Annotated in this window: 108 protein-coding genes and 5 pseudogenes (2 of these 113 only partly in view); 71 read left to right on the forward strand and 42 right to left on the reverse strand. The window is 63.9% G+C overall.

All coding sequences use genetic code 11. From position 1 onward, the window contains the following. Positions 1-558 carry the 5' portion of a nuclear transport factor 2 family protein gene (locus NG698_RS08840; protein ID WP_252609285.1) on the reverse strand. Its footprint begins 54 nt before the window's first position, so 558 of the gene's 612 nt are visible here — the first part of the coding sequence; it begins with the start codon at positions 556-558; its stop codon lies off the left edge, out of view. Between the two features lie 80 nt (positions 559-638). On the opposite strand from NG698_RS08840, the gene NG698_RS08845 reads away from it, so the two are divergent. Next, positions 639-1523, forward strand: coding sequence for a LysR substrate-binding domain-containing protein (locus tag NG698_RS08845; protein WP_252609287.1), 885 nt, complete (start codon positions 639-641; stop codon positions 1521-1523). A 132-nt stretch (positions 1524-1655) separates the two neighbouring features. Here the strand turns inward: NG698_RS08845 and NG698_RS08850 are convergent, their stop codons facing one another. Together NG698_RS08850 and NG698_RS08855 are read right to left on the reverse strand one after the other, a co-directional pair. Next, a complete protein-coding gene (locus NG698_RS08850) occupies positions 1656-1916 on the reverse strand; it encodes a hypothetical protein (RefSeq protein ID WP_252609289.1) in 261 nt (86 codons plus the stop codon). Between the two features lie 605 nt (positions 1917-2521). Then, positions 2522-3361: a FadR/GntR family transcriptional regulator gene (locus tag NG698_RS08855; RefSeq protein ID WP_252609291.1), complete on the reverse strand. Its 840-nt coding sequence runs from the start codon at positions 3359-3361 to the stop codon at positions 2522-2524. Between the two features lie 127 nt (positions 3362-3488). Here NG698_RS08855 and NG698_RS08860 point away from each other — a divergent pair, with 127 nt between their 5' ends. From NG698_RS08860 to NG698_RS08910, 11 genes are all read left to right on the forward strand, one after another. Further along, on the forward strand, positions 3489-4010 hold the full coding sequence (locus NG698_RS08860; protein ID WP_252609293.1) for a flavin reductase family protein: 522 nt from the start codon (positions 3489-3491) through the stop codon (positions 4008-4010). Positions 4011-4046: 36 nt separating this feature from the next. Next, complete coding sequence (locus tag NG698_RS08865; protein ID WP_252609295.1) at positions 4047-5255, forward strand: acyl-CoA dehydrogenase family protein; 1209 nt, start codon at positions 4047-4049, stop codon at positions 5253-5255. Positions 5256-5292: 37 nt separating this feature from the next. Next, a complete protein-coding gene (locus NG698_RS08870) occupies positions 5293-6150 on the forward strand; it encodes a fumarylacetoacetate hydrolase family protein (protein ID WP_252609296.1) in 858 nt (285 codons plus the stop codon). Positions 6151-6249: 99 nt separating this feature from the next. Continuing rightward, on the forward strand, positions 6250-7197 hold the full coding sequence (locus NG698_RS08875; RefSeq protein WP_252609298.1) for a VOC family protein: 948 nt from the start codon (positions 6250-6252) through the stop codon (positions 7195-7197). A gap of 11 nt (positions 7198-7208) precedes the next feature. After that, entirely contained in the window at positions 7209-7472 is a 264-nt protein-coding gene (locus NG698_RS08880) for a YciI family protein (protein ID WP_252609299.1), read from the forward strand. A gap of 31 nt (positions 7473-7503) precedes the next feature. Continuing rightward, positions 7504-8850 (forward strand): MFS transporter, encoded by a 1347-nt coding sequence (locus tag NG698_RS08885; protein WP_252609301.1) that lies wholly within the window; start codon positions 7504-7506, stop codon positions 8848-8850. Beyond that, complete coding sequence (locus tag NG698_RS08890; RefSeq protein WP_256470926.1) at positions 8850-9971, forward strand: amidohydrolase family protein; 1122 nt, start codon at positions 8850-8852, stop codon at positions 9969-9971. Before NG698_RS08885 ends, NG698_RS08890 begins: the two co-directional genes overlap by 1 nt. Next, positions 9968-11461 (forward strand): aldehyde dehydrogenase family protein, encoded by a 1494-nt coding sequence (locus tag NG698_RS08895; RefSeq protein WP_252609303.1) that lies wholly within the window; start codon positions 9968-9970, stop codon positions 11459-11461. The genes NG698_RS08890 and NG698_RS08895 overlap by 4 nt, the downstream gene beginning before the upstream one ends. A 131-nt stretch (positions 11462-11592) precedes the next feature. Further along, complete coding sequence (locus tag NG698_RS08900) at positions 11593-12390, forward strand: SDR family NAD(P)-dependent oxidoreductase (RefSeq protein ID WP_252609305.1); 798 nt, start codon at positions 11593-11595, stop codon at positions 12388-12390. 602 nt (positions 12391-12992) lie between these two features. Continuing rightward, positions 12993-13985, forward strand: coding sequence for an amidohydrolase family protein (locus tag NG698_RS08905; protein ID WP_252609307.1), 993 nt, complete (start codon positions 12993-12995; stop codon positions 13983-13985). 237 nt (positions 13986-14222) lie between these two features. After that, positions 14223-14735 (forward strand): MaoC/PaaZ C-terminal domain-containing protein, encoded by a 513-nt coding sequence (locus NG698_RS08910; protein WP_252609309.1) that lies wholly within the window; start codon positions 14223-14225, stop codon positions 14733-14735. A gap of 44 nt (positions 14736-14779) precedes the next feature. Here NG698_RS08910 and NG698_RS08915 read toward each other — a convergent pair whose 3' ends face one another. The 3 genes from NG698_RS08915 to NG698_RS08925 are packed head-to-tail and all read right to left on the reverse strand — an operon-like array spanning position 14780 to position 18769. Next, positions 14780-15499: a TetR/AcrR family transcriptional regulator gene (locus NG698_RS08915; protein WP_252609311.1), complete on the reverse strand. Its 720-nt coding sequence runs from the start codon at positions 15497-15499 to the stop codon at positions 14780-14782. A 13-nt stretch (positions 15500-15512) separates the two neighbouring features. Then, positions 15513-17195 (reverse strand): AMP-binding protein, encoded by a 1683-nt coding sequence (locus tag NG698_RS08920; RefSeq protein WP_252609313.1) that lies wholly within the window; start codon positions 17193-17195, stop codon positions 15513-15515. Positions 17196-17203: 8 nt separating this feature from the next. Next, positions 17204-18769, reverse strand: coding sequence for an FAD-dependent monooxygenase (locus NG698_RS08925; RefSeq protein WP_252609315.1), 1566 nt, complete (start codon positions 18767-18769; stop codon positions 17204-17206). A 171-nt stretch (positions 18770-18940) separates the two neighbouring features. Between NG698_RS08925 and NG698_RS08930 the strand changes: the two genes are divergently transcribed. The 16 genes and pseudogenes from NG698_RS08930 (at position 18941) to NG698_RS09005 (ending at position 32060) form a co-directional block, all read left to right on the forward strand. After that, positions 18941-19534, forward strand: a complete 594-nt coding sequence (locus NG698_RS08930) for a VOC family protein (RefSeq protein ID WP_252609317.1) — start codon at positions 18941-18943, stop codon at positions 19532-19534. Further along, positions 19531-19818 (forward strand): hypothetical protein, encoded by a 288-nt coding sequence (locus NG698_RS08935; RefSeq protein WP_252609319.1) that lies wholly within the window; start codon positions 19531-19533, stop codon positions 19816-19818. The genes NG698_RS08930 and NG698_RS08935 overlap by 4 nt, the downstream gene beginning before the upstream one ends. Beyond that, on the forward strand, positions 19808-21064 hold the full coding sequence (locus NG698_RS08940) for a hypothetical protein (protein WP_252609321.1): 1257 nt from the start codon (positions 19808-19810) through the stop codon (positions 21062-21064). Before NG698_RS08935 ends, NG698_RS08940 begins: the two co-directional genes overlap by 11 nt. A 760-nt stretch (positions 21065-21824) precedes the next feature. Further along, positions 21825-22823 (forward strand): ABC transporter substrate-binding protein, encoded by a 999-nt coding sequence (locus NG698_RS08945; RefSeq protein WP_252609323.1) that lies wholly within the window; start codon positions 21825-21827, stop codon positions 22821-22823. A 14-nt stretch (positions 22824-22837) separates the two neighbouring features. Continuing rightward, positions 22838-23707: an ABC transporter permease gene (locus NG698_RS08950; protein ID WP_252609325.1), complete on the forward strand. Its 870-nt coding sequence runs from the start codon at positions 22838-22840 to the stop codon at positions 23705-23707. Next, positions 23704-24471 (forward strand): ABC transporter permease, encoded by a 768-nt coding sequence (locus NG698_RS08955; protein WP_252609327.1) that lies wholly within the window; start codon positions 23704-23706, stop codon positions 24469-24471. Before NG698_RS08950 ends, NG698_RS08955 begins: the two co-directional genes overlap by 4 nt. Continuing rightward, positions 24471-25283, forward strand: coding sequence for an ABC transporter ATP-binding protein (locus tag NG698_RS08960; RefSeq protein ID WP_252609329.1), 813 nt, complete (start codon positions 24471-24473; stop codon positions 25281-25283). Before NG698_RS08955 ends, NG698_RS08960 begins: the two co-directional genes overlap by 1 nt. Continuing rightward, positions 25280-26245: an amidohydrolase family protein gene (locus NG698_RS08965; RefSeq protein WP_252609330.1), complete on the forward strand. Its 966-nt coding sequence runs from the start codon at positions 25280-25282 to the stop codon at positions 26243-26245. The genes NG698_RS08960 and NG698_RS08965 overlap by 4 nt, the downstream gene beginning before the upstream one ends. 190 nt (positions 26246-26435) lie before the next feature. Then, positions 26436-26720: a hypothetical protein gene (locus NG698_RS08970; protein WP_252609332.1), complete on the forward strand. Its 285-nt coding sequence runs from the start codon at positions 26436-26438 to the stop codon at positions 26718-26720. A gap of 187 nt (positions 26721-26907) precedes the next feature. Next, positions 26908-27096 carry a hypothetical protein gene (locus NG698_RS08975; protein ID WP_252609334.1) on the forward strand — a complete coding sequence of 63 codons (189 nt, stop codon included), beginning with the start codon at positions 26908-26910 and terminating at the stop codon, positions 27094-27096. Further along, the gene (locus tag NG698_RS08980) at positions 27093-28262 is read left to right on the forward strand and encodes an acetyl-CoA C-acyltransferase (protein WP_252609335.1); all 1170 of its coding nucleotides are present in this window, start codon (positions 27093-27095) and stop codon (positions 28260-28262) included. Before NG698_RS08975 ends, NG698_RS08980 begins: the two co-directional genes overlap by 4 nt. Positions 28263-28858: 596 nt before the next feature. Beyond that, a pseudogene (gene leuC / locus NG698_RS08985) lies at positions 28859-30277 on the forward strand (3-isopropylmalate dehydratase large subunit). A gap of 1 nt (position 30278) precedes the next feature. Beyond that, positions 30279-30866, forward strand: a complete 588-nt coding sequence (gene leuD / locus NG698_RS08990) for a 3-isopropylmalate dehydratase small subunit (protein ID WP_252609336.1) — start codon at positions 30279-30281, stop codon at positions 30864-30866. A 67-nt stretch (positions 30867-30933) separates the two neighbouring features. Then, positions 30934-31143 (forward strand): hypothetical protein, encoded by a 210-nt coding sequence (locus NG698_RS08995; protein ID WP_252609337.1) that lies wholly within the window; start codon positions 30934-30936, stop codon positions 31141-31143. Between the two features lie 165 nt (positions 31144-31308). Then, positions 31309-31713 (forward strand): hypothetical protein, encoded by a 405-nt coding sequence (locus NG698_RS09000; RefSeq protein ID WP_252609338.1) that lies wholly within the window; start codon positions 31309-31311, stop codon positions 31711-31713. 8 nt (positions 31714-31721) lie between these two features. Continuing rightward, positions 31722-32060, forward strand: a complete 339-nt coding sequence (locus NG698_RS09005; RefSeq protein ID WP_252609339.1) for a DUF8462 domain-containing protein — start codon at positions 31722-31724, stop codon at positions 32058-32060. A gap of 273 nt (positions 32061-32333) precedes the next feature. On the opposite strand, the gene NG698_RS09010 is transcribed toward NG698_RS09005, so the two are convergent. Beyond that, a complete protein-coding gene (locus NG698_RS09010) occupies positions 32334-33695 on the reverse strand; it encodes an MFS transporter (protein WP_252609341.1) in 1362 nt (453 codons plus the stop codon). A 230-nt stretch (positions 33696-33925) separates the two neighbouring features. Between NG698_RS09010 and NG698_RS09015 the strand changes: the two genes are divergently transcribed. The 10 genes from NG698_RS09015 to NG698_RS09060 all read left to right on the forward strand — a co-directional run bounded on the left by NG698_RS09015 (position 33926) and on the right by NG698_RS09060 (position 45222). After that, positions 33926-34774 (forward strand): PaaX family transcriptional regulator, encoded by an 849-nt coding sequence (locus tag NG698_RS09015; protein WP_252609343.1) that lies wholly within the window; start codon positions 33926-33928, stop codon positions 34772-34774. 94 nt (positions 34775-34868) lie between these two features. Further along, positions 34869-36443 carry an FAD-dependent monooxygenase gene (locus tag NG698_RS09020; protein ID WP_252609345.1) on the forward strand — a complete coding sequence of 525 codons (1575 nt, stop codon included), beginning with the start codon at positions 34869-34871 and terminating at the stop codon, positions 36441-36443. Then, on the forward strand, positions 36436-38472 hold the full coding sequence (locus NG698_RS09025; protein WP_252609348.1) for an acetate--CoA ligase family protein: 2037 nt from the start codon (positions 36436-36438) through the stop codon (positions 38470-38472). The genes NG698_RS09020 and NG698_RS09025 overlap by 8 nt, the downstream gene beginning before the upstream one ends. Then, positions 38469-40139 carry a (2,3-dihydroxybenzoyl)adenylate synthase gene (locus NG698_RS09030; protein WP_252609350.1) on the forward strand — a complete coding sequence of 557 codons (1671 nt, stop codon included), beginning with the start codon at positions 38469-38471 and terminating at the stop codon, positions 40137-40139. The genes NG698_RS09025 and NG698_RS09030 overlap by 4 nt, the downstream gene beginning before the upstream one ends. Before the next feature lie 10 nt (positions 40140-40149). Further along, a complete protein-coding gene (locus NG698_RS09035) occupies positions 40150-41271 on the forward strand; it encodes a cupin domain-containing protein (RefSeq protein ID WP_252609352.1) in 1122 nt (373 codons plus the stop codon). Further along, positions 41271-42110, forward strand: coding sequence for a fumarylacetoacetate hydrolase family protein (locus tag NG698_RS09040; RefSeq protein ID WP_252609354.1), 840 nt, complete (start codon positions 41271-41273; stop codon positions 42108-42110). Before NG698_RS09035 ends, NG698_RS09040 begins: the two co-directional genes overlap by 1 nt. Beyond that, positions 42110-42865 (forward strand): maleylpyruvate isomerase family mycothiol-dependent enzyme, encoded by a 756-nt coding sequence (locus NG698_RS09045; RefSeq protein ID WP_252609356.1) that lies wholly within the window; start codon positions 42110-42112, stop codon positions 42863-42865. The genes NG698_RS09040 and NG698_RS09045 overlap by 1 nt, the downstream gene beginning before the upstream one ends. Positions 42866-42893: 28 nt before the next feature. Then, positions 42894-43463 (forward strand): adenylate kinase, encoded by a 570-nt coding sequence (locus tag NG698_RS09050; RefSeq protein WP_252609447.1) that lies wholly within the window; start codon positions 42894-42896, stop codon positions 43461-43463. A 314-nt stretch (positions 43464-43777) separates the two neighbouring features. Further along, positions 43778-44344 (forward strand): recombinase family protein, encoded by a 567-nt coding sequence (locus NG698_RS09055; RefSeq protein WP_252564120.1) that lies wholly within the window; start codon positions 43778-43780, stop codon positions 44342-44344. 497 nt (positions 44345-44841) lie between these two features. Continuing rightward, positions 44842-45222 (forward strand): VOC family protein, encoded by a 381-nt coding sequence (locus tag NG698_RS09060; protein WP_252575075.1) that lies wholly within the window; start codon positions 44842-44844, stop codon positions 45220-45222. A gap of 230 nt (positions 45223-45452) precedes the next feature. Here the strand turns inward: NG698_RS09060 and NG698_RS21650 are convergent, their stop codons facing one another. The 5 genes from NG698_RS21650 to NG698_RS09080 form a co-directional block, all read right to left on the reverse strand. After that, entirely contained in the window at positions 45453-45581 is a 129-nt protein-coding gene (locus NG698_RS21650) for a hypothetical protein (protein WP_256470929.1), read from the reverse strand. Between the two features lie 53 nt (positions 45582-45634). Continuing rightward, positions 45635-45784, reverse strand: a complete 150-nt coding sequence (locus NG698_RS09065; protein WP_252609358.1) for a hypothetical protein — start codon at positions 45782-45784, stop codon at positions 45635-45637. Positions 45785-45975: 191 nt separating this feature from the next. After that, positions 45976-46359 (reverse strand): PIN domain-containing protein, encoded by a 384-nt coding sequence (locus NG698_RS09070; RefSeq protein ID WP_252567690.1) that lies wholly within the window; start codon positions 46357-46359, stop codon positions 45976-45978. Further along, on the reverse strand, positions 46356-46625 hold the full coding sequence (locus NG698_RS09075) for a type II toxin-antitoxin system Phd/YefM family antitoxin (protein ID WP_252567692.1): 270 nt from the start codon (positions 46623-46625) through the stop codon (positions 46356-46358). The genes NG698_RS09070 and NG698_RS09075 overlap by 4 nt, the downstream gene beginning before the upstream one ends. Before the next feature lie 143 nt (positions 46626-46768). Next, complete coding sequence (locus NG698_RS09080) at positions 46769-47173, reverse strand: DUF5997 family protein (protein WP_252609360.1); 405 nt, start codon at positions 47171-47173, stop codon at positions 46769-46771. Between the two features lie 112 nt (positions 47174-47285). On the opposite strand from NG698_RS09080, the gene NG698_RS09085 reads away from it, so the two are divergent. Next, on the forward strand, positions 47286-48035 hold the full coding sequence (locus tag NG698_RS09085; protein ID WP_252609361.1) for a LysR family transcriptional regulator substrate-binding protein: 750 nt from the start codon (positions 47286-47288) through the stop codon (positions 48033-48035). A gap of 38 nt (positions 48036-48073) precedes the next feature. On the opposite strand, the gene NG698_RS09090 is transcribed toward NG698_RS09085, so the two are convergent. Both NG698_RS09090 and NG698_RS09095 read right to left on the reverse strand, forming a co-directional pair. Next, positions 48074-48409, reverse strand: a complete 336-nt coding sequence (locus NG698_RS09090) for a hypothetical protein (RefSeq protein WP_252603372.1) — start codon at positions 48407-48409, stop codon at positions 48074-48076. A 17-nt stretch (positions 48410-48426) separates the two neighbouring features. Next, on the reverse strand, positions 48427-49167 hold the full coding sequence (locus NG698_RS09095; protein WP_252603369.1) for a GntR family transcriptional regulator: 741 nt from the start codon (positions 49165-49167) through the stop codon (positions 48427-48429). Between the two features lie 106 nt (positions 49168-49273). On the opposite strand from NG698_RS09095, the pseudogene NG698_RS09100 reads away from it, so the two are divergent. The 4 genes and pseudogenes from NG698_RS09100 (at position 49274) to NG698_RS09115 (ending at position 54973) form a co-directional block, all read left to right on the forward strand. After that, positions 49274-50031, forward strand: a pseudogene (locus NG698_RS09100) (LamB/YcsF family protein). Between the two features lie 59 nt (positions 50032-50090). Continuing rightward, a complete protein-coding gene (locus tag NG698_RS09105; RefSeq protein WP_252609363.1) occupies positions 50091-51443 on the forward strand; it encodes an MFS transporter in 1353 nt (450 codons plus the stop codon). Positions 51444-51462: 19 nt separating this feature from the next. Next, complete coding sequence (locus NG698_RS09110) at positions 51463-53190, forward strand: 5-oxoprolinase subunit B/C family protein (RefSeq protein WP_252609365.1); 1728 nt, start codon at positions 51463-51465, stop codon at positions 53188-53190. A gap of 7 nt (positions 53191-53197) precedes the next feature. Then, a complete protein-coding gene (locus NG698_RS09115) occupies positions 53198-54973 on the forward strand; it encodes an ATP-binding protein (RefSeq protein WP_252609373.1) in 1776 nt (591 codons plus the stop codon). An 83-nt stretch (positions 54974-55056) separates the two neighbouring features. Here the strand turns inward: NG698_RS09115 and NG698_RS09120 are convergent, their stop codons facing one another. Further along, a complete protein-coding gene (locus tag NG698_RS09120) occupies positions 55057-55278 on the reverse strand; it encodes a hypothetical protein (RefSeq protein ID WP_252609375.1) in 222 nt (73 codons plus the stop codon). Between the two features lie 176 nt (positions 55279-55454). Between NG698_RS09120 and NG698_RS09125 the strand changes: the two genes are divergently transcribed. From NG698_RS09125 to NG698_RS09165, 9 genes are all read left to right on the forward strand, one after another. Beyond that, positions 55455-55841 (forward strand): DUF1801 domain-containing protein, encoded by a 387-nt coding sequence (locus NG698_RS09125; RefSeq protein WP_252609377.1) that lies wholly within the window; start codon positions 55455-55457, stop codon positions 55839-55841. Between the two features lie 180 nt (positions 55842-56021). Further along, the gene (locus tag NG698_RS09130; protein ID WP_252567738.1) at positions 56022-56324 is read left to right on the forward strand and encodes an urease subunit gamma; all 303 of its coding nucleotides are present in this window, start codon (positions 56022-56024) and stop codon (positions 56322-56324) included. Between the two features lie 14 nt (positions 56325-56338). After that, a complete protein-coding gene (locus NG698_RS09135) occupies positions 56339-56686 on the forward strand; it encodes an urease subunit beta (protein WP_252567740.1) in 348 nt (115 codons plus the stop codon). Continuing rightward, entirely contained in the window at positions 56683-58395 is a 1713-nt protein-coding gene (gene ureC / locus NG698_RS09140; RefSeq protein ID WP_252609379.1) for an urease subunit alpha, read from the forward strand. The genes NG698_RS09135 and ureC overlap by 4 nt, the downstream gene beginning before the upstream one ends. A gap of 24 nt (positions 58396-58419) precedes the next feature. Continuing rightward, a complete protein-coding gene (gene ureE / locus NG698_RS09145; RefSeq protein WP_252609381.1) occupies positions 58420-58905 on the forward strand; it encodes an urease accessory protein UreE in 486 nt (161 codons plus the stop codon). Next, positions 58886-59596: an urease accessory protein UreF gene (locus tag NG698_RS09150; RefSeq protein ID WP_252609382.1), complete on the forward strand. Its 711-nt coding sequence runs from the start codon at positions 58886-58888 to the stop codon at positions 59594-59596. The genes ureE and NG698_RS09150 overlap by 20 nt, the downstream gene beginning before the upstream one ends. Before the next feature lie 42 nt (positions 59597-59638). Continuing rightward, positions 59639-60253 (forward strand): urease accessory protein UreG, encoded by a 615-nt coding sequence (gene ureG / locus NG698_RS09155; protein WP_056347453.1) that lies wholly within the window; start codon positions 59639-59641, stop codon positions 60251-60253. Continuing rightward, the gene (locus tag NG698_RS09160; protein WP_252609384.1) at positions 60250-61119 is read left to right on the forward strand and encodes an urease accessory protein UreD; all 870 of its coding nucleotides are present in this window, start codon (positions 60250-60252) and stop codon (positions 61117-61119) included. Before ureG ends, NG698_RS09160 begins: the two co-directional genes overlap by 4 nt. Continuing rightward, positions 61120-62181 (forward strand): HoxN/HupN/NixA family nickel/cobalt transporter, encoded by a 1062-nt coding sequence (locus NG698_RS09165; protein WP_252609386.1) that lies wholly within the window; start codon positions 61120-61122, stop codon positions 62179-62181. 52 nt (positions 62182-62233) lie between these two features. On the opposite strand, the gene arfB is transcribed toward NG698_RS09165, so the two are convergent. Continuing rightward, the gene (gene arfB / locus NG698_RS09170; RefSeq protein WP_252609388.1) at positions 62234-62656 is read right to left on the reverse strand and encodes an alternative ribosome rescue aminoacyl-tRNA hydrolase ArfB; all 423 of its coding nucleotides are present in this window, start codon (positions 62654-62656) and stop codon (positions 62234-62236) included. Between the two features lie 163 nt (positions 62657-62819). Here arfB and NG698_RS09175 point away from each other — a divergent pair, with 163 nt between their 5' ends. Continuing rightward, a complete protein-coding gene (locus NG698_RS09175; RefSeq protein WP_308293023.1) occupies positions 62820-64046 on the forward strand; it encodes a multidrug effflux MFS transporter in 1227 nt (408 codons plus the stop codon). A 36-nt stretch (positions 64047-64082) separates the two neighbouring features. Here NG698_RS09175 and NG698_RS09180 read toward each other — a convergent pair whose 3' ends face one another. The 4 genes and pseudogenes from NG698_RS09180 to NG698_RS09195 form a co-directional block, all read right to left on the reverse strand. Then, positions 64083-64376, reverse strand: coding sequence for a type II toxin-antitoxin system RelE family toxin (locus NG698_RS09180; protein ID WP_252609390.1), 294 nt, complete (start codon positions 64374-64376; stop codon positions 64083-64085). Continuing rightward, entirely contained in the window at positions 64373-64648 is a 276-nt protein-coding gene (locus NG698_RS09185) for a type II toxin-antitoxin system Phd/YefM family antitoxin (RefSeq protein ID WP_056347465.1), read from the reverse strand. The genes NG698_RS09180 and NG698_RS09185 overlap by 4 nt, the downstream gene beginning before the upstream one ends. Before the next feature lie 102 nt (positions 64649-64750). After that, positions 64751-65455 carry an alpha/beta fold hydrolase gene (locus tag NG698_RS09190; protein ID WP_252603339.1) on the reverse strand — a complete coding sequence of 235 codons (705 nt, stop codon included), beginning with the start codon at positions 65453-65455 and terminating at the stop codon, positions 64751-64753. Positions 65456-65464: 9 nt separating this feature from the next. Beyond that, positions 65465-66100 (reverse strand): annotated as a pseudogene (locus NG698_RS09195) (ABC transporter ATP-binding protein); the annotation flags it as partial. A gap of 140 nt (positions 66101-66240) precedes the next feature. Here NG698_RS09195 and NG698_RS09200 point away from each other — a divergent pair. After that, positions 66241-67392, forward strand: a complete 1152-nt coding sequence (locus tag NG698_RS09200; RefSeq protein ID WP_252603829.1) for a GGDEF domain-containing protein — start codon at positions 66241-66243, stop codon at positions 67390-67392. Between the two features lie 87 nt (positions 67393-67479). On the opposite strand, the pseudogene NG698_RS09205 reads toward NG698_RS09200, so the two are convergent. Beyond that, positions 67480-67647: pseudogene (locus NG698_RS09205) on the reverse strand (SulP family inorganic anion transporter); the annotation flags it as partial. A 213-nt stretch (positions 67648-67860) separates the two neighbouring features. Between NG698_RS09205 and mptB the strand changes: the two are divergent. Further along, positions 67861-69480 carry a polyprenol phosphomannose-dependent alpha 1,6 mannosyltransferase MptB gene (gene mptB, locus NG698_RS09210; protein ID WP_252603832.1) on the forward strand — a complete coding sequence of 540 codons (1620 nt, stop codon included), beginning with the start codon at positions 67861-67863 and terminating at the stop codon, positions 69478-69480. A gap of 42 nt (positions 69481-69522) precedes the next feature. On the opposite strand, the gene NG698_RS09215 is transcribed toward mptB, so the two are convergent. The 6 genes from NG698_RS09215 to NG698_RS09240 all read right to left on the reverse strand — a co-directional run bounded on the left by NG698_RS09215 (position 69523) and on the right by NG698_RS09240 (position 75985). Continuing rightward, on the reverse strand, positions 69523-69819 hold the full coding sequence (locus tag NG698_RS09215) for a hypothetical protein (protein WP_252603835.1): 297 nt from the start codon (positions 69817-69819) through the stop codon (positions 69523-69525). A 38-nt stretch (positions 69820-69857) separates the two neighbouring features. Next, on the reverse strand, positions 69858-71078 hold the full coding sequence (locus tag NG698_RS09220) for a glycosyltransferase 87 family protein (RefSeq protein ID WP_252603837.1): 1221 nt from the start codon (positions 71076-71078) through the stop codon (positions 69858-69860). A 61-nt stretch (positions 71079-71139) separates the two neighbouring features. After that, the gene (locus NG698_RS09225) at positions 71140-72465 is read right to left on the reverse strand and encodes a glycosyltransferase family 87 protein (RefSeq protein ID WP_374210062.1); all 1326 of its coding nucleotides are present in this window, start codon (positions 72463-72465) and stop codon (positions 71140-71142) included. Between the two features lie 156 nt (positions 72466-72621). Beyond that, positions 72622-73731 (reverse strand): GTP pyrophosphokinase, encoded by a 1110-nt coding sequence (locus tag NG698_RS09230; protein ID WP_252609392.1) that lies wholly within the window; start codon positions 73729-73731, stop codon positions 72622-72624. A gap of 113 nt (positions 73732-73844) precedes the next feature. Further along, complete coding sequence (locus NG698_RS09235; RefSeq protein ID WP_252609393.1) at positions 73845-74894, reverse strand: LacI family DNA-binding transcriptional regulator; 1050 nt, start codon at positions 74892-74894, stop codon at positions 73845-73847. A gap of 47 nt (positions 74895-74941) precedes the next feature. Further along, positions 74942-75985 (reverse strand): NAD(P)-dependent alcohol dehydrogenase, encoded by a 1044-nt coding sequence (locus tag NG698_RS09240; protein WP_252609394.1) that lies wholly within the window; start codon positions 75983-75985, stop codon positions 74942-74944. 127 nt (positions 75986-76112) lie between these two features. Between NG698_RS09240 and NG698_RS09245 the strand changes: the two genes are divergently transcribed. From NG698_RS09245 to NG698_RS09265, 5 genes are all read left to right on the forward strand, one after another. Further along, positions 76113-77009: a helix-turn-helix domain-containing protein gene (locus NG698_RS09245; protein WP_252609395.1), complete on the forward strand. Its 897-nt coding sequence runs from the start codon at positions 76113-76115 to the stop codon at positions 77007-77009. A gap of 36 nt (positions 77010-77045) precedes the next feature. Further along, the gene (locus NG698_RS09250) at positions 77046-77615 is read left to right on the forward strand and encodes a DapH/DapD/GlmU-related protein (RefSeq protein ID WP_252609396.1); all 570 of its coding nucleotides are present in this window, start codon (positions 77046-77048) and stop codon (positions 77613-77615) included. 133 nt (positions 77616-77748) lie between these two features. After that, positions 77749-78795, forward strand: coding sequence for a uridine-preferring nucleoside hydrolase UriH (uriH, locus tag NG698_RS09255; protein ID WP_374209950.1), 1047 nt, complete (start codon positions 77749-77751; stop codon positions 78793-78795). Then, positions 78796-80223 (forward strand): uridine transporter UriT, encoded by a 1428-nt coding sequence (gene uriT / locus NG698_RS09260; RefSeq protein WP_252609397.1) that lies wholly within the window; start codon positions 78796-78798, stop codon positions 80221-80223. Further along, entirely contained in the window at positions 80220-81197 is a 978-nt protein-coding gene (locus NG698_RS09265) for a ribokinase (protein WP_252609398.1), read from the forward strand. Before uriT ends, NG698_RS09265 begins: the two co-directional genes overlap by 4 nt. 92 nt (positions 81198-81289) lie before the next feature. On the opposite strand, the gene NG698_RS09270 is transcribed toward NG698_RS09265, so the two are convergent. Together NG698_RS09270 and NG698_RS09275 are read right to left on the reverse strand one after the other, a co-directional pair. Then, positions 81290-82249, reverse strand: a complete 960-nt coding sequence (locus tag NG698_RS09270) for a polysaccharide deacetylase family protein (RefSeq protein WP_252609399.1) — start codon at positions 82247-82249, stop codon at positions 81290-81292. Between the two features lie 52 nt (positions 82250-82301). Further along, the gene (locus NG698_RS09275; RefSeq protein WP_252609400.1) at positions 82302-83831 is read right to left on the reverse strand and encodes a purine-cytosine permease family protein; all 1530 of its coding nucleotides are present in this window, start codon (positions 83829-83831) and stop codon (positions 82302-82304) included. A gap of 107 nt (positions 83832-83938) precedes the next feature. On the opposite strand from NG698_RS09275, the gene NG698_RS09280 reads away from it, so the two are divergent. Both NG698_RS09280 and NG698_RS09285 read left to right on the forward strand, forming a co-directional pair. Then, positions 83939-85495: a helix-turn-helix domain-containing protein gene (locus NG698_RS09280; RefSeq protein ID WP_252609402.1), complete on the forward strand. Its 1557-nt coding sequence runs from the start codon at positions 83939-83941 to the stop codon at positions 85493-85495. A gap of 264 nt (positions 85496-85759) precedes the next feature. After that, positions 85760-85957: a hypothetical protein gene (locus NG698_RS09285; RefSeq protein ID WP_252609404.1), complete on the forward strand. Its 198-nt coding sequence runs from the start codon at positions 85760-85762 to the stop codon at positions 85955-85957. A 187-nt stretch (positions 85958-86144) separates the two neighbouring features. On the opposite strand, the gene purU (NG698_RS09290) is transcribed toward NG698_RS09285, so the two are convergent. The 7 genes from purU (NG698_RS09290) to glyA are packed head-to-tail and all read right to left on the reverse strand — an operon-like array spanning position 86145 to position 95036. Continuing rightward, the gene (gene purU / locus NG698_RS09290; RefSeq protein WP_252609405.1) at positions 86145-87041 is read right to left on the reverse strand and encodes a formyltetrahydrofolate deformylase; all 897 of its coding nucleotides are present in this window, start codon (positions 87039-87041) and stop codon (positions 86145-86147) included. A 2-nt stretch (positions 87042-87043) separates the two neighbouring features. After that, positions 87044-88417 carry an L-serine ammonia-lyase gene (locus NG698_RS09295; protein ID WP_252609407.1) on the reverse strand — a complete coding sequence of 458 codons (1374 nt, stop codon included), beginning with the start codon at positions 88415-88417 and terminating at the stop codon, positions 87044-87046. Then, complete coding sequence (locus NG698_RS09300; RefSeq protein WP_252609409.1) at positions 88417-89052, reverse strand: sarcosine oxidase subunit gamma; 636 nt, start codon at positions 89050-89052, stop codon at positions 88417-88419. Before NG698_RS09300 ends, NG698_RS09295 begins: the two co-directional genes overlap by 1 nt. Further along, positions 89045-91987 (reverse strand): sarcosine oxidase subunit alpha family protein, encoded by a 2943-nt coding sequence (locus NG698_RS09305; protein WP_252609411.1) that lies wholly within the window; start codon positions 91985-91987, stop codon positions 89045-89047. Before NG698_RS09305 ends, NG698_RS09300 begins: the two co-directional genes overlap by 8 nt. Then, positions 91984-92394 carry a sarcosine oxidase subunit delta gene (locus NG698_RS09310; protein ID WP_252602953.1) on the reverse strand — a complete coding sequence of 137 codons (411 nt, stop codon included), beginning with the start codon at positions 92392-92394 and terminating at the stop codon, positions 91984-91986. The genes NG698_RS09305 and NG698_RS09310 overlap by 4 nt, the downstream gene beginning before the upstream one ends. 27 nt (positions 92395-92421) lie before the next feature. Next, positions 92422-93642 carry a sarcosine oxidase subunit beta family protein gene (locus NG698_RS09315; protein ID WP_252609413.1) on the reverse strand — a complete coding sequence of 407 codons (1221 nt, stop codon included), beginning with the start codon at positions 93640-93642 and terminating at the stop codon, positions 92422-92424. After that, positions 93639-95036: a serine hydroxymethyltransferase gene (gene glyA / locus NG698_RS09320; protein WP_308293024.1), complete on the reverse strand. Its 1398-nt coding sequence runs from the start codon at positions 95034-95036 to the stop codon at positions 93639-93641. Before glyA ends, NG698_RS09315 begins: the two co-directional genes overlap by 4 nt. A 158-nt stretch (positions 95037-95194) precedes the next feature. Between glyA and NG698_RS09325 the strand changes: the two genes are divergently transcribed. Beyond that, the gene (locus NG698_RS09325; protein WP_252602951.1) at positions 95195-95866 is read left to right on the forward strand and encodes a GntR family transcriptional regulator; all 672 of its coding nucleotides are present in this window, start codon (positions 95195-95197) and stop codon (positions 95864-95866) included. 111 nt (positions 95867-95977) lie between these two features. On the opposite strand, the gene hxlA is transcribed toward NG698_RS09325, so the two are convergent. Together hxlA and hxlB are read right to left on the reverse strand one after the other, a co-directional pair. Continuing rightward, complete coding sequence (gene hxlA, locus NG698_RS09330) at positions 95978-96601, reverse strand: 3-hexulose-6-phosphate synthase (protein ID WP_252602949.1); 624 nt, start codon at positions 96599-96601, stop codon at positions 95978-95980. Between the two features lie 58 nt (positions 96602-96659). Then, the gene (gene hxlB / locus NG698_RS09335; RefSeq protein ID WP_252602946.1) at positions 96660-97262 is read right to left on the reverse strand and encodes a 6-phospho-3-hexuloisomerase; all 603 of its coding nucleotides are present in this window, start codon (positions 97260-97262) and stop codon (positions 96660-96662) included. A gap of 130 nt (positions 97263-97392) precedes the next feature. Between hxlB and NG698_RS09340 the strand changes: the two genes are divergently transcribed. Together NG698_RS09340 and NG698_RS09345 are read left to right on the forward strand one after the other, a co-directional pair. After that, positions 97393-98667 carry a helix-turn-helix transcriptional regulator gene (locus NG698_RS09340; protein ID WP_252602944.1) on the forward strand — a complete coding sequence of 425 codons (1275 nt, stop codon included), beginning with the start codon at positions 97393-97395 and terminating at the stop codon, positions 98665-98667. A 36-nt stretch (positions 98668-98703) separates the two neighbouring features. After that, positions 98704-99516 carry an IclR family transcriptional regulator gene (locus NG698_RS09345; RefSeq protein WP_252602942.1) on the forward strand — a complete coding sequence of 271 codons (813 nt, stop codon included), beginning with the start codon at positions 98704-98706 and terminating at the stop codon, positions 99514-99516. Positions 99517-99585: 69 nt separating this feature from the next. Here NG698_RS09345 and NG698_RS09350 read toward each other — a convergent pair whose 3' ends face one another. Continuing rightward, positions 99586-100722 carry an aromatic ring-hydroxylating oxygenase subunit alpha gene (locus NG698_RS09350; RefSeq protein ID WP_252602940.1) on the reverse strand — a complete coding sequence of 379 codons (1137 nt, stop codon included), beginning with the start codon at positions 100720-100722 and terminating at the stop codon, positions 99586-99588. Between the two features lie 83 nt (positions 100723-100805). After that, on the reverse strand, positions 100806-102035 hold the full coding sequence (locus NG698_RS09355) for an NAD(P)/FAD-dependent oxidoreductase (protein WP_252602938.1): 1230 nt from the start codon (positions 102033-102035) through the stop codon (positions 100806-100808). 248 nt (positions 102036-102283) lie between these two features. Between NG698_RS09355 and NG698_RS09360 the strand changes: the two genes are divergently transcribed. From NG698_RS09360 to NG698_RS09385, 6 genes and pseudogenes are all read left to right on the forward strand, one after another. Then, positions 102284-102634, forward strand: a complete 351-nt coding sequence (locus NG698_RS09360) for a bifunctional 3-phenylpropionate/cinnamic acid dioxygenase ferredoxin subunit (RefSeq protein ID WP_104060247.1) — start codon at positions 102284-102286, stop codon at positions 102632-102634. 146 nt (positions 102635-102780) lie between these two features. Then, positions 102781-104634, forward strand: a complete 1854-nt coding sequence (locus tag NG698_RS09365; RefSeq protein ID WP_252609451.1) for a BCCT family transporter — start codon at positions 102781-102783, stop codon at positions 104632-104634. Positions 104635-104643: 9 nt separating this feature from the next. Next, a complete protein-coding gene (gene purU / locus NG698_RS09370) occupies positions 104644-105627 on the forward strand; it encodes a formyltetrahydrofolate deformylase (protein WP_252609415.1) in 984 nt (327 codons plus the stop codon). 36 nt (positions 105628-105663) lie between these two features. Then, positions 105664-108171 (forward strand): GcvT family protein, encoded by a 2508-nt coding sequence (locus NG698_RS09375; RefSeq protein ID WP_252609417.1) that lies wholly within the window; start codon positions 105664-105666, stop codon positions 108169-108171. Positions 108172-108278: 107 nt separating this feature from the next. Next, a pseudogene (locus tag NG698_RS09380) lies at positions 108279-109387 on the forward strand (HNH endonuclease signature motif containing protein); the annotation flags it as partial. A gap of 297 nt (positions 109388-109684) precedes the next feature. Beyond that, positions 109685-111406, forward strand: coding sequence for an alkaline phosphatase D family protein (locus NG698_RS09385; RefSeq protein ID WP_252609419.1), 1722 nt, complete (start codon positions 109685-109687; stop codon positions 111404-111406). Here NG698_RS09385 and NG698_RS09390 read toward each other — a convergent pair. Continuing rightward, entirely contained in the window at positions 111403-112227 is an 825-nt protein-coding gene (locus tag NG698_RS09390; RefSeq protein ID WP_252602928.1) for a PhzF family phenazine biosynthesis protein, read from the reverse strand. The two genes, NG698_RS09385 and NG698_RS09390, sit on opposite strands and share 4 nt — an antisense overlap. 92 nt (positions 112228-112319) lie before the next feature. After that, positions 112320-113968 carry the 3' portion of an FdhF/YdeP family oxidoreductase gene (locus NG698_RS09395; RefSeq protein WP_252602926.1) on the reverse strand. The gene runs 673 nt beyond the window's last position, so only the last 1649 of its 2322 coding nucleotides appear in the window; its start codon lies off the right edge, out of view; it ends in the stop codon at positions 112320-112322.

Here is a 113968-nt window from a genome sequence, read left to right on the forward strand (position 1 = left end):
GTCGGCCTTGATGCGGTGTTCTAAGTCGCTGCCTTTCGTCGCGAAGACCTTCGCGACCGGGAACCCGCTTTTGTCCAGCAGATATGCCAACGCCGCGTACTCGCGCGGATATGTCCGGGCGAGGTCGACGTCGATGTCGACCAGTCCCAGGGGGAATGTGAACGTGGCCGCGTCGTAGATGCTTTTGCGGTCGACGATCTTCCAGAGCCCGTCTCGTTTCTCGATCCGGTCGATGAACCGGTTGTGGCCCATGCAGCCGAGGCCCAGAGAAATGTTCTCCCCGATGATGATCGCGTTGGTCTCCGCCACCGCCCGATCCCGGGACTCGTTGAAGGCCATGACCGGGGAAGCGATCACGTGCTTGGTTCGGAACTGCGAGGCGCCCATCCGTTCGGACGCGTCCACGAAGTCCGTGAACAGGCCCTCGAACCAGGTGATCTCAATCACCCCGTCAGGATGGAACAACTCCCGAAGCGCCGCCCATTCACCAAGGTCACGGTGAATCCATCCCATCTCAAGGTCTGCGATCGCCAAGCGGTCTTCCACATAAGTCGACATGGAACCAGCTTGACCCCTGCGAGCTCCTAACGCCATTAGATTGATCTGACCGATTGATCATTTCAACTGATGGGTCACGCATGGAACTACGGCATCTGAGGTACTTCGTCGCCGTCGCGGAAGAGCGGCACTTCGGCCGCGCCGCCGCGCGGCTCCATATCGTGCAGCCGACCCTGAGCATGCAGATCCAGAGCCTCGAACGCGAACTCGGCGGGCCGCTCTTCGTGCGCACGAGCCGCCGAGTCGATCTCACGGAAGCAGGAGAGGTCCTCCTCGTCGAGGCCCGACGGACGCTCGCTCAAGCGGAACGGTCAGTCACCGTGGTCCATCAATCTCTCAGCGGTCAGACCGGCACTGTGCGTGTTGGTTTCTCCGGAGTGGCCATGCTCAGCGGGAACCTCATCGGCACCCTCCGTCGACACCACAACATCTACCCGGACGTCGAAGTCACCGTCCAAGAACTGGCGCCCCTCCGACAGACGGAACTGATCGGCGAGGGCTCACTGGACGTCGGCTTTGGCCCACGGGGGAAGTTCGACCCGGACATCCATTGTCGAACCGAGAAGATCGCCCGAATCCGGCTCATCGCAGCCATCCCGGTCGAACACCCGTTGGCTGACCGCCCCGCCATCAGATACTCGGACCTGGATCAGGAACGTGTCATCGTGTACTCCCACGACGATGGTGAAGACCTGTCCCTGGAACACCTCCGCAGCCAAGGACAGGAACCGATCGTCGCGCACCGCGCTCCAACGACGCTCGGGGTCCTTGCCCTCGTCGCGGCCGGCCTCGGAATCGCTGTCGTCCCGGACGCAACAGAGCAGATCAGAATTCCTGAAATCACTTTCCGCCCTCTGGTCGACCCCGAGGTCTCGGTCGACCTACTACTCCTCAGTCGCTCGCCAGAAACATCAGGCGCGGTCAACGCCTTTCTAGCGATCGCCCGCGCGGGCATCCCGCTGTAGTAAAGGCTGCCAAGAAGACATCATGGAAGCATCCTCCTGACGTTATTCCGTGCGGCGTTCGTCGCCACTCAACGACCGGCGGTAAATCGCAGTCTCATTGGGACCCATGTTAAACGGGGTCCGGTGAGACGGTCAGAAGAGCTCTTCACCGCGAAGGACTCTTTCCAGATCTGTGCGGCTAAGGCTGGCCGCGTCCAGAATCCAGTTCGTGCCGTAGCCAGCTTCTCCTGAGGTGCGGACAGCGGCACCGAGATCGAGTGCAGCTCGCCGGCAAGCGTCCATTGCCTCGCGCAGTCTGGTCGCAGCTTCCTGCACAGGAAGCCTCACTTCATCGGGCGGCAAAATCAGGCGCGCAATCTCGTCATCAATGTTGAAACTCCAGTCTGCGTTCACTTTCTTCCCCAATATTGGGCGGTCAGAACAAGCACAGGATATGGGAGAACAAGGGGAGCGCCCGCTGGCCTGGCCCCTTTTGCACGACGTCTGCCATGCAGACTCGGAAGTGGCCGCAAAGGGTTCCCCGAGGGCGGGCTGCCCGACAGCATTCGCCGCTGGCGCTGCCTCCCCCGGCTAATTTTCTCCGTCGGCTCGTGGTCGCGGCCGGCGTTGTTTGGTTTCTGCCGCGCGGGCTTGGGTGACTTCATCGCGTAGCTGGGTGATTTGGCCCTTGTAGGTTTCGTGGAGGTCTTTGACCCGTTGCTCCCCGTGGCTGCGTTCACGTTCCACGTCGGCTCTGGCAGCATCTCGCTCGGCCGTCCAAAGCACGGGAGTAGAAGTAGCCCGGGCCGCGGCGATTCTCATCCTCGTCTTCGGGCAGCAGGCTGCAAACAACGCACGACTGACCTGTCGGGCTAGAACAGGTGGGCGCGTCGCGGTCTGCGCCAGCGATCAGGGCGCGGATGCGTTCTTCACGTCTCCAGCCGCGGGCCGTTTTAGTCCCCGGCGCCGGAGTCACCACCGGTCCCTGGCCAAAGCGGGCTTGGATCAAGCTCAGAGGCTTACGCTTGATCCGCACCGCCGGCGCTGCCGATGGACTCTCTTGTCTGCGCGGCGGGCTGCACACCAGTGTTGTGTTCGTGCATGATCTGCATCACTGCATCGCGGTCGTGGTCTTCCATTGCATTGGCCATTCGTTCGTACAGGGAGAATCGGGCGGCCAAGACTTCCTCCAGCGGCTGATCCGGGGATGCCGGCATGGTGACGGCGTGCCGCTCAAGAATCTCCAGCAAGGTCAGAAAGAAAGATCGCAGCACAACGTTGGGCGATATGTTGGAGATGGACGCTTGGAACCGCCAGTTACTGCGGAGAAACTCGGCAACGTCATTGTTGGCCATCGCCTGTTTCATCACTTCTACTTCTGCCCGCATGGCCAGGACGTCTGTGGCGGAAGAGTGCATCAGCGCATCCTCAAGGACCAGGGGGTCCAAGGCGTTGCGCATGCGTTGAGCGTCGGCGACGATACTTTCGCTGGTGTCGATTGCCATCATCTTGTTCCCCAGCTTAACCAAGGGAGCCTGCCGGGCAGCAAAGACGCCCCCGCCTGGACCTCGGCGCAGCGTGACCACGCCACGGCCCTGAGCTATCTGTAAGGCCTGGTTGAAGGTACCCTCAGAAACCCCGCATTTTCGTCGAAGTTCATTCTTGCTGCCAAGCCGCTCTTCGATTCCCGCTTTCTTAGCGAGCTCCTCGATGCGGTTCGCCGCCAGCACGGCCTTATTCGCGTAGCCATCGGAAATCTGCTCCGGAACAGGCTGAATCGCCTGCCACAGCGTCCGGCTGAGACCAGCGCCCTCGTCTGCGTCGGGGCGATGCTCGGAGCCTTCTTCATGCGGGTACATGACAATCATTCTACTTTGTTGATCTCTGTCGCGCCCGATGTCTTGACAGAGACGGGGGTCACACCCATAATCATTGTATTGAGTGTAATCATAATAATGATTTTATTGAATTCAAGGAGGGTAGCTCGTGATTGATGAGATGCAGTTCAAGAACCTGATGGCGTCGGTGCCAGCCCCGGTGACCGTGCTGACAACGGTGGACCTGGACGGGCCCGCCGGCGCAACGGTAAGCGCCTTCATGTCGCTGTCTTTGGAACCCCCTATGGTGGTGGCCTCCTTGGATAACCGATCCAGTCTGCTCGCCCGCATCCAAAGCACAGGCTTTTTCGGAGTCAACATCCTCGCCAACGGGCAGGCGGACACGGCACTGACTTTTGCCCGACGGGCCGAGGACCGTTTCTCGACCGTGTCCTGGAGCGTGGACCGCGGTCTACCCCGGCTCGACGGGGTATCCGGATGGATTGTTTGCGAACTGGCCGTAGCTGTTCCTGGCGGCGACCATTCCCTCCTGCTCGGCCATGTCAGGCATGCGGTCAATACCGACATTGCCCCGATGGTCTACAGCCACAGGCTCTTCGGTACAAACTCTGAACTCGTGCGGCGGAACCGAGGCAGCCTTGCTGATCAGCTCGCCGCCTTCGCGCGCTGAAACAAGTAGCAACCCCAAGAAGAAAGCGATTACCCCATGACAACGAGTCAAATCGACGCTACCGCCACCATTCCCGACGCTGCCGAGCTTGTCGCCCGCGTCCAGAAGCTCACGGCGCTGCTGAAGAAGAACGCCGCTGAAGGCGAGAACAACCGCCGGGTGGTTCAGGAGTCAATCGACGCATTGACTGATGCAGGTATGTTCAAGGTCGCAGTCCCCAAACGCTATGGCGGATACGCAGCCGACATGCGCACAATGCTGGACGTCTCGAAGGCCATTGGCGCTGCAGACGGCGGAACAGCCTGGGTCGTTACGCTCACCAACGTCTGTGCCTGGCTCACGGGCCTCTTTCCCGAACAGGCGCAGGACGAAGTGTTTGGAGCCGACCCGGAGGCTAAGGTCTCCGGCGTTCTCGCCCCTACGTCTACCGCGGAAAAGGTCGAGGGCGGTTACAGGGTCTCAGGCCGGTGGTACTACAACTCCGGATCGTGGCACGCTACGTGGGCTGTCCTTGGGGTGCCCCTACAGGACGAAAACGGCAACGTCGTGGACCAGGCCATCGCCCTGATCCCGACAAGCGAGATGACGCTTGAAGAAACTTGGTTTGTTGCTGGCATGAAGTCCAGCGGCAGCAACTGCCTCGTCGCCGAGAATGTGTTCGTTCCCGAACACAGAATCATGTCGGTCCCGCCTGCAGTAGAAGGTGACTACCCGTTCAGCGGGCCGGACATCGAACCGTTTTATCGCTCGGCTTTTGTTCCGGTGCTCGCCCTGGTCTTAATTGGCACGCAGCTCGGACTCGGCCAAGCCGCCCTGGACTTCGTCATCGAAAAGGCACCCAAGAAAGCCATCTCGTATACGTTCTTCGAAAAGCAGACCGACTCGGTCGCGTTTCAGCTGCAGATCGCAGAGGCCGCCCAGCTTTTGGACACCGCTAATCTCCACGCCTATCGCGCGGCGCAGGACATCGACGATGCCGCCGCACGCGGAGAGTACCTGGATTACACTGCCAGGGCACGCGTGCGGGCAGACACCGGATGGGTCGCCGACCATGTTACCAAGGCTATCGACCTGTTGCTCAGCGCCCACGGCGCCGGCTCCTTTGCCGAGACAAGCCCTATGCAGCGAATCTGGCGCGATTCCGCGACGGCTGCCCGCCACGCCATCGTCTCCCCCACCGTGAGCTACGAGGTCTACGGCAAAGCCCTTCTAGGGATCGAAGAAAAGATCACCCCCCTCGTCTGAAATCCTCAGCCTGAACATCGTTTCCTCTAGGAGCTACATGCGTATTGCCAATGTTGAGAACCGTGCTGTTGTGCTGGTCAGTGATGATCGGGGTGTTGATGTCCAGGAGGCCAGTGGTGGGCGGTTTGGTCCGGATCTTGCCGCCGTGTATTCGCGGTGGGAGGAGTTCCGGGCTTGGGCGGAATCCGTTGCCGATACCACCGGTGATGTGGTGGTGGAGCGGGCTCTCCTGGGGTCTCCTTCTCCGTTGCCGCGGCAGGTGTTCGCGATCGGTTTGAACTACAGCGACCATGCGAAGGAGTCCGGGTTCGCCCAGCCCGAGAGCCTTCCGCCTGTGTTTACGAAGTTCCCTACCTGCATTACCGGCCCTGACACGACGGTGGTGTTGCCCGAGGGCGGGAACACCGACTGGGAGGTCGAGCTTGTCGCAGTGATCGGCAAGGAAGCCAAGGACGTTTTGGCCGCGGATGCCTGGGATTATGTGGCCGGGCTCTCGATTGGTCAGGACATTTCCGAGCGGGTTTCCCAGCTCCGCGGGCCGGCACCACAGTTCGGGCTGGGCAAGTCCTTCCCCGGCTTCGGACCCGTCGGGCCCTGGCTGGTCACCCCCGATGAGTTCGCGAACCCGGACGATCTGGAACTGGGGTGCAGCCTGGACGGTGAAGAAGTCCAGAAGGGCCGCACCAGCGAACTGATTTTCTCCATCCCGGCCCTGATCGAAGGCCTGTCCCGGGTCGTAACCCTGCTCCCGGGTGACATCATCTTCACCGGCACCCCCGCCGGCGTGGGCGTGGGCCGAAGCCCGAAGCGGTTCATCAACCCCGGCGAAACCCTGGTTTCCCGCATCGAAGGCATCGGCGAAATGACTCAGACGTTCATCTCTGCCGGCAACTGACCGCTCCGGAGCTGCCCGGGCCACTCAAACCCGGGCAGCTCCCCGGCCCGCCTTCGAGGCAGGCATCAACAAAAACTACGGATACAAAGGAGTAACCCCATGTCATTGCATCGTCTGACCCGCGTAGTGATGGGTGTTCCGAACGTGGACGAAACGGCCGCGTACTACGAGGAGTTTGGCCTGGACCCGCTGGGCAACAACTCGTTCGGGACCCGCGACGGCGGCGAACAGCTCAAAATCGTCCACGCCCCCACCCGGCGCCTGGTCGAACTCGGTGTCGGCGCCGACAACGAGGACGACGTCGCCAAAGTCACCTCCCAAATGACCCGCCTCGGTGTTCCGATGAACCATAACGGCACCGAACTGCTCGCGACCGAACCCGTCTCCGGATTCACCGCCCGCATCCACGTCGCACCCCGCATCGCCCAGGACCCAACCCCCGCGACCCCCTACAACGGCCCCGGCCGGATCGACCGCTTCGGACGCGCCCCCGGGGTCGTACGCGACACCCGGATCAAGCCCCGCAAACTCGGCCACACCGTGATCGGCACCGTGAACCTGGAAGCGACCATGCGGTTCTTCACCGAAGGCATCGGCTTCAAAGTCAGCGACTACATCTCTGACAAAGGCGCGTTCATGCGCTGCTCCGTGGATCACCACAACGTCCTCGCCCTCGCCGCGCCCGTGAACTTCCTCCACCACACCTCCTGGCAGGTCGATGACATCGACGACATCGGACGCGGCGCGAAAGCCATGCTCGAAAACAACCCCGAACGCCACATCTGGGGCCTCGGACGCCACCACGCCGGCTCGAACTTCTTCTGGTACCTCAAAGACCCCGCCGGGAACTTCTCCGAGTACTACTCCGACATGGACTGCATCCCCGAAGACGAAATCTGGACCCCCGAAACCTTCGAAGGCGCCCAAGGACTCTTCAACTGGGGCCCACCCCCACCCCCCTCCTTCCTCGAACCCGACGACCTCGCCGCCCTCATGACCGGCACCCACGCCCCCAGCGCCCTGGGGATCCACTCACAACCCGTCTAAGGGATCCTGCCGTGTTTGTTGTTTCCATTACCTATACCGCAACCGCCGATCAGATCGCAGCCCACCGTCCGGAACACCTTGAATGGCTCAAGGCGGCATTTGCCGGAGGGCGCTTGGAATCAGCAGGTCCAAAATCGACCCGAGATGGCGGAATACTGCTCACCAGCCACCCAGACCGGCTTTCTCTGGACGCCGAATTGAACCAGGACCCCTACCGCATCCACAACATCGCAACCCACGAGGTGGTGGAGTTCGAAGCCACCATGATCCGCTGATACCCACCCGTACACCGATTAAGGAACCGCAATGACGCCGTTTCAAAGCTCTACCGTGCCGGAAAACAAACGCCGCACTGGCGCTGTCATCGCCCTGTGCGCGATGCTCGTCCTATTCGATGGCTACGACCTGATTCTCTACGGCAATGTCGTGCCCAGCCTTCGTGCCGAACCCGGCTGGAACCTCACGCCGCAGGACGCGGGCCGAATAGGCTCAGCTGTGCTTGTCGGCATGCTGGTAGGTGCGCTCTTGGCCGGTACGCTCGCAGACAGGCTCGGCCGACGCATAGTTATCGTCACTTCCATGATCTGGTTCTCGCTGTCGATGCTTGTCTGTGCCCTTGCTCCAAACCCGGCTGTCTTCGAATTGTCCCGTGCATTGGGAGGAATAGGTCTCGGCGCTTTGCTGCCGACGGTCATGGCCTACGTCATCGAGTTCGCCGCACCCAAGCGCCGATCCATGACAGTCTCGCTGGCTGCGTCCGGATACCTCGTGGGCGGCATTCTCGCCGGCGTCCTGGGCCTCATGCTCATTCAGAGCCACGGCTGGCGCTCGATGTTCTGGATCGGTGCACTACCAGTCCTGTTGACACCGCTGGTCATCAAATGGCTTCCTGAGTCCCCCGACTGGCTCAACCAGCGTGGCCGCACTGAGGAAGCGGAACGCATCGCCCACCGGTACGGCATCCCTCTAGATCCGCCCGCCGTCCGGGCTGTTTCAACGAACAGCCTTCAAACACTGTTCAGCCGCGAGTACCTTACCCGCACCCTTTCACTGTGGGGAATCGCGTTCTGCAGCCTATTGCTTTCCTACGGCATGGTTGCATGGCTCCCGTCGATCATGACTCAACTGGGCTACTCCCTACAGTCCGCTCTGCTGTTCTCAGTCATCCTTAACGTTGGCGCGGCTGCCGGCGGCTTTACCGCCTCCTGGTTTGCCGACAGGGGAAGTGGCCCAAAATACGTTGTGATGGTCCTTTTCATACTAGGCGGATTGGCAATCTTCGCCCTGGGCCTTGCCCTTGGGCAGGTCGCCATGTATTTGCTTGTGCTGGTCGCCGGCGCCGGAACCTTGGGCGCGCAGATGCTCGTGAATTCCCTAATCGGTTCCACCTACCCGACAGCGGCCCGAGCCACCGGCACGGGATGGGCCTTAGGAATCGGCAGAATCGGCGGTATCCTCGGTCCCATACTGGGCGGATTCCTGCTGGGCACGGGTTTGCCGCCGCAGACAAGCTTCTATGTCTTCGCGGTTGTCGCCGCACTCGGCACCATCCTGGTCCTGCCTATCGTCTACCGGGACCGCCGGGTACGCCAGGCCCGCGATGAGGAAACGACGCACGGAGACTTGGCTCCAGCACTGGCGAAGGACGTGTAATGACTAAGGACTCCATACAACCGCGCCGACCGGATGCGGGGACAATAGACACCCATGCGCACGTCCTTCCCCAGGTCATGGTCGATTATCTTGAACGTCAGGGCGGCCCGTCAGCCGTTGGCCTGCCGTCCGTACTTCCTTCCTGGAGCCTGGGATCGCACTTGGACTTCATGGACACGTGGAACATCACCAGTTCGGTGGTGTCGCTGACGTCCCCTGCCCTGAGCTTCGGTGACGTCAGCGACAGGAGAAAGGTCGCACAGGAAGTCAACGAATACTTTGCCGGTCAGCTCATCGGCGAACGACCAACACGGTTCGGCGCCTTCGCCGCCCTCCCGCTGCCGGACGTTCCCGGCGCCATAGCAGCCGCCACCTACGCACTTGACACCCTGGGGCTGGATGGAGTGGGCATGCTGACGAATTATTTCGGTAAGTACCTGGGCGAACCTGAATTCCGCCCGCTACTGGAGGTTCTCGATGCACGCGAAGCAGTGGTGTTCCTCCACCCGAACACCGTTGTCCCGGTCCCGGAGGTTGTGGGCCCGCCCGGGGGCTTCGGACAGTGGACCTTTGAGTACCCCTTTGACACCACCCGTGCGGTGGCGAGTCTTATCTACACCGGGACGCTCGACGCCTACCCGAACATACGCTGGATCCTCTGCCATGCCGGCGGCGCCGTCCCTTATCTTTCATTCCGGCTGGCGACTCTTCACGCGTTCGACCCGCGACTAAACGAAATCGCACCCGCCGGGCCGCTGTCGTACCTGAAGCGCTTCTATTTTGAAACGGCTCAGGCATTCGGGAAAGCTCCGCTCAGTGCGCTACGGGAGGTAGTGGAACCCGAGCAGATTCTGTTTGGTTCCGATTACTATCCAGTGGCAAAACTCTACTCGCCGGAGAACTCGGACTTGGTGTCCCTGCCGCGGGACGAGCTCCCACACGACGGAGACCCGGCCCCGCAACTCAAGTCCCTCTTCACCGCGGACCAACAAGATCTCATCCACCGTGAGAACGCGCTGGACCTTTTCCCCCGTCTCGCCGCTAGGCGAGGCGAGAACCCAAGCAGAGCCCTCGCCGGTGTCGCGCTCAGCACCGTGCCCCAAACCAGGAGGACCCCATGACTATCACCTCATCCAGCACGACCCCTACCCGGACCGAAACAAGGCACTATTCCCAGCTCATCGGGGGCGAATGGGTGCAAGCCCTCGACGGAGCCACGCTAGAAATCACCAATCCCTATGATGACTCGGTGTTCGCCACCGTCCCTGCCAGCACGCGAGCCGACACCGAACAGGCTGTCAGGGCAGCCTCGGCCGCGCAGAAGGAATGGGCCGAAATGCTTCCGGCCACCAAACAGCAGCTGTTCCTAAGGGCTGCAGACATCCTGGAAAGCCGAACAGCGGAAATTGTCAGGGCACTGGCCGAAGAAACCGGCTGCGGGGCCGGTTTTGCCCATTTCCAGATTTCCTGGTCAGCAAACTTGCTCCGGCAGGCAGCGGGGTGGGTCTACCAGCCCAACGGGGAGCTCCTTCGGACAGACAATTTCCATACCTTCGCTACGGCCGAACGGAAACCCCTTGGCGTCGTTGCAAGCTTCACCCCCTGGAACGGCGCACACGTTCTGGCCTGGCGCGCCGTTGTGGCACCACTAGCCACCGGGAACACCGTGGTCGTCAAACCTTCCGAGCTGGCCCCCGTAACGGCAGGACTTCTGATCGGTGAAATCCTCACTGAGGCAGGCTTTCCGAAAGGCACCGTCAACATCGTCACGCACTCTCCCGAAGCCGCGGCAGATGTGGCGGAGGAGTTCTACGAGAACCCGGCCGTGCGGTGCATCTACTTCACCGGATCCGCGAACACCGCCCGGATCATCGCACCGAAGGCGGCCGCGGCACTAAAACGGACAGTATTGGAACTCGGTGGCTATAACCAGATCATCGTCGCCGACGACGCAGATCTCGACCACGCGGCCAAGACCGTGGCGTTCAGTGCCTTCTTCCATCAAGGACAGATCTGCATGAACGCCCGACGCGTCCTCGTACACCGGACAGTCTGCGCGGAATTCACCGAAAAGTTAGTGCAATTGGCACAGCAATTCCCACAAGGAGACCCGAGTGACCCGATCACCGTCATCGGCCCACTCATCACCGACGGAGCCGTGCAAAAGACAGTCCAGGCCATAGAGGACGCCACCCGCGCAGGCGCCCGTGTACTCACAGGCGGCAAGGCCAACGGGCGCGTATTCGAACCGACCGTTCTCATTGATGTCCCGGCGAACGTCAGCCTGGCCAGCGAAGAAACGTTTGGACCTGTCATCGTCGTCCACCCCATCGACAGCGACGAAGAGGGCGTGGCAATGGTCAACGAGGGCTCATACGGCCTTTCCTTCTCCGTCATGACCGCCGACATCGGACGGGGCATCAACATCAGCCAACAGATTGACTCCGGCGCCGTGCACGTCAACGCCCCGACCATCAACGACGAACCACAATCGCCAAACGGCGGAGTCAAAGACAGCGGATGGGGCCGCTCCGGACTCAGCGGACTTGACGACTTCACGGAAATCCGATGGACAACCGTTGAGATGAAGAAACGGGAGCTACCTCTCTAAGCCCTGTAGATCTTCATCAGTCCATCGGGTCAACGGGCCGCAGGTCTCCCAACGGGCGCGTTCACTTACTGTCGCGCCGACGTAGGACGTGGTTCCTCGCGTCAACCCGAAATCATCAGCACCGCGACCACGTGAACAAACGCCAACAATTTCAAGAAAGTAAGGGTGTTTCCCCTATGTCACAAACCACATCAACAAGCCGGGTAGCGGTAGTCACCGGAGCGGCGCACGGTTTCGGCAGGGCAATAAGTGTCGGTCTGGCCGAGCGAGGCGTCGACCTGGTGCTCGTTGACCTTGTGGACGCTTCAGAAACCGCGTCGCTTGTCGAAGAGCAGGGTCAGCGGGCCTTGAAGATACAGGCGGACGTTACGAACGAGGGGGATATCGCGCGGGTCCGTAAGGAAATCGAAGTATCCTTTGGACGCTGCGACATCCTCATCAACAACGCCGGAGCCTATCCGTTCAAAGACTTTTTTGAACTCGATTACGAGTTCTGGCGCAAAATCCAGACGTTGAACCTCGACTCTCAGTTCCTCATGACCAAAGCTGTTGTCGATCTCATGATGAAGAATAGCTGGGGACGCATCGTCAACATCTCATCAAACTCGATAGGCCTCGCATTCCCTGGGCTCACCCATTACATGGCCTCCAAGATGGGGGTCATCGGCTTTACGCGAGGCCTTGCATCCGATCTGGGACCCCACGGAATTACAGTCAACGCGATCGGCCCGACGGCGACACCTAACGGTGGCACTTTCCAGCACGGCGTTGATGATGAAGTAGCCGAAGCTGCAAGCCAGATGCAAGCCATCAAACGTGTGGGGACGGCTCAGGACATCGTCGGAACCATTCAGTTCCTGGTCAGTGAGGATGCAGAGTTCCTCACTGGACAAACACTCATGGTCGACGGTGGCCTGGTCCGCCTCTGACCCTGCGTGTGGGTGCGAAGGCCCAACGAGGCATCGGCCTCCTGGGCCGTGCACGGCCCTCGAGGCCAGAGCCCCGCTCGAGATCACGGTCACGGACTGAAGGCGTAGCACATGCCAGTACCCTAGGAGCTGTTCACTTCGCCTTGGACGCTGGTGTCGACATCCTCACCCACGCCCCACTGGATAGCCCGCTCAGGGACGATGACATCAGACGGATGATTGAGGCAGGCACGCGCATCGTTCCGACACTCACCACGATGGAGGGCGCCGCACGGAACCTAGGCAATCTGAATCTCATACGACAACGCCCGCGCCAGCGTGGCGCTTATTGCTGGCACGGATGCTTTCCCACGGCAGCGGTATTCACCACGAACTTGAGCTCCTGGTGGAAGCAGGACTCACCCCAGCGGACGCTCCGCTGCGCCACCGGAGCATCTGACGTCTTTGACCTGCCCGCGTTGGGGGTCGATCGCTGAAGGATAGAGGCCCGACCTGTCACTCGTCGCGGGCGATCCCACGTCCGATATCACCGCCACCCGCCGGATCCAAGGCATCTGGATTCTTGGCCGACCCATCGATCGTAAGAAAACGGAGACCCCGTCTTGAAACTCATCACTCTCGAAGAGCATTACCTCGACCTCGCAGTCGTGAGGGCCAGTGCCGCCGCGTCCGCGCAGCTTAGTCCCCACTTTTCGGCCACCTACGACCCTAAACGGGGAGCGCCATATTCGCCCGCTGCCGACGTTCTCATTGACCTGGACGAGGGCCGTCTCGCGGACATGGACCGCAACGGGATCGACATGCAGGTGCTGTCGTGCCTCACGACCCAGCAGCTCCCCTCCGACGTCGCCGCAGAACTGGTTGCCAACACCAACGACACCCTCGCGGCCGCCGTGGCCCGACATCCCGACCGTTTTGCCGCTTTCGCCTCGCTCCCAACCTCAGATCCCGCAGCTGCGGCCACGGAGCTTAAACGTGCAGTCCAGGAGCTGGGCATGGTGGGGACTCTGATTCACGGCCGCACGGAGGGTGAGTTTCTTTCATCGCCGCAATTCGAGCCGATCCTTCAGACTGCGGCTGAACTCGAGGTGCCCCTCTACCTTCACCCAGGGATTCCTCCCCGCGCTACGACAGCGTCGAACTACGATGGATTCGACCCGTTTGTCAGCACCCGCCTGCAAACGACGGCTTGGGGTTGGCACCAGGAGACGGCCGTGCACTTCCTGCATCTCGTGCTTAGCGGTGTCTTTGATCGCTTCCCCAAATTCCAGGTGATTCTTGGCCACTGGGGGGAGATGGTCCCGTTTTTCCTTGAACGACTCGATGAATCGCTCCCCCAGAGCGTCACCGGCCTCGAACGCACCTTCGAGGAGTACATGAAGCAGAACGTCTACATCACTCCCAGTGGTATGTTCAACCAAGCTCAGCTTCAGTTCTGTGTCGAGACGGTGGGTGTGGACCGGATCATGTATGCAGTGGACTACCCTTTCATCGGCAACGGCGGAGCCGCAGCTTTTCTGGAGGCGGCCAAGCTCAGCGGCGCGGCAAGGGAAGCCATCGGGCACGGCAACGCAGAACGGCTTTTCGGCCTGTGACCCGTGCACGTCCTGCCACACAGGGCCGCGAAGAGCGAATCCGGGAAGCTGCCGATAACGTCGGAACGGATAGCAGGGGGAATGGTTGCTGCCTTAGGCACCCACATCGTGCTCAACGACGACATCGAGCGTTAGGTCAGGAGTGGGACCAGCTAGTGATTCACACTGACGTGAACCTTGCCCCCCCCGAGCTCGTTCAGTGAAATAATCGCCAGCGGAATCCGTACCCTCGCATGAGTGGCAGGGACAGAAGAGGTCATCGAAGACGTGAAGCGCGCACCCGGAGAGCTGATAACGGCTGAACTCATAAGAGTAGGGATGGTCGCTGACCTTGGAACTCACATCATGCTGCAGGACGATATCGTCAAGTTTGGCCAGGAGTGGGACCCGCTCGCTATTCACGTTGACGCGAACCTCGCCGCGCAAAGTTCATTCGGTGAGATAATCGCCAGCGGGATCCACACCCTCGCCGTTCTCCAGAGACTTTCGGTTCTAGGGCTTTTCCAGTACTGGGCAGTGCATGCTGGACGCCGGCTCGCGGACGTGAAGTTTCTTCGGCCCGTAAAGTCTGGCGAAGAACTCCGCGGGTTCGCCCGGGTGCTTGAAGTTAGCCTGAACCATCCCGACCGAGGCCTTGTAACCCTTGAAGGATGGTTCGAAGTTAAGGACGTAAAAGTTTTGGAAGTAATTTCCGAGACTTACGTATACAGAGGGCTCCGTCGCTCTAAAGCGACCTTTCAGAGCAGCTGAACAAGTCTGGCTGTGAGAAAACTACCGCTCTTCACCACCTGAAATCACTCATCCGTGAGGAGTCGATCCAGGTAATCGAGATCCTCACGCAGCTGAGCGAGCGCTGCCCGTCTCCCTGGGGCTTTGGGAAGCCGGTGATCTGGCCTAGCTAGCATGGCCACAGCCGTGTCGGACAGTGTGGTGACGATGTGTTCTGCGGGCTCCGCATGTTCGTCATGGGAGGGGCTGTACCACCACGCAACCCAGTTGCTCATCCCCAACACAGACAAGGCCGCCAGCCGCTCGTCGGTCTGCCGGAATTCTCCGGCGGTAACGCCTTCGACAATGATCGCCGTTAGCTCGGTAAGTACGGCCCGCCGGGCGGCACGGTGCTTTTTTCCGATATCGGGAGGCAACGCCGATTCAGTGCGATCCAGCATCCGGAATCGCTCGGGTGCGCTTGTCCTTTCCCGCACCAGCTGACTTGTCACTAACCGGAGCTTTTCGGACGGACTGATGTCAGCCCGGAGCCGTACTCTCTCTATGCGTTCCGCAGTGCTCAGACTGGTCTCGGCCACGAGTGTGGCAAGCACTTCCTCTTTACTGGAGAAGTAGTGATATAGAGCAGGGCGAGTAAGGTCCATGGCGTCGGCAATGTCCTGGAGCGCGGTTCCGGCGAAACCCTTTTCAGCGAAGAGTTTTGCGGCATTCTCAAGAATGCTGGTTCGGGTGGCCCCTCCCCGCAGGGTCGTTTTCGGGCGATCGACGTTCGGGGGATTTTCCATGGACCACATGGTACTAGTCGACGGAACCTGCAAAATTGGCTTTGGCCGCAAGCTGTTCACGAAGCTGCAACTTCTGGACCTTCCCAATGGTGGTCCGCGGAAGGCTCGGAACGATTTCCAGCCTTTCAGGCCACTTGAATTTCGCCACACCATTTTGGGCGAGAAAGGCGCAGAGATCACTCAAGGAAGGTGTGGTGGCTCCCTCCTGCAGGGCAACGAAGGCGCAGGCCTTTTCACCTAACCGCTCGTCAGGCATCGCAACGAGGGCTGCTTCCGCAACACTGTCGTGCCGGATCAGCAATGATTCAATCTCTTCCGCGTTGATCTTCTCACCGCCCCGGTTTATGAGGTCCTTAGTTCGACCGCAAATGACATAGGCGTCTTCATCCTTGATTCTGACCAGTGCCGCAAGGTCTCCGGTCCTGTAAAAACCATCTTGTGTAAACGCCACGGCATTGCGTTCTGGCTCTGCGAAGTAGCCCCTGATCGTGTACGGTCCACGCACGCAAAGCTCACCAGTTTCGCCATCGGCAACCTGGCGGTCATTGCCGGGCTCGAGCAGCCTAACCTCGTCCAAGGGGCTGATAGGAACCCCTACAGTTTCTGCTCTCAGATCGTCCGAGGAATTCAATGGTGTGAACAGGAAGAGTCCCTCGGTCATGCCAAAAGCCTGGCTGACATGCACGCCGCGTTGTTGCATTTCGTCGAATAGGGCTCTGTGGACCGGGGCCGCGGTTAGCACGCAGGTCTTGACGTCGGCGAAGGCCTCATCGAACAGCGGATGACTGAGGTAGTCGCGCATGACGCCAGGAGGGCTCATTAGCCAGGTTGCCCCTTCCTGAGCCATCAGTTTTAGCAGCACGTCCGATTTGGGAGTAGCCAGAAGCAACGCCGCACCCACCGAGTGGGCTGCGAACAAGGCGTTGGCTATTGCTGCGTTGTGGGCCAGGGGCAGGCCGAAGGCGAGCCGGTCCGAGGAGCCGAGATTCCACCACTTCGCAGTGGCTGCGCCGTTGTACCAGTATTCAGGATGCAGACGGGGAATAACTTTGGGCGTTCCGGTGGTGCCACCGGAGAGTTGGAATACTGCCGGCGCGTCGAGATTGGACGAGGCCTCGATTGCGTCAAGCCGCTCAAGGTCCGTCAGAGACAACGGTTGGTCTTCCAGGTCTTCGATCCGCACGCCGGGGCTCCCCTGGATCGCGCCCACAGTCAGCAGAATCTCCACGTGCGGAAGCTCCTCCCGGATTTCGCCCGCAAAGGTAATCATGTCAAAGTTCGGCATGTCTGCCTGCACGAGGTGCCCACGTGCACCCGTTTTTGCGGCAATCTGCCTGATTTCGTGCCCTCGGTGCAACGACAGTGTGCAGACAGGAATCAGTCCTGCGCGAAGTAGGCCGTACCATGCCGAGACCGCGTGGGCGGTGTTAGTAAGCTGCAGAATAACGGCATCACCCGGCTCTAACCCTGAGCGAAGCAAACCGGCAGCAACATTGTCAGCCCGACGGATGAGCTCACGATAGGTCCACCGCACATCGGGCGTTACCAAAGCCAGAGCCTCGGGGGCCTGTTCGGCGGTCCGCCGAAGAGACTGCGGAATCGTTTCCTCGCGCCAGAAACCATCTACCTGGTATCGGCGGACAAACTCGTCCGGGTACGGAATGACGTTGCCCGGAAACCGGGTTGATGCGTTCATAAGAAGTCCTAAGCGTCGTTGGCAGGAGTGAATCGGACGAGATCAATGCGTTGGGCGATAAGAGCATCAACGAGGTCTTCAGCCTGTTGCCGGAAGGCCTCGACGGCAACGGCGGCTCCGGATCGGAGTCGGATATGTTCCGCAAGGGCCACGCGGTCGAGAACGGCCTCACGTGCTCCCGCCCCGGTAAGGACAAGAATATCTGCACCTCCGGCGGCAAGCGAGACCGCGGCCTCGACGGCGAGACCTGCCTCCGCCCCCCAGGGATCATGAATGTCGGCTTGAAGGCTCGCAACCTTTAAGGGTGTGGAGTCATCCAAAATGCGGGAAGACAGCTGCTGGCCCGCAACGTTGATGGAACTGCTTAGGACGTCATCGACCAACTGCCTCGGCCTTGCAGAGGAGCCGGGCAGCCCCGCAGACAAGAGGGCAGAATCGAGCAGATCAGGATCAAGCTCAGCTAAGCGGGTGGCTGAAACCGCACCACCGCGGCTGAGATAGGCCGCCATCAGCAAGGGCGGAGCAAGATGGAGCCGTTCTTCCAGCGACTCCCACCACCATCGACTCCGATCGGCGAGATTCTGCAAGTATTCGGCACCTGGTCGTCGATTGGTCTCATACAGCCGCAGCGCCTGTCCCAGATCGTCATTGCCAGGGATATTAAGTGCTTCCACAAGTGCAACGGCGTCCTCCATCGCCATCTTGGTGCCCGAGCCGACCGAGTAATGGGCGGTATGGGCAGCATCTCCGATCAGGACGATATTGCCCGCGCTCCACCGGTCCGCAGTTACAGTACGGAAGTGCATCCATCGAGAACGGTTGCCGAGAAGCGTGGCGCCGCCAAGTATCTCGCCGAACACGTCTTGAAGGTAATCGATGCTCTTTTTGTCGGAATCCCCCAGCGGAGTGTCAGCTGTCCAAACGTCCATCCCAGCGAGCCGCCATGTAGCAAGGTCCGTCTCTACGCCAATAGTGCTGGCGTTGTTGCTGTACGGGTAGCAGTGGATATTGAAGAGGCCGGCGTCAGTGCGGGCCGGCGCGAAGAGGTTGGTTTCCAAACGCCGATCGCAACCCAGCCACATGAATACACCCCTTCCGGGTGTCACGTGTTCACCGAGCTCCTTGGCGAGCGAGGCCCTGGTAGCACTGGAAACACCGTCAGCAGCGATGACCAGGTCCGCCTCAGGAAAATCAGAGGCAACGGCTTCGTCACCTAGTCGAACCTCGACGCCAACTTCCCGCGCCTGGTCAAGCAGAGCTTTCAGGAGTGCTGAACGAGCGATGGTTATACCGCCCGCGTTCCCACCGCTTTGAACGGAATGGGACCCTATTCGCATTTCCTGCGGCGGCATATCGACACTTGCCTCGCGAAGCTTTTCGACGACGGATGCACTGGCGCCGGCAAGAATGTCCAAGGTTCGGCGGGTGAAGGCCACACCGAATCCAAAGGTCTCGTCGGGTACGGAACGCTCATGAACCACCACCCGGGTGAGATGCGAAGCGCGACGCAAGAGAATTGCTGCGAAGAGGCCGGCTGGCCCACCGCCGATGACGTGCACATTGCTGAGTTTCATGAGCAGAAGCCAACCAGAAAGTTACGCATACGTCAATAGTTTTACGCAGCGGTTGAGAGTCGACGCCTTCTGGCTTCACCCTGGAGCATTGGTATAAATAACGCTAACGAAAAGTTATTGACTCCAACGTAAGTTGGGCGTAATTTGGAAGCAGACGAAAGGAGTCATCCCATGACCTTGTCTCACAAAGTACGCGGAGTCGACCACGCTGCATTCCCCACGTACGACCCGAAGGCGACCATCCACTTCTACCGGGACGTGCTGGGTTTCCCCGTAGTGCACGCAACCTGTGCACTCGGATGGGGCCCCGAGCAGCACCCTGACTTCATCCACTTCTTCTTCGACATTGGTCAAGGGGACCGCCTGGCATTCTTCTACTACTTTGGAGTGGAGGCTTACCATGACGACAACGAGCCCGAGATTCTTCGACGCGCACGTCACCTCGCCATCCACGTCGATACAGAGGAAGACCTTGCCGAGTACCGGCGCCGGCTAGACGGAAGTGACTGGAAGTGCGAACTTCAGGTGCGCCACGAAACAGTGGAGTCCATATATGTCACAGACCCCAATGGATATTTGATTGAGATCACCCGACCGTTGCGGGCCATTACTGCAGAAGACGACATCGATGCGAATCTCAGCGCCGATGCCCTCATCGCGGTCGTGGAAGAGGACAAACCCAGCCTGGGCCGCTTCTTCCAGCTAAAGGCCGACCTCATCGCAGAGCGGTACGCGGACGAACCAGCCGAGGAGTCGTTTGTATGAGAACCACACTGTTCGTCCTTGACGTTGACGACTTTCGTCCTCTTGCCGAGGTTGCTGCCAAGGACCCTGATGTCACCGTGTATAAGCGCGGACCTTACTACGAAGTAAGCGCGGAACAAGCTATCGTCATCGATCGCAATGCCACAGGATGCCGTAACGCCGTGTGGTACAGCTCGGTAGCGGCGATCCGTGGTGGGCGAGTTGCGGTGTGGGACAAATACGTACTGCGAATCGAGCCCGCCACCGTCGCTGATCCAGATTTGAGGACGCTAGATGTCCAGTGAGCATGCAGTCGACCGATTGGGTGCCGGACGTGAGGTCAAGGGTATTGATCGGCCGGAAGGTGTCATCACTACGCTTCATCAGCTGAAGACATTCGATGGCGCAACCGTTTTTGGTGCCCTGCACAAGGTGGACGGCTCCCGAACCGTGGTGACCCTGATGCATCCCCGTCAGCAACTCGCCCATCACCCAATGATCGATTATTTCCTCCGCATGGGACTGTCGGTGTGGACGCAAGATACGCGGTCACCCAACAACGACATCAACCTCATCCACGAACAGGCAATTCTCGACGTGGCTGCCGGCCAGGTATTCCTGCGGGACTTGGGTTTTGACTCCCTGTTGACCTTTGGACATTCCGGTGGCGGAACACTCATGGCTTACTACATTGAACAGGCTGCGATGGAGCCGGCCGTCCGGCATGATATAACGCCGTCCGGCAGGCCCATTTCGCTAGCCGGCGCCTTGATGCCTGTCCCAGACGGCGCCCTTTTCCTCGCGCCTCATCCAGGGCAGGGCATCGTATTGTTGAATTGCATCGATCCCTCAGTGGCTGATGATGCTGACCCAATGTCGATCATTCCCGAACTGGACTTGTTTGATCCAGCGAACGGATTTGCCGCCCCGGGTACCTCGTCGTCGTATTCTGAGGATTTCCTTACCGAGTACCGCAAGGCCCAACTGCGCCGGATAAAGCACATCGACTCTGTTGCAAAGGAGCGAGCGGCCGAGGCGGCTGAGGCGCGAATCAAGTTCGCCGCTTCTGAGGACCCAAGGGATCGTAGGGCAGCGCTGGCCCCGCGTATCATCACGACCTATCGAACTGATGCCGACCCCCGCTACGTCGCGCTTCAGCTCGACCCCAACGACCGCCCGTATGGTTCCCTTTTCGGACGTCGGCCCGATCTGACGAACTATGGGTTGGTAGGATTTGGTCGCTTGACCACGCCCGAGGCGTGGTTGTCTACGTGGTCGGGGCTGAGTTCCAACGCAAAATTCGAACGCTGTGCAGCCGGCATACATATTCCTACCCTCTACATCGAGTTTTCCGGTGACCAGGCTGCTTACAGCCATGATGCCGACCGCATGTTCGGAGCAATCCCAGCCACCGACAAGACCCGGATGTCGGTTCGAGGCCAGCACTTTGGACAACCTTTATCAGCTGATGAGCCGACAGGGTACGAGGCTGCATCGGTGATATTCGAAAAATGGCTCGATGAACGATTCCATCTGGCCCGTTCAAACTGACCACATTCAGGGGCACGGTTATGACTACGGCGTCGTAACCGTGCCCCTTCCAGGTCAAGGCAAAAGAGAACCCCGCCGGGCCGCAGCATGTACCCTAGGGCCCCAAAGAAGAGGCACCGGCATAATTTGGCCTGTAGTTTGAGTGCCTCAGCCACCAATCCGGCCGGGAGCCCGGCTCTCATACTTTTCGTTTTTATACCTGCGGACACCCGGCGAATTTATACACCTGATGGCCCTCAAGCCCTCAGGCGATGACCGTGACCAGCTTTACGGACAACCTTTGAACTTTCCGATCGTACGGCTGCAATGACGCCCGTCATGGATTTATGGGAAGGACCCAAAGCCTGGCGCTGCTGCGGACCTAAAGGGAAACCCCTCCTAAGGGCTCGAGCAGAACGTCCCCGATAGGCGCGTCGCCGCCCTCTCGGGTCAGTTGTCAGGATGAGCTCTGGGGGTTTCAAAGCCGAATTGCGTGCCAGGATGCCTCCGCTCGTGTCTCCTCCAACCAACTGTCCAAGCTGTAGGGCAGCGCCGCTCAGCCCGGTCTCGCGGCTGCCAGTAGATGGCCGCTTAGCCCCTTTCCCTCCTTGGGATCACCAGTGTCCCCCGGCGTGTGGACTGAGGGCACGTTCGGAAACACCGATACCTACACAAGCGTAAAATTATCGACTTAACCGTTGACAACGTGATCCAGAGCACTCAGACTGGATTCAGATTTAACAGCAGCCATGTCGCGCTACTAGCCAGGAGAACTACTCAGATGTTGCTAACCACCAGGACCAAGTTGGTCACCATGATGCTTTTGGCAGTTACCGGCACCGTCGCCGGTTGTGGCGCAGAAGCCGGCACCGCAGAGCCCAATAATGAACGATCGGTAATCAAGGTTGTCCAGCCAAGTGCGGCCTCCGATAACCTGGCCTTCCTTCTGGGAGAGCAGAACGGTGTCTTTGAGAAAAAGGGCATCGATATCGAGTTCATATCCGCTCCTCAAGTTGGCGCCAACCAGGTAGCCTCACTCTTGAACGGGCAGTTGGATGTTGGGATTGGCTCAGTGACGAGCACTCTGTCAGCAGTCGGCAAGGGGCTTCAGGTTCAGGTAGTCAGCGGCGTGGCTGCGGACAACGAGGTAAATGGACGTACCCTTTACGAGGCCATCGCCAAGCCGGATACGACTATTTCCTCGTTCAAAGACCTTGAAGGAAAGACTGTCGCTCTCAATTCGCTGAAGAGCACCTGGCAGGCCGCGATGGATGAGGCCATCACCCTTGATGGCGGGGACCCGCAGAAGGTCAATTACGTCCAGCTGACATTCCCGAATCAGGTGACGGCCCTCAAAGAAGGCCATGTGGATGCTATTTTCACTACCCAACCGTTCGCCACCCAGCTCATCTCCACCGGTTTCAAACGGCTGGGTGATCCGCAGGCGCTGGCGATGAAGGACAAACAAAGTGTCGCGACGATAATGCAGATGTCGACTGCCTTTATCGAAAAGAACCCGGAAGCTGTCAAGAAGTTCGTAGCGGCCATGCAGGAGTCATCCGACTTCGCGAACGCCAACCCGGAAGCCATCAAGGACCTGGCGGTGAAGCAAGCCGGAGCCTCCGGTGAGACGGCTCAAGCCATCAAAGACTCGCCGTTCCCGCACTACACCAGCGAAATCACGGCACAGAATCTTGATTCCTGGGCTAGTCTGCTCGTGAAGTACGGCTACGAAAAGCAGGTCCCATCTTCCGATGACATCCTGTGGACTTCGAAGTAGGGAACGCGGCAACCATGACTACTACAGCCACGGCCCGAGAGGGAGGAAGAACGCAACCCGTAAAGTCAAAGAACAAGGAACACCCAGGTTCATCACGCAGGGCGGACAACCGCCAGCGCAGCATCCGCCGGGTGCTGATTCCCACTGGAACAACCCTCACCCTCCTGGTTCTTTGGGAAGTATTGACACGGTCCGGTGTTCTTCCCGCAGAGGTCTCCCAACCAACAACGATCTTCGCTTGGCTTTGGGGGCAGGTTGGCGAGCCATTCCTTTGGCAGAGCATTGGACACACTCTGCAACACGCGGCAGTAGGGCTGGTAATCGGCTCCGCTATCGGGATCGTTCTCGGTTTGGCGTTGGGCGAAATACTCATTCTGCGTCGCCTGCTCCAAGGAACACTGGAGTTCCTGCGGCCCGTGCCGGTTATCGTCTATCTGCCTCTCCTGATCTTGCTCTTTGGAGCAGTGGCCAAGACGGCCATCACACTGGTTGCTGTGGCCGTTGTATGGCCCATGCTTTACCAGACCATGTACGGGGTTCGGGCCGTAGATCCACAACTTATTGACGCAAGCAGAATGTTCGGCCTGACTGCCCGTCAGCGGATGAAGAGCATCACGCTCCCGACGATTGCCCCCTTTCTGGCAACGGGGCTACGAATCGCGATGTCCTTGGCTCTGGTCGTATCGGTGGCCATCGAACTGATTGCCGGAGTGCCGGGCCTCGGATGGACGCTCACTCAATATCAGACCGCCGGAAACTACCCCGCAGTGTATGGAGTGATTATGATCGCCGGCGCACTGAGCCTCATTCTCAACCAGTTGCTCGTCCGAGGCGAGCGACGGATGCTTCACTGGCATGTGTCCTACAGGGGTATAACAAAATGAACACCGTACTTCGATCACCGTTTCTCCCTCTTCTCGTGCCTATCGCCATCATCGCCACTTGGTGGTTCGCTTCGGCAGGCTCAACATCAGTCTTTTTCCCCAGCCTGCAGGACATCCTCATCGCATTCCAGGAAACGTGGCTGTTCGCCCACTTCTGGTCCGATATCGTGCCTAGCGTGGTCCGGCTAATAGCGGGTTACATCATTGCCTGTCTCGCCGGCATCGCTGTTGGACTGCTCCTCGGCCGGGTGCGGAGCCTGGATGCTGCGTTCCAACCGTCGGTCCAATTCGCCCGCGCGATTCCCGCAGTTGCATTGATCCCGGTTGCAATCCTGCTGTTCGGGATTGGCGACGTAGCGAAGATTGTTTTGATAGCGTTCTGCTGCTTCTTTCCTGTACTCCTCAACACAATAGACGGAGTCCGCAATGTAGAGTCCGGGCTCGAAGACGTCAGCCGCTCATTCAGGCTGACGCGGTGGCAACGAGCCGTTTCAGTGCAGTTACCATCGGCAATGCCGCAAATTTTCGCCGGAATGCAGACATCACTGGGTTTTGCATTCATTTTGGGGATCGTTACCGAGATGACTGGATCGGCCAACGGAATCGGATTCATTACACTCGAGGCCCAGCAATCCTTCACCATCGACACCATGTGGTCTGGAATGTTACTGCTAGGAATCCTCGGCTCCCTCCTCAACGCACTATTCGTGCTCATTGAGCACCGATCCCTCCGCTGGCACTACCAATCAAAGGCAGGACACTAATGCTTACCGTCAAGAACTTGAACAAGGTCTACTCGACAGGTGTGGAGGCCATTCGGGACGTTAGCTTCGATGTCCGGGAAAACGAAATTGTCTGTCTCGTGGGGCCTTCCGGCGCCGGCAAAACAACACTCTTGCGGTGCCTCAGCGGCCTACTCGACCGATCAGGCGGACTTGTTGCATTGGACGGACAGGCCGTCACAGAACCCCCACTGCGAATGGCGGCAGTTTTTCAGGACTACAGCCGGTCACTAATGCCCTGGTACACGGTCGAGCGCAACGTTGCCCTTCCCCTGAAGAACAAGTTCCCGTCCCCTGCTGATCGACGCGATAGAGTCAACGCTGCCCTGTCCGCCGTCGGGTTGGACGGCTTCGGTTCAAGTTATCCCTGGCAACTCTCGGGCGGTATGCAGCAACGCGTTGCCATCGCCAGAGCCATCGCGTACGAGCCTGAAGTTCTTGTTATGGATGAGCCCTTCGCCTCCGTCGACGCGCAGACCCGCGCAGACCTTGAAGACTTGGTTCTTAGCGTGCAGGCGAAGACCGGAACTTCCGTGCTCCTCGTCACCCACGACATCGACGAGGCCGTGTACCTCGCGGACCGCGTGGTCATTCTGTCGTCACGGCCCAGCCGGGTCCTCGACATCGTTGACGTTGATCTACCCCGGCCGCGGGACCAGATTGAAACCAAAAGCCTTCCTCGCTTCGCCGAATACAGGTCCCACGTACTCAGGCTCGTGCGCGGTCTGGGCGAGGCCCAAGACTTTTCCGCAGCCACACTTATCCATAACGAGGAAAAGACCCGAAGCGTATGACCGGAAAAGTAGACGTTCATCATCACTTCCGCCCCTCGGAAACCTATGCAGCACGGGCTGGGTGGAGCCTTGACCGTGGACTAGAAGAGATGGACGAGAACGGCATCGACCTTGCAATCGGTTATGCCGGCCCGGTTGCTGCCAGCGACGGCCGTGCCGGCGGCGGCGCAAGTCAAGCCAGGAGAATCAACGAGTTCAGCGCCGAAATTGTGAGAAAGCACCCTGGACGGTTCGGAATGTTCGCATCACTGCCGATGCTCGACCCAGAGGCATCCTTGCAAGAAATAGCATATGCAGCCGACGAGCTCGGGGCAGACGGATTTGGTGTCTCTACCAGTTACGGCAACGCCTGGTTAGGTGACACGAGGTTCACTCCAGTTCTGGAGGAGCTGAACCGGCGCGGAAGCATTCTTTACGTGCACCCCGTCGACTCAGGATGCGCAACCCACGGGTACGAATCAGGCACCATCACCGGCCCTTGGTTGGAATGGCCTACCAACACCGCCCGAACCATTCTCAGCCTTATGGTCAATCACGTTATCCGGGATCTACCTGACATCCGTTTCGTGTTCTGTCATGCCGGCGGGGTGATGCCCATGGTCGTAAACCGGATTGCTGGTTTCACGGGATGGCCTGTAATCGGACCGGAGCGCCTAAAGGAAATCATCCCTGACGGCATCGGATCTCAATTCGCCCGACTGTACTTCGACATGGCACAGGCTCTTGCCCCGGAGACTTTCCAGATACTGCAGGAACTGGTGCCCACGTCACACCTGATGTTCGGCACGGACTGGGACAACTTCCCCATGAGCCACAGCGTAGAACGTCTGGAAGCACTACACCTCGACCCCGAGTCCTACGAGGCCGTCGCAGGCGGAAATGCACGCCTCCTTTTTGGGCGGCACAGCTTAGCCGCAATGCCAGTGCCACCACATGAACAGGACCGACAAGATGTCGTGTGAAATCGGACATCATGGGTCCGTTCGTAATCGCGATGGGCAGGGTCCTGGTGGAAAGTCCCGCTCACTGCCCAGGGCCATAAACACTGCAACACCGAAATGACCCTCCCCCTGACCATACAAAATCTTGGCTGCCAGCCATCTCCGCGTGGCAGATCCAGTGGCATACGAGCAACACCTGAAGGGAGATGACTTGAATCAAAAAAACAGTTCCAGCCTGCCCGGCGCCATGGAAATCGGGATTCGGATGCATAATCTGTCCGACAATCGAGGCAAACCGCGTCTAATACAGCAGTGGCAGTATCTGTGGCGACAAGATTTCGTCGAGCTTAGGCACGGCGCAAAGGTAACCGAAGCCGGGTGGATCGACGACGTCAACGCAGCCGGGTCGATCGTATGGATACAGCTAGTCAGCGGCAAGGGCAGAATCTTGATACACCGCAACGACGGAATCGACCTCTGGCGGATTGAAAGCTAAATTTCTTGAACGCCCGCACAAGGCTGCAGGTGCCGAGAAACCGAAGCGGTTATCGGTTCCGACGACGTAGTAGCGCTGAACGTCTTCACCCACCGCAGCACCCCGTCGCCAACCAGACCAAACACACACTGCACAGTGGACGTCCGCGTCAGCGCGGAGGTTACAAACCATGAGGACCCGTGATGATATGGAAGCCACCGCAGCAGCCGCAGTCGAAGCCAGCCAGGACATGAATTTTGGGACAGGATTGCTGGCACTTGCAGCCAACGACCTGCTCGATATGGCGCCCTTGCCCTTTGGAAGTGACATGAATGCCCACCTGTTCAATGCCGGCACGTCAGTGATCTCGTCTCAGACGGCAGGAGCAGGAGCATGAGCGCGCTTATTGTCGGCTACGCCAGGACACCGTTTTCACGATTCAACGGCCGTTTCGCTTCTGTTCCCGCTGTAAACCTGGGCGCTCATGCCATCACCGCTGCGCTCAGGCGTGCAGGTGTTGACCCGGCCGAAGTCCAGAGCATAATCGCCGGGCACGTACTGCAGGGCGGGACTGGCCAGAACCCTGCTCGGCAATCCGCTGTAGCTGCCGGCATTCCATTGAACGCACCAGCACTGACGCTGAATGCAGTATGTCTGTCGGGTATGGAAGCCGTCGTCGCTGCCGAGCGCTTAATAGACAGAGGTGAGGCAGACGTCGTCGTAGCTCTGGGACAAGAATCAATGTCGATGGCCCCCCATGTGTTCAACGCTCGGGCCGGGCAGAAATATGGCGGCCTGGGGGTCGTGGATACACTGGAGTTCGACGGTCTGACGGACGCCTTTGAACGTCGCTCGATGGGTATGTCCACAGAAGACGGAAACGCCGGCTACGGACTGGACCGAGGCAGCCAGGATGCTTGGGCCGCCCTTTCACACCAGCGCGCCGCAGCCCACATTGCTTTCCATTCCGAAGAAATCGCACCATACACGCTGCCTTCGCGCGCCGGAGATGACCTCATTGCAGATGACGATGGAGTACGCAAAGGGACGACCATCGATTCACTCAGCAAGCTCCGCCCTGCCTTCAGCAAAGAAGGGACTATCACCGCAGGAAACTCCTCGCAGATCACAGATGGGGCCGCGGCGGTGGTTCTGGTGAGCCGCGCGGCCGCCGAACGGTTGGGACTGTCTCCCATCGCCGTGGTGGAATCCCACGCGCTGGTGGCCGGACCCGACGTACGGCTCCACGACCAACCCGCGAACGCCATCCTGGCCGCACTCAAAAAAACCAACACCCGCGTCGATGAGCTGGTAGCGGTGGAAATCAACGAGGCATTCGCTGCCGTGGCCGTCCGATCCGTCCACACACTCGGAGTCAGTCCGGATATCGTCAACACACGCGGTGGCGCGATTGCCCTCGGACACCCCATCGGAGCTTCAGGCGCACGCATGGTCGGGACACTGGCACGGCAACTTGCCGAGCTGGGGCCGGGAAAGTTTGGTGCTGCCGGAATCTGCGGCGGGGGCGGGCAGGGCTCGGCAGTCATACTCAGATCCATTTAGGACGATGCAAGCTTGCCCGAAACACACCTAAGTTCTAGGCCCCAAGATCTTCATACTCCCGGCGCTGGCACGCGGAATCGCAACACCCCACCCGAAATACGGGGCCAGCGCCGGGCTTAGGGGACGCAGCGGGCGGTTCCGCCCTGGGGTCGGGCACGCTTACCGGAGAGATCCTGGGGCTAGTTCCGTTTCCCAGCTTGAGCTGCGGGTTGGAGCCCGTGTTGGTTTCATGCATTATCCGCATGACGGCGTCGTGGTCTCGCCGTTCCATGGCGTCTGCCATTCCCTCATACAGTTCAAATCTGCATCGGGGAGGGGCAGTCCGGTGCAGCCGGCAGAGTAACGGCGTGCTGTTCGAGAACTTCCAGCAGCCTGAGGAAGACCGTCCGCGGCACAACGTTCGGGGAGATGCCTCCAATTCCTTCCGCATTTCCAGGATGTCGGCCGCCGACGAGGGCAGCAGGGCATCTTCAAGTATCAGGGGATCCAGTGCATTCCGCATGCGTAGCGAACTGCCCAGCGAAACCCTCCAGCGCCACGCCTGATCGGCCCTTAACGACTTTTCCGACCGGAATCTACTGAATCGAGACCCATTCATGGGCTACACCCTTGCCGAAAAAGTGTGGCATTCCCACACCGTCCGCCACGAGGACGGCAAACCTGACCTTCTTTACATCGACCTGCATCTCGTCAACGAGGTGACCAGCCCCCAGGCTTTCGAAGGCTTGCGGCTCGCCGGCCGCACCGTTCGTCGACCTGATCTGACTTTGGCCATGGAAGACCATAACGTCCCCACTATCGGGATCGACAAGCCGATCGTCGACCTCACGTCGCGGCTCCAGGTTCAGACCCTGCGTGAAAACTGCGCGGCTTTCCGTATCAAACTCTTTAACATGGGCACCAAGGACCAGGGCATTGTCCACGTCGTCGGCCCCCAATTGGGCCTCACTCAGCCGGGGATGACGATCGTCTGCGGAGATTCGCACACCTCCACCCACGGTGCCTTCGGAGCCTTGGCCTTCGGAATTGGCACCAGTGAAGCGGAACATGTTCTTGCCACACAGACCCTGCCCCTTCAACCGTTTAAGACCATGGCCGTCAACATTGAAGGAAAGCTGACTCCCGGGGTCACATCCAAGGACGTCATTTTGGCCCTGATCGCCCAAATAGGTACCGGCGGCGGCCAAGGATACGTTCTCGAGTACCGCGGCTAAGCCATCAAAGAGATGTCCATGGAAGCGCGGATGACGGTCTGCAATATGTCTGTGGAAGCGGGCGCACGCGCGGGGCTGATGGCTCCCGACGACAAAACCCTTGAGTACCTCAGGGGTAAACCCCACGCGCCGGACGAGGCGGAATGGGCGTCAGCGTCCGACTATTGGCTCTCCCTGGCGAGCGACACGGACGCGGTGTACGACGCCGAAGTGACCTTGGACGCCGCACTGATCTCGCCGTTCGTCACATGGGGTACGAACCCCGGACAGGCTGTGCCGATCTCAGGCAGCGTCCCCGATCCCGAAGACTTCCCGGAAGAACGTGACAGGTCCGCTGCCAAGAAGTCACTGGCCTACATGGGCCTGGCACCCGGGACGCCCATGAGGGAGATCCTCGTTGACGTGGTCTTCCTCGGCTCCTGCACCAACGGCCGCATCGAGGACCTGCGAGCTGCAGCAACCGTTCTCGCCGGACAGCGGATCAAAGAGGGTCTGCAGATGCTGGTGGTTCCTGGTTCCATGATGGTGAAGGCCCAAGCGGAAAAGGAAGGAATCCATCAGATCTTTCTTGATGCGGGGGCGGAATGGCGCTTCGCGGGCTGTTCGATGTGCCTGGGAATGAACCCGGACCAAGTACCAGTTGGCAAACGCTGCGTATCAACATCCAACCGGAACTTTGAAGGCCGCCAAGGGCCACGCAGCATGACGCATCTAGTCTCACCGCCAGTAGCCGCCGCGTCCGCTATCCGGGGAACAATCTCGACACCAGCCGATCTGATGACCGCCGGAACAGGAAACTAGCATGCAGAAGTTCACAGCGCACACAGGTGTGGCCATGCCGCTCAAACAGACCAACGTGGATACCGATCAAATCATCCCGTCCAAGTTCCTGAAGCGGATCGGTAGAACAGGGTTTCAGGATGCCCTTTTCGCGGACCTGCGTGGCCATGACCAATTTCCACTCGACATGCCGGAATTCTCCGGCGCATCGGTCCTGGTCGCCGGTGCGGATTTTGGCACGGGGTCATCCCGGGAACACGCCGTCTGGGCACTGATGGACCATGGCTTCAAAGTCGTCATCTCACCAAGATTCGCCGACATCTTCCGCGGAAACTGCGGTAAGGCCGGCCTGGTGGCTGCCCAGCTAAACCAGGAAGAGGTCGAGGAAATCTGGAGAGCCATTGACACGCATCCAGGACTCCAAATCACAGTCAATCTCGCATACCAGAGAATTATCTGCGCAGAACGCGAATACACCTTTGACATCGACAACTACGTGAAGTGGCGGCTCTTGCAGGGTCTTGACGACATCGACCTGACAGAACTAGCTGCCGCCGCCATCGAGTCATTCGAAGCCCAGCGACCAAACTTCCTCCCAACGACACGGTAGCGCTACCGCCCACCCAACGGAGCCCGCAACAAATATTCTGTCGAACCGCACAAGAGTAGGAGCCACTATGTCGACCGTCATTGAAACCATTGACATACACGTGATGAGCCGGCGGGGGCTGGACGAACAAATCGAAGCTGCAGTACAGCAACTTCAAGATGTCGCGGCACTTACCCGTACGCACGGAATCCTCATTACCCGTCATCAGCCCGGGAGGTACACAGCCATGCTTTCGGACGAAGTTCCGTACGGCGTCACGCGCGAACTTATCATCTAGTGCGGCGCTAGGCGTGGCAGTAGGTATCTGCCCGACCGGGCTATCCAAACCTGTCACACTCAGCGCCTTGTGTAGCCGCACCTGGACCGGAATGTCGAAGAAACCCGCGTCTGGGCAAGGAGCTTCGTCGCGGAAGATCACCGCTTTTCCGCAGCAGGGTTCGGTATGACAACCCAGCTCCCTGCGGAACGCGCCGGGGACTGGCGCCGGACCGGGAACGAACTGCTGCGCCTGCTGGACGCGAAAGGCACGGGACTCGTCATCACCATCGATGAAATACGTGCCGTCGACAGGACGGAAATCTCCCAGCTGGCCGCCGACGTTCAGCACTTCATCCGGGACGGGCTGCCCATCGGCCTGATCTTCGCCGGCCTGCCGTCAGCCGTGTCCGACCTCCTCAATGAAGGCGTTGCCACCTTCCTGCGGCGGGCCGACAGGATCAATCTCCACGAAGCAGCCATCGCGGAAGTCACCGCATCGTACAGCGAGCTCATCAGCCAGGAAGGCATCGGCATCTCCCCGACCTCATCAACAAGGCAGCCGAAGCCATCGAGGGGTATCCCTTCCTGATCCAGCTGGTGGGCTACTACCTCTGGCTGGAAGCCGACAAGGCAGGATGGAAACTGGACCAGAGCCGCGTTCAGCGTGGAATCGCTGCCGCCCAACGACGGAACACCTTAGTGGTCGTCGAGTCGGCACTGTCGGACATCTGGGACAGAGACCGCGAGTTCCTCGACGCGATGGCCGCCCAGGAGGGTCCCTCTGCCGCCGGTCAGATCGGCGCCATCCTCAAGGCCAAGCCCAATGTCATTTCCAAGTATCGGAACAGGCTTATCGCTGCGGGCCTGATCGAGTCCGCAGGCTATCGCAAAGTGGACTTCGCAATCCCCGAACTCCGCCAATACCTCCGCGAATAGATTGACAGAAGGTCCGTTATCGGCGCCGGAGTAGGACGAATAGAAGCGGTTCGGAACTACCGGTGTAACGGCGGGGCGCACGCTTCCTGGTTTTGGTTGTGGGTACGTGCCGCGGTTGACCCCGCCTAGGTCATCGTGATGCGCAGTGGCCAGGCTAAAGCGTCTCTTAGAAGTAGCGGGGACGGTCGCGCAGTGCACTGCGCGACCGTCCCCGCTACCTTTTTTATCCGTGAGTTGCGGCATTCGTCGTGCCGGCGATGTTTCCGCAGGTGGTCAGTGTGGGAGGACTTCGCTTGACACGCCTGCTGCTCCGGGGGTTTGGCTGGTCCCGGGAGTTCGTTCAGCTTGGGTGGGGTTAGGTACGGTCATGACCGCGATCACGCCAACGGCTGCTGCTATGGCCCAGACGGAGAAGTTGATGAAGTTACCCAGATTCGCCGCTACCAGCACTCCGCCACCTGAGATGGCGAGAACGGCGCCGATGCGTCCGATTCCCAGTGTGATTCCCAGGGCTGTTGCCCGTGTAGCTCCGGAGAAGTAGGTCGCTACGAACCCGTTGACGAGGATCTGGGCTCCCACGGAGCCGAAGCCAACCACGCCGACCAGGAAGTACATGGCGGGCAGGGGCATTATTCCGGTTCCCATGAGTACAAGTGCTACACCTGAACATGCGAACGCGGTGGCCGTGACCTTGCGGGGACCGAATTTATCGGCCAGGCGGGAGGAGACAAGGACGCCCACGACGGCTCCGATGTTGACCGTGAGAAGGAAGGTCAGGGACGAGGCCAGGGAGTATTTGGCAATGACCATCAGCTGGGGAAGCCAGGTGTTCAGGCCGTAGACCAGCGTCTGGCCGCAGATGCCGGCGAGGCAGAAGAGGATCATGGCACCAAGCAGCCGTCCGGTGAGAAGTGTGCGGAACCGACCCTTTTCCGGGGCATCTCCTTCAATGCGGGCGGGCGGGAGTTGATCAAGTCCGTAATCGGAGATGATCCGCTCTGCGCCCTCCCGGTCGCCTTTCGCTGCGAGGTACGCCGGGGACTCCGGAAGAAACTTGAAGAGCAACGGGACGACTGCAACCAGGGGGATGCCGCCGAGGGCAAGCATTCCTTGGAATCCCAGGGAGGACAGGAAAGCCAGCGACAGCAGGGCGGCAAGGATGCCGCCCACGGCATACCCGGAGAACATGAGGGCGTTGTTGAAGTTGCGGCGGTTCGATTTCGAGAATTCGACTGTCAAAGCGATGGCCGTAGGAATTACGCCGCCCAGGCCCAGGCCTGCCAGGAAACGGAAAAGTCCGAACAGTTCCGGAGTCGGCGCCCATGCAGTCAACAGCATCAGGAGGGAGAAGGAGGCGATGGATACCATCATGATCTTCCGGCGCCCGACGATGTCCGTGAGGTAACCGATGAGGATGGCTCCAATGAACATCCCGGCCAGGGCGTAGCTGCCGATGGCTCCGGTTTCTACGGGGCTGAGGCCCCAGGGCTCGTAAGCCAGGAGCTTGGGAACGATCGCGCCATAGACGACCAGGTCGTAGCCGTCGAAAACGATGGCGAGGAAGCAAAGGAAAATGACACCGGCCGCAGATTTGCGGGGGCGTGCCGGCGATGAGGCTGGCGATTGAAAAGCCATTGGGACTCCAGGTGAGATACACGGCATTGTGGTTGGTCCAGAGAATTTTGCGAGAGCTGTTGTGAGCTAACCCACAACTAAATGTAACATTAACTCGTTGCCCGTCAATAGATGTGTTGCATGTATCTGGATGCCGGGACGTAACGGAAGCGTGTTGCTCGTACTTATACTTGTTGCACATCGCTCAAGCTGGCCACAGCCGGGGCGGCAGACAGATTTGGAGGGGTCCCGTGCAGTGGAAACCCAGAGCGCTCATCCTTGACCTTTTCGGGGACTATCTCCGATATGCGGGCAGCGAGGTCAAACTTGCGGACATCACCGCGCTGCTCGCTGTCTTTGACATCGAGGCCGCTACCGTGCGCGTCAACCTGTCAAGGCTGCGCAAGGAAGGGTGGTTCACGACCCGGCGCGTCGGCAGGGAGACGGTCTACTCCCTCACCCCGCACATGTTGGAAATACTTGATGAGGGACGCGAGCGAATTTTTCACCGTCGGGATGAGGCATGGGACGGCAAATGGACGATGGCCATTTACCAGGTCCCCGAATCCGAACGGGCAGTCCGTGAGCAATTGCGCAAGCAGCTCGCATGGCATGGCTTTGGGCAACTCTCGCCCTCCACCTGGCTCAGTCCCCACAACCTCATGGCAGAGGTGCGTCAGATTGCGGATGAGAACCCCCAGGCAAAAGTCGACGCCCTCTGGTGCGGAACCGGAGACCTGCGGGAGGACAGGGACCTTGCCGCGCGATGCTGGGATTTGGAGCAGCTCGGAAAGGATTATGAGAACTTCATCCGGACCTACGCCGCCCTGGACAATGAGTCCGCCAACGCCGCCAAGGATGGCCGGACAGCTCTCATTGAACGCATGCGCATCATCGGTGACTTCCGCCGATTCCTCTTCCGCGACCCGTACCTGCCCAAGGATTTGCAGCCCCAGGACTGGCCAAGCGGTGCGGCGTACGGTCTTTTCGGCGCCGTTCACCGCCAGCTGGGTCCGGCGGCCACTGACTACGTATCCGGCATCCTCGGGGAGTCGGTCGGACCCGGTGAAGAGGTTGCGGAGGAACTTAGAACCGCCTGATATGTAACAAAATCTTGACGCCTTACATGAATTGGTTTCATAATGGATTCCGAGACCTCTCTCAATGATTCCCAATCCCTAGAAGGTGGCATCGATGGCACTTCGCGTAGCCTGCATTGGCGGCGGTCCTGGCGGACTGTTCTTCTCAACCTTGTTCAAGCAGACCGTTCCGGACGCCGAGGTCGTGCTGTTCGAACGCAACCAGGCCACCGATGCCTTTGGCTTCGGTGTGGTCTTCTCGGATGCGACCCTGACCCGGATCAACGACGCCGACCCTGTGGTCCGGGACGGACTCCGTGACCACGGGACGCATTGGGACGACATCGAAGTCTGGCTCAAAGGTGAAAAAAAGTCGTTCTCCGGAAACGGCATGGCAGCCATTTATCGGAAGACACTCCTGCAGCTGATGCAGGAACGCGCCGCGGAAGCCGGCGTCGACATGCGGTTCGGACAGTACGTGCCGGACCTGTCACAGCTTGACGGTTTTGACCTGATCGTCGGGGCCGACGGCGCCAACTCATCAACCCGCGAACAGCTGGGCGAGAGCCTTGGCCACACGGCAGAAACTGCCACCGCCAAGTTCATCTGGTTCGGCACCACGCACCTTTTCAAGGGCATGACCTTTCTCCACCGCAAGAGCGAATTCGGCAACTTCGCCGTCCATGGTTACCCGATCAGTGAGAACCTGAGCACCTTCATCGTTGAAACTGACGAGGAGACCTGGCGCAAAGCCGGACTCGACGAGTTCGATGTCAGCCAGCCCCCGGGACCTTCTGACCTGAAGACGCAGCGGTTCCTGGAAAAGCTGTTCGCTGAGGACATCGCCGGCCAGCCGCTCGTGGCGAACAGCTCGCGCTGGGCGAACTTCCGGACCCGGCGGACCCGTTCCTGGCACAAGGGCAACGTCGTTCTGCTGGGCGACGCCGTCCACACGGCACACTTCTCTGTCGGCTCCGGCACCAAGATGGCCATGGAAGACGCCATCACGCTGGTCCGTGAAGTCACCGCGCACCAGGACGACCTCGAGACGGCGTTCACGAATTACGAAGCCGAACGCCAGCCCCAGGTCGCCAAAATCCAGAACCAGGCCCGCGGCGGACTGAGCTGGTGGGAACACTTCGGCAGATATTACGACTCCTTCGAGCCCACCCAGTTCACTTTCCACTTCTTCTCCCGCAGCATCGACATCGACAAGATCCGCCTGCGGGATCCGGAACTGGTTGAATCCGCAGAACGGGACTGGCTCACCCGCCACGGAAAGGCCCCGCTGGAAACTCCGTTGGCTGCCGGTCCTGCCCGGTTCAGCGGCCGCCTGCTGTCCCTGACCCGCCAAAGCGGCAAGGTCGAGTTGCAGAACGACGGCGCTAGCCTCGCCCTGGTGACCGACCCGGCCCAGGCCGATGCAAGCACCGGCCTGCTGCTCACGGCACCGGACCACGAAGAAGGACTGAAAGATGCCTTCGGGCAAATCCCCGCCGAAGCAGCCGCTGTGGTGATCCAGGGCGGAAACCCCTTTACCCGGGTCCTGCTCTCGGAGGAAGTCCGCCTGGGCCGCGGCCTCACCAGCGTCATTGTCGATGACCGGGGTCCGGCGTCGAACCTGACCCTGGTACTTTCCGGCCGTGCGGACGCCGTTGTTCCAGCCACCGTGGAGGCTTCCCATGCATAACCTGTCCTCTCTTTTTGCCCCTCGCGGCATCATCGTGGTTGGGGCATCGTCCAGCCCCGAAAAGCTCGGCGCCGTCATGGCGCAGTCACTGTCCAGCTACCCGGCGCCAGTGGAACTGGTCAACAGCCGCGGCGAGAACGGCATGCACACCAGCATCGCCGAGGCTGCTGCAGCAATTCCCGGCGGCCCCGATCTCGCCGTGCTGTGTGTGCCCGCCGCTGCCACGGCACAGGCTCTGCGGGACAGCGCCGCGAACGGCGCCAAAGCAGCGTTGGTTTGCGCAGGCGGTTTCGCAGAAGCCGGCGGTCCGGGCATCGAATTTGCGTCCCAGGTCGAGTCCGCTGTGCGGGAAACCGGCATCAGGCTGCTGGGCCCCAACACTTCCGGGTTCTTCGTTCCCCACCGCAACCTCCGCGCCAGCTTCGTCCCGGGTGTCGCTGAATTGGAGCCGGGTTCGGTAGCGGTTGTCGCAGCCAGCGGCGGAGTTAATCACGTACTGGCATTTCATCTGCAGCGCTCCGGAACAGGGGTCAGCCTTGCCGCCGGTATCGGAGCAGGAACTGACATCACCGCACCGGACGTGCTGGACTACCTCATCACCGATGATCAGACCAAGGCAGTAGCCCTGCATCTGGAAACTGTTTCGGACGGACCTGCCCTCGTGGACGCCGTCTCACGCCTGAGCGCGGTCAAGCCCGTCGTTGCATTGGTCGTCGGCCGAAACGATGTGTCCGAATTCGCCCAATCACACACCGGCGCCTTGGCTACCTCCTGGCGCACCACACGATCGGTACTCCAGCAGGCGGGTGCGGTAATCGTCGATGACGAGAACCAACTGGTCGCCGCAGTGACCGCCCTGGCCGGTCGCCGGCTGAACCCGGCCGCGGACCCCGGAGTAGGCCTCATCACCGGCCAGGCCGGACCGGGCCTGTTGATCGCCGATGCCCTGCACAGCGCTGGTGTGACGCTTCCGCGACTCGCGCAGAGCAGCCAGGACACCATCGGCGCGTTGCTCCCGCCGCTGACGTTCCAGGCCAATCCGGTAGACACCGGCCGACCCGGACCCGGCTATGAGCAAATAGTCGCCGCCGTGTCACAGGACCCGGCAATCGACCTCGTGGCGCTTTACGGCCTGACAGAACCGGTGACCGACCTCCCGCTGGCCGTAGCCAATTCGGGCGCGGCGGAGACGATGCCGTTCCTCATTGGCGTGGACGGCCCCGACGGTGACCTGGAGCGAGCCCGCAAGTCGGCGCGACAGCACGACCTTCCACTGATTACGGGGCCGACCTCGTTGGCCCACGGTATCGCCGCCGTGGTGAACGATGCCCGGGGTCAATTCCAGAGGGCCCAAGCTGCTAAGGGCACCACAGCCTGGCCGGATGTAGAAGGCCCGTGGGATGAGAACCGCTCCAAGACACTTCTCGGTGCACTTGGCATTTCCACGCCCGAACGGCGCGTATGCAGCACCCGTGACGCCGCCCATGCGGCGCTGGTGGAGCTCGGCGGTCCGGTAGCAGTGAAGCTGCTCGACGCAACCGTCCTGCACAAAACGGAAATTGGTGGCGTACACCTTGGCGTCAAGACCGCCGAAGACATGGACCGGGCCCTGGCAGGTCTCGAAGCCGCCGGCGCCCGGGAGTTCCTGGTAGAGGCGATGGCACCGTCCGGCGTCGACCTTGTCGTGGGCGTCCGACGCGATCCCGTTTTCGGACCGATCGTGGTTCTGGGGCTGGGCGGCACCGCGGCCGAAGTCTTCGCGGACATCTCCATCCGAACCGCGCCGCTTGCACTGCGGGCAGCCGAAAGCATGCCCGCCGAGCTGCAGGCACGTGAACTCTTGTATGGCTTCCGTGCCGGTCCGATGCTGGATACGTCTGAACTGGCCGGGCTCCTGGTCAGACTCGGCGATGCACTCGTCTCCAACGAGGCTGTCGCTGAAATCGAAATTAATCCCCTCCGCCTGACCCACAACGGGCTCTTGGCGTTGGACGCAGTAGTTATCAATGTCGAGGAGGACATGCAATGACCAGCCACACCAGTGAAGGCACTGTCCCCTGGCCAGCAGAACTCGCTGCAGAATTCCGCCGGAAGGGCTACTGGGAGGACCGGGCCCTGGGCAGCTACGTCCTGGACACCGCCGACCGTTTGCCCGACAAGGTGGCGTTGGTAGAGGGCGATGTCCGCATCACATATTCCGAGCTTGCCAACCGGATGGACGCCGCAGCCGAGCGCCTCCTCCAGCTCGGACTCAAGGCAGATGACCGCATCATGCTCCAGCTGCCGAACGGATGGCAGTTCACCATACTCACGCTGGCTTGTTTCCGTGCAGGCATCATCCCTGTCATGGCGTTGCCTGCGCACAGGAAATACGAGCTGTCCTTTCTGACAGAACTCTCCGAGTCCCGCGCCATCGCAGTACCGGACGTGATCAAGGATTTCGACCACCAGGCCCTGGCCGAGGAACTCGCTTCGTCCATTCCGTCCCTTGAGCTGATCCTCGTATCCGGCGCCGCGAACCCCCTCAACATTCGCCTGGAAGAGATCCTTGCCCCCGGGACGGACGCTGCCGGCGCCCGGGCCCGGCTGGATGCATCGGCGCCATCTCCGGATGCACCGGCTCTGTTCCTGCTCTCAGGGGGCACCACCGGGCTGCCCAAGCTCATCACCCGCACCCATAACGATTACGCGTACAACATCAAGGCAACGTCCCTGCCAACGGCCGTTACTGAGGACACCGTTTACCTCGGTACTCTGCCCGCGAGCCATAACTTTCCCCTCGCCTGCCCGGGGATCCTGGGCATACTGTTCGCCGGCGGCCGAGTGATCATGCTGCCCAGCCCCGAGCCACGCAAAGCCTTTGCCGCCATTGAACGCGAAGGCGTCACACTCTCCACCGCGGTCCCCGCAGTGGCGCAGCGCTGGATTGAACACCAAGAGGAAATGGGCGGCAACCAGCTGGCGAGCCTGCAGGTCATCCAAGTTGGCGGTTCCAGACTCCCGGACGAGATCGCCTACAAGGTTAAGCCCGTGCTGGGTGCAACCTTGCAGCAGGTCTTTGGCATGGCCGAGGGGCTCATCAACACCACCCGCCTGGACGACCCCGAGGACGTTATCTGCACGACCCAGGGCCGTCCCGTATCCGAGGCTGACGAAATTCGTATTGTGGATGAGGCAGGCAATGATTTGCCCGACGGGACTGCCGGATCCATCCTCACGCGCGGCCCCTACACCCCTCGCGGCTACTACCGCGCGCCGGAGGCCAACGCCCGGGCGTTCACCCCTGATGGCTGGTACGCCAGCGGGGACATAGTGGAGCGCCGCCCGGACGGAAATCTCATTGTCCAGGGACGCGACAAGGACATGATCAACCGCGGCGGAGAAAAAATCTCCGCGGAGGAAATTGAAAGCCTGGTTTACCGGATTGAGGACGTCACCATGGCGGCCGCCATCGCCATGCCGGATCCGGTGCTGGGCGAAAAGCTTTGCCTCTACATCACCGTCAAACCAGGAACAGAAGTAACTCTGGCACAGATCCAGGACCTGCTGCGCCGGACCGGAGTGGCCGCGTTCAAGATCCCCGAGCACCTGGTGGTGGTGGATGAGCTGCCCACGACAAAAGTCGGAAAGATCAACAAAAAGGACCTTCGCGCCGACATCGCCGAGCGCCTGGCTTCCACCTCCCAGGCGAAGTGAAAGGAAGACGATGATGGAAAACATTACGCATGAGTCTGTTGCGGCCGGGGTGGTCGTTCCGGAGCCGACACCGGAGGAAGCGGCCCAGCTTGAACAGCTCTACCGCGACTTCGACAAGGAAAACCTGATTCCGTTGTGGACGGAGATCGGGGACCTGATGCCGATGGTCCCCACCCCCAAGGCGGTGCCGCATGTGTGGCGGTGGGATGATCTGTATCCGTTGGCCGCCCGTGCCGGGGACCTGGTGCCAGTGGGCCGCGGCGGAGAACGCCGGGCCATTGCCCTGGCGAACCCGGGTCTTGCCGGCACCCCATACGCCACACCTACGCTGTGGGCGGCAATCCAGTATCTGGGCGGCCGGGAAACAGCACCCGAGCACCGCCACTCCCAGAACGCCTTCCGCTTCGTCGTCGAGGGCGAAGGCGTGTGGACCGTGGTGAACGGGGACCCCGTGCGGATGTCCCGCGGCGACTTCCTGCTGACGCCGGGCTGGAACTTCCACGGCCACCACAACGACACCGATGAGCCGATGGCCTGGATCGACGGGCTGGACATCCCGTTCGTGCACTACGCCGACGCCGGGTTCTTCGAGTTCGGCACCGAACGCGTCACCGACGAAGCCACCCCGGACATCTCCCGATCCGAACGGCTCTGGGCCCACCCCGGCCTGCGCCCCCTCTCGGGGCTCCAGGACACGGTCAACTCGCCCATCGCGGCATACCGGTGGAAGTACACCGACGCCGCGCTCCGTGAGCAGCTCCTGCTTGAGGACGAGGGCCACCCAGCGACGGTCGCCCAGGGCCACGCCGCGGTCCGCTACACCAACCCGACCACCGGCGGGGACGTGATGCCAACCATCCGCGCCGAGTTCCACCGACTCCGCGCCGGTACCGCCACCGAAGCTGTCCGCGAGGTGGGCTCCAGCGTCTGGCAGGTCTTCGAAGGCACCGGCACCGTGGTGCTCAACGGCGAAACCAACAACCTGGCCAAGGGCGACCTGTTCGTCGTCCCTTCCTGGCAGGAATGGTCCCTGCAGGCCGGCACGGAGTTCGACCTCTTCCGCTTCAGCGACGCCCCCATCTTCGAACGCCTGAACTTCAACCGCACCTACATCGAAGGACGCACCAAGTAATGAGACTGCTTACCCTCCGCACCCAAAACGGCACTGGAACCAAGGGCACCGTGGCGGTGCGCCAGGACGGCGACACCCTCACCGAAATTCCCGGGTTCGCCGACGTCGGCGCCCTCCTGCAGGACCCCGCCTGGGAAACCACGGCTGCGGCGGCCAGCGGCGCAAGGCACGCGCTCGACGGCGCCGACCTCGCCGCCGTCGTACCCTCCCCCGGGAAGATCATCTGCGTGGGCCACAACTACCGCAACCACATCAAGGAAATGGGCCGGGAAGTCCCCGAGCACCCCACCCTGTTCGCCAAGTACGCAGAGTCCCTGATCGGGCCCAACGACGACCTGGCCCTGCCGCAGGAATCCGATGCGGTGGACTGGGAAGCCGAACTCGCCGTGGTCATCGGCAAGCAGGGCCGCCGGATCAGCGAAGCCGACGCCGCGGACCACATCGCCGGCTACGCCGTCCTGAACGACGTGTCTATGCGTGACTACCAGTTCCGCACCATCCAGTGGCTGCAGGGCAAGACCTGGGAAAAGTCCACACCGTTCGGCCCCGCCCTGGTCACCAAGGACGAATTCACCGCCGGGCCGTTGATGACCTCCGCCGTGGACGGCGAGGTGCAGCAGAGCACCCCCACCGGGGATCTGGTGTTTACCCCGGAGTTCCTGGTCTCCTACATCTCCACCATCATCACCCTGAACCCGGGAGATGTGATCGCTACCGGCACCCCCGGCGGAGTGGGCCACGCGCAGGACCCCAAGCGGTACCTGCAGGAAGGCCAGGTCCTGGTCACCACCATCGAGGGCCTGGGCCAGCTGACGAACCGCGTGGTCAAGGAAGCCTGATGGTCGCCCGCCACGACCAAGCCACCGATCCGCGCCTGCAGGAACAACTCCTGCAGGCGCGGCGGGGCACCGCTTTTTTCGCTCGAAAGCTCAACGAGCTCACCGACGCAGAACTGGACGGCGACTCGCTGCTGCCCGACTGGACCCGCCGGCACGTCGTGGCACATGTGGGATACAACGCACGCGCCATCGCCAGGCTGGTCGAATGGGCTGCCACCGGAGTGGAAACTCCCATGTACGCCTCCCCGGAGGCGCGAAACCATGAGATCGACTTTGGCGCCACCCTCTCCCCCATCGCGCTGCGGAATCTTTTCGACCACTCCGCGGTACATCTGTCCGTCGAGTGGCGTGACCTGCCCGACCCGGCATGGCAGCACGAAGTCCGCACCGCGCAGGGACGTACCGTCCCCGTCTCCGAAACGGCGTGGATGCGCACCAGGGAAGTCTGGATCCACGCGGTCGATCTGAACAACGGGGCGACCTTCAACGACATCCCCGCACCCGCCCTCGAGCGTCTCCTCCGGGACATCACCGGCGCCTGGAAAACCCGCGGCACGGACACGGGCCTTATCGTGGAGGTCTCCGGCCAGCCCCAAACGATGACCTTCGGGGACGCCGGTGCAGCCGACGCAACGGTCATCGCCGGCTCCTTGCCCGCCATCGTTGAATGGGCAGCAGGCAGAGGCACCGGCGGTGTGACAGTAGAAGGACCTGGCGCCAACGGTGCGGTTCCTGCTGCCCCGAAGTGGATCTAGGCCAGAAAGGGCTTTTGCGATGACGAGAATGCTGATTATTGGGCCTCCCGGTTCCGGAAAAGGAACCCAGGCGGAGCGGATCTCGGGACGCCTCGGCGTTGTGGCGATCTCCACCGGCGATATCTTCCGTGCCAACGTGAAGGGCGAAACGCCGCTGGGCATTGAAGCCAGGAAGTACATGGACAACGGGGACTTTGTTCCGGACAGCGTGACCAACAAGATGGTCCGCGACCGGCTCAGCGAGGCCGACGTCGAAAACGGCTTCCTGCTGGACGGCTACCCCCGCACCACCGCCCAGGTGGATTACCTGGACGAGATCCTCGCCAAGGGCGACGAGAAGCTCGACGTCGTCCTGCAGCTGACTGCCGACGACGAGGAACTGGTGCACCGTCTCCTCGGCCGGGCCAAGGAGACGGGCCGAAGCGACGACAACGAAGCCATCATCCGCCACCGCCTGGACCTGTACCACGAGCAGACCGAAGCCGTGGTGGCCAAATATGCCGAGCGTGCCATCCTCACCCAGGTAGACGGCATCGGCCTGATTGATGAAGTGACCGACCGCGTGATGCAGGTCCTCAAAGCGGCGCAGACGGCCTGATCCAACTGGGCGGGGGGCAGACTCTCAAGGCCGCAGGCGGGGCGTTTAGCCCTCGATGCCTTGGTCCGGAAAACGTCGCTCGCCTGATTAGCACCGCTGCGCGGCGCCGTGATCTGACTCAGTGGCGCCGCCAGCACTGGGCTAATCTCATCAAGTTAGCGCACACCCCAACCTGACGAACAGGACGCGTATGTCTTGACGTTCTTCTGGGGCGGGCCTAGAACTCAACCTGACAGAACAGACTGGGGAGGTCTTGACTTTCAGCTGGAGCGGGCCTAGAAGTCATCCTGACAGAACGAAGGTTGGAGGAAATCGTGGCTGGCCAGCGGATCGGATACGTGCGAGTGAGCACTCTGGATCAGAACGAGAAGCGCCAGCTCGAAGGCCAGGTTCTGGACCGGGTCTTCATGGACAAGGCCTCCGGCAGGGACACCGCCAGACCACAGCTCACAGAGCTGCTGCGGTTCGCCCGTGACGGGGACACCCTGGTTGTGCACAGCATGGACCGGCTCGCACGCAACCTCGATGACCTTCGCGCCCTGGTTCACGTCCTAACCCGCATGGGCGTGCGGGTGGAGTTCGCCAAAGAAGGCCTCGTCTTCACCGGCGAGGACTCGCCCATGGCCAACCTCATGCTCTCCGTCATGGGCGCCTTCGCCGAATTCGAACGCTCCCTCATCAGGGAACGCCAAAGGGAAGGCATCGCTCTGGCCAAGCAGCGCGGCGCCTATAAAGGACGAAAAAAGACACTCACACCGGAACGGGCCGCCGAACTGGTCCAGCGCGCCAGCAGCGGTGTACCTAAAGCCCTCCTTGCCCGTGACTACGGGATCAGCCGGGAGACCGTCTACCAGTACCTGCGCCACGCCAAGCTGGACTGAACCTCTTGCCGCCGGCGCGGCTGTTACTGCTAGGGAACGCAATTTGCTTGATGGAAGGTCCCATATCGGCCAGTTTCGAAGAGGGTCGGAATGCGCAGCTCTCGTGTCCGGTTTCAGTTTTGTTGGCAAGAATCTCAATAGCCCTGGCAATCTACGGACTGTCGGGATCTGCCTCGCCGTACTTGGCAAACGCAGCTGGCGGACTCTATTGGCGTTACCTTGCCAGGGGCACCTCGCGGCCGCTCACGGGACTTCGGCTCCGCCTACGATGGCACCGAAAGACATCTTCGAATCCGGATCCATGGCCGAGTCCACGCCACATTTCACCGCGGCCTGCGCAGCGATGCGGTTGCGGAGGCCAGCTGCCTGGCGGATGTGCCTTCAGTCTGGGCCCTGGAGACCGCTAATCTCCGGGCTGGCAGCTCTGATGGACACGTAGGACGGCTCTTCTCCGCTGAAGGTTCGCACGCCTCCTGCGGGCCGGGTAGCTTGGGACCATGAGACTGAAAATGTGCAGCATCCATGTCCAGGATCCGGTCACCGCCCATACGTTCTACACCGGGACCCTCGGGTTCGAGACACTCATGGCGATGCCTGAGTACAACCTCTTCATCATCAAGGATCCGGGCTCCGACGCCGGGTCGGTGGGGCTGCTGCTGGAGCCTAGCGACAACCCGATCGGCGCCAATTACATGAACGCACTGCACGACGCCGGTATCGCGGCCATCACCTTCGGGGTTCCGGATGTACAGGCTGAGTACGACCGGCTGGTGGCTGCCGGTGTGAAATTCCAGGGCGAACCGTCAGAGGATCCGTCTGGGATCAGTGCGGTCTTCGACGACGGCTGCGGCAACTTCGTGCAGCTGCACCAGGACTGATTAGCCGGCCTTCGGCACGGCGAGGAATGTGCTTTCCTGAAGTTCACACGTGGTTTCGATGCTGCCTGGCAGGTGGTACCAGCGGGGTGCGGGGCCGAAGTTGAGGACTCTGATGAGGTGGAAGACCTCAGCTTGCGCTTTCCGGCACTGTGCAGCCGCCGTCGTTCAAGGTCGACGACGGCTTCCTCGCCGCCGACCCCGAGCTTTCGGTTGCTCGCCTCAACTGTTGCTTAGTCGTAGTGACGCGCTGACCGGGCGCCGGCCCGGGCGTCCGGGAGGACGATTTTGGGGATCGGGGACCACTCGAAGTCGAGTGCGCCAATTGCTGCGGCGTCAGGCGTGTGCAGCGCCTCGGCCAAGACTTGCTCAATGATCGACGGCGAGGACGCCAGTTGCGCTTGAACTTCAGCGATCAGCGCGTGCTGGTAGTTCTGGCTGGCTGGTATCCCTTGTTGGGGCGAAGGCCCAGCCTCATCATGACGGCCGAGATGTTCTGGTGCTTATGCTCGACGGCGGTGCTGGTCCGGTTGTTCAGCAGGGCCAGCAGCCGATCCCGGAACATCGTTTTACTGTAGGGCTGCCCTAGCACTTCCAATCGCAGCATCTCAAGGTAGCTGGCTACGGTTGCCGCGATTTCAGCTGCTGACCAGTCTCTGGCCGTCAAGGTGTTTCGCTCCCGGTGCGCATAGCGTCCAGGCTATCGCTTCGGCGCACGGACCTGGCCCCGAATGGGTTGGATTGCCAGTCCCGCACTCAGTCGCCTGCCTCCAGGATCTCCACCACATCTTCGACCAACTCGAAGTCCCTGGCGTTGCGGGTCATCAACGGGATGCCAAGAGAGTGGGCTTGCGCGGCGATCATTATGTCCTTACTCCTGGCATGTTGGGGCCTCAGGCGCTTGACCCGCGCAGCCAGCTCGCCATAACTCTCGGCGGCATGCTCGTCAAAGAGAATCCAGTCCATCAGTTCCCGCCAGACGGCAAGGCGGTGCACCCGGTTCCGGCGGATCTCCTCAGACGCTGACGATCGGATTCCGAATTGGAGCTCCGCCAGCGAGATGATGCTCGAGCCGAGTACGGCGCCGGCCGGCCACACGGCCGGTGGTGCGATCAGGACATTCGTGTCAAGGAGGATCACTGGGTAGTCCACGGATCAACAAGGGGATCGGCATCTCTGGATTCTTCATGTTCCGTGAGCCACCCGGTCTGGTCTGCGCCGAGCTGGGCGAGCTTCAGGGCAATTGCCACTTCAGCGGCTGAAGTCCACTTCTTGCGATGCGTTACAGGTGAGATCACTGCGACCGCACGGCCTTGGAGGGTTATCTCAAGAGTGGCTCCGTGCTCAACCCGCTCAATGACAGCCCTTGGATTTTGCTTGAGTTCCCGAACCCCTACCTTGTCCATGGCTGCATTCTACGCTTGATGTAGCCCTTGTTCTACGATTGGCAATGAAAGGAACAACAGGGGCTTGTCCGCGGATCCTGACCGTGAAGGTTCGGATCCGCGAGCAAGCCTCGGATAGGCGCAGGTGACTCAGAAAGCGGCGGCTACTCGGCCTGGGCGCGGGCCTTCTTGGCGTCTTTCTTGGCAGCTTCGTCCTTGACGCGCTGGGCTTCGGTGCGGACGGCGGCGTGGGTGGAGCGCTCGGCGACCAGCCAGGCCGGGGGAGCCTGCAGCAGCGCGGTGATTTCCGCCGTCGTCAGCGCTTCCTCAACACCGCCGCGGGCCAGGCCGCTGATGGAGACGTTCAGCTTCTGGGCCACCACCGGGCGGGGGTGGGGGCCGTTGCGGCGCAGCTCCACGAGCCACTCCGGCGGGTTGGACTGGAGTTCGGCGAAATCGGCGCGGCTGATGGTTGAATCCTGGAACTCCTGCGGTGTTGCCGGCAGGTAGATGCCAAGCTTCTTGGCAACGGTGGCCGGCTTCATGGACTGGGAGTTTGCAGAGGTCATGGTTCAAGGGTATCCGGCTGCTTGCCTGAAAGGCACCAGTCCCGCACCAGCTCCGCGCCATCTCAGCGCCGGTTCCGGCATTGCGGGGCCGCGCGGGCGGTACTGTGAAGACGTGCCCGCAGACAATGAATCCCCCCAGAACGCCAGCCCCGACGAATCGCCGGAGCAGGAGGCGCCCCGTGTGCTCCGCTTCGCCTATGTGGCCGGCGTAACCCCGGGCAAGTGGATCCGCCGCTGGGAAGAGCGCGTGCTGGACATCCCGCTGGAGTCGTTTATGTCCGACGACGGCGCCCAGCTTTCCGTATTGCGTGACGGTTCCGCGGACCTCAGCTTTGTCCGGCTTCCGGTGGAGCGGGAAGGCCTCAACGTGATCCCGCTGTATGAGGAGCAGCCCGTGGTGGTGGCGCCTAAGGGGCACGAGATTTCAGTGTTTGAGGAAGTGGCCCTGGCCGACCTGTCAGCAGAGACTTTCCTGGACGTCGCCGAAATGGGTGGCCCGGAAGCGGCCATGCAGGTGGTGGCGTCCGGTGCGGGCCTGGTGATTTTGCCCATGTCCGTGGCCCGGCATTTCAACGTCAAGGACACCGTGGCCCGCCGGCTGACGGGTGCCCCGGTCACGGAGATCGCGCTGGCCTGGCCCAGCGATTCCTCGGACGACATCATTGAGGAGTTCATCGGGATTGTCCGCGGCCGCACCGCGGCGAGCTCCCGGCAGCCGTCGGCCCAGCAGGAGAAGCCCAAGAAGGAGCCGAAGCCGGACCGGCGCGGCCCCGCGGTCAAGAAACCGAAGGTGGCCCAGCGCTACGCCTCGAATCCGGACAAGGGCCGCGGCAAGGGCTCACGCAAAAAGGGCAAGCGCTAACTTGTGAGCCCGCGTTGCTCTAACAGGAACAGCCGGAACTAAGCCGAGCAGGCTTCCGTCAGTGCTGTGACTGACTCAGCCGGCACCTGGTCTCCGGCTTCGGCGATCTGGCCCAGCGGCGTCGTAATTTCCGCGGGCACCCCGGCAGTGTCCGCGGCGGACACCAGCCCGCCCAGCAATGCCTTGTCCTGGACGCTGACCAGCCCGTCCTCCACCACGGTGCAGACCTGCTTCCTGACCTCGTCCGAGGCTGCGGTAGCCACCTTGGAGGCGGCATCGTTTGCGGTGTTTTCAGCGACTTCCTGGACCGATCCGCAGGCGGAGAGGAGGAGCATCAGGGGGACGGCGGACAGGGCTGCAAGGCGGCGTTTCATTCGTCCAGCCTAACGGCTCAGTCTGTTCCGGCTTCGCCGTGCACTTCGCTCAGGTTGTCTTCGGAGCGGTCCAGATACGCCTGGAGAAGGTCGGCCGCGCGGTCCAGTTCCCCGGCTTCCAGGGCCAGGCAGATCGCTTCGTTGTCCGGCAGGTAGTGCTGGTAGAACTGCGCGTCCACGGTGGCTTTGTGGAAGAACAGGCGCATCTCGGCCAGGACCTGGCCCATGATGCTGTTCAGCCGCGGGCTTCCGGCCATGGCCACAATGGCGCCGTGGAAGTGCTGGTTGGCGGTGCCCAGGGCTTCGTCGTCACTGGCCGCCGCGGCACGCTTGCCTTCCTCGACGGCGGCCCGGACGGCGGCCACATCCTCCGGGCTGCCTCCGGCACGCAGCGCGCTGACCTCGATGGCGCGACGGACGGTATAGACGTCATGGACGTCCCCTGCCTCCAGGCTTGCCACGAAGACGCCGCGGTTGGGATGGCGGACCACCAGGCGTTCGCTGGCAAGTTCAACGAAGGCCTCGCGCACCGTGTTGCGGGAGACGCCCAGGTCCTCGGCGATGGTGGATTCGGTGAGCCGCGTTCCGGGAAGCAGTGCTCCCTCCGCCAGTTGCAGGCGGAGTTCATCCGCCACCCGCTCCGCCACGGACGGAACGGCGACGCGAAGGCGGCCTGCAGCGGTCCGCGTCGCCGCGTGATTCGCCGATCCCCGCGGAGAGACGGACGAAGAGGGGACGATCGGTTCTGAAGAGGCCATACTCGAGAATTTACACGATCGTCACATTGTTGAATCGAAGGATTGTTGAACAATCCGTAAATTTAGTGCATCCTAGTAGGACCACTCAATGAGACGGGGATCACAAATGGCAACGATTGACCTGAACAGCGACGTCGGCGAGTCCTTCGGCCGCTGGAGCCTCGGCGATGACCTGGCCATGTTCGGCTCGGTTTCGAGCGCGAACGTGGCCTGCGGATTCCACGCCGGCGATCCCAGCGTCATCCGCAGGACCTGCCGCGAGGCAGCTGCTGCCGGCGTTGTCATCGGTGCCCACGTCAGCTACCGGGATCTCGCCGGTTTCGGACGCCGTTTTATGGACATCAGCCCCACGGAACTGGCCGACGACGTGGTGTACCAGATCGGTGCCTGCAGGCCCTGGCCGCCGTTGAAGGAACCCAAGTCCGGTATGTGAAGCCGCACGGCGGACTGTACAACGCCATCGTGACGCACACAGTGCAGGCCCAGGCCGTCGTCGACGCCGTGAAATCGGTTGACCCCAACCTTCCGATCCTCGGCCTCCCAGGTTCGGAAGTCCTGCGGCTTGCAGAAAAAGCCGGCTTGCGCGCCGTGACCGAAGCGTTCGCGGACCGGGCCTACAACCCGGACGGCACCCTGGTGTCGCGCTCCCTCCCCGGAGCAGTCCTTGAGGATCCGGAACAAGTGGCGGAACATGTCCTACGGATGGCCACGGAATCCTCAGTCCGCGCAATTGACGGGTCCACCCTCAAAATCCGCGCGGAAAGCATCTGCGTGCATGGTGACTCACCGGGGGCCGTAGCGATGGCCACTGCAGTGAAGTCCGCTCTCGGGGACGCCGGCGTGAGCATCGGCTCGTTCCTCTAGCCCCATCCCATGGCCGCACCCAGGCCCCCGCACTACCCCTCATCCCCCCGGAGGAAACCATGACCAGCACAAACAAGGCCGCAAAGGCCGCGACAAGGAAGCCGCCGCCCGGCGCGCTCAAGGCGTACGTCGCCAGCCTCACCGGCACCTCGCTTGAGTACTACGACTTCGCCATCTACTCGGTGGCGTCAGCCCTCGTCTTCCCCAAGATTTTCTTCCCCTCGGACGATGAATTCGTGGGGCTCCTCCTGTCCTTCTCGGCCTTCGCCGTGGGCTACCTCGCCCGCCCGATCGGCGGCATCATCTTCGGCCGCCTCGGCGACAAGGTGGGGCGCAAGTACGTCCTGGTCTTCACCCTGGTGCTGATCGGTATCGCCACCGTCCTCATCGGTGCGCTGCCTGACTACTCCGTGATCGGCATCTGGGCCCCCATCATCCTGGTGCTCCTGCGCCTGGCCCAGGGCATTGGCGTCGGCGGCGAATGGGGCGGCGCCGTGCTGCTGTCCAGCGAATTTGGCGACCCCAACAAGCGCGGCTTCTGGTCCTCCGCAGCCCAGATCGGGCCGCCCGCCGGCAACCTCATGGCCAACGGCGTCCTTGCGATCCTGGCCGCCTCGCTGAGCACCGAAGCGTTCCTCTCCTGGGGCTGGCGGGTAGCCTTCCTTGCCTCCGCCCTGCTGGTGGTCTTCGGCCTGATCATCCGCCTCAAGCTCGAGGAAACCCCGGTCTTCAAGGCCATCGCAGCCCACGGCGACCAGCCGAAGGCGCCCATCAAGGAAGTCTTCACCACCCAGCCCCGCGCGCTGATCTCCGCCGCCCTGTCCCGCGTCTGCCCGGACGTGCTCTACGCGCTCTTCACGGTCTTTGTGGCCGTCTACGCCACCAAGGAACTGGGCATGACCACGGGCAACGTGCTGGCCGCGATCCTGATCGGCTCCGCGTTCCAGCTCTTCCTCATCCCGCTTGCCGGCGCACTCACTGACCGCTTCAACCGCCGCTGGGTTTACGGCATTGCCGCTGCCGCCACCGCCGTCTACATTCCCCTGTTCTTCCTGATGATCGCGGGCAAGTCCGTGGTGATGCTGATCATCGGCGTGGTCATCGGACTGGCCCTGCACGCCTTTATGTACGGCCCGCAGGCAGCCTTCATCACTGAGCAGTTCCCGGCCCGCCTCCGCTACGCCGGTAGCTCCCTGGCCTACACGCTTGCCGGCGTCATCGGCGGCGCTGTGGCTCCGCTGATCTTCACCGCCCTTTACGGCGCAGCGTCCGGCGGCTGGTACCTGATCGCCGGGTACATCCTCCTCACGGCCATCATCACGATCGTGGGCATGCGCCTCGGCCGCGACCCGCAGCCGGAAGAGGACCTCCGCCTGCTGCACCGCGACGACGCGCGGGAGAGCCACGCCTGAGCGGCGCGGCCTGATCCCCATGGAAACAGTCACTAAGCCAGCTTCCGCGGCCCGCGTGCTCGCCGTCCGGCCGGTAGGTACGACGGCGGTGCTCGCCGAACTCTCCGGGCTCCACGACGTCCTGGCCCTGCAGGCCCTCCTGCTGGAGCAGCCGCTGCCCGGCCAGGTGGACGTCCTGGCCGCCGCCGAAACCGTGATGGTGAAGGCGGATTCACCCGCTGCGGCGCGCAGGATGACGGCCCGGCTGCTGGAGATGGACCTGACGGTCCAGTCCCACGCCGAAGGCAAACTGGTGCAGATTGAGACCGTGTACGACGGCGACGACCTCGCGGAAGTGGGGCGGCTCACCGGGCTGGGCACTGACGGCGTCATTGCGGCCCACACCGGGCAGGTCTGGACGGTTGCATTCGGCGGCTTCGCGCCGGGCTTCAGCTACATGGTGGGGGAGAACCAGGTACTGGAAGTCCCGCGCCGGAGTTCGCCCCGCACGGCCGTCCCCGCAGGTTCGGTGGCCCTGGCCGGCAACTATTCGGCCGTGTACCCGCGGAAGTCCCCGGGCGGCTGGCAGCTGATCGGCCGCACCGCGGCTACCATGTGGGACCTCAGCCGGGAGCAGCCGGCCCTGGCCGCGCCCGGTGACCGCGTGCAGTTCCAGGCGGTACGCGAGCTCATTGAAGTTACGGCACCGCGTGTTGCTGCCTCGGCTTCCCAAGCCTTGGCTGCCCGGAAACCGGACATTCAGTCCGGCCTGCTGATCCTGTCGCCCGGGCTCCAGAGCCTGATCCAGGACCTCGGCCGCCCCGGTCACGCCGGGCTCGGCGTGTCCTCGGCCGGTGCGCTGGACCGCTCCTCCCTGCGACGCGCCAACCGGATCGTGGGCAACGACCCGTCGGCCGCCGTCGTCGAATCCGTTGCCGGCGGGCTGCGCGTGCAGGCCGTGGGGGACCAGGTGCTGGCAGTGGCCGGCGCACCGTCGGCTCTGACTGTTGTGACGCCGTCGTATTCTCCCGATCCGGTGGCTGAAGACGAAGGCGACCAGTCCGAGTTTGACCAGTCCGAGCAGGTGCGCGAGGTACCCATGGCCACGGCGTTTGCCCTGCTGGACGGCGAGATCCTGACCATCGGCGCACCCGAGCGTGGCTTCCGCAGCTACCTGGCCATCCGCGGCGGGGCAGCAGTGGACACGGTGCTGGGGAGCCGGTCCACGGACACCATGTCCGGGATCGGGCCTGCGCCGCTGGCCGCCGGGCAGCTGCTGGGCGCTGGCGCTGCAACGTCCTCCAACGTGGTGGGCAACCCCGAACTGCAGCCCGACTTCCCGGACACCGGCGTCACGGTCCTTGACATCGTGCCCGGGCCCCGCGATGACTGGTTCGACGCCGCAGCACTGGAATCCCTTTGCGCCCAGGACTGGGCGGTGACGCCCCGCTCCAACCGCGTGGGCATGCGCCTGGACGGCCAGCCGCTCAGCCGAAGCCGGGACGGGGAGCTGCCCAGCGAGGGAACCATGGCCGGCGCACTGCAGATCCCGCCGGAGGGGCAGCCCGTGCTCTTTCTGGCCGACCACCCCATCACCGGCGGCTACCCGGTCATCGGGGTGGTGGTGGACCACCAGCTGGACCTGGCCGCCCAGGTTCCCATCGGCGGGTCCATCCGGTTCCGCTGGGCTCCCGGCTACGGGCTGCCCACCGGCTTTTCCGATTCTTCCCCCGACGTTTCCCAGACAAAAGATTCCCAGACGAAGTGAGCAACTGATGCGCAAGGTCCTGATCGCCAACCGCGGAGAAATCGCCGTCCGCATCGCCCGCGCCTGCGAGGACGCCGGACTGGAGTCCGTGGCTGTCTACGCGGACGTTGATGCCGACGCCATGCACGTGGGCGCCGCCACCGAGGCGTACAGCCTGGGGGGCAACGCGCCGTCGGAAACGTACCTCGATATCCCCAACATCCTGCGCGTGGCCGCGGAGTCCGGGGCCGACGCGGTGCACCCGGGCTACGGCTTCCTGTCCGAGAACGCTGGCTTTGCACAGGCGGTCCTGGACGCCGGCCTGACCTGGATCGGCCCAAATCCGGACGCCATCCTCAAGCTGGGCAACAAGATCACGGCGCGTGAGATCGCTGTCCGCGCCGGAGCCCCGTTGGTGGCCGGCAGCGACGGTCCGGTGGATTCGGCCGCGGAGGTCCGCAAGTTCGCCGAGGAGCACGGCCTGCCGATCGCCATCAAGGCGGCGTTCGGCGGCGGTGGACGCGGGCTGAAGGTGGTCCGCGAGATGGACCAGATCGAGGAGTCCTTCGATTCCGCGGTCCGTGAAGCGGTGGTGGCCTTTGGCCGCGGCGAGTGCTTTGTGGAGCGGTACCTGGACCGGCCCCGGCATGTGGAGGCGCAGGTGCTGGCGGACCAGCACGGCAACGTGCTGGTGGTGGGCACCCGCGACTGCTCGCTGCAGCGCCGGCACCAGAAACTGGTGGAAGAGGCGCCTGCACCCTTCCTGACCGAAGCGCAGACCCAACAGATTTACGACGCCGCCAAGGCAGTGTGCCGCGAAGCCTCCTATTCGGGGGCTGGGACGGTGGAGTTCCTGGTGGCCGCCGACGGCACCGTCGCGTTCCTCGAGGTGAACACGCGACTGCAGGTGGAGCACCCCATCACCGAGGAGACCACCGGCGTGGACCTGGTCCAGGAGCAGTTCCGGATCGCCGCCGGCGAGCCGCTGCGCTTCACCGCCGATCCCAAACCGAGCGGCCACTCATTCGAGTTCCGGCTCAACGCGGAGGACGTGGGCCGGGGCTTCCTGCCGTCGCCCGGCACCATCGCGACGTTCAGCGGCCCGACGGGTCCGGGTATCCGGCTGGACTCCGGGGTCCGCTCCGGTTCGGTTGTTGCTCCGCAGTTCGATTCCCTGCTGGCCAAGCTGATCGTCACCGGCGCCGACCGGCAGCAGGCGCTCCGCCGTGCCCGCCGTGCCCTCGCCGAAATGGAAATCACCGGCGTGGCCACCGTCCTGCCGTTCCACCGGGCCGTTGTCCAGGCGCCGGACTTCACGTCCGAGACCGCGCTGGGCATCCACACGCGCTGGATCGAGACTGACTTCGCGGATTCCATCGCGGCGGATCCGGAGTTCGGTACGTCCGTTCCGGACGGTGAGCGGCGCACCATTACCGTCGACATCGACGGCCGGCGCCTCGCCGTCGGCCTTCCCGCTGACCTGCTGGATGGCTGGGCGCGCTCCGGTGCGGCCGTTCCTGCGGGGGTTTCCCTGGACGGGGCTGGTTTCGATGGCGCTGCCGACGGCGACGCTGCGGCAGGTGCCGCTGATTCCGGCGAGCTGCGGGCCGACATGGCCGGGACCGTGGTCAAGTGGCTCGTGGAGCCGGGCGCCGAAGTGTCGGCGGGGGACGCCGTCGTCGTTCTTGAGGCGATGAAGATGGAGACCCAGGTGACCGCCCACCGCGCCGGTACGCTGGCCGGGATCCGCGCAGAAGCCGGCGGGGTTGTGAACGTCGGCGCCGTGCTGGCGCTGATCGGCTGAGCCGTTCGGGCATGCCTAGCTCCAGCGAAAAGGTCCGGCCGTGTTCTCACCCCGCCGGACCTTTCCTGACGTGTAGAGGTACTTCAGTCGACGTGCTTGGACAGGGCCACCAGCACGCCTGCCATCGCAAAGTACTTGTTGCTGCCGAGATCGCGGACCGTCTTGATCCCCATGCTGGCGAGGACTTCAGCGTGCTTGTCCGTGAGGCCGGCCAGTGCGGACGGCGGGGCGTCCAGGACTTCCTCCAGGCTCTTGTTCTCGTAGTCCTTGTCGAGTTTCCTGCCCAGCTCAATTGAAACGGCCATGATCATCCTTTGCTTGAACGAAACAACAGTCACAACCCGGCGGCAGCATCACCGCGGATCCCGGGGCCCCGAAACTACCCGATCCCCAGATGAAACACACTCCAGTACTACGGCCTGCGGCGCAGCCTGGATCCGCGCCGGTGGGGATTGAAGACGAAGGTGCTTGACTATGCGTCATGACACTAAATCGAAACCTGGTGGTTGACTCTTTTCTTGAGTCGCTGGACCAACCGTTGAAGCCTGTGATTGAGCGCCTTTGGCTGGCTGTCCTGGACGCGGATGACGCCATAACGGAGCGCATTAAGTGGAAGGCACCCAGCTTCTGTTTCGAATCTGTTGACCGGGTCACCTTCAACTTGCGGCCGCTTCATCACGTGCAGCTGATTTTTCACCGCGGTGCCAAGACCATCGAGGATGACTTCGATTTTGATCCCTCTAAATGGAGCGGGCTGTTGGAAATGATCGGGCAGGACCGCGGCCAGGTGATTTTTCCAAGCGCGGAGGCCGCGGCGGCCCGGCAGGAGGAATTCGTGGCGCTGGTGCGGGAGTGGGTTCGAGCCTGACCTGCGGGTTGACCTGCGCATACCGGCAGTGAGTGCATGATTCGACGGCTTTGGCTGGCGGTGCCCTGACATGATTCTGATAGTCTTCAGTCATCCACGGGCCTCCCGGTCGCTTCTTAGGCCGGTTGTAGATAACGAGTGGGAGCTCGCGATTTATCGCGAATGATTAGGAGGCTTTTTATGCATCTAACGCCACGCGAAAGCGAAAAACTGATGATTGTGGTTGCTGCCGATCTTGCACGACGGCGGCAGAAGCGCGGACTTAAGCTCAACCATCCGGAATCCATCGCGATCCTTACCTATGAGCTGGTCGAGGGCGCCCGCGACGGACGCCGGGTCGCCGATCTTATGAGCTATGGCACCACCATCCTGACCAGGGAAGATGTCATGGAAGGTGTCGCCGACATGATCCATGACGTCCAGGTCGAGGCGACGTTCCCGGACGGCACCAAGCTCGTCACCGTGCACAACCCCATTCGCTAGGCGAAGGAGCACCCATGAAACCCGGCGAATACGTCCTCCGCCCGGAGCCCATCACGTGCAATGCGGGCCTCATTCCCCGCGCCCTGGCCGTGATCAATCGCGGTGACCGCCCAATCCAGGTGGGGTCCCACTATCATTTCTTCGAGGTGAACGATGCCCTCGAGTTCGACCGGGATGCGGCCCACGGCTTCCGGCTGGACATCCCGGCAGGCACTGCTGTGCGGTTCGAGCCCGGTGATGCCAAGACGGTCAACTTGCTTGCTCTCTCGGGCGAGCGTGCGGTGTTCGGATTCCGGGACCGCATCAACGGCCCGCTCGAGCCGAGCCGCGGCCTGATCTCCCTGCAGGACGACACCAAATGAGCTTCGAGCTGAGCCGCAAACAGTACTCGGACCTCTACGGCCCCACCACGGGAGACGCAGTTCGCCTGGCGGACACTGATCTGTTCCTCGAGATTGAGCACGATCACACCAACTACGGTGAAGAAGTCGTGTTTGGCGGCGGCAAGGTCATCCGTGACGGCATGGGCCAGAACGGGCAGCTGGTCCGCGACGACGACATCCCGGACACCGTGATCACGAACGTGATCGTGTTGGACTACACCGGCATCTACAAAGCCGATGTGGCCCTGCGCGACGGGCACATCTTCAAAATCGGCAAGGCTGGAAACCCCCAGATTTCCCAGGGTGTGAACATCACCATCGGTGTCGCTACCGACATCATCGCGGGCGAGGGCAAGATCCTCACCGCCGGCGGCATTGATACGCACGTGCACTTCGTAAGCCCCGATCAGGTGCCGGTGGCCTTGGCGTCAGGGATCACCACGCTGATCGGTGGCGGTACCGGACCGAGCGAAGGGACCAAGGCCACCACCGTTACTCCGGGCGCTTGGCACATTTCGCGCATGCTTCAGGCGGTTGAGAACCTGCCGATCAATATCGGCCTGCTCGGCAAAGGCCACGCCAGCGCCATGGAGCCCCTCGCGGAACAGATCCGCGCCGGGGCCATCGGGCTGAAGGTGCACGAGGACTGGGGCGCCACCACGTCCTCGATCGACATGTCATTGCGCGTGGCTGACGAGTATGACGTGCAGGTGGCCATCCACTCCGACACGCTCAACGAGTGCGGCTTCGTCGAAGACACCATCCGGGCCATCGGCGGCCGCGTCATCCACACGTTCCACACCGAAGGCGCCGGCGGCGGGCATGCCCCGGACATCATCAAGATCGCGGCGCTGCCCAACGTCCTGCCGGCGTCGACCAATCCCACCCTGCCGTACACGGTCAACACCATCGACGAACACCTCGACATGCTGATGGTCTGCCACCACCTGAGCCCGGACATCCCCGAGGATGTGGCCTTCGCCGATTCGCGTATCCGCAAGGAGACCATCGCAGCGGAGGACGTGCTGCACGACATGGGCATCTTCTCCATCACCAGCTCCGACTCCCAGGCCATGGGCCGGGTCGGCGAGGTGGTCCTGCGCACCTGGCAGGTAGCGGACGCCATGAAGCGCCAACGCGGAAAGCTCGACGGCGACCCCGAGGTGGGAGACAACTTCCGGCTCAAACGCTTCGTGGCCAAATACACGATCAACCCGGCGATCGCCCACGGCATCGCGGACTCGGTCGGAAGCGTCGAAGAGGGCAAATTTGCCGACCTTGTGCTCTGGGACCCGATGTTCTTCGGCGTCAAGCCCGAGTTCGTGCTCAAGGGCGGGCAGGCGGTCATGAGCGTCATGGGGGATCCCAACGCCTCCATCCCCACGCCGCAGCCACGCACCCTGCGCGGCAACTTCGGGGCACTCGGCACCGCGGTACATGCCTCATCGATCACGTTTCTTTCCCAGGCCGCCATCGCCGCCGGAGTCCCCGAGCAGTTGGGCCTGCGCCGCGTGATCCGGCCGGTGAGCGGTATCCGTACCCTCACCAAGGCAGACATGAAGCACAACGGCGCGACGCCGGATATCGGCGTTGACCCGGAAACCTACGAGGTGACTGTCGACGGCGAGCCAATCTCGGCGGAGCCCTCGACGGTGCTGCCCATGGCGCAGCGCTACTTCCTCTTTTAGACACATATCCCTAAGGGGGCATATATGATCATCGACCACGTCATCGCCAACCGGCATGATCTCCCCGAGGACGAGCTGGCTGGCCTCCATGAGGAGCAGGTTCTGCTGCCGAGCGCGGAACTCGTCAAGAAAATCCAGCGGGTGACCACCGACCACGGCCGTGAACTGGGCATCCGGCTCAGCGATGCCGCAGGCCCGGTGCGGGATCTCCGCGACGGCGACATCCTGTTCCGCGACGACAAAACTGTCATCGTGGTGACTGCGCTGGCAACCAACGTCCTTGTTATCGCAGCGCGCAGCATCCGTGAAATGGGGGTTGTTGCGCACAACCTCGGCAACCGGCACATGCAGGCGCAGTTCTTCGACGCCGACAGTGAATATGCCGCGGAGGTGATGGTGGTGCAGTACGACCACACGATCGAGGACTACCTGATCCACGTTGGCGTGCCGTACTCGCGCCAGGAGCGTGTGGTGCCCGTGCCGTTCCGCCATGCCGAACACACCCACTGAGCGCGTGAACGAGCCGCCGTCGTACCTGCTGCCGCTGTTGCAGCTCTCTGACTCCGCGCTCCCAACCGGCGGGTTCAGCCATTCCTTCGGGATGGAAACGTTCCTGGAACGTGGCCTCATCGACGGCGAAGTGAGCTTCGCCAGCTGGCTGAGCCAGTTTGTGAGCATCCAGCTGACCTACAGTGACGGGTTCGCCCTGCGCCTGGCGTACGAGGCGTCCTCGGTTGACGATATTGCCCGGGTCGACCGGATGATCGCCGCGGCGGCGCTGCCCCGTGAGGTCCGCGAGGCGGGGACCAAGATGGGCGCACGGATGCTGGCCATCGCCGGTACCGTGGCGCCGGGTGCCCGGCTCGCGGGCTACGCGGCCGACGTCGGATCCGGGCGGTGCGCCGGGCATCCGGCCGTCGCGTTCGGCGTCGCCGGCCGGCAGTTGGGCGTCCCGCTGGAGGAATTGCTCGCGAGCTACCTCTTCACGGCGGTCACGTCGCTGACCCAAAACGCCATCCGAGCCATCCCCATCGGGCAGGACGCCGGGCAGCGTGTGCTGCTGGGAACACATCCCAGGATCATGGATGCCGTCCGCCGGATCCAGGCACTGGATGCCGACGACTTCGGGATCACGGCCCCGGGTCTCGAAATCGCCCAGATGCGCCACGAACGCCAGCGCGTCCGCATGTTTATGTCTTAGCAGTCCGCGGTTCGCCGTACCCAATACGTAGCAAGGAGCACCATGAAACTCATCAAAATCGGCGTCGGCGGTCCTGTCGGCGCAGGCAAGACCCAGCTCGTGGAACGCCTGACCCGCCACCTCAGCGCCGAGATCTCGATGGCCGCCATCACCAACGACATCTACACCATCGAGGACGCCAAGATCCTCGCGGCCAACGGGATCCTGCCACTGGACCGCATCATCGGCATCGAAACCGGCGGCTGCCCGCACACGGCCATCCGAGAGGACACGTCGATGAACTCGGCCGCTGTGGAGGAGCTGCGGCTGCGCCACCCCGGCCTCGAAGTCGTCTTCATTGAAAGCGGGGGAGACAACCTTTCGGCCACGTTCAGCCCGGAGCTTGTGGACTTCTCGATCTACATCATCGACGTGGCGCAGGGCGAAAAAATCCCGCGCAAGGCCGGCCAGGGAATGATCAAGTCCGACTTCTTCATCATCAACAAAATGGACCTGGCCCCGTATGTGGGTGCTGACCTCTCCGTGATGGAGGCGGACACTCTCGAGTTCCGCGGCAACAAGCCCTACTGTTTCACCAACCTCAAGACCGACGAAGGCCTGGAGCACGTCATCAACTGGATCAGGCGCGACGTGCTCATGCTTGATCTCCGCCAGTGACGGGTGCGCCGGCGCCCGAACTCGCGGTGCGCCGCGCCGCCGTCGAACTCGCCGGTACTCTCGCCCTCACCGTGGGTGTGCGGGGCGACCGCTGCATCGCCACGAGCCAGTACCACCAGGGCGCGCTGCGTATCCTGCGGCCGCACTACCTCGATGACACCAGCCAGGTCTGCTACGTGGTGGTCAATCCCGGGGGCGGGTACGTCGGTGGCGACGAGTATGAAATCGACATCACTGTGGAAACAGGGGCCCGGCTCCTGCTGACCACACAGTCAGCGACAAAGGTCTACCGCACGCCCGAGACCCGCGCTGAACAGCGGACGCACATCCGGCTCGGTCCTAACGCGAGCCTGGAATCTGTGCCGGACCCGCTGATCGCCTACCGCGGGGCGACTTACCGGCAGGCCACCGTGATTGAGATGCACGGCAGCGCCTCGCTGGTGATGGCCGAGATCGTCACGCCGGGCTGGTCACCGGACGGCGCCCTGTTCGGCTACGACGAAATCCGCCTGCGGAACGAGATCTCGGTCGACGGGCGCCTGGCGGTGCTCGACAACCTGCTGATCCGTCCGCTGACCGGTGCCGCCCCGATAGACGGCATGGCCTTCCTCGAGGACTACACCCACGTCGGTTCCCTCCTGGTTATGGATGCCCGCGTGGACGCCGCGCTGCTGAACGAGCTGCATGAGTTGCTGGTGCCCCTTGCCGACGGCTGCAAGCTGGGCATGTCACTGCTCGACGGCGGCCTGGCTATGCGAGCCCTGTCCCACGCCACCGAGCCGCTGGACGCCGCCATCCGCGCCGGCATCGATTTTCTGCGGTTCCGCTGGCACGGCCAGCCCCGCCTCAACCTGCGAAAGTACTAAATGAAAGCCCTCTTGAACCACCACGAGCGGGAAGCCCTCCCGACGGCCCGCCGCTTGGCGGTCACCTTCGCGGCAGTCGCCGCCCTCCACATCGTTATGCTCGCGCTGCTGGCCGATTCACTGCGCACAAACCACAACCCTGTGGTGCTCGGCCTGCTCATCACCGCCTACCTGGCCGGTGTGAAGCACAGCTACGACTGGGACCACATTGCGGCGATCGACAACTCCACCCGCCGCTTCGCCGCCCAAGGCCGCAGCCCCGTCAGCGTGGGCTTCGCCTTCAGCATGGGCCACAGCAAGGTCGTCGTGCTTGCCGGCGTGCTTGTGGTCAGTGGTGCCGGCATCATTCAGGACGCACTTAATGACGGCTCGTCCGCGAACATGGTTTTGAGCATTACCGGGGCATCTGTCTCGGGCCTGTTCCTGCTGACCATCGGTGTTTACAACGCCGCCGCGTTCCGGCGTACCGCCTTGTTGTACCGCCGGGTCAAGGACGGTGCCACCGTCACGCGCGAGGCGCTGGCACCGACCGGGCTCGTGGCCCGCCTGCTCGACAAACCGCTCTCCCGCGTCAACCGCCCACGTGACATCTTTGTCCTGGGCTTCCTCTTCGGCCTCGGCTTCGACACGGCCTCGACCATCGCGTTCCTGCTCCTCACGGCGACGGCCGCCCTCGCCGGCATCTCCCCGGTCGCGCTGATGGCCCTGCCCTTCGGCTTCATGGCGGCTATGACCTTATGCGATACGGTGAACGGCGTCGCGATGATGAAGATGTACCGAAGCGCCGTTGTGGACCCCAAACGCCGTATCGGTTTCAACATGATCATCACAGGTGTGTCCGCAGCCTCTGCCCTGTTCATCTCGATCATCACCATCGCAGGCGTACTGCACGCGATGCTCGGACTCACCGACCCGGTGACCACCTTCCTTGCCGAACTCGACCTCAGCCACGCCGGGCTGGTCCTCGTGGCGCTGCTGCTGTTCATCTGGGGTGCGCATACCGGGGTGCGCCGCGTCGGCGACGCCGCCTCAGCCACAACGGGCGGAAACCCGCAGGGATAGGGCTCCACGGCGGGATCGCCTTGGTGCCGCCGGCGCCAGGCCGGGGGCCGCGCTACTCGGCGGACGGCCGCTGCCGTTGCCGTTTCGTCGCCGACCGCTGCTCCTTGGCGGCGAGGCGACGGCGGTTCGAACCCCGGGTGGGTTTGGTCGCCCGACGGCGGGGGCCTTCGGGTGCCAGACCTTCCGCCACAAGCTCGGCGAGCTTCGCCAGGGCGGTCTCTCGGTTGCGCAGCTGGGAGCGTTGCTCGGAGGAGGCCACGGTGATCACCCCGGCGACGAGGCGTGGTCCAAGCCGCCTGAGCAGCATCAGCCGCTGGTCATCCGTGAGCACGGCGGAGCCGGCGATGTTCCACGAGACTTCCGCACGGCTGTCTGTCGTGTTGACGTGCTGACCGCCTGGCCCGGACGACCGCGAGAACCGCCAGCGGAGTTCCGACGCCGGAATCGTGAGCGCGGGCGACACCTCCAGATCCATGCAACCAGCGTTGCACACTATGGGCGCTTACCCGCTACGGCTGCGGCAGGGGAGGGAGGTACTGGCAGACCCCTGATAACCAGAGCCCTCGCTAGGACAGGCATGACCGCGTTGTATTGAACGTGAACCGCAGTCCTGCCCCTACCCACAGACCGGAGCCAGCGTGACCGCCGTCGTAACCCCGATTCCCGCACGCGAGCAGACAGTCGGCCGCCCCCTGGCGATTGTGCTTGGCCTGCTGACCATCTTCGGTCCCATCTCCATGGACCTCTACCTCCCGGTCCTCCCAGCCCTCACCGCTGAGCTGCAAAGCACGACGTCGGTGGCCCAGTTGACCATCACCGCCTGTCTGCTGGGCCTCGCCATCGGCCAATTAGTAGCGGGGCCGCTCTCGGACCGCCTCGGGCGGCGGACGCCGCTGCTGATCGGTGTCGTTGCGTACACGGTCACTTCTGTCTTTTGTGCGATCAGCCCGACCGTTGAGACGCTCATCGTCGCGAGGTTTGTCCAAGGCCTCGCCGGAGCCGTGGGCATCGTCATTGCGCAGGCCGCCGGGCGGGACGTCTACTCGGGCGCCAAACTCATTCGCTACTACGGCCGCCTCACGGTTCTCGGCGGACTGGCCGCCATCATCGGCCCGGTCATCGGCGGGCAACTCGCCACCGTCACCGACTGGCGCGGAGTCTTCCTATTTCTCGCAGCCGTCGGCGTCGCCGTCCTGCTGGCGTCATTGGTGGTCTTCCAGGAGACCCTGCCGGCGAACCGCCGGGTGACCGGAGGGTTTTCGCAGACCCTCCACGGTTTCCGCCGGCTCCTCGCTGACCGCGTATTCGTCGGGGCCGTGCTGATCACCGGTTTCACGTACTCGGCGGTCTTCGCCTATCTGAGCGGGGCAACCTACATACTCCAAGGCATGTATGGGCTCTCCCCGCAGGGCTACTCGTTCGCGTTCGGCCTGAATTCACTGGGCTTTGTGGTCTTCGGGTTCATCGCCGGCCGGCTCGCTGAACGGTGGTCCGAACGTGGGACGCTCACCGCGGGCCTGATAATGACGGCGGCCGGCGCCTTGGGGCTGCTGGCGGCGGCGGCCCTGCACCTGCCGCTGATTGCCATTGTCCTGTCCCTGTTCCCCATGGTCAGCGGCGTGGCCGTCACCAGCCCGCCGGCCACGTCGCTTGCACTCAAGGATTATCCCGATATCGCTGGGACGGCATCCTCATTGTTGGGACTGGCCCGGTACGCCTTCGGCGGCATCGCCGCTCCCTTGGTGGGCATCGGCGGCGCCAACGACGCCGTCCCCCTCGGCATCGTCGCGGCCGCTTCAGCGGCAGCGGCCGTGCTTTGCCTGGGGCTGGTCAAGAGGCGGCGTGGTCAGGATCGAATTCGCTGACCCGGACCACACTCGCACACTGTCTATGGGTCTTTGTCAGCGAGGCTTGTAGACGTCCGCGCGGTGCTCGATGCGGTGGACATATAAGGTGTGCTCTTCAACATCGAGGGTGAACAACACGCGGTAGTCACCGCGGCGTGCGGTGCGCAGGCTCAGGAGTTCACTTGTGAGGGGCTTGCTGAGCCGGCGTGGATTGTCGGCCAGAACTCCAGTAACGAATTCGACAATTGCGGCAGCAGCCTTCTCCGGCAGCCGACGAAACCCCTTCAGCGCGGGGCTGGTAACTTCGATTCTCCAGGGGCCCTGCTCGTTCGATGGTTCCTCAGTCACCTCGGCGGTAGCCCAAACTCTCGGCGCAGGTCATCGCCGCTGACGGTGTTCCCTGCCTCGATGTCGCGCCGGGCCTGTTCCAAATCTGTCCTGATGTCCGGCTGCGATAGCCAGTGGATGGTTTCCTGGAGTGACTCGAGGTCGTCAGCGGACATCAACACCGCTGACGGGTGCCCGTGGCGGGTGATCTGGATGATCTCATGCGTCTTGTCCGCCTCCTCCACGAGTGCGGAAAGCTTGTCCTTGGCTTCGCTAAGGGGCACGGTTTTCATACTGTGATTATAGCCTGAAGTCAGGCTATTTAATGGCCTGACTTTTAGCCGATAATTGAACTCGCGGAGGCTCAGCTGATGTCACTGCTTAGATCCGCCGCGTCACCCCGTCCGCTCCACCGCCGCCAGGATCGCCTGGCCCAGTTCCACAGGCTTGGTGAACTGGGGCCAATGCCCGGTGGGGAGGTCCACGTACTCGACGTCGCGGATGCGGGCCAGCTCGGCGGTGAAGGGATGGCCGGCGTCGATCCATTCGGTGAGGAGCGACGACGGGAACTGGCACGCGATCACAGTCGCCGGAACGTCGTACCTGCGGACGTCATGCAGCCGCTGCCGGCCATGCGCAACGCCCCTGGGCTCGGGGATGGCGCGCGCCCGGAATGACGCGCGCAACTCATCGGTGAGGTCCACCAGATCGGCGTCATCGAAGCCATCCCACGGCGGCAGGGGCACATCGTCGCCCTCGGTGCGCAGCCCGTCATTGATGACGCCGCCCTCGCCCAGGGGTCCGCTGTCCACGTAAATATTCCGGGCAACGCGGTCCGGCCGTGCGTCCGCCACGCCGTGGATGACCGCGCCACCACCGGAGTGCCCCACGAGGACCACCTTTCCGTCGAGACCGTCCAGAACGTCTACGACGGCGGCAATATGGTCCTTCAGAGTGATGCCTCCACGCCGTGCGTCCACAGATTCAAGGCCGGGAAGAGTCAGTGGATGGGTTGTGTGCCCCGCCGCCGCCAGCGCCGGCGTCACCTTCTCCCACGATGACGCGTCCAACCAGAAACCGGGTACCAGGATGATGTCCATGACCGAACCCTACTCCGCGCCCCCGGCGCTAGGTAAGGCGCCGGGTACCACCGGGGCGGTCAGGCCGCCGTCGCGCATTACAGCGACGGCGTCGGTCAGCGGCACGAATTCGGTGTCGTGCGTGACCATCACCGTGGCCACCTGGAACTCGTCGGTGACCCGGCGCAGCAGCCCGACGATCGACGCGCTGCGCGCGTGGTCCAGCGCCGCCGTCGGCTCGTCAACCAGCAGCACTTTCGGACTGCCCATCAGGGCCCGGGCAATGTTCACCCGCTGCCGCTGCCCGCCCGAGAGCTGGTGCGGACGCTTGTCCGCGGACGCGGCCAGCCCCACCAGATCCAGGAGTCCCGCGGCGCGCGAACGCGCGGCCCTCAGCGGTTTGCCACGCAGGTGGTGGCCAATCATCAACTGCTCGACGGCGGTCAGGGACGCCAGGAGGTTGGGCTGCTGGAAGATGATGCCCACCTTCTCCCGGCGCAGCGCGGTCAGTTCCCTGTCCTTCAGCCCCGCGGTGTTGATCCCGTCAACGATCACGTCGCCGCTGGTGGGGCGGACCAGGGTGGCGGCGACTGCCAGGAGGCTTGATTTGCCCGAGCCGGACGGGCCCACCAGCGAGACCATCCGGCCCGCTGCGACTTGGAGGCTACGGCAAGCTCGGCGTGGACAACCGGACCTCCGCCATCGAACTGGCCACGCAACGACGGATCATCCTTATGAGGCGAAAATGTCCGACGGCGGTGCAATACTGAGGTTTGCATCACTCGGCAGCCGGGGGAACTTCTGAAATGGTCTTGGATACAGCGACGCTGCGGGTCGCGTTCGGCCTGATGGCTTTGGTCCTGGTGCTGCTGTTCTACTTTTCGGCCTACCGCTACACACGCTCGCCGTACAGCGGCTGGTGGTGCCTCGCTCTGGTGTTCTTCCTGTCCGGATCCACCGCTTTCCTGCTCAACGGAACCCCACACCAGTGGTGGGCCAACACTCTGGGCAACGTCCTGCTGGTCCTCGGCGGTGTAGCCGTCTGGGCCGGCGCACGCTCGCTCCGGGACGTGCGGCCGCTCCGTTGGATCTTCACGGGGCTGCCGGTGGTCACGCTGGTGGCATCCGCCGTCGACCATCCCGGCACCAACACCTGGTCCGGCGGCCCGGTCTTCCTCGCCGCGATGTGCCTGACGGTGGGGCTTGCTTCCCGGGAACTCTGGCGGCTGGAGCCGGGATATTCGCGCGTCCGGGTCCCCATGGCTGCCGCGGCGGCCGGGTTGTCCGCGTTTTATTTCGGCCGGCTGGTGTACTTCCTCCTGGAGGGCCCGAATGGACCCACGTTCGTCACGTATTTCGGGTCCGCAGTGACCACGTTGGTGACCATGGTGCTGCTGGTGGTGGTGTCCTTCAGCATGGCCGCATTGAGCAACGAACAGCAGACCCGGGCCCTGCGGATGGTGGCCACCCGGGACGATCTCACGGGGCTGCTCAACCGCAAAGCTTTCCTGGACCTGGCCGCGGAACTGTTGAATGACAGGGCCGTCACCCAGGGAACGGGCGCCCTGATCCTTGCTGACCTGGACCACTTCAAGGCAGTCAACGATACCCACGGCCATGCCGCCGGTGACCTCGCGCTGCAGGCTTTCGCTGGCGCCTGCCGGGACACCGTCAGGTCAACGGATCTTGTGGGCAGGTACGGCGGGGAAGAGTTCATCCTCCTCATCCCGGGCGCCTCCGCCGACCGGGCGCAAAAAACAGCGGGGGAGGTCAGCCGGCGCCTGGCTGAGGTCCCCACTGCCGACGGGCTGGAGATGCCCACCGTCAGTTACGGTGTGGCACTGTACGACGCCGGGACCTCCGATGTGGAAGACCTCATCGCCGCCGCTGACCGGGCCCTCTATATGGCCAAGTCGTTGGGCCGGAACCGCTCCGTCCACAGCGACCCGCGGGGCTAGCCCGTCAGTTGAGCTTTCCCGCCAGCCGCGTCCGCATCTGAATGCTGGCGGCATTAAGCCCGATCAGCTCCACTTCCAGCCCGTTCCGCCCGCGATCACGGAGAAGGCGATAGCTTCCGGGATCAGTGCCAGCGCCACCACCAGGCCCGCCAGCGCCTCGGTCTTGAGCCGCCGTGGGGAGCGAAGGGTGGCGCGGACTGATTGGAGCTGCTGCGGCGTGCCGGTCCGGGCATCGGGGACGCTTCGTGCGGCCATGGCTGGGTCCAATCGTGCTGGTGAAGCCGGCAGTGGGGGCTTCGTTCTTAGGCGGGGATGGGGCGGCGCGACGCCCCATTGCGAAATAGGGGGCGCGTCCGCCCCTCCCAGTCTGGGGCACGCCGCTGGCCAACTGCTAAAATGACTGGGTTGTAGACCGGCCTATAGCTAGTCCAGCCAGCGCCGTAACGTAAGTAGGGGACCACACAAGACATGACGGCAGGCGGTTCACACATCAGCACTTCGGAGAGCTTCCCCGGTCCGTCGAAAAAGACAGCGGCCGGCACGGAGCTCCCGAAGTCTGCTGCGCCCGCCTCAGCTCCCCCCACCAAGCGCCGGGTGTACATCGCCACCTGGCAGGGGTTCCTCGGCGCCCTCATGATGTTTGTGGGCTCGATCGGAACCGGCTGGATCGCCAACGGCTCACCCATGATCCGCCAGCCGGTGGTCATCGCCCTGCGGACCGAGGGCTGGGGCGTGACGCTGTCCACCGTGCTCCTGACGGTGGGGGCGATGCTCCTGATGCGGTCCTGGCTCCGGCTGGGCCAGCGGTTGGACGACTGGGGCGAACACTCGCTGCGGTCGGTGGTCATAGCCATCTCCGCCTGGTCCCTGCCGCTCCTGCTGGCCGTCCCCATCTTCTCCCGCGATGTCTACGCCTACACCGGCCAGGGCCGCCTGGTCATGGAAGGCCAGAACCCCTATACGGTGGGCATCTCCACCCTCAACAACTGGTTTGCCCTCGGCGCGGACCCGGCCTGGGCCGAGAACCGGACCCCCTACGGGCCCTACTTCCTGTGGCTTGCCCGCGGCGTTGTGGAGCTGACAGGGGCACAGCCCGACGTGTCCGTGCTGCTGTTCCGCCTGATCGCCGGCGCAGGGGTTCTGCTCTGCGTCATTTACGTGCCCAAGCTGGCCGAACTGCACGGCATCAACGGCGCGCGGGCACTCTGGATCGCGGTGGCCAACCCGCTGTTCCTCATCAGTTTCGTGGCCAGCGCCCACAACGACGCACTCATGGTTGGCCTCGCCGTCGCCGGTGTCTACTTCGCCGCGACGAAGCGCTACCTGGCCGGAATCCTCCTTGTCACGGCCTCCATCGGGATCAAGCCGATCACCGTGCTGCTGCTACCGTTCATCGGGGTCATGTGGGCGGGGCACGCCGCCTCGTGGACGCGGAAGTTCCTTATTTGGGGAGCGACGGCGGGAATCAGTTTCGCCGTTCTGGCCGTCAGCGGGATCCCGTACAACCTCGGGTTGGGCTGGGTCTGGGCCATCATGGACCCGACGCCGGGGTACACCGGCTATTCGCCGTCAGGGTTCCTGGGACAGCAGGTGGAGTTCCTCGGCAACGTGCTGGGACTGCCGGGCGGCACCATCGCGGACCTGCTGCGGACGGGCATGAAGTGGGCGGCGATCGGGCTGGTGCTGCTGCTGATGTTCCGAGGCGATTACTCGCGGGCGGTGCGCCGGCTGGCCCTGGCGTTCGCCGCCGTCGTGATGCTCTCGCCCATCATCCAGCCCTGGTACATTCTCTGGTTTGTGCCGTTCCTGGCGGCCACGGGCATCCGGAACGACTGGCAGATCCGGTGCCTCTACGTGGGGGTGACGTTCTTTGTGGTGTTCGGCGCGCAGGACCAGCTCTCGGTCTGGTCGTTTGTGGAGCTGGCCATTGACGCGTCGTCGCTGGCGTTCGTGACGGCGCTGCTGTTCACGTTCTATCTGCTGGTCCTGGACATCCACACGCGGAAGTTGCTGATCGAGGGTAAACCCCTGGACTGGGCCCGGCGTGGTTGGCGTTGGGTCCTGGACCAGCGCCGCAGCGCCCGCTGAGGCGCGCCGGCTTCGTCAGGTCCTGAGAGTTGACGAGCCGAACTAATGCGCTGGCTGGCGCCGGAGACCCAAGCGGTATCCCAACCAGAACGCCAGTGTCAGCAGGCCCATTGCAATGAGTAAATAACCGGCCCGTGCACCGCTGTCCATCAGGACTATCGTGACCGCTGTGAAGGTTTGGTTGGACAGGAGCGCGTAGGCGAACCACCCGATCTCCTGCCGGGGCGCCAGGATGGCAGCAAGTCCTGTAGCAACGGCTGCTGCAGCAAGGAGCGGTGCCAGCAGCGGCAGCCAGCGGCGGAACCCCGGCCTGTTTGTGTTGTCTGCCCCCGCGGTCATGGCACTACCCTAGTGCGGCCCGGGTCAGGCGGCCCACATCAGGCGGCCTGCGGGACCGCCTGCGATTTGCGGCCCAGCTCCGCGGTCCGCTTCACCGACCACCACAGCAGCACCACCAGGAGCACGTTGCGCGTGGTCAGGATGGCGGCCATGACCGGGTGGGCGTGGATGAGGGGCGTGTAGAACAGCGGGTAGATCACAAACGTGGTCAGGGCAATGCCCATCAGCAGCGTGGCAGGGACCTTCCACCGCTCCCAGTCGTGCGTGAGGCCGGCGATGATCACCGGGGCCAGCCAGATGATGAACTGCGGCGATCCCACCTTGTTGAACACGATAAACGCCGTGGTCATCATCAGGGCGCCCTCGAGGAAGAGTTCCTCCCGCTCGGCGCCCCGGTTCAGCGCCCGGACCAGCAGGACGGCGGCCACCACGGCGGCGAGGATCAGCAGGGGCTGCATCAGGAACGCGGCCACGTCCGCGCCCGGGCCGTAGACCTCGGTGGAGTTGATGGCCGTGTTGTCCGCCATCTTGGAACCGGCGATGTTGAACACGCTGAGCCACACCCACGGCGTGGAGAATGTGGCTTCCAGCTGCATGCCGCGCTCGCCCTGGTTGGTCAGGAAGTCCATGATGTGCGGCAGGCCGCCGGACAGGTACGTGCCCAGGCCCACGACGGCGGTGACTGCGACGCCGGACACCAGCACCTGGATCCGTTTCCGGCTGGCAATGACGATCGGCACCAGGACCGCTGCCGGCCACACCTTGAGCCAGGTGGCCACGCTCAGCAGGATCCCTGCCACCACGGGGCGTTCGGCCGCGTACAGCAGGGCAATCAGCACGATGGGGGCGGTAATTCCCTCCACCCGGGCGAAGCTGAGGTAGCCCATAAAGACGGTGAAAAACAGCCACCACCAGGCCGGGGCGATGCCCTTCACCTTCCGCGGCCCGCGCGTCAGGAATGCAAGCCCGACGGCGTTGAGGCCTGTGATGATGAGGAACCAGCACAGGAGGTACAGGCTGGGTCCGGCAATGTTCGCGAGGAAGATGGGGATCTGCGCCAGCACCGGGTACACCCAGGGGCTGATCTTGCCGTCCAGGCTGTCCGGGCTGTAGCCGTCCATGGCCCACTGGCGGTACTGCTCGGTGTCGCTGAACGTATCGCCGTTGAGGAAGAAGGACGCCATCCAGCCGAGGAAATACAGGTGGATGACCGCGAAGCCCCACCAGACGCTGGACGGACGGGCGAACCAGTCCACCACGCGGGCGGGCAGGACTGTGCGGCGGACGCTGACCAGCCGGTCGAAGAACTTTGTGGAAATCTCAGGACTCCTTGAGCGCGGGGACGGACGCTGAAGTCTTTTTGCCCAGCGAGTACAGGCGCCGGACCGACCACAGGAACAGGACCACCAGAAGGACGTTGCGGATGGTCAGCACACCGGCCATAAGGGGGTTGTTGTGGCTGAGGGCATCATAGAACAGCGGGTAGATGAAGAACGTGGCCACCGCGATCGCGATGAGCATGGCCGCGGGGACCCGCCACTCACGCCAGCTGTGCGCCAGGCCCACCGCTACGGCCGGGGCGAGCCACACCATGAACTGGGGCGAGCCCACCTTGTTGAACACCACAAAGGCGGTGGCCAGGGTAAGCGCCCCGGCCAGCAGCAGCTCGGTACGGTCCACGCCGCCGTCGGCCTTTCCGTTGCTGTTGAGCTTGCCGTTGTGCAGCGCCCAGAAGGTCAGTCCGGCCACGAGCAGGGCAGCAAGAATGAGGAGCGGCTGCATCAGCACGGACATCACCGCGGTGCCGGGTCCGTCCACCTGCATGGAGTTGATATCGGTGTTCATGTACATCCGGGAGTCGCCGATGTTCAGCACGGACAGCCACAGCCACGGGGTGGTGAACGTTGCCTCGAGCTGCATGCCCCTGTCACCCTGCTGGGTCAGGAAGTTCAGCAGCTTGGACACACTGCCAACCGCGGCGGCAAGTGCCAGCACCACCGCTGACGTGGCCACGCCCGCCAGCACCACCAGGAGGCGGTTCTTGACCACGGCGAACAGGGCCAGCATCACCGCGGCCGGCCAGACCTTTACCCACGTGGCGGCGGCGAGCAGGACCGACGCCACAAACGGCCGGCCCACACCATAGGCCAGGGCCACCAGGACGATCGGTGCGGTGAGGCCGTCCACGCGTGCGAAGCCGAGCCAGCCCATCAGCAGCGTGAAGATCAGCCACCACCAGGCCGCCGGGATGGCGTCCTGGTTGCGGCCACGGTCCGTGAGCTTGGCCAGGGCCCAGCCGTTGAGGAGGGTGGTCATCAGCACCCACAGGAAGAAGAACGGTCCGGGGCCGGCAAGCCCTGCCAGCGCCATGGGGATGAGCGCGAGGATGGGGTACACCCAGGGGCTGGGGCCACCGCTGAGGTTCGCTTCGTCGAAACCGGCCCGGGCCCAGTCGCGGTAGATGAACGTGTCGCTGAACGCTTCGCCGCGCAGGGAAAGCAGCGCCGCGAAGATCAGGAAGCCCAGGTGCACCAGGATAAAGCCCGTGAGCAGTCCACGCGGCGTGTTCAGCCAGGACCGTGCGGCCGCAGGCAGGATGACGTTGCGGATCCGGGTGAGCGTGGCGAAGAATGCGTCCGTGGAAATGGCGGAATCCTTGTCAGAGAGGGGCAAAAACGTGCCGGATCTTGCCGCGGGGCTGGAGCCGGGAGCATCGGAGGTCCGTGTACAACAGCCTCCACCATGAGTCAAGGGTAGTTGAATGTCAGCGGTGCCCAATAATCCTGCGGCTCCGCGATTGGTCTACTCGGACTTGGTCTGGCGGTAGCGCTCGATCTGTTTGAGCCGCCGCAGGAGGCTGTCGCGCCGCGGGTGCGGGACGGCGTCGGGCGCCTCTGCGGTGAGGTCAATGTGTTTGGTGCCGTATTGCCACAGCAGGAGGTCATCCAGCAGGCGGTCCGGGCCGGGGGAGTAGCGGTGGTCCAGTGCCTTGCGGACCTCGGTGATCCGCTGGGCGCTGAGCAGGCCTGCCAGCTGGACGGTCTGGTTGAGGCCGTGGGCAGCCATGAGCTCGGCGGCCCAGCCCCAGTCGTCATCCACTTTGCGGTCCACGTGCGGCAGCAGCGTGCGCCAGACGTCCCGGATCCGGTTGGGTGTGAGCTGCGCGGCGCCTTCGCCCTCCATGTCCCAGTAGCTGCGGACTTCCTCGTAGCGTTCGTGGAGGTCCGCGAAGGCGCTTTCCACTGTTTCCAGCATGGCGGCGGTGGCGGTGAACTGCCGGTCGAAATGCGGCGTCCAGGCGCGGGGGTCCTCGGCTTTGAAGCGGATGTCGTGCTCGATCTCGCTCCATGCGTGGGCGAAGACGGTGCGGATCTGGCATTCGAAGAAATAGCTGCCGTTGGCCGGAATATCCGGGTTGAAGGCCTGCTGGTAATCCTTCACCGCCTCGTTCTGGATGGTGCGCAGGATCAGGTGGCGGCTCGAATAGCCGTACGTGCCGGACTCGATGGAACCGATGTCCTTCTCCCGGTCCCCGCGGCAGTCAAACACCTGCCGCTGGCGCTTGATGATGTTGGCCACCAGGGCATTCTCGGTTGGCAGTTTGGTGATGACGCGCACGCCCACCATGTCGTTGAGGGTGCGGAACGGGTCCGGGAACTTCAGCACCGGGGGTCCGCCGGGTTCCAGCGGTTCCTCAATCCGGGAGATCTTCTCCCGGAAGGATTCCACCGACTTGGTGCGCCCGGTGACAAAGAGCGGCGTGACCTCGGTGTCCTTCAACATGTCGCGGAGGATATGGAGAACGTCCTTGGTGACCAGCTTCAGGGCAGGGCGGACGCGCTCGTAGATCTCCACGTTCTCCTGCACGGATTCACGCAGGCTGACGTCCAGGGCGTCCCAGTTACTCGGCATGCCCCCAGCTTACGGCGGGGGTGTGACAGCACCCCATCACACCCCTCTCTCACTTATTCTAAGAAATGCGGCAACGCTCTCTCACTTTCTTAGGGAAAGTGAGAGAGCGTTGGCTATGAAGGGGCCGTTGCCGAGGTGGAGTTGCGGACCACCAGGGAGCTTTCCAGGGTCAGCTGCGGCTGCTCCAGCTGGTGGCCTTCCATAAGTCGGCGCAGCTGCCCGCCGGCCTTCAGCCCCAACGAGGTCGCCGGCAGATGCACGCTGGTCAGGCTGGGATTGCTGGTGGCGGAGTACGGCAGATCATCGAAGCCGGCGATGGCCAGCTGGCCCGGGATCTGGACGCCTGCCACCCGCGCTTCCTGCAGCACCCCATAGGCGTGGGTGTCAGTGCAGCAGACGACGGCGGTGACCCCGGCCTGCTGCCACGCGGGCCAGGCGGCGGCGAACGCGGCGGCAGACGCCCCGACGTCGATGGTGGTCCTGATGATGTGGCCGGGCCCCACCGATATTCCGTGGGCCGCTGCCTCGTCCAGGAAGGCTTCGCGGCGGATGGCGAACGTCGCTGTGCCGGTGACACTGTCCACGTAGGCCACCTGCCGATGCCCTGCATCTGCCAGGTGTCCCGCCAGCTCCCCCGCGCCGTGCGCAACGTCCAGATTGACGGACGGCGCGTAGGCTTCCAGCCCTGGGGCATCGAGCAGGACCACGGGGCCCGCGGCAGAAAGTTCTTCCAGGAATTCGGCGTTTGGGGCACCCACGAGCAGCCCGGCCGGCCGGAGTGCCATCAGCTTCCGGACGTCGCCGGCCTGCGGAAATTCGCCCGCGTCGGTGACGGACAGCAGCAGCTGGTAATCAGCCCCGAGTGACTCCCGGACCCCGGCGATCACCTTGGCGAAAAACGGGTTGGAGATGTCCGGAGACACGAGGATCACGATGGAGCTGACGCCTTTGGCCAGCGAGCTGCCGATCCCGTCCACCACGTACCCGAGCTCGGAAATTGCGTCCCGCACTCTGGCAATGTTGTCCTCAGAAACGCGGCCGGCAGTCTTGCCGTTGGCCACCAGGGAAACCGTCGCCGTCGAGACGCCGGCGCGGGCCGCGACCATGGCGGCGGTGATGCGCCGAGAGCGGACGGATTGCTGCACCTGCTCCGCGGATTCCATCCTTCGATCGTAGTAGGCGTGGAGGGCCGGTGCTGCCCGCCGGTGTTCTAGACGAGAGTGGAGGTGTCGATGACGAACCGGTAGCGGACGTCGGAGGCAAGGACGCGTTCGTAGGCATCGTTGATCTTGCTGGCCGGGATGACTTCGATTTCGGCACCGAGGTTGTGCTCGGCGCAGAAGTCGAGCATTTCCTGGGTTTCGCGGATCCCGCCGATCATGGAGCCGGCGAAGGAGCGGCGGCCCATGATGAGGGCGAACGCGTTGACCGGGAGCGGTTCAGCGGGAGCACCGACGTTAACCAGGGCGCCGTCGAGGGTGAGCAGCTGCAGGTAGGCACTGATGTCGATCGATGCGCTCACGGTGTTGATGATCAGGTCGAAGCTGCCGGCGAGATCCTCAAAGGTGGTCTCGTCGCTGGTGGCGTAGTAGTGGTCCGCGCCCAGCTTCAGCCCGTCCTCCTGTTTTTTGAGCGACTGTGAAAGTACGCTGACTTCCGCGCCCATGGCGTGGGCGAGCTTAACGGCCATGTGGCCGAGGCCGCCCAGGCCGACGACGGCAACTCTCTTCCCGGGGCCGGCACCCCAGTGCCGCAGTGGGGAGTACGTGGTGACGCCCGCGCACAGCAGGGGAGCGGCGGCGTCGAGCGCGATGCCTTCGGGGATCCGCACGACAAAGTCTTCGGTCACGACGACGTGCGTTGAGTAGCCACCCTGCGTGATGGTGCCGTCGCGGTCCACAGCGCCGTAGGTGCCGACGTTGCCATTCAGGCAGTACTGCTCTTCGCCCTTGAGGCAGTTGACGCATTCGCGGCAGGAGTTGACCATGCAGCCGACGCCGACCCGGTCGCCGATAGCGTGCTTGGTGACCGCCGTGCCGATCTCGGTGACGATGCCGGCGATCTCGTGGCCGGGGGCCAATGGGTAGGACTGGGGACCCCAGTCCCCGCGGACGGTGTGGATGTCAGAGTGGCAGATGCCGGCGAACTTGATGTCGATCAGGACATCAAGGGGGCCGACGTCGCGGCGTTCGATCTTCGTGGGAACGAGCGGCTCAGCGGCGGACGGTGCGGCGTAGGAACTAACGGTAAACATTCTTCTCCTGTTTAGGGGGTGCCTTTGCATCAATATCACCCTATTTCCATCGGCTGAAGAAGGCTGCGTTTATGGGGGTACAAGCTCTCCCCCCTTTAGCCTGGTGAACCGGGGCTATCGTGGATTCATGGACAACCTGCCCGACAACCGCGCCGACATCCGGGACTTCCTGGCCAGTCGCCGCGCCAAAATCCGCCCGGAGCAGGTGGGGCTTCCCGCGGGCAGCCGTCGCCGCGTTCCCGGACTGCGCCGCGAAGAGGTTGCGGTCCTCGCCGGGGTGAGCACCGAGTGGTACGCGCGGCTGGAGAAGGGCAACATCAGCGGCGTGTCTGACGAAGTCCTCAAGGCTGTGGCCGGGGCACTGCACCTGAACGATGACGAATGCCGGTACCTTTTCGAGCTGGCACGGGCCGCCCGGCCCGTGCGCCGGACGCCATCCCGCCGCAAGGAAGCGGGGCTGGCGGTCACTGTCCATTGGCTGCTTGACTCCATCACCATGTCGGCCGCGTTCGTCCGCAACGGCCGCCTCGATATCGTGGCCTCTAATGCGCTGGGGCGTTCACTCCACGCGCCCATGTTTGCCAGCGACACCACCACTGCCAACGGCCAAGCAAACTTCGCACGCTTTCACTTCCTCGACCCGGCCGCACGGGAGTTCTTCGTCGACTGGGACGCCGGCGCCGCGGCCACCGCCGCCCTGCTGCGTGCCGAAGCCGGCCGTGAGCCCAACGACCGCTCTCTGCGCGAACTCGTAGGCGAACTATCCACCTTGAGCCCCGAGTTCCGCACGCTGTGGGCATCGCATGACATCCGTTTCCGACACGAGGGAACCAAGCGGCTGCGACACCCCGTGGTAGGCGACCTGGAGCTGACCTACCAGTCCCTGACGACCACCTCCCCGGGTGCCGTCAACGACGTCAGCTTCTACACCGCTGAACCCGGGACGACCCACGAAGAGCGCATCAAACTCCTTACGAGCTGGGCGGCCACGGCGGTTTCGGAAGCAGCAAAACCGAACAATTGACGCGCACGCGTGACGAGCTTTGACTGAAAGGACACCATGGAACTCGCCGATCTCCTTGAGGCGCTGAATGCCGGACACACCATCACCGGGGACTCGCCGTTGCATGAGGTCATGCACCGGGTCAGCCAGGATGCCCTGCGCATCACTGGCGAACTCAATGGCGGATATCAGGAACCGGAGCGGGTCCGGGAGCTGTTAGCTCAGCTGACCGGCAAGCCGGTTGACGAGTCCGTGACGGTCTTCCCGCCCTTCTACTCCGACTTCGGGAAAAACATCTCCCTCGGGGAACGGATTTTTATCAATTCCGGCTGCAAATTTCAGGACCAGGGCGGCGTGGTCATCGGGGACGACTGCCTGATCGGGCACAACGTGGTGATTGTCACGCTCAACCATGACCTCATGCCGAGCCGTCGCGCGGACATGCACCCTGCCCCCGTGGTTATTGGCCGCAATGTGTGGATCGGGGCGAACGCCACCATTCTGCCGGGTGTGACGATTGGCGATGATGCCGTGGTGGCGGCTGCGTCTGTGGTCACGAAGGACGTACCGGAAAGTGCCATTGTTGTCGGGCCGCCTGCACGGGTATTGCGCTCGCTCGCCACCTGAACCCACCGGAGTCGGAAGCACCACACCCAAACATCAAGCGCTTGACGTGCGCAACGTTAAGCGCTTGACGTGACGGCCGCGCGGATGCCATGATCACACTGAATACTTTCGGCCACTGCTCCGGCAGGCCCCAATGACGTGGAGATTTAACGTGGAATCCAAACCGATGAAACCCGGCCCCAAGAAAATCATTCTTGACTGCGACCCCGGGCATGACGACGCCGTGGCCATCCTGCTCGCACACGGCAACCCTGACATTGAACTGCTGGCCGTCACCACCGTGGTGGGCAACCAGACGCTCGAAAAGGTCACCAAGAACGCGCTCGCCGTCGGGACCATCGCCGGCATCACCGGTGTGCCGTTTGCCGCCGGCTGCGGCCGGCCCCTGGTCCGCACCATCGAAACCGCGCCGTCCATCCACGGCGAGACGGGCATGGACGGCCCCGCACAGCCCGAGTCCACCATCGAACTGGACCCGCGCCACGCCGTCGACCTCATCATTGACACTGTGATGGCCCACGAACCGGGCACGGTCACTTTGGTCCCGACCGGCGGCCTCACCAACATCGCGCTGGCAGCCCGCAAGGAACCGCGCATTGTAGAACGCGTCAAGGAAGTTGTCCTGATGGGCGGCGGCTACCACGTGGGCAACTGGAGCGCCGTGGCCGAATTCAACATCATCATCGACCCCGAAGCCGCCCACATCGTGTTCAACGAAAAATGGCCCGTGGTGATGGTGGGCCTGGACCTCACCCACCAGGCCCTGGCCACTCCGGACGTGGTGGAGAAGATCGCAGCTGTGGGTACCGCACCCGCCAAGTTCGTGATGGAACTGATGGAGTTCTTCACCCAGACCTACAAGGACGCCCAGGGCTTTGACTTCCCGCCCGTCCATGATCCGTGCGCCGTGGCCTATGTGATCGATCCCAGCATCGTCACCACCCGCAAGGTTCCGGTGGACATCGAACTGCAGGGCACACTGACGCTCGGCATGACCGTGGCCGACTTCCGCGCCCCCGCACCGGATGACTGCACCACCTCCGTGGCCGTTGACCTGGACCACGCCCGTTTCTGGGACCTCGTAACGGATGCCCTGGTTCGGATTGGGGAGCCCGACGACGGCGCTCCCGCCGCCGCTGCTGAACCCGCCGTCCTCGCAGCAGCCACGGGAGGCAAGTAGATGACCGCCACCCTCACTGAGGCAAAGACCAGCCGGGGCAACGTCACCGCCCTGATGGTCGCCCTGCTGGCCGCGTGCGTCGCGTTCCAGCTCAACGCCTCCATGCTCAGTCCCGCCTTGGTCACCATGGGCAAGGAACTGAACACCGATCAGGCCGTCATCGGCCTCTCCCAGACCTGGTTCTTCACCGCCGCCGCCCTGTTCTCCCTCTTCCTGCCCCGCCTGAGCGACATCATCGGCCGGAAAAAAATCCTGATCGGCATGATGCTCCTGATGGCCGTTGGTTCGGTCATCGCGGCCATGGCCCCCGACGTGACCTGGCTCTTTGTGGGCCGCATCATCCAGGGCGTCAGCGGCCCCACCGTGCCGTTGTGCCTGATCATGCTGCGCTCCGCCGTCAGCAACCCGCGCAAATACGGGACGCTCATGGGCCTCATCACCGCGGTCAACGGCGGCGTAGCCGGCGTCGACTCCTTTGTGGGCGGCTACTTCGCCGAGCACTTCGGGTTCCGCAGCATCTTCTGGCTCATGGTGGTCCTGGCCCTCGTCGCCACCGCCCTGATCGCCTTCCTCGCCGGCGAGAGCAAGCCGGCCGCCGGCACCTCCATGGACTGGCTGGGAGTGTTCTTCATCGTCGTCGCCGTGGGTGCGCTGCTCACCGCCCTGAACGAGGGCTCCAAGCTGGTGGGCGCCTTCGCACCCGGCACGCTCATGCTGGCCATTGGACTGGTGGTGGTCGCCGCCGTCGCGTTCTACGCGTTCTGGACCGTGGAAAAGCGCGCCAAACAGCCCATGGTGGAAACCGTCCACCTGCGCCAGCGCTCCACCTGGGCGCCGCTGCTGACCACCACGCTGACCATGACCGGCATCTTCGCCGTCATCAACGGGATCGTGCCGGCGTATGTGCAGGCCGCGGACCCGGGATTCGGCATCGGCCCGACCGAAATGTCGCTCATCATCCTCACCCCGTACGCCCTGCTCGGCTGGCTGGTGGGTCCCCTCAGCGGCAGGCTCGCGCCCATCCTCGGCTACACCAAGGTCCTGCGTCTCGGCATGCTGGGCAGCATCGCCGCCCTGGCCATCATCGCGTTCTTCGGCCTCAGCAGCCTGCCCATGATGATCGCCGGAACCGTCTTGCTGGGCATCATGTACGCCGGTACGGTCAACATCATGCTGAACGGACTCGGAGTTGTCCTCTCACCCGCCGGAAACCCGGGGTTCCTTCCCGGCATGAACGCGGGCGCCTTCAACCTTGGCGCCGGCCTGAGCTTCCTGGTGCTGCCGGCAGTGCTGGTGGCCACCTCGGCCCTCGGCGACGCCCAGGCGTCCTACCTCTCCGTGGTGGTGACGGGCCTGGTCATCACGGTGGCCGCGTTCGCCGCGTCGCTCCTCATCCCCAAGCCCGTCGAGGCTGAGGTGACCGAATGAGTTCCGCAGCAGCCGGCACCCAAGGCAGGATCGTCGTCGTCGGATCCCTGAACGCTGACCTGACCATCTACTGCGAGCGGCTGCCGCTGCCCGGTGAGACGGTGCATGGCAGCGGTTTCGCCGTGAACCCCGGTGGCAAGAGCGCCAACCAGGCCGTCGCCGCCAGCCTGCTGGGCGGGGCCGTCAGTTTGGTGGGTGCCGTCGGTGCGGACGCCAACGGCGACATTCTCCTGTCCTCCGCTGCCGGCGCCGGGGTGGACATCTCCGGCGTGCGGACCTCAGCAACCGAGGCCACCGGCGTCGCCGTCATCGCCGTGGATTCCAACGGCGAGAACAGCATCATCATCTCGGCCGGCGCCAACGGCACCCTCTCGCCGGCGGACGTCGCCGTCGAGGCTGAAGCGTTCGACGGCGCCGCGGTGGTCTGCCTCTGCCTGGAGGTCAGACTTGACACGGTTGAGGCCGCCGCAAGGGCAGGGCACGACGCCGGCGCCACAGTTCTGCTGAACCTCTCGCCTTACGCGGAGATCCCGCAGCATCTGGCGGACCTGACCGATGTCCTGCTGGTCAACGCGCATGAGGCGTCGCTGTTCCTCGGCTCCGCCGCCATTCCCGGCAGTGATGCGGATGTCCGCGATTGGGAAGCGGTCAGGCTGCACTTCGCCGAGCGGGGCCTCCAACGCGTCCTGGTCACGCTGGGGGCCCACGGCTCGGTGGTGCTGGATTCGCTGGCGCCTTCGGGGCAGCAGCTGGTCCGGGTGGCACCCATCAAGGTCAAGGCGGTGGACACGACCGGCGCGGGCGACGCCTTCACGGGGGCGGTAGCCGCCCGCCTGGCAGCCGGTGCGCCGCTGGCTGACGCCGCCGCCTTCGCCTCGATTGCCGCCGCGCTGGCCACCGCCCGCAAGGGAACGCAGGCAGCCTATCCGCAGGTGGCGGACGTGGAGCGCCTCCTCGCCTCGGGAACCGTCTGACGGTCTGAGGGCAGTACAAAAGAAGCGCCCGACGGCGGCAGTCTCCTGCCGCCGTCGGGCGCTTCCTTGTGTGCCTCTTACCGCAGTCGGGGTTACCGGCTGTGGCTACCGGCCGGTGTCTGCTGCCGGACCGCGGCCGGCGTGAACCGGGCCCCCGTTTCCGGGAAGGAGGGGACCTCGATCCGGGCGTGGGTGTGGACCTCCTCGACGGTCCTGCGGGTGTGTTCGGCGATGGCCTCCATGGTGGTGACCCACATTCCGTCCATTGATTTCACCCGTTCAATCAGCTTCTCCAGGGCCACGGCCTTGGACGGCCGGCCCGAGATGAACGGGTGGTTGGTCAGGACAAAACAGCTGCCCTGGGCATGGTGTGCCTCAGCCTCCAGGGTCCACATTTCCAAGACCTTGGCCGGGCTTTCGATGACACCGCTGCCAGTGACTCCGGGGTAGAACGCGTACTGCTCCCAGTCATCCAGGGTCCAGTCGACCGGGATCTCCACGATGTCCCGGCTGTCGCCGGGGGCGACGCCGAAACGGTACGGTGCGTCGCCGTCGAGCAGGCTCGAATCGTAGAGGAAACCTCGGTCCGCCAGGAGCGCAGGGGAGTGCCAGTTCAGTTCCCACCACGGCGCGCGGTACCCCACCGGTTCCACACCGACCCTTGCGAGGGCCTCCAGCCCGCGGTCGATGTACCGGGCCTCGGTCTCGGCGTCGATGCCCTGCATGGGCTCGTGCAGGTACCCGTGGTGGGCCACCTCGTGCCCGGCGTCCACGATGCGCCGGACCGTGTCCGGGTAGCAGTCTGCCGTGAAGCCGGGAACGAAGAAGGTGGCCCGGATGTCCTGTCGCTGGAGGATCTGAAGCAGCCGCGGGACCGCCACCTTGGGCCCGTACGACTGGTGGGTCATCAGGGACATCCGGCGCGTGCTCTTCGGATCGTGGGCGATGGTGCAGGACTCGGCGTCGACGTCGAACGTGAATGAGGCTGCTGCCCGCTTGCCCTCAGGCCATGTGATGGGGTGGGCGGAATCCGCGAATGCTTCAAAGGTCATGGTGTGGTTCCTAGAGGTTCAGTGTCCGTCAGTAATTCAGGTTTGAGGAGTGTCAGCGTCCGGCGGGCGCGCTGGGCCGGGCGGCGAATCCCAGGTCTGCGGTGGCCTGCGCAACGGTGGCGGCCGGCAGGGCGGAATCCAAGTGCCTGCGGTGGAACTTCGGGCCAAGGATGGCATAGCTTCCGGCGCTTGCAAGGCCGCCTGCGAGCCACGAGAGGTCCCAGCCGCCCAGAGCCACAGCTATGGGGCCCTGCATGGCGGGAACCAGTCCGTACATAAACAGCCACGTGGCGAAGATGCCGACCAGGAGGGAGGCGACGCCGGCCCAGTTGACGTCGGGGAGGCGCTTGGTGCCTACGGCGTCGAAAAGCCTTTCCGGGTTGCCCGGCCACCGCTTCTCGAGCCAGAAGTAGTGGACCAGCATGACTCCGCCCCACGCGGCAACCCACGCCACGAGCCCGATGAGCCAGGCGTCGAGGACTGTTGCGAAGTCTTCCTGGAAGATGAAGAACACGACGGCGGCGAGGGAGAAGACGCCGACGAACAGGTTGAGTTTGCGGCGGCTGATGGTGATGTCCAGCGACTGCGTGGCGACCGAAAAGGTGTAGATGTTGAGGATGTTGGTGGCGATGGGGCCGTGCAGCACCATCAGCAGCACCGGCAGCGCGAGGACGCCGAAGTTCTGGACGATGAGCTTCCCAGGGTCGATTTCGCCGCTGTTGGTGGCCAGGCTTGCGCCGAGGATGCCGAGCCAGACAACCGGGATGAACTGGCCAAGGACCGACGCCAGGTAGACCTTTTTCTTGGGAACTTGGGTACTCACGAACCGGGAGTAGTCGGCGGCGTAGGTGAACCAGGTGATGCCCCAGCCGATGCCGATGGCGGTCATCACGGCGCTCATGGCCGCGATCCGTTCGGAGCCTTCCAGGATGTTGCCGGCGGGGCCGGCGTACGTCCAGTTGATCTTCATGCCGAACCAGGCCACGGCGGACATGACGGCCAGGATGAGGATGGTGGGCGGCACGGTCCACTTTTCGAAGGCTGCGATGGCTTTGTAGCCGAACCAGGCGATGGCTACCTGCGCGGCCATGATGGCGGTGGCGACGCCGATCTTCCAGCCATAGTTGTGTGCTGTGGGATCCACCCATCCGAGCGTGCCGAAGAGTGCCATGACCAGGTCCAGGATGATCCACGTGTTAACCGCGCACCAGCCGATCACCAGGACCGCCTGGATGGCTGCCGGCAGGTAGTTGCCGCGGCGGCCGAAGGCTGCGCGGGCCAGGACCATGCCGGTGGCGCCGGTCTTCTGGCCGAGGAGGACGAAGCAGCCGAACAACAGCATTCCGATCAGGTTCCCCAAAACCAGAACGGTGACCGTGTCCGCGAAGCCGAGGCCGAGATGGATGCCGAGGGCACCCAGTACCCAGTTGATCGGTGCAAGGTTTGCGCCGGCCCAGATCCAGAACTGACCCGAAACTTTCTGAGTTCGCTGGGACTCGGGAATCGGCTGAAGCCAGGCTTCGCAGTCCTCGGCCGGCGTCATTGCCGGCCCTGGCTGCGTTGTGGAGAGGTTGTCTTGCATGGGGGAGCCTCCATGAGTAAAAGGGATAAGCCCAGATTATGTGGCCCAGGCCACATGCACCACATACAATGTGTCTGCCAGTTCAAGAGAAAACGCGACGGAGTGTCATGCCAATACGCCTGCAGGATGTCTTGAAACATTCCACCCTCACGCCGGCGGACCCTGTGATCCGCGCAGCGGCGGCCATTGCGGCCCAGACGCAGCTGCGCTGGATTCATTCCAGTGAGGTATTGGACATTGCCCCGTTACTTGGCGGCGGTGAACTGTTGCTCACCGGCGGTCAGGCCCTCGTCTCGGCAACGGACAAGCGGCGTATTGGCTACATCTGGGAACTGGCGGAACGTGGAGTGGCTGCGCTGGCCATAGAGACTGGCACGGAGCTGGCCTCGATACCGTCGTCGATGGTGGCAGCAGCTGAAGCCGCCGGGCTTCCCTTGATAGAGCTCCGCAAAGTTGTGCCCTTTGTCGGCGTCATGGAAGCGATCAACTCGTTGCTTGTGAGTGAGTCAGCTGCCCACTTGCAGCAGGCTGACCAGGCCAGCCATGCCATGGCAGTGGAGCTGGCCCATGGCGGCAGCCTTGATCGGATCCTGGCTGTCCTGGCGGACGCTACCGGCTCGGAAGTTGAGCTGACGTCCACCGCGGGCGCCCCGCTGGCCAGCGCGCTGCCGGCTGATCATGCGGAGGAGCCGGAACCCGGAGCGTCTATCGAGGCCGCGCCGGATCGTGCGCGGATCATCCAGGTTGACGTGTCCGTGCGTGGCATCCCTTCAGCCCGCCTTACGCTTCACGCCCTGGCGGGAGCTGATGTGAACCTGGCGAGGATCGCGGGCAACCGCTCGGTGGACATTCTGGCGTTGGCCCTGCTGCAGCGCATGCCCCCGGGCCTGAAGGAGATGGCGGGTGCGGCGCTGATCCGCGCCGTCGATTCTGGAACTCAAAACTGGCGGCTCCAGCAGCTCGCTCCGGCAGCCGGGATCCCGTTGGCCGCGCAGCTGGTGGCTGTTGTGGTTCGGTCCCCCGGCTCACGGCAACCCCGGATGGCCGTGGAGCACCTGCTGGAGCGGGTGGGGCATCACAGTGCAAGTTACGCCGACAACGCGGAACTCTTGGCGCTGGCCGTTCTCCGCCCCGGGAAGACGCAGGAAGACCGGGACGCAATTCTGGCCGGACTGCAGTCGCTGGCGTTGCCGGAGGGAACTGTCAGCGCCGTCGGTCCGGTGGCCACCGGAATCTCCGCCGCGCCATGGTCCCTGACGGAAGCCCGGCTGACGCTGGACCTTGCCGCCGGCGCCGAGCCGCTCAAGGCCGGGCCGCTCAGAGCCGGGCCGGGACAGTCCGGAGTGGTCCTCGACGCCGACGCTTTCGCGGTGGAGCGGCTCGCTTTCCATTCCCTGGATGACACGCAGCGCACTGACTATGTCAGCCAGCAGCTCGGCGCCCTCCTCGTCCACGATGCCCAACGAAATTCCGCGCTTGTTGAGACGCTGCGGGTCTGGCTGGATTCCGGCTGTAACACGGCGCAGGCTGCGCGTGAGCTGCACCTGGAGCGCCAGTCGATGCATCAGCGGCTGCAGCGAATCTTCTCACTCTGCGGCGGCGATCCCCGCGGAACGGGCCGTCTGGCAGCGCTGCACCTGGCCGCCCGGCTCGCCGCACTCTAGCCGGCCCCGGGCAACGCTCTCTCACTTGATGTGGGTTTTCCGGCGATCCTCTCTCACTTCATGCAGCTTTTCGGCAGACCCTCTCGCACTTACCCAGGGCCAGCGCCCGCCTGTGGATAACTTCTGCAGCATCACACCGTCTGGGACTTCGATCTGGAAGGCGCGGCCCGGCTTCGGTGCCAGCTGCTGCCGCCCTGGCTTGCCGATTCCACAGAGCTTCATCTGAGTAAGCCGCGTTCACTGCCAGCGGTCCGCCGGAAGGGAGTGTTCGGCCATACCGTCCTGGCGCTGGAAGACGAGATCGAACTGATCGACGGCATCCGCATGGGCGATCGCCGTCGACCGATCTCGCCTACCGTCACCGCCGGCTCCATCCAGTGCGACGGCGGACATCACCTTGGCGGCGCACGGCTCCTCAGCGACAGGAGACGAGATATGGCTGGTTTTGCCAGCAGCGACTGAGCGTCCGCGGAAACGCGCGTCGCGACGACGTCGGCCCTTTAGACCGTGACGCTCCCTGACCACGGTGAGAGAGCGTCACGGTAAAACCCGCATTAAGTGAGCGAGGATCGCCGGCAAAGTCACATTTAGTGAGAGAGCGTCCTAGGGGGTAGGGGGCTACTAAAAAGGTAACGGGGGAGTGGGGGCGTTAGCGGAGCACTACCGTCCTGTTGCCCTGCAGGATGACCCGGCCTTCGCAGTGCCAGCGCACAGCATTAGACAGCGCCTTACACTCGGTATCCCGGCCGGCAGCAACCAGGTCCTCCGGCCCGTACGTGTGGTCCACTTCCACCGTCTGCTGGGAGATGATCGGCCCCTCGTCCAGCTCGGCATTCACGTAATGCGCAGTTGCCCCCACGGTCTTCACGCCGCGCGCGTAGGCCTGGTGGTATGGCTTGGCGCCCTTGAAGCTGGGCAGGAACGAGTGGTGGATGTTGATCGCCCGGCCATCCAACCGCCGGGTGAGGTCGTCGCTGAGCACCTGCATGTAGCGGGCCAGCACCACCAGCTCCACGTCGAACGTGTCCACCAGCTCGAGCAGCCGGGCCTCGGCCGCCGGCTTGGTGTCGGCGGTGACCGGCACATGGAAGAACGGGATGCCGTGCCATTCCACCAGCGCCTGGTGGTCCGTGTGGTTGGAGACCACGGCCGCCACGTCCACCGGCAGTTCGCCGCTGCGGGCGCGGAACAGCAGGTCGTTGAGGCAGTGCCCGAACTTGGACACCATAATCAGCACGCGGCGCTTGGCGCCGTGCGGCTCCAGCCGCCAGCGCATCCCGAACCGTTCGGCTACCGGGCCGAAAGCAGCCCGGAGCGTTCCCGCGGTGGAGGCATCGCCGTCGGACGCGAAGTGCACACGCATGAAGAAGTGCGCCTCCGACCGTTCGCCGAACTGCTTGCTGTCCACGATGTCGCAGCCATGCTCCAGCAGGAAGCCGGACACGGCGTGGACAATCCCGGGCTGCTCCGCGCAATCCAAAGTCAGGACGTGTTCCACGGTGGTGACGGGCCGCGCAAGCGACGCCTCATTCTGGATGGCTGTCATGGCTAGCACTCGATCACGTTGACGGCGAGGCCTCCGCGGGAGGTTTCCTTGTATTTGGTTTTCATGTCCGCTCCTGTTTCGCGCATGGTTTTGATGGCCTTATCCAGCGACACCTTGTGGCTGCCATCGCCGTGGAGGGACAGCCGCGCAGCGTTGATGGCTTTGACACTGGCGATGGCGTTCCGTTCGATGCAGGGGATCTGCACCAGCCCGCCTACCGGGTCGCAGGTCAGGCCCAGGTTATGTTCGATCCCCACTTCGGCGGCGTTCTCCACCTGGGCAGGCGAGCCGCCCAGAACTTCGCAGAGGCCGGCGGCGGCCATGGAGCACGCAGAGCCCACCTCGCCCTGGCAGCCCACTTCCGCACCCGAGATGGAGGCGTTGATCTTGAAAAGAATCCCGACGGCGGCTGCCGCCAGCAGGAAGCGGACCACACCGTCGTCGTCGGCTCCGGGAACAAACTTGACGTAGTAGTGCAGGACGGCAGGCACGATGCCCGCCGCGCCGTTGGTGGGGGCGGTGACGATGCGCCCGCCGGCGGCGTTTTCCTCGTTGACGGCGAGGGCGAAGAGGTTCACCCATTCCATGGCCCGGAGGGGGTCGGTGACGCCGGTATCAGCGGTCAGCGTGCGGAATAACGACGGCGCCCGGCGCCTGACGTTCAGCCCGCCGGGAAGGATCCCTTCCGCGGCGCAGCCGTTGTCCACGCATTCGCGCATGACCGCCCAGAGTCCCAGCAGCTTTTCGCGGAGTTCCGCTTCGCTGCGCCAGACGAGCTCGTTGGCGAGCATGACGTCGGAAATGGACATGCCTTCGCGGCTGCAGATCGCCAGGAGTTCGTCGGCGGTGGTGAAGGGGTAGGGGAGGACGGTGGCATCGGCCACCACGCGGTCGCCGGCATCGGCGTCACCGTCCACCACGAAGCCGCCGCCGATGGAGTAGAAGCTCCGTTCGCTGAGGACTTTGCCGGCGTGGTCCATGGCGCGGAACGTCATGCCGTTGGGGTGGGCGGGCAGGGACTTGCGGCGGTGCAGCACCACGTCCTCGTCCCAGTTGAAGTCCACGCGGTGGTCCCCGCAGATCCTGAGTTCGGCGTCGAGCGCCGCGGCGGCCACCTGGTCGTCGGCGGTGGAGGTGTCCACCGTTTCCGGGTCCAGGCCCTGCAAGCCCAGGACCACCGCCTTGTCGGAGCCGTGGCCCCGGCCGGTGGCACCCAGCGAGCCGAACAGCTCGGCCTGGACCCGGGTGGTGGAGCTCAGGAGCCCGCCGCCCTTAAGTCCGTCGGCGAACAGCTTCGCTGCCCGCATCGGGCCGACCGTGTGTGACGACGACGGCCCGATGCCAACGGAGAACAGGTCCAGGGCGCTCAGCGCCATCAAGGTACCTCGGGGGAAGCGAACTCCCTCATGGCGTCCAGGAGCCACCGGCCCAGGAAGTCCGCGAACGAAGCCCGGGGGAGGAGCCGGAAGCTCTCCTCGCCGGTCTTCTGCAGGACCACGGGGATGTTGCCGATTTCCGTGGACAGGGCGGTTCCCACGGTGAAGCTGCGCGGGTGCAGGTCCAGGGCACAGCCCTTTTCGAGGGTCGCACGGGCCCGCGGGCCCGACAGCTCGAACGTTGTGCGGTTCGCGGAGAGGTCCACCACCTGGCCCGGAGCATCGCCCAGCGCGGCCACGAGCGAGCCGATGAGGTCTCCGCCCAGGGAATCGTGGGCTTCTTCCGGTGCCACCACCAGGAACTCGGACGGTCCCAGCCAGAGGATGATAACGCGGTCCGTGCCGCCCACGTCGCCGTAGCGTGCCGGCAGGCTGCCGGCAACGGCGGCGATCCGTGCGCCTTCCTCGGAGCGGGGGTCCACGCGGACGCCCGCCATCGTCTGGAACGGGCCCTCTTTCAGGACCACAGTCCCTTGGATGGAGCCGGCCGCCAGGGCAGCGGCCAGGTGGGAGGCTGGGCTGCGGCGGATGTCCCGGAGTCCATTGATGCGGTTGATTGCTGCTGTGTTAGCCATCTTTGCGGGTCCCTTCGGGGTCAAAAAGTACGGTTTCTGCGATAACAACGTCAACCAGCTGGTCGCCGGCGGCGGCCACCAGGGTCTCGCCGATGCGGTTGCGGCCATTCTTGATCAGTGCCAGCGCGAAGGACCTGCCCAGCGCGGCGCTGTGGTAGCTCGAGGTCACGAAGCCCTGCATGGGCACCGGGCCGTAGGCGGGGTTCGTGGTGATCCCCTTTTCCACGAGCTGGGTGCCTTCGGGCAGCCGCAGCGTCCCGTCCACAGGCAGGACGCTGACCAGGTGCTTGCGGTCCCCGCGCTGGGCATCGGCCCGGGCGTAGGAGCGCTTGCCGATGAAGTCCTTGGCCTTGGACACCACCCATTCCATCCCCGCGTCCTGCGGGGTGACTGTGCCGTCCGTGTCCTGCCCGACGATCGGGTAGCCCTTCTCGGCGCGGAGGACGTGCATGGTTTCGGTGCCGTAGGGGGTGATGTTGAATTCGGCCCCTGCCGCGGCCACGGCTTCCCAAGTGTTCAGCCCGTACCAGGACGGCACGTTGATCTCGTAGGCCAGCTCGCCGGAGAAGGAAATCCGGCAGACCCGCGCCTGCACGCCGGAGGCGAGGGTGGTTTCGCGGAACGTCATGAACGGGAAGGCTTCCGCTTCCAGCCCGCCGCCCGCTGCCAGGTCCGGCGCCAGTTTGGCGAGCACCGCCCGGGATTTAGGCCCGACGACGGCAATGGTGGTCCACTGTTCGGTCACCGAGGTGCAGTGCACGTCCAGCTCAGGCCATTCGGTCTGCAGCCATTCCTCCAGCCAGTCCAGCACCTTCGCGGCACCGCCGGTGGTGGTGGTCATGAAGTACCGGTCATCGTCGAGGCGCAGGGTCACGCCGTCGTCGAAAATCATGCCGTCCGCCATGCACATCACGCCGTAGCGGGCGGAACCCGGGGCGAGCTTCTTGAAGGCGTTGGTGTAGATCCGGTTGAGGAACTCGCCGGCGTCCTTGCCACGGATTTCGATCTTGCCCAGGGTGGTGGCGTCCATAAAGCCCACGGATTCGCGGACAGCCGCGCACTCGCGGAGCACGGCAGCATCCATGTCCTCCCCGGCCTGCGGGTAGTACCAGGGCCGCTTCCACTGCCCGACGTCCTCGAACAGGGCACCTTGCGCGACGTGCCAGGGGTTGATGGACGTGACGCGGGCGGGGTCGAACAGCTCGCCGCGCTGGCGTCCGGCGAGGGCTGCGAACGCCACCGGGGTGAACGGTGCCCGGTAGGTGGTGGTGCCGATGTCGCCGATGCCCCGGGATGCTTCGCCGGCGGTGCGGAGAGCGGCGGCGATGACGCCGATCGCGTTGACGCCGGAGGTCTTGCCCTGGTCGTTGGCGGTGCTGATGGAGGTGTAGCGCTTGATGTGTTCCACGGACCGCATTCCGGCGCCGGTGGAGCGCAGGACGTCGGCCACGGACTGGTCGCGCTGGAAGTCCACAAAGTGGTGGTGCCAGTCATCCGGGGTGCCTGCCTGGCCGGGGACCAGCCAGAGCTGGCGGGTGGGTCCGGAGGCCTTCGGCTCGCCGAACTCGGAAGGCTCGACGGCGGCACTGAAGCCCGCGGCGATGGCGGCCGCGGCGCCGGCGGAGATGCCCTCGGCCACGCAGTCCTGGAGTTCAAAGCTGCCGCGGCCCGAGCCAGCGGACTGCTGGTTCGGCACCACGGTGCTCGGCACGAACGCCGCCAGGTCCTCGTCCCAGCGCAGCTTGCCCTGCCGCTGGGAGTGGAGGTGGACCAGCGGGCTCCAGCCGCCGGAGACTGCCAGCAGGTCGCAGGGGATCTCTTCGACGCCGGAGGTGAGTTCGCCGTCGTCGTTAATGCTGCGGACGGTGACGGCGTTTAGCCGGCCGGTGCCGTTCGCGGCGGTGTTGGCCACCGCGCTGCCGATCAGCACTCGGGTGCCGGCTTCGACGGCGGCAGCTGCCACTTCAGTGAGGGCGGGACGGGCGTCGACGACGGCCGCCACCTTGACGCCGGCGGCGCGCAGGTCCGCGGCGAGGGCGTAGGCGCTGTCGTTGGTGGTGCTGATGACCACGCGCTGCCCGGCGGCCACGGCGTAGCGGTTGAGGTAGCTGCGGACAGCCGAGGCGAGCATGATGCCGGGGCGGTCGTTGTTCTCGAAGACCAGGGGCCGTTCGTGGGCGCCGGGAGCCAACACCACCTGATTAGCACGCACGTGCCAAATCCGCTGCCGGGAGACGCCGGGGGCGGCCGGGCTGGACAGGTGGTCGGTGCGGTTCTGGACCGCGATGACGTAGTTGGCATCGTAGGCGCCGAAGGCCGTGGTGCGGTTCAGGACTGTGCTTTCGGCTCCGGAAATGAGTTCGGCTTCCACATCAGCCACCCATTCCAGGGCGGGCTTGCCTTCGATGGTCTCGGCCCGTCCGGGCGCAGTGGATCCGGACAGGAGCGATCCGCCCAGTTCGGGCTGGTCGTCCATAAGCATCACGCGGGCACCGGTGCGGACCGCTTCACGGGCCGCGGCGAGGCCGGCGGGGCCGCCGCCGATCACCAGGACGTCGGTGTGCACGTACTTCTTGTCGTATTCGGCGCGGTCTTCCTCGGGGTCCAGACGGCCCAGGCCGTTGAGCATGCCTGCTGTGAGGCCGTCCACCAGCGTGACGGTGGTGGCGGGGAGCATGGACTCTGCCACGTGGCCGGGGAAGCGGGGTTCGATCCTGACCAGCGCGTTGGCTTCCTCCACCCCGGCGGACATGATGCCGCGGGGCCGGTCCTCGTAGAGCGAGTTTCCGGCGGCGATCCGGCCGTTGGCGAGCAGCGCGGAGGCGAGTGTGTCTCCGGGGTGTCCGGTGAATTCCTCGCCGTCCACGGTGAAACGCCAGGAGATGGTCCGGTCGATGCGTCCGCCGGCGGCGAGGCGGGCGTTCTGGGAAGTCACTTGGTTGCTCCTTCCGGGGCGGTGGTGCTGGAGGCGGTGATGCTGGTTGAAGAGGTGCTGGGCGCGGCGTTTCCGGTGGTGGTGCTGTCAGCGGCGGTGCTGGCAGTGCCGGCGTCGGTGGCGTTCGTTTTGGCGGTTGCGGGCCGGGGAGTGCCCATCGGGTAGACGGCCTGGATGTCGTAGGTGACGGTGTCGCGGAGCATGTTGAACCACTGGCGGCAGCCGGTGCTGTGCAGCCAGCGCTCGGCGAAGGCGCCCTTGGTGTTGTCCCGGTAGAACAGGTACTCGGCCCATTCGCGGTCGTTCAGCCCGGCGGGGTTTTCCGGGTAGGCCACGTGGGCCTGGCCGCCGTAGTGGAACTCGGTCTCGTCGCGGGAGCCGCAGTTGGGGCATGGGATAAGCAGCATGTGCGTCTTCTTTCTAGGGGACGGCGGCTAGTGGGCGACGGCGGCTGCGCCGTGTTCGTCGATCAGGGCGCCGGTTTCGAAGCGTTCCAGCGCAAACGGCTTGTTCAGCTTGTGCGGGGTTCCGGTGGCGATGGTGTGCGCGAAGGTGAGCCCGGCGGCCGGGGTGCCCTTGAAGCCGCCGGTGCCCCAGCCGCAGTTCACGAACATGTTCTCCACCGGGGTGGTGCCAACGATGGGGGAGGCGTCCAGGGTGGTGTCCACGATGCCGCCCCAGGTCCGGAGCACGTGCGCCCGGGCAAAGATGGGGAAGAGTTCGACGGCGGCAGCCATCTGGTGCTCGATCACATGGAAGGAGCCGCGCTGGCCGTAGCCGTTGTAGGAGTCCACGCCGGCTCCCATGACGAGTTCGCCCTTGTGGGCCTGGGAGACGTAGACGTGCACGTGGTTGGACATGACCACGGTGGGGTGGACGGGTTCGTGCAGTTCGGAGACGAGTGCCTGGAGCGGGTGGGACTGGATGGGGAGCCGGAAGCCGGCCATTTCCGCCAGGACCGAGCTGTGCCCGGCGGCGCAGAGGCCCACTTTTTCGGTGTTGATGGTGCCCTGGTTGGTTTTTACGCCCACCACGCGGTTGCCGTCCTTGACGAAGCCGGTGACTTCGCAGTTCTGGATGATGTCCACGCCGAGCTCGTCGCACTTGCGGGCGAAGGCCCAGGCCACGTGGTCGTGCTTGGCGATGCCCGCACGCGGCTGGTACGTGGCTCCCATGACGGGGTAGCGGATGTTGTCGTTGATGTTCAGGATGGGGCAGAGTTCCTTGACCTGCTGCGGATCCAGCCATTCAGCGTCCACGCCGTTGAGCTTGTTCGCACCGACACGTCGGATGCTTTCGCGGACGTCACCCAGGGTGTGGGCGAGGTTCATCACGCCGCGCTGGCTGAACAGGAAGTCGTATTCGAGCTCCTCCGGCAGGATTTCCCAGAGCTTGAGGGCGTGCTCGTAGATGGCCGCGCTCTCGTCCCAGAGGTAGTTGGAACGGATGATGGTGGTGTTCCGGGCCATGTTGCCGCCGGCCAGCCAGCCCTTTTCCAGGACGGCGATGTTGGTCATCCCGTGGTTCTTGGCCAGGAAGTAGGCGGTAGCCAGGCCGTGCCCGCCGCCGCCCACAATCACGGCGTCGTAGGAGGACTTGGGCTCCGGGTTCCGCCAGAGGAAATCCGGGTGTTCCGGGAGCTGTTGGTTGCTCACTGGGCTGCTCCAATCAGGTCTGTATCGAGTTCGGTGAAGGCGGCGATCTCGGCGCCGCTGCCGTCCTGGGAAAGATGCTCGTAAAGCGGGAACTGGCCGGCCAGGGCGGTGACCCGGGCTCGGAGTACGACGGCGGCGTCGTCGCTGAGGCGCGCACCGCCGGAGGTGCCGTCCCCGGCGTCGTTGTTGGCAGTGCCAGTGACGGCGGCGATGAGCGCCGTCGCGATGATGTCCGCAACTTCGGCGAACTCCACGGCGCCGAAGCCCCGGGTGGCGAGGGCCGGCGTGCCGATGCGGAGTCCCGAGGACACCATCGGCGGGCGGGGATCGAACGGTACAGCGTTGCGGTTCACCGTAATGCCGATCCGGTGCAGCGCGTCTTCGGCCTGCTGGCCGTCCAGTTCCGAGTGGCGGAGGTCCACCAGGACCAGGTGCACGTCGGTGCCGCCGTTGACCACGGAGATGCCGGCCGCGGCGACGTCGTCGCGGAGGAGCCGTTCGGCCAGCAGCTTGGATCCTTGCAGGACGCGTTCCTGGCGTTCCTTGAATTCGGGGGTGCCGGCGAGTTTGAAAGCCACGGCCTTGGCGGCGATGACGTGCTCCAGCGGGCCGCCCTGCTGGCCGGGGAACACGGCGCTGTTGATCTTGCGGGCGTACTGTTCCTTGGCGAGGATGACTCCGCCGCGCGGGCCGCCGAGGGTCTTGTGTGTGGTGGTGGTGACCACGTCGGCGTAGGGGACCGGGTTGGGATGCAGCCCTGCGGCGACGAGGCCGGCGAAGTGCGCCATGTCCACCATGAGGTAGGCGTCCACGAGGTCGGCGATCCGGCGGAACTCGGCGAAGTCGAGCTGGCGGGAGTAGGCGGACCAGCCGGCGACGATCAGCTTCGGGCGGTGTTCCAGGGCCAGCGCCTCGACCTCGGCCATATCGATCCGGAGGTCCGATTCACGCACGTGGTAGGGGACCACGTTGTAGAGCTTGCCGGAGAAATTGATCTTCATGCCGTGGGTGAGGTGGCCGCCGTGGGCCAGGCTCAGGCCCATGATGGTGTCGCCCGGGTTCAGCAGGGCGAACATGGCGGCGGCATTGGCCTGGGCGCCGGAGTGCGGCTGGACGTTGGCGAATTCGGCGCCGAACAGGTCCTTGACGCGGTCGATGGCGAGCTGCTCGATGACGTCCACGTGCTCGCAGCCCCCGTAGTAGCGCTTGCCCGGGTAGCCCTCGGCGTACTTGTTCGTCAGGACGGAGCCCTGCGCCTCCATAACGGCGGACGGGGCGAAATTCTCCGAGGCGATCATTTCCAGTGTTGACTGCTGGCGGACCAGCTCATTGTTAATGGCCTGCTGGACCTCGGGATCGACTGCGGAAAGTCGCTCGTTCAACTGCTCAACCACGGTTGCTCCTTTGAAATACCACTGTTGTTATGACTGATATATCAGTGTGAGGTCAATGGTATGATTGGGATCACAGCAGAGTCAATAGCTGGAACCAAAGTGGCATGGAGCTTCCGCTTGTAAGTCGGAGCCTGAAAAGTGAAGAACGGAGTGGCGCCTTGAATGCACTTCTTGCCTTGCCCCCCGCGGAGGGCGAAGCGCCATCGCAGGCAGAGGCCGCCTACCGGCAGCTGCGCGACAAGCTGATCATGCTGGAGATCCGGCCGGGTGAGCCCATCAACGACGGGCAGCTGGCGGCCGAGCTCGGTTTCGGCCGCACTCCCGTGCGTGAGGCGATCAAGCGGCTTGAGGTAGACCATCTGGTGGTTTCCTATCCGCGCCGCGGGACCTTTGCCACCAATGTGGACTTCACGGAGCTCGCCGACGTCTCGGAGATCCGGGAGCTGCTGGAGCCGCTGGCCGCGCGGCGGGCGGCCAAAAGGGCAAGCGAGTCCATGCGCCGTGAACTGCTGCAGGTGGCCGATGCCATCGCGGAGCTGGATCCCAGCCCGGGGGAGTCCCGGGACCTGATGCGCTACGACCTGACCGTGCACCGGCTGATCTATAAGGCGGCCGCCAACCCGCACCTGGAAGACACGCTGATCCGCTACGACAACCTGGCCACGCGCATCTGGTGCCTGGTCCTGGACAAGGTGCCCTCGGTTAGTGGCCACATCACCGAGCATGTGGAGCTGCTCAAGGCGGTGGCCGCGGGGGACGCCGACAAGGCCGGCGAACTGGCCCTGCACCACGTCACCAGCTTTGAGGAAACCATCCGCAAGGTGCTCTAAGCCGAACCGGAACGCTCTCTCACTTTCTGCACACAAGACCGAATCCCTCTCTCACCGGTTGAGAGAGCGTTCCCTAAATTCCTGCGTTAAGTGAGAGAGCGTTCTGGAGGGCTAGATGATGGCGGCGCGCAGCTCCTTCGCTGCCAGGGCGGGGTCGTCGGCGCTGTAGATGGACCCGCCGACGACGGCTACATCCGCCCCGGCGCGCTGCACGGCTTCGATAGTGGAGATGTTCACTCCGCCGGCCACGGAGAACGGCACGCGCGCTTCCTCCCCGGCGCGGAGGAGCACGTCCAGGTTGTAGCCCGGTTTGGCCTGCTCGTCCAGTCCGGCGTGGAACTCGATGAACTTGGCTCCGAGGGCGCGGGCTTCCCTGGCGCGGGTCACCTTGTCCGCCACGCCGATCAGGTCCACAACGATGCCCTTGTTGTGGGCCTTCGCTGCCTTGACCGCGCCGGCGATGGTGGAATCGTCGGCGCCGCCGAGGACTGACACCAGGTCTGCACCCGCGCTGAACGCGATGTCAGCCTCGAGTTCGCCGGCGTCCATGGTCTTAAGGTCGGCGAAGACGATCTTGTCCGGGTGGGCGGTCTTGACGGCGGTAACGGCGGACAGTCCGGCGTTCTTCACCAGCGGCGTTCCGAGCTCAATGATGTCAACGTATTCGGCAACCTTGCCGGCGAGGTCGAGGGCGGCTTCGACGGTCAGGACGTCCATGGCTACTTGCAGTTTCATGTGGGTTCTTCTTTCGGGTGGGGACGGATTTCGGTGGAGAAAGGTGGGCCGGTGCGGGCTATTCGAGGTTCGCGTGGCGCTGCCAGAGGTCTTCCGGTGACGCAGCATCCTCGTCCCAGAGGCTTTGGAACACCGCCTCGGTGGTGGTGAACAGCACCTGCTCAAAGAGGCTGCCCGAATATTGCCGGGACACCGCCGAGCCGTGGTCAGTCTTTTGGGCGGCGGGGATAAGTACGACGGCGATAGCAACGGCCGCGAGCGGGGAACCGGAGCTTGTGGTGTAGGCAGCCACCCGGGCACCTCGCGCGGCCGCGGTTTCCGCCGCCGTGACAACGCTTGCGGTGCTTCCGGAGCCGGAAGCTGCCAGCAGCAGGTCGCCGGTGCGGATGGCGGGTGCCGTGGTCTCACCGACGACGTGCACCGTCAGGCCGAGATGCATGAGCCGCATGGCCGCCATCTTCAGGACAAGGCCGCTGCGTCCGGCGCCGGTCACGAAGATCCTGTCGGCCAGCCTCAGCTCGGTGACGAGGGCTGCGACCTGCGCCGGGTCAACGCGCCCTGACACTGCACTGATCTCGCCCAGGACCAGAGCCCGGTTCCGGTCAAAAGCCTTGGACGTTCCGGTCAGGCCGGCTGGACTGGTTTCTGCGGTGACACTCATTGGCGGCAGCCTCCTTCGTTTGCGACTCCTCCATCCTGTCCCGTCCGTTGAGTTGGGCCAACGCCATCATCGGACAGTCCTGCCCACCCAAACGGGTAGGCGGCGTCCAGTGCACCCGTAAACTGGGCAGGTGGATACGTCTTATGGAGTCCTGCTCGAAGCCATCACCGCGCTGTCCGCCGCCCCGCTGGCCACCATCGCGCAGCGGCTGCGGGAGGCCACCCTTCCCTATCTCGGTAGCAGCGCCCTAGTCATCTTCACCGAGGACTGCACTGGACGGCCCCAGAAGAAGGCCGGCGACGAAGCCATCATCAGCAGGGTTTCCATCGCCGAACTGGACCACATCCGGGCGCTACTGGTCCGAGAATGCCCGAACGGCGAGTCCTGGAGCGGAGAGGCGCTGATCGGCGGGGAGGTGCGTCCTGTCCTTGCCCTGTCCTCACCCAGCAACGCGCTGCTCGTCCTCGCCGATCCGCAGCCCGTACCGGACCCCGCCGGCCAGGAGGCAGAGCGGCTCGTCCGCTATCTCTGGACCCTGGCCGCCGAGCGGATCCGTGAAAAGGTGGCCGATGCGCCGCCGTCGTACCTGATTGAATCCCGCGCGGCGTCGGCCGAACGCTTAAGGGTGACCGCCGAACTGGTGGACCGCCACTCCACCACCTTGGAAACCGTGCTTGCCGCGCTGAGATCGCCTGCGCTGAGTGACGACTTGGCGCGGAAGTCCGCCACCGACGTCGCCGCGCGGGCACTCGTAGCGCTACGCACGCTCAGCGACCGCACCACGGAACTCGTGGAGGAACCCGTCGCCACCGCGTTCCAGCGTCTCCGCGAGGACCTCAAGCCACTGGTGAACTTCAGCGGCATCGACGTCCAGTTCATCGAGCCTCCCGTCAACGGCCGCGCCCTGCCCGGCGAAGTGGCCCATGCTGCCAGGGCGATCGTCCGCGGGCTGGTCCTGGCCATGATGGACCAGGCCGGAGTCCGCCGGATCCGCACGCAGTGGGATTGCGACGGCGAGAACCTCCTGGTCAACGTCCGCGACGACGGTCCCGGCGAACTGTCCGCGGCGACGCCTTCCATGGCCCGCCTAACCCGGCGCGTCGAAGCCCTGGACGGCACCATGTCGGTGGACGTGATGCCCGGCTGGGGCGCCGACGTCGCCGTGTCCATCCCGCTCGACCCGCCGGCGAGGCAGCTGGCCGACGTCTCCGACTGGAAGCTCGGGAACCGCGAACTGGAGGTCCTTCAGCTGCTGGCATCAGGCCAGCGGAACCGTGCCATCGCCGCGAAACTGCACATCAGCGAAAACACGGTGAAGTTCCACCTCCGCAACATATACCGGAAGGTGGGCGCCTCGTCCCGCACCGAAGCCATCGCGATGGCCCACAGCAACGGCCTGCGCTGATTTCGCCAAGCCGCAAACTACTTGAGAGTATGGACCATGGCATCCAACAATGACCGAGATCCCGACGCCGATGCGGACTCAGGCCAGCACGGCGGCGTCCAGTCCGTGGACCGGGCCCTAGCGGTCCTGGAGATCCTGGCCCGCGACGGCCACGCCGGCGTGAGCGACATCGCCGAAGAGATGGGCATCCACAAATCCACTGTCTCCCGGCTGCTGGGTTCGTTGGTAAGCCGGGAAATGGTCCACCAGAACAGCGAGCGGGGAAAGTACCAGCTGGGCTTCGGCATACTCCGGCTGGCAAGCTCCATCCCCGGCCGGCTCAGCCTGGTCCGCGAAGCCCGGCCAGTGCTGGAAGGCCTGGCGGACGAATTCAAGGAGACGGTGAACCTCGCGGTCCTGCGCTCCAACTACGCCGTCAACGTGGACCAGGCCATGGGGCCGTCAACGCTGGCAACGTATGACTGGGTGGGCAGCCTGACACCGCTGCACGCGACGTCGAGCGGCAAAGTCCTGCTGGCGGCGCTGCCCGCGGACGAGCGGGACCGCGTCCTGAAGGAGACCGGGCTGCCGGCCCGGACTCCGCGGACCATCACCAACCGGAAAGAGCTCGAAACCCAGCTGCTCGACGTCGCCCGTGACGGCTATGGCGTGGTGCGGGAGGAATTCGAAATCGGGCTCAACTCGATGTCAGTGCCCGTGTTGAACCATATGGGGGCGGTCATCGGTGCAGTCAGCATCTCCGGGCCGGCCTTCCGCTTTGATCCGGAAACGGCGCCCGGACTCATCGAGGCACTGAAGCAGGCGGGGCTACAGATCAGCGCCAAGATGGGCTACACCGGGACCCGGTGATCTAGCCTCTAGCCGGGCTGCGGTACTCCGCGCTAAGCGACGGCGAAGGGCCGCAACCCGGCGCTTCGCTTAGGCGCGCGGGACGACGTCCCCAACCTTCCCCTGTACCCAGTCGTGGAACGCTCCGATGTGGTGCTCGCTCGGCACCAGGACGCCGCCCTTGGCGTAGACCTTCGAGCCCATGGCCGGCTGGCAGCGCTCGCAGGCGTCGAAGTCCTGCTGGTTGACACGGTGGAACAGTTCCACCGAGGCGCTGACGTCCTTGCCGCTCTCCACGACACTGGGCAGGTACAGCCAGTCGCATTCCACGATGGTGTGGTCCGCGGCCATGGGGAACATGCGGTGGATGATCACGTGGTCCGGGACCAGGTTCACAAACACCGTGGGCTTGATGGTGATGGCGTAGTAGCGGCGGTCCTGGCCCTCCTCGATTCCCGGAATCAGGTCGAGCCCCTCGGAGCCATCGATGGTGAAGCCCTTGACGTCCTCACCGAACTCCGCGCCGTGCCCCACGAAGTACTGCGCAGCCAGGCCGTCCGCGAACTCCGGCAGGACCTCCGTCAGTTCCGGGTGGATGGTGGCGCAGTGGTAGCACTCCATGAAGTTCTCAATGATGAGCTTCCAGTTCGCCTTCACGTCGTAGCGGATGCGGCGGCCCAGGCTGAGGTTGGCCACATCATAGCCCTCGATCGCCTTCAGGTCGCCGAGCCGCTCCTCGATGGCGCCCATTACGTCCACTTCGAAAGACGGCGGCTCGTCCGCCAGGCACACCCAGACGTAGCCCAGGTATTCGCGGATGTGGACCTTCACCAGGCCGTACTCGTCGCGGTCGATATCCGGCATCTTGGTCAGGTTGGGCGCCGCGATGAGCTTGCCCTCGAAATCGTAGGTCCAGGCGTGGTACGGGCACTGGAATGAGCGCGCCGCTTCACCCTGCTCCTCCATGCACAGCTTGACGCCGCGGTGCCGGCAGATGTTGTAGAAGGCGCGGATCCCGCCCTTGCGGGTGCGGCTGATCAGCACGCTTTCCCGCCCGATCTGGACGGTCCGCCAGGCGCCCGGCTTGTCCAGGTCGGCCGAGCGGATGGCACAGAACCACATCTGCTCGAAGATCCGCTCCTGCTCTGCGCGGAACACGCCCTCATCCACATACGTGTGGCCGGGAAGGGTGGGGATCAGACTCGGGGCACTTACCTCAACAGACAATTTGTCCTCCTAACGAACAAAGATCAACTAACAACACAGGCCATAACGCGGGGTTTCAGGTTTGTAGCGGCGGAGCAGGGTTTTCAGGACACGACGGCGGCCCCCACGAGTCCGGGAACGTCCAGCCGGACGGGTGCTGCCACGCCGGGTGCCGCGGCAGGTGCCGCGAGGCTCCGTCGCCACTTGGTAAACAGCCGCGGCTGGTTCATGCCGAGGACCGCCACAGCGACATCATCGCGGTAGTAGACGGCGAGGCAGCAGTGCGCGTTGACGTCGCCCACTTCGATCTCCACCCGGTCGTAGCCGGCGGAACGGCCGGCGAACTGCAGCTTCACGCCGTACTGGTCGGACCAGAAATAGTGCGGCTTGGCCGGGCGGGGCGCGGCGTCGGCATCCAGGAGTGCTTCGACGGCGATGGCGGCACGCTCCAGGGCGCCGGTCCAGTGTTCAATCCGGCGGTGCGTGCCCGTTGCCTGGTCTAACCAGGCGGCGCAGTCGCCCACGGCCACGATTCCCGGCATGCCGGTCCGTCCCATGGCGTCGCACAGCACGCCGCCGCGCAGCTCCAGGCCGGAGCCCTCCAGCCAGCCGGTGTTGGGCTCGGCTCCAATGCCAACCACGACGACGTCGGCGGCCACGTAGCGTCCTCCGGCCAGTCGGATTCCGGTGACGTTGCCTTCGCCGCTGTAGAAGTCCTCGATCACGGCAGAGGAAATGAGCTCCACTCCGTTGACGGCGTGCAGGCCGGCAACCACGCCGCCCATCTCGGTTCCGAGCTGCGCGGCGAACGGCACGGGCTTGGTGTCGATCATGGTCACTTCCATGCCCCGCGACGCGGCGGCTGCGGCAACTTCGGCGCCGATGAAGCCGGCACCGATCACGGCCATCCTGCTTCCGGGCACCAGCTCGGGGGCAAGGCTCTGTGCGTCCGCGAGCGTGCGGAGCGTAAAGACATTGCTGAGACCGGCCAGCGTGGGCAGTCGCCGCGCCCTGGCGCCCGTCGCGATCACGATGCCGTCCGACTGTATGGTGCGGCCGTCCTTAAGGTGGATGGTCCGGGACGACGCATCCAGGGAAACGGCCTCGGCACCCAGCACCCACTCGGCCGCCAGCTCGTCGGCGTCGGTCTCCAGGAAGAGGTCGTCTGCCGAGATCGCGCCGAGCAGGAAGTCCTTGGACAGGGGCGGGCGGTCGTACGGCCGGTGGGGTTCATCGCCGATGATGACCAGCCGTCCGGTAAAGCCTTGGGCGCGGGCCGCCCGGGCGGCGGAAAGGCCCGCCAGGGAGGCTCCGATAATCGCAAGCGTCTGCATCAATACAGCCTCTTTCAATTGCTTCTTACGCAACAACAATCGCTATATGCAACAGCGTGATCTATGCCACGGTCGCTGTCAAGGGTGGAATGTCAGGAAGTCGGGAGCCTGCAACAGAAGAGAAAACCCTTGACAAGCGCTGTGAGCTGGAGCACTCTGTTGCTTATTGCGATTGCTGTTGTTCAATGCGGAACTTAGCGGCCATCGCGGCAGACACAAGGGTCCCCGAAGAAATAAGAGGTCCACCCATGCACAAGGCATGCCCGCTCAGTGAATTGGCTCCCGGGGAAGCGCTGCGGCTCAATACGTCGCCGCCTATCGCCGTCTTCCACACCGAGGAAGGCGAGCTCTTTGCCATCGACGACACGTGCACCCACCAGGACGCCTCGCTGGCGGACGGCTGGGTGGAGGACTGCTGGGTGGAATGCCCGCTGCACGCCTCCAGGTTCAACCTGCGCACGGGGAGCGTCGACGCGCCGCCGGCCAAGCTGCCGGTGCGCTCCCACGAAGTAACAGTGATCGACGGCGACATCATGATCACCGAATCCACGGAGGTCCCCAACCTTCCCCCCGGCCTGACAGTGGACGGCCACGTCTAGCACCAGCCCATGCATCCGAACAAAAGGACTTGCTCATGGCTTTGAACAGCGACACCCGCGCGGTCAACGAAATCAGCGTTGACACAGACTCCCTTCCGATAACTGTCCAGGATCAGCTCGCCGAGGCCGAGGACACCGAGCAGATCATGCACGAACTCCGCCAGGCCCGGTCCGAACAGGCGGTGACAAACCGCCGGAACCGTAAGCTCACCCTCGACAAGGCCACCTTCGGCATCACCGGCGCCCTCGCCCTGGCGTTCGTGGCCTGGGGCTTCCTCGGGCGGGATAGCCTGTCCGCCACCTCAACACTTGCCCTGAACTGGGTCATGGAGTACACCGGCTGGCTCTTTATGGTCCTGGCATCATTGTTTGTTGTCTTCGTCCTCTGGCTGGCCCTTGGTAAATGGGGCAACATCCCACTGGGCAAGGATGGCGAAAAACCCGAGTTCAAGACAGTCTCCTGGGTCTCCATGATGTTCGCGGCAGGCATGGGCATCGGCCTGATGTTCTACGGCGTAGCGGAGCCGCTCTACCACTACATCTCCCCGCCGCCCGGAACCGTGGACGGGAGTACTCCCGCAGCCATCCAGACGGCCATGGCCACCTCCATCTTTCACTGGACCCTCCATCCTTGGGCCATGTACGCCGTCGTGGGAATTGCCATGGCCTACGGCACCTACCGCCTGGGCCGCAGGCAGCTGATCTCCGCAGCGTTTACTTCGCTGTTCGGCATCAGGACTGTGGAAGGGCCTGTGGGGAAGTTCATCAACATCCTCGCGATCTTTGCCACGCTCTTCGGCACGGCCGCTTCCCTCGGCCTAGGTGCACTGCAGATCGGCAGCGGCCTGACATCGAACGGCTGGATCGGCGAAATCGGCACCCCCGTCCTGGTGGCTATCGTCGCCATCCTGACGGCCTGTTTCGTTGCCTCGGCTGTCTCCGGCATCAGCCGCGGCATCCAGTGGCTGTCCAACATCAACATGGTCCTGGCCGTGATCCTGGCGCTCATCGTCTTCATCGCCGGGCCAACCCTGTTCATCCTCAACCTCATCCCCGCCGCAGTAGGAGACTACGCCAGAGATCTGGCCGAAATGTCCTCCCGCACGGAGGCCGTCGGTGACGAGGCGTTGCGCAAGTGGATGTCCGGCTGGACCATCTTCTACTGGGCTTGGTGGGTATCCTGGACGCCTTTTGTCGGCATGTTCATCGCCCGGATCAGCCGGGGTCGAACGATCCGCCAGTTCGTTACCGGCGTCCTGCTGGTCCCCAGCATCGTCAGCGTCATCTGGTTCGGAATCTTTGGCGGAACCGCCTTCCATGTCCAGCAGGAAGCGGACAAGGCGGGCACGCCCGGCCTGGTGTCCATGGCTAACGGAACGCCTTCCATATCCTTCGACGGCGCCCTCTTCGACCTGGTAAAGAACATGTCCATGCCTGCCTGGCTGACCACGGCGGTCATTATCCTGGCCATGGTCCTGGTGGCCATTTTCTTCATCACCGGAGCCGACTCGGCGTCGATCATCATGGGGTCACTGAGCTCCAATGGGTCCTCCGATCCGAAACGAGGCCTCGTGATTTTCTGGGGCCTCCTCACCGGTGCCGTGGCGGCGGTCATGCTGCTGGCCGGCGGCGACGAGCCCTCGGAAGCACTGTCCGGTCTACAACGCATCACCATTGTGGCGGCGCTGCCGTTCGTTCTGGTCATGCTGCTGCTGTGCTTCGCCCTCGTCAAGGACCTGCGCCGGGACCCAATGTCCCTCAGGCGCCGGCTGGCGGACTCAGTGGTAGAACGTGCCATCCGCGAGGGCGTAGACCAGCATGGGGGAGTCCAGTTCGACCTGGTGACCAGGCATGAGTGCGGCGGACGTTGTTCAGCCGACACACGGTGCCCCGGCGACGCCACGAACGGCGATGACGCGAACGGTCACCCCGCGGCCGACGATGCCCCAGACAGCCATTCCGCAACCGGCGGCTCCACCAAGCCCACGCCGGCACTCTAGGAGACAATCGTGACCACCATCATTGAAAGCCGCCCCCCGCGCAGCGTCACGGCCGTAGCGGGTGCCGCGACGGCCGCCGCCAAAACCCGTCGCGCCGAATTTGTCCTCACCCTGTCCTGCCCCGAACAGCCCGGCATCGTCCGGGCCGTGACGGCCTTCCTGGCAGACCGCGGCTTCGACATCGTGGAGCACCAGCAGTTCGACGACCACGTCAGCGGCAATCTGTACCTGCGCACGGCCTTCACCGGCGGCTCCGGCGCCGGCGACCGGGCCCGCCCGGATCCTTGTTTGGGCGGGCTCGACCAGCGGAACCCCAGCACCGCGGAGAGCCTCACCGCAGAGTTCGCGCCGACGGCCCACGAATTCGGGATGGATTTCAGCATCCACGACGGCAGGCCGCAGCGGCTGCTGGTGATGGTCTCGAAGTTCGGGCACTGCCTGAACGACCTGATTTTCCGCTGGCAGGCGGGCAGCCTGGGTGCGGAGATCGCCGTCGTGGTTTCCAACCACGAGGACCTGCGCGCCATGGCCGAATCGGCTGGGCTGACGTTCATCCATGTCCCGGTGACGGCGGGCACTAAACCTGAAGCGGAGGCCCGGCTGCTGGAACTCGTGGCCGAGTACAACGCGGACCTGGTGGTCCTGGCCCGCTACATGCAGGTGCTGTCCAACGACCTGTGCACCAGCCTGCGCGGCCGGGCCATCAACATCCACCATTCGTTCCTGCCCGGCTTCAAGGGTGCCAAGCCGTATCACCAGGCCTACGACCGCGGCGTGAAGCTCGTCGGGGCAACGGCGCACTACGTGACGCCCGACCTCGACGAGGGCCCCATCATCGAGCAGGAGGTCTTCCGGGTGGACCACAGCCTGGATGCCGAAGCCCTGGTGACCGTGGGTAGGGACGCCGAAACGCAGGCCCTGTCCCGCGCCGTGAAGTGGCATTGCCAGCACCGAGTCCTGCTCAACAACACCCGCACCGTCGTATTCCGCTAACGCGAACACCCTCCAAGCCAAACAGGAGAACCACTTATGAGCGCATCACCACGCGTTGTCATCATCGGCGCCGGCATCGTCGGCACCAACCTCGCGGACGAACTCGCCACCCGCGGCTGGACCAACATCACCGTTGTGGAACAGGGGCCGCTGGAGCTGGCCGGCGGTTCCACCTCGCACGCCCCCGGCCTCGTCTTCCAGACCAACCCGTCCAAGACCATGACGGAATTCGCCAGCTATACGGTGGACAAGCTGCTCTCCCTCAGCGCCGACGGAGTGCCCTGCTTCAACCAGGTGGGCGGGCTTGAGCTTGCCACCACCGAGGCCCGGCTCCAGGACCTCAAACGCAAGCTCGGCTACGCCACCTCCTGGGGTATCGAAGGCCGGATCATCGACCCCGACGAGTGCGAGAAGCACTACCCGCTGCTGAACACCGGCGCACTTGCCGACGGGCGCCGCGTCCTGGGCGGCCTTTACGTCCCGAGCGACGGCCTGGCCCTCGCGGCCCGCGCGGTCCAGCTGCTGATCAGCCGCGCACGGCAGGCAGGCGTGACATTGCTCGGCTCCACCGCCGTGACCGGGATCGAACAGGCAGGCGGCAAAGTCACCGGCGTCGAAACAGCCGACGGCGTGATCCCGGCGGACATCGTGGTGTCCTGCGCCGGCTTCTGGGGCCGCGAACTCGGCAAGCTGGTGGGACTGAAGGTCCCGCTGCTGCCGCTGGCGCACCAGTACGTCAAGACCACGCCGCTGAACGAGCTGCGCGGCCTCAACGATCTTCCCAACGGGGCCAGCAAGCCCATCCTGCGTTACCAGGACCGCGACCTGTACTTCCGTGAGCACGGTAGCCGGATCGGCATCGGCAGCTACGCACACAAGCCGATGCCCGTGGACATGGACCAGCTGCCCCGCGTTGGCGCGGAGGAGATGTCCGATCACCGTATGCCTTCCCGCCTGGACTTTACGCTGGAAGACTTCGCACCCGTCTGGGAGGACTGCCAGGACCTGCTGCCGGCCCTGCACGCAACCCAGATCAATGACGGCTTCAACGGCATTTTCTCCTTCACCCCGGACGGCGGACCGCTCATGGGCGAGTCGCCCGACGTCGGGGGCTTCTTTGTTGCCGAGGCGGTCTGGGTTACGCACTCGGCCGGCGTGGCCAGGGCGATGGCCGAGCTGCTGATCGAGGGCCAGTCCCGCACGGACCTGCACGGCTGCGAGCTCAACCGTTTCGAGAAGGTCCAGACGTCCGACCAGTACGTCAGCGAAACGTCGCAGCAGAACTTCGTGGAAATCTACGACATCCTGCACCCGCTGCAGCCCAAGGAATCTCCGCGGGACCTGCGCGTCAGCCCGTTCAACGCGCGGCAGAAGGAACTCGGGGCGTTCTTCCTGGAGTCCGCCGGCTGGGAGCGTCCGCACTGGTTCGAGGCCAACCGCGGCCTGCTCGAGGAGCTGCCGGCGGAATGGCAGGCGCCGGAGCGGGACGAGTGGGCGGCGATGTTCCATTCCCCCATCTCCGCGGCCGAAGCATGGAGGACGCGCACCGCCGTCGGGCTTTACGACATGACGCCGCTGAAGCGGCTGGAAGTCAACGGGCCGGGCGCCCAGGCGCTGCTGCACCGCCTGAGCACCGGCAATATCGCCAAGAAGCCGGGTGCGGTTACGTACTGCCTGCTGCTGGCGGACGACGGCGGCATCCGCAGCGACGTGACGGTGGCCCGGCTCGCGGAGGAACAGTTCCAGCTGGGTGTAAACAGCAACGTGGACTTCGACTACCTGCGCGTCGAAGCCAGGAGGCAGTCAGCCGCGGATCCGGCCCAGTGGGTCCACGTCTCCGACATCACCGGCAGCACGTGCTGCATCGGGCTGTGGGGACCGCTGGCCCGCGAGGTGATCGGGAAAATCAGCGCGGACGACCTCAGCAACGACGGCCTGAAGTACTTCCGGACCAAGGAAATTTCCGTGGGCGGCATCCCCGTCACGGCCATGCGGCTCTCCTATGTCGGTGAGCTTGGCTGGGAGCTGTACACCACTGCCGAGTACGGGCTGAAGCTGTGGGACCTTCTGTTTGAGGCAGGGCAGGAGCACGGCATCGTCGCGGCCGGGCGCGGCGCGTTCAACAGCATGCGGCTCGAGAAGGGCTACCGGCTGTGGGGCGCGGACATGACGTCGCAGCACCAGCCCTACGAGTCCGGCCTGGGCTTCTCGATCGCCAAGGACAAGACGGGCTTCGTGGGTTGGGAGGCGCTGGCCGCACGCAAAGAGCAGCCCGCCACGCGGGCGCTGCGGTGCCTGACGGTCGACGACGGCACGTCCGTTGTGCTGGGCAAGGAACCCGTGTACGTCAACGGCGAGCCTGCCGGGTACGTCACCAGCGCTGCGTACGGCTATTCGGTGCGCAAGCCGATCGCGTACGCCTGGCTGCCGGCGTCGGTCTCTGTTGGGGACTCGGTGGAGGTTGAGTACTTCGGGAAGCGCATCGCCGCGACCGTCACGGCCGAGCCGCTGTTCGATCCCGGCATGGAGCGCCTGCGCGGCTGAGCAAAAACCCCGGGGGTTACCGCCTGGGCTCGGTGGTTGAGCTTGTCGAAACCCGGCAGGCTCAACCATGTCGCTTGAATGTCAGACCCTCCCACGAGGATTGATGCATGGGAAGCGGAGCGGTGGCGAAGGCATTTGCGGATATTTGCCTGGACATTCTTGCCTGGACCGCCGGGTCGGAGCCGCGGTTTGCCGCGTTGAAGGCCCAGGCTGCGGCGAAGTACACGGACAATATTCACTCGATGGCACCTCCCGCCGCGTCAGCGCAGGCGCAGGAGGCATCGGTGGCAGCGGAGATCGCGTGCGTCCTGACAATCGGGCCGCGCGCGGCGAGTGTGTTGCTGTCCGAGTCCCACGAGCTCACCACCCGTGGCTGCCCTGCCGGGGAAATGCCCGCCTCCCGGTTCCGCCACAAAGCCCGCATCTGGCGCGAACGCCACCACACGGAGAGCATCGAGAAGCGCCACGCCAAAGGCGTCCTGGACCGGCGGGTGTAATACACGCCGGACAAGGACGGCATGGCCTGGCTCGCGGCGTATTTGCCTGCCGACCAGGCGGCAGCGATCTGGAACCGCACCACCGCCCTCGCGCGTGGTCTGCAGGGCCCCGACGAGAACCGCAACCTCACCCAGCTCCGCTCCGACACCTTCGCCACCGCACTCCTCGGCGGCGGCCGTAGTCTTGGCCACGGTGGGGACGCGGGGAACCCCGGGAAAGTCCCCACGCCCCGGGCCGAGGTCTTGGTGACGGTGCTGGTGTTCTCCCTGCTCGGCGCCACCGATGAACCAGCCATGCTCGACGGGTACGGCCCGATCCCACCGTCCATGGCTGGGGACCTCGTCGCCAACGGAGCAGACTCGTTCTACCGGGTCCTGGTTGACCCGCGGGACGGGTCCTCGCTGGAGATCGGCCGCAAGAGTTGCCGGCCCAGCAAAGCGATGCGGCGGTGGCTGCGGATGCTGGACGGCCGATGCCCTTCCCGGGATGTTCCAACCAGTCCCTGGACAACGAAGCGGACCACGTCGTGGCCTGGCATCAGGGCGGAACCACCGGCGTATCGAATTTGGGCCAGTCATGTCCCCGACACCACCGGCTCAGACACACCAGCGCCTGGAGACCCACCCCAGCAGCCAAAAACGAGCCACCCCGCTGGATTTCACCCTCCGGCCGGCACTACAAGAGCGAACACCAGGACTGGGAACCACCTCACTGGCCCCGGTGAACAAAAACCGGAACCCAAACCGGAGCTGAACTCGGTGCTGACATCAGACGGGCGCCTAGCATCGCGTGAAGGCCGCGGTCACCCCGACTTTGTCCACAATGCACTCTCCCTGGGAGAGAAAGGCTTGGAGCGTTTCCTCCACGCCGCCGTCTGACGAGTGCCCGAAAGCAGTGTGTTCCCGCCTCGACTCGGCTGAGCACTTGAACGAACGTGGAGGCAGGCCGCTGGTGTTTCCTCGGCTCTTTGGCCGTAGCCATGGTTGCCGCGGGCCGGAACGGGTACAACTTAGTGATGACGACTTCCCTGGTGCTTGGTCCCATGATGCGGTATGTGGATGAGACCTCGGCGAGCATCTGGGTGGAGACCCGGAGCGATTCCCGCGTCACCGTCCGGGCCGGACAGCAGAGCTGGGCGGCGCGTACTTTCGCGGTGCACGGCCACCATTACGCGCTGGTGGAGGCGGACGGAATTGAGCCAGGATCAGTGCTTCCCTACACCTTGGAAATCGGCGGCGTGCAGGTCTGGCCTGAGCCGGGCACCGGGTTTCCGCCGCCGGTGATCGCGACGCTGAAGCCCGGCAAGCCGCTGCGCATGGCCTACGGGTCCTGCCGCACCAGTGTCCCGCACGACGAGTCCGGCAACCGGACGCACGGCGTCGACTCGCTCCGCGCCTACGCACTGGCGATGGCCTCCGGCGGCGACCTGCCGTGGCCGGACCTGGTGGCCTTCCTCGGAGACCAGGTGTACGCCGACCTGACCAGCGAACAGATGCAGCAGTTCATCCGCGCCCGCCGCGACATCAGTGCACCGCCTGGTGAGGAGCTCAAGGACTACGAGGAGTATGCGCACCTCTACAATCTCGCGTGGTCCGACCCGGCGAACAGGTGGCTGCTGTCCACCCTGCCCAGCGCCATGATCTTCGACGACCACGACATCCGCGACGACTGGAACGCTTCACTGAGCTGGAAGAGGAGCATGGAAGCCACCTCGTGGTGGCATGAGCGGATAGTTTCGGGGCTGTCCTCCTACTGGGTCTACCAGCACCTGGGCAACCTGTCGCCGCAGGACCGGCTTACCGATGCCATCTGGCAGCGGATCGCCCGGCACCGGAGCGAGGCTGAGCTCGACCTCAGCGCGGAACTGGACAGCTTCGCTGAACGCGCAGACCGGGACCCGGAATCCTACAGGTGGAGCTTCTGCCGGGATTTCGGGGACACACGGCTGATAGTGGTTGACTCCCGAGCCGCCAGGAACCTGGTGCCGGAAGCCCGCGCCCTGCTTGATGATGAGGAGATGGCCTGGCTCGACGGCCGGATGCGCGGCGGATTCCGCCACGTGCTGGTGGCAACGTCGCTGCCTTTCCTGCTGCCGATGGGCCTGCACCACGTCGAGTCGTGGAATGAGGCCGTTTCGGAAGGCGCGTGGGGGAAGCGCGCCGCCCGGGTCGGCGAGAAGCTGCGCCAGGCGGTGGACCTGGAACACTGGGGCGCCTTCCAAAAAAGCTTCCAGGAGGTGGCCGTCATGACCGCCGAGGTCGCGGATGGCAAGCGCGGCCCGTCACCGGAGACAGTCACGTTCCTGTCCGGGGACGTGCACTTCTCCTACGTCGCGGAGGTGAAACGCTCCTCGGGCAGCCGGATCATGCAGGCAGTCTGTTCCCCGATCCGGAACCCTCTTCCCCGGCTGATGAGATACTTCGGGGCCGCCATGGCCTACGGCCTGGCTGCGCCGATTGGGGGCCTGGTGGCCCGCTCGGCGCGTGTGCCGGACCCGCCGTTCCGTTGGACACGCGTCGAGGGACCCTGGTTCAACAACAACCTGGCCAGCCTGGAGATTGTCCCGGAAGGGCTGAAACTGTGGTGGCAGACAGGCGTCGTGGAAGACGGCGACGAATTGCACCCACGGCTCGAGACTGTGGCATCCTTCACCGTGGCGTCCCGGAGGGAAAGCAGGAGCCGATTTAGTGGGCGGGGTTTTGATAGGCTCAACCGCCGCCGGGCGGCACGAAGCTAGGCCGCCAGCCACACCCTGCCTTCGAGGTACCGCACGCACGTGCCGGAGAGCAGGGTGCGCTCACCTTCCACACGGCAGAGCACGGTCCCGCCGCGCGCCGAAAGTTGGCGGGCGGACAGGACCGTGCTGCCCAGCCTGCCGGCCCAGAGCGGTGCCAGCTGGGAGTGCGCCGAGCCGGTCACCGGGTCCTCGGCAATGCCTGCCCGGGCACCGAAGAACCGGGAGACGAAGTCGTGGCCGGTTCCATAACCCTCCGCCGTGACGACGACGCCCCGCACCGGCAGCTTCGCAAGCGCCACAAAGTCGGGGGTCAGCGTGCGCACGGTCTCGGCATCCTTGACGACATGGATGAGGTCGGTTGCCAGGAAGGCCTCGAGAGCCGGGACCCCGAGGGCTTCTGATACGGAGGGGTCGACGGCCACGGGTTCAGGGACCTCGGAAGGGAAGTCCAGGATGAAGCCGTCACCGTCGCGCTCTACAAACAGCCAGCCGCTGCGGCTCCAGAATTGCAGCCGCTTGGCGTCCGGGTGAACGTCCGTGAAGAGGTACGACGCCGTGGCCAGGGTCGCGTGCCCGCAGAGGTCCACTTCAATGGCCGGCGTGAACCAGCGGAGGTGGTAGGCGGGCTGCGAGGAGTCGAAGGGCGTGGCTTCGTACGGGATCGCGGCAACGATAAAGGCCGTCTCGGAGAGGTTGTTCTCCTCGGCCAACTGCTGGAGGACACCGTCAACCAGCCAGCCCTCCAAAGGCATTACGGCTGCTGGATTCCCCTCGAAGGGCTTGGTGGCGAAGGCGTCGATCTGGATCAGGGGTATATGCATGCCTTTCACCGTAGCGGCAAACTGGACTGCAAAGTTAGAGCCAGTTTGAAGAAGTGGCCTGCTTGCCCAGGCCTGGGCAAGCAGGCCCGGGCTCAGCCGCCGGCGTGCGGCACGAAGCGGACGAACATTGCCTTGAAGCCGGGGGTGTTGGATTCCCTGGCGACGTTTTCCTTGTGGACCAGGGCGTTGGCTTCGGGGAAGTATGCGGCGGCGCAGCCCTTGGCTGTGGGGTAGGCGACCAGGCGGAACTTGTCCGCCTGCCGGTCGTGGCCGCGGAAGGTGCTGACGACGTCCACGAGGTCCCGGTCCTGGAAGCCGAGTTCTGCCAGGTCTTCGGGGTGGACCAGGATCACACGGCGGCCGCCCGAAATCCCCCGGTACCGGTCGTCGAGGCCGTAGAAGGTGGTGTTGTACTGGTCGTGGCTGCGGATGGTCTGGAGGACCAGGTGCCCGTCGGGCGGGGTGAGGTATTCGAGCGGGCTGACCGTGAAGCGGCCCCGGCCGATGTCGGTCTTGAACGAGCGGGTGTCCCGTGGCGGGTTGGGCAGTACAAAGCCGTTTTTGGTCCTGACCCGGGTGTTGAAGTCCTCGAACCCGGGCAGGACGCGGGAGATGTGGTCCCGGACCACGTCGTAGTCCCCGGCCATGGCCTTCCAGTCCACGAGGTGGTCCGGCCCGAAGGTCGCCTCGGCCATCCGCGCGACGATTACCGGTTCGGCGAGCAGGTGCTCGGAGACGGGCGCCAGCCTGCCCTGGGTGGAGTGGACCACGGACATGGAGTCCTCCACGGACAGGAACTGGGCGCCCTTGGGGTGCTTGTCGTCCTTATCGGTCCGGCCGAGGGTGGGCAGGATCAGCGACGTGCGCCCGTGGACCACGTGGGACCTGTTCGGCTTGGTGGAGACGTGTACGGTCAGGCCGATCCGCTGCATACCGGCTTCCAGCGCCTGCGTGTCGGAGCCGGCGAGTGAGAAGTTTCCGCCCATGGAGACGAAGACGTCGACGTCGTTGCGGTCGAAGGCTTCCATGGTTTCGACGGCGTCATAGCCGTGGGGGCGGGGCGAGTTGATCCCGAACTCGGTGTCGAGGGCGTCCAGGAGCCAGTCCTTGGGTTTTTCCCAGATGCCCATGGTCCGGTCGCCCTGGACGTTCGAGTGCCCGCGGACCGGGCAGGCCCCGGCGCCGGGCTTGCCGAAGTTGCCCTGCAGGAGCAGGACGTTGACCATTTCCTTGATGGTGTCCACCGAGTGCGGCTGCTGCGTGACGCCGAGGGCCCAGCAGAAGATCGTGGCCTTGGACCGGATCAGCATCCCGGCCACGGTTTCGATCTGTTCCCGGGGCAGGCCGGTGGCCTTTTCGGTTTCGGCCCAGTCCAGCTCCTCACGGGCGTCTCGGTAGGCGTCGAACCCGTCGGTTTGCGCGTCAACAAAGGAACGATCGACGACGGTGCCCGGGTTGCGTTCCTCCGCCGCCAGGAGCAGGTGGCCCAGTGCCTGGAACAGGGCCAGGTCTCCGCCGACCTTGATCTGCAGGTACTCATCGGCCAGCGGCGTTCCGCCGCCGACGACGCCGGAGACGGTCTGAGGGTCCTTGAAGTTGAACAGCCCGGCTTCCGGCAGCGGGTTGACGGCCACCACCTTGCCGCCCTTGTCCTTGCATTCCTTCAGGGCTGAGAGCATCCGGGGGTGGTTGGTGCCGGGGTTCTGCCCCACGACGAAGATGAGCTCGGAGTCGTGGATGT

The organism is Pseudarthrobacter raffinosi (genome assembly GCF_023913735.1).
Classification (GTDB): domain Bacteria; phylum Actinomycetota; class Actinomycetes; order Actinomycetales; family Micrococcaceae; genus Arthrobacter; species Arthrobacter raffinosi.

Excerpts from the sequence above, each read along its gene's own strand:
- NG698_RS09240 (WP_252609394.1), bottom strand. The coding sequence starts at position 75,985 with ATGTTTACCGTTAGTTCCTACGCCGCACCGTCCGCCGCTGAGCCGCTC.
- hxlB (WP_252602946.1), bottom strand. The coding sequence starts at position 97,262 with ATGAGTGTCACCGCAGAAACCAGTCCAGCCGGCCTGACCGGAACGTCC.
- NG698_RS09250 (WP_252609396.1), top strand. The coding sequence starts at position 77,046 with ATGGAACTCGCCGATCTCCTTGAGGCGCTGAATGCCGGACACACCATC.
- NG698_RS09105 (WP_252609363.1), top strand. The coding sequence starts at position 50,091 with ATGACCAGCACAAACAAGGCCGCAAAGGCCGCGACAAGGAAGCCGCCG.
- NG698_RS08895 (WP_252609303.1), top strand. The coding sequence starts at position 9,968 with ATGACTATCACCTCATCCAGCACGACCCCTACCCGGACCGAAACAAGG.
- NG698_RS09390 (WP_252602928.1), bottom strand. The coding sequence starts at position 112,227 with ATGCATATACCCCTGATCCAGATCGACGCCTTCGCCACCAAGCCCTTC.
- NG698_RS09090 (WP_252603372.1), bottom strand. The coding sequence starts at position 48,409 with ATGAAACGCCGCCTTGCAGCCCTGTCCGCCGTCCCCCTGATGCTCCTC.
- NG698_RS09025 (WP_252609348.1), top strand. The coding sequence starts at position 36,436 with ATGCATAACCTGTCCTCTCTTTTTGCCCCTCGCGGCATCATCGTGGTT.
- NG698_RS09035 (WP_252609352.1), top strand. The coding sequence starts at position 40,150 with ATGATGGAAAACATTACGCATGAGTCTGTTGCGGCCGGGGTGGTCGTT.
- NG698_RS08870 (WP_252609296.1), top strand. The coding sequence starts at position 5,293 with ATGCGTATTGCCAATGTTGAGAACCGTGCTGTTGTGCTGGTCAGTGAT.
- NG698_RS08965 (WP_252609330.1), top strand. The coding sequence starts at position 25,280 with ATGACCGGAAAAGTAGACGTTCATCATCACTTCCGCCCCTCGGAAACC.
- NG698_RS08960 (WP_252609329.1), top strand. The coding sequence starts at position 24,471 with ATGCTTACCGTCAAGAACTTGAACAAGGTCTACTCGACAGGTGTGGAG.
- NG698_RS08935 (WP_252609319.1), top strand. The coding sequence starts at position 19,531 with ATGAGAACCACACTGTTCGTCCTTGACGTTGACGACTTTCGTCCTCTT.
- NG698_RS08975 (WP_252609334.1), top strand. The coding sequence starts at position 26,908 with ATGGAAGCCACCGCAGCAGCCGCAGTCGAAGCCAGCCAGGACATGAAT.
- NG698_RS09110 (WP_252609365.1), top strand. The coding sequence starts at position 51,463 with ATGGAAACAGTCACTAAGCCAGCTTCCGCGGCCCGCGTGCTCGCCGTC.
- uriT (WP_252609397.1), top strand. The coding sequence starts at position 78,796 with ATGACCGCCACCCTCACTGAGGCAAAGACCAGCCGGGGCAACGTCACC.
- NG698_RS09130 (WP_252567738.1), top strand. The coding sequence starts at position 56,022 with ATGCATCTAACGCCACGCGAAAGCGAAAAACTGATGATTGTGGTTGCT.
- NG698_RS09125 (WP_252609377.1), top strand. The coding sequence starts at position 55,455 with ATGACACTAAATCGAAACCTGGTGGTTGACTCTTTTCTTGAGTCGCTG.
- NG698_RS09190 (WP_252603339.1), bottom strand. The coding sequence starts at position 65,455 with ATGGACATCATCCTGGTACCCGGTTTCTGGTTGGACGCGTCATCGTGG.
- NG698_RS09095 (WP_252603369.1), bottom strand. The coding sequence starts at position 49,167 with ATGGCCTCTTCAGAACCGATCGTCCCCTCTTCGTCCGTCTCTCCGCGG.
- NG698_RS09045 (WP_252609356.1), top strand. The coding sequence starts at position 42,110 with ATGGTCGCCCGCCACGACCAAGCCACCGATCCGCGCCTGCAGGAACAA.
- NG698_RS08925 (WP_252609315.1), bottom strand. The coding sequence starts at position 18,769 with ATGAAACTCAGCAATGTGCACGTCATCGGCGGTGGGCCAGCCGGCCTC.
- NG698_RS09360 (WP_104060247.1), top strand. The coding sequence starts at position 102,284 with ATGCACAAGGCATGCCCGCTCAGTGAATTGGCTCCCGGGGAAGCGCTG.
- NG698_RS08875 (WP_252609298.1), top strand. The coding sequence starts at position 6,250 with ATGTCATTGCATCGTCTGACCCGCGTAGTGATGGGTGTTCCGAACGTG.
- ureC (WP_252609379.1), top strand. The coding sequence starts at position 56,683 with ATGAGCTTCGAGCTGAGCCGCAAACAGTACTCGGACCTCTACGGCCCC.
- NG698_RS09265 (WP_252609398.1), top strand. The coding sequence starts at position 80,220 with ATGAGTTCCGCAGCAGCCGGCACCCAAGGCAGGATCGTCGTCGTCGGA.
- NG698_RS09030 (WP_252609350.1), top strand. The coding sequence starts at position 38,469 with ATGACCAGCCACACCAGTGAAGGCACTGTCCCCTGGCCAGCAGAACTC.
- NG698_RS09275 (WP_252609400.1), bottom strand. The coding sequence starts at position 83,831 with ATGCAAGACAACCTCTCCACAACGCAGCCAGGGCCGGCAATGACGCCG.
- NG698_RS09200 (WP_252603829.1), top strand. The coding sequence starts at position 66,241 with ATGGTCTTGGATACAGCGACGCTGCGGGTCGCGTTCGGCCTGATGGCT.
- NG698_RS08945 (WP_252609323.1), top strand. The coding sequence starts at position 21,825 with ATGTTGCTAACCACCAGGACCAAGTTGGTCACCATGATGCTTTTGGCA.
- NG698_RS09120 (WP_252609375.1), bottom strand. The coding sequence starts at position 55,278 with ATGGCCGTTTCAATTGAGCTGGGCAGGAAACTCGACAAGGACTACGAG.
- NG698_RS09135 (WP_252567740.1), top strand. The coding sequence starts at position 56,339 with ATGAAACCCGGCGAATACGTCCTCCGCCCGGAGCCCATCACGTGCAAT.
- NG698_RS09365 (WP_252609451.1), top strand. The coding sequence starts at position 102,781 with ATGCACGAACTCCGCCAGGCCCGGTCCGAACAGGCGGTGACAAACCGC.
- NG698_RS09345 (WP_252602942.1), top strand. The coding sequence starts at position 98,704 with ATGGCATCCAACAATGACCGAGATCCCGACGCCGATGCGGACTCAGGC.
- NG698_RS09295 (WP_252609407.1), bottom strand. The coding sequence starts at position 88,417 with ATGGCGCTGAGCGCCCTGGACCTGTTCTCCGTTGGCATCGGGCCGTCG.
- NG698_RS09215 (WP_252603835.1), bottom strand. The coding sequence starts at position 69,819 with ATGACCGCGGGGGCAGACAACACAAACAGGCCGGGGTTCCGCCGCTGG.
- leuD (WP_252609336.1), top strand. The coding sequence starts at position 30,279 with ATGCAGAAGTTCACAGCGCACACAGGTGTGGCCATGCCGCTCAAACAG.
- NG698_RS09050 (WP_252609447.1), top strand. The coding sequence starts at position 42,894 with ATGCTGATTATTGGGCCTCCCGGTTCCGGAAAAGGAACCCAGGCGGAG.
- NG698_RS09230 (WP_252609392.1), bottom strand. The coding sequence starts at position 73,731 with ATGCCGAGTAACTGGGACGCCCTGGACGTCAGCCTGCGTGAATCCGTG.
- uriH (WP_374209950.1), top strand. The coding sequence starts at position 77,749 with ATGACGTGGAGATTTAACGTGGAATCCAAACCGATGAAACCCGGCCCC.
- NG698_RS09115 (WP_252609373.1), top strand. The coding sequence starts at position 53,198 with ATGCGCAAGGTCCTGATCGCCAACCGCGGAGAAATCGCCGTCCGCATC.
- hxlA (WP_252602949.1), bottom strand. The coding sequence starts at position 96,601 with ATGAAACTGCAAGTAGCCATGGACGTCCTGACCGTCGAAGCCGCCCTC.
- NG698_RS08920 (WP_252609313.1), bottom strand. The coding sequence starts at position 17,195 with ATGAACGCATCAACCCGGTTTCCGGGCAACGTCATTCCGTACCCGGAC.
- NG698_RS08995 (WP_252609337.1), top strand. The coding sequence starts at position 30,934 with ATGTCGACCGTCATTGAAACCATTGACATACACGTGATGAGCCGGCGG.
- NG698_RS08930 (WP_252609317.1), top strand. The coding sequence starts at position 18,941 with ATGACCTTGTCTCACAAAGTACGCGGAGTCGACCACGCTGCATTCCCC.
- NG698_RS08865 (WP_252609295.1), top strand. The coding sequence starts at position 4,047 with ATGACAACGAGTCAAATCGACGCTACCGCCACCATTCCCGACGCTGCC.
- NG698_RS08950 (WP_252609325.1), top strand. The coding sequence starts at position 22,838 with ATGACTACTACAGCCACGGCCCGAGAGGGAGGAAGAACGCAACCCGTA.
- NG698_RS09310 (WP_252602953.1), bottom strand. The coding sequence starts at position 92,394 with ATGCTGCTTATCCCATGCCCCAACTGCGGCTCCCGCGACGAGACCGAG.
- NG698_RS09010 (WP_252609341.1), bottom strand. The coding sequence starts at position 33,695 with ATGGCTTTTCAATCGCCAGCCTCATCGCCGGCACGCCCCCGCAAATCT.
- NG698_RS09235 (WP_252609393.1), bottom strand. The coding sequence starts at position 74,894 with ATGGAATCCGCGGAGCAGGTGCAGCAATCCGTCCGCTCTCGGCGCATC.
- NG698_RS08940 (WP_252609321.1), top strand. The coding sequence starts at position 19,808 with ATGTCCAGTGAGCATGCAGTCGACCGATTGGGTGCCGGACGTGAGGTC.
- NG698_RS09270 (WP_252609399.1), bottom strand. The coding sequence starts at position 82,249 with ATGACCTTTGAAGCATTCGCGGATTCCGCCCACCCCATCACATGGCCT.
- purU (WP_252609405.1), bottom strand. The coding sequence starts at position 87,041 with ATGACAGCCATCCAGAATGAGGCGTCGCTTGCGCGGCCCGTCACCACC.
- NG698_RS08890 (WP_256470926.1), top strand. The coding sequence starts at position 8,850 with ATGACTAAGGACTCCATACAACCGCGCCGACCGGATGCGGGGACAATA.
- NG698_RS09040 (WP_252609354.1), top strand. The coding sequence starts at position 41,271 with ATGAGACTGCTTACCCTCCGCACCCAAAACGGCACTGGAACCAAGGGC.
- NG698_RS09355 (WP_252602938.1), bottom strand. The coding sequence starts at position 102,035 with ATGCAGACGCTTGCGATTATCGGAGCCTCCCTGGCGGGCCTTTCCGCC.
- ureG (WP_056347453.1), top strand. The coding sequence starts at position 59,639 with ATGAAACTCATCAAAATCGGCGTCGGCGGTCCTGTCGGCGCAGGCAAG.
- mptB (WP_252603832.1), top strand. The coding sequence starts at position 67,861 with ATGACGGCAGGCGGTTCACACATCAGCACTTCGGAGAGCTTCCCCGGT.
- NG698_RS09245 (WP_252609395.1), top strand. The coding sequence starts at position 76,113 with ATGGACAACCTGCCCGACAACCGCGCCGACATCCGGGACTTCCTGGCC.
- NG698_RS09020 (WP_252609345.1), top strand. The coding sequence starts at position 34,869 with ATGGCACTTCGCGTAGCCTGCATTGGCGGCGGTCCTGGCGGACTGTTC.
- NG698_RS09385 (WP_252609419.1), top strand. The coding sequence starts at position 109,685 with ATGACGACTTCCCTGGTGCTTGGTCCCATGATGCGGTATGTGGATGAG.
- NG698_RS09300 (WP_252609409.1), bottom strand. The coding sequence starts at position 89,052 with ATGGCTAACACAGCAGCAATCAACCGCATCAATGGACTCCGGGACATC.
- NG698_RS08955 (WP_252609327.1), top strand. The coding sequence starts at position 23,704 with ATGAACACCGTACTTCGATCACCGTTTCTCCCTCTTCTCGTGCCTATC.
- NG698_RS09075 (WP_252567692.1), bottom strand. The coding sequence starts at position 46,625 with ATGGACAAGGTAGGGGTTCGGGAACTCAAGCAAAATCCAAGGGCTGTC.
- NG698_RS08980 (WP_252609335.1), top strand. The coding sequence starts at position 27,093 with ATGAGCGCGCTTATTGTCGGCTACGCCAGGACACCGTTTTCACGATTC.
- ureE (WP_252609381.1), top strand. The coding sequence starts at position 58,420 with ATGATCATCGACCACGTCATCGCCAACCGGCATGATCTCCCCGAGGAC.
- NG698_RS09080 (WP_252609360.1), bottom strand. The coding sequence starts at position 47,173 with ATGACCTCTGCAAACTCCCAGTCCATGAAGCCGGCCACCGTTGCCAAG.
- NG698_RS09150 (WP_252609382.1), top strand. The coding sequence starts at position 58,886 with ATGCCGAACACACCCACTGAGCGCGTGAACGAGCCGCCGTCGTACCTG.
- NG698_RS08915 (WP_252609311.1), bottom strand. The coding sequence starts at position 15,499 with ATGGAAAATCCCCCGAACGTCGATCGCCCGAAAACGACCCTGCGGGGA.
- NG698_RS09185 (WP_056347465.1), bottom strand. The coding sequence starts at position 64,648 with ATGAAAACCGTGCCCCTTAGCGAAGCCAAGGACAAGCTTTCCGCACTC.
- NG698_RS09000 (WP_252609338.1), top strand. The coding sequence starts at position 31,309 with ATGACAACCCAGCTCCCTGCGGAACGCGCCGGGGACTGGCGCCGGACC.
- NG698_RS09375 (WP_252609417.1), top strand. The coding sequence starts at position 105,664 with ATGAGCGCATCACCACGCGTTGTCATCATCGGCGCCGGCATCGTCGGC.
- NG698_RS09060 (WP_252575075.1), top strand. The coding sequence starts at position 44,842 with ATGAGACTGAAAATGTGCAGCATCCATGTCCAGGATCCGGTCACCGCC.
- arfB (WP_252609388.1), bottom strand. The coding sequence starts at position 62,656 with ATGGATCTGGAGGTGTCGCCCGCGCTCACGATTCCGGCGTCGGAACTC.
- NG698_RS08855 (WP_252609291.1), bottom strand. The coding sequence starts at position 3,361 with ATGTACCCGCATGAAGAAGGCTCCGAGCATCGCCCCGACGCAGACGAG.
- NG698_RS09065 (WP_252609358.1), bottom strand. The coding sequence starts at position 45,784 with ATGTTCCGGGATCGGCTGCTGGCCCTGCTGAACAACCGGACCAGCACC.
- NG698_RS08845 (WP_252609287.1), top strand. The coding sequence starts at position 639 with ATGGAACTACGGCATCTGAGGTACTTCGTCGCCGTCGCGGAAGAGCGG.
- NG698_RS09165 (WP_252609386.1), top strand. The coding sequence starts at position 61,120 with ATGAAAGCCCTCTTGAACCACCACGAGCGGGAAGCCCTCCCGACGGCC.
- NG698_RS09280 (WP_252609402.1), top strand. The coding sequence starts at position 83,939 with ATGCCAATACGCCTGCAGGATGTCTTGAAACATTCCACCCTCACGCCG.
- NG698_RS08885 (WP_252609301.1), top strand. The coding sequence starts at position 7,504 with ATGACGCCGTTTCAAAGCTCTACCGTGCCGGAAAACAAACGCCGCACT.